The sequence below is a fragment of the Acidobacteriaceae bacterium genome (genome assembly GCA_028283655.1).
Taxonomy (GTDB): domain Bacteria; phylum Acidobacteriota; class Terriglobia; order Terriglobales; family Acidobacteriaceae; genus Granulicella.
The window spans coordinates 1,151,370-1,266,712 of record JAPWKE010000003.1; the positions used below are offsets into that span (position 1 = coordinate 1,151,370).

The 115,343-nt window shown below is 58.6% G+C and carries 87 protein-coding genes, 2 tRNA genes and 1 pseudogene (2 of these 90 cut by a window edge); 45 read left to right on the forward strand and 45 right to left on the reverse strand.

Annotation, left to right across the window (positions count from 1 at the left end):
• A protein-coding gene (locus PW792_07710; GenBank protein MDE1161819.1) for an ATP-binding protein crosses the window boundary here: on the reverse strand, nucleotides 1–1,308 show its start. The gene continues 1,752 nt to the left of window position 1, outside the view; the window shows 1,308 of its 3,060 coding nt (coding positions 1–1,308); it begins with the start codon at nucleotides 1,306–1,308; the stop codon falls past the left edge of the window.
• A 261-nt stretch (nucleotides 1,309–1,569) separates the two neighbouring features.
• On the opposite strand from PW792_07710, the gene PW792_07715 reads away from it, so the two are divergent.
• The 3 genes from PW792_07715 to PW792_07725 all read left to right on the forward strand — a co-directional run bounded on the left by PW792_07715 (nucleotide 1,570) and on the right by PW792_07725 (nucleotide 4,700).
• Complete coding sequence (locus PW792_07715; protein MDE1161820.1) at nucleotides 1,570–2,832, forward strand: acetylornithine transaminase; 1,263 nt, start codon at nucleotides 1,570–1,572, stop codon at nucleotides 2,830–2,832.
• A complete protein-coding gene (locus PW792_07720) occupies nucleotides 2,813–3,700 on the forward strand; it encodes an alpha/beta hydrolase (protein MDE1161821.1) in 888 nt (295 codons plus the stop codon). The genes PW792_07715 and PW792_07720 overlap by 20 nt, the downstream gene beginning before the upstream one ends.
• A 67-nt stretch (nucleotides 3,701–3,767) precedes the next feature.
• A complete protein-coding gene (locus PW792_07725) occupies nucleotides 3,768–4,700 on the forward strand; it encodes an alpha/beta hydrolase (protein ID MDE1161822.1) in 933 nt (310 codons plus the stop codon).
• Here PW792_07725 and PW792_07730 read toward each other — a convergent pair.
• On the reverse strand, nucleotides 4,625–5,296 hold the full coding sequence (locus PW792_07730; GenBank protein ID MDE1161823.1) for an alpha/beta hydrolase: 672 nt from the start codon (nucleotides 5,294–5,296) through the stop codon (nucleotides 4,625–4,627). The two genes, PW792_07725 and PW792_07730, sit on opposite strands and share 76 nt — an antisense overlap.
• 42 nt (nucleotides 5,297–5,338) lie before the next feature.
• On the opposite strand from PW792_07730, the gene PW792_07735 reads away from it, so the two are divergent.
• The 7 genes from PW792_07735 (at nucleotide 5,339) to PW792_07765 (ending at nucleotide 13,994) form a co-directional block, all read left to right on the forward strand.
• Nucleotides 5,339–6,385: a M20/M25/M40 family metallo-hydrolase gene (locus PW792_07735; protein MDE1161824.1), complete on the forward strand. Its 1,047-nt coding sequence runs from the start codon at nucleotides 5,339–5,341 to the stop codon at nucleotides 6,383–6,385.
• A gap of 68 nt (nucleotides 6,386–6,453) precedes the next feature.
• A complete protein-coding gene (dnaE, locus tag PW792_07740) occupies nucleotides 6,454–9,990 on the forward strand; it encodes a DNA polymerase III subunit alpha (GenBank protein ID MDE1161825.1) in 3,537 nt (1,178 codons plus the stop codon).
• Nucleotides 9,991–10,119: 129 nt separating this feature from the next.
• A complete protein-coding gene (locus PW792_07745) occupies nucleotides 10,120–10,518 on the forward strand; it encodes a DoxX family membrane protein (protein ID MDE1161826.1) in 399 nt (132 codons plus the stop codon).
• Between the two features lie 41 nt (nucleotides 10,519–10,559).
• Complete coding sequence (locus PW792_07750) at nucleotides 10,560–11,405, forward strand: acetyl-CoA carboxylase carboxyltransferase subunit alpha (protein MDE1161827.1); 846 nt, start codon at nucleotides 10,560–10,562, stop codon at nucleotides 11,403–11,405.
• Nucleotides 11,406–11,488: 83 nt separating this feature from the next.
• Entirely contained in the window at nucleotides 11,489–12,562 is a 1,074-nt protein-coding gene (locus PW792_07755; protein ID MDE1161828.1) for a CPBP family intramembrane metalloprotease, read from the forward strand.
• 166 nt (nucleotides 12,563–12,728) lie between these two features.
• Nucleotides 12,729–12,908: a hypothetical protein gene (locus PW792_07760; GenBank protein ID MDE1161829.1), complete on the forward strand. Its 180-nt coding sequence runs from the start codon at nucleotides 12,729–12,731 to the stop codon at nucleotides 12,906–12,908.
• A gap of 186 nt (nucleotides 12,909–13,094) precedes the next feature.
• Entirely contained in the window at nucleotides 13,095–13,994 is a 900-nt protein-coding gene (locus PW792_07765) for an arginine deiminase-related protein (GenBank protein MDE1161830.1), read from the forward strand.
• A 67-nt stretch (nucleotides 13,995–14,061) separates the two neighbouring features.
• On the opposite strand, the gene PW792_07770 is transcribed toward PW792_07765, so the two are convergent.
• Complete coding sequence (locus PW792_07770; GenBank protein MDE1161831.1) at nucleotides 14,062–14,505, reverse strand: septal ring lytic transglycosylase RlpA family protein; 444 nt, start codon at nucleotides 14,503–14,505, stop codon at nucleotides 14,062–14,064.
• Between the two features lie 215 nt (nucleotides 14,506–14,720).
• Here PW792_07770 and PW792_07775 point away from each other — a divergent pair, with 215 nt between their 5' ends.
• Both PW792_07775 and thiS read left to right on the forward strand, forming a co-directional pair.
• On the forward strand, nucleotides 14,721–15,614 hold the full coding sequence (locus tag PW792_07775; protein ID MDE1161832.1) for a hydroxymethylpyrimidine/phosphomethylpyrimidine kinase: 894 nt from the start codon (nucleotides 14,721–14,723) through the stop codon (nucleotides 15,612–15,614).
• 88 nt (nucleotides 15,615–15,702) lie between these two features.
• Nucleotides 15,703–15,930: a sulfur carrier protein ThiS gene (thiS, locus tag PW792_07780; protein MDE1161833.1), complete on the forward strand. Its 228-nt coding sequence runs from the start codon at nucleotides 15,703–15,705 to the stop codon at nucleotides 15,928–15,930.
• A gap of 39 nt (nucleotides 15,931–15,969) precedes the next feature.
• On the opposite strand, the gene PW792_07785 is transcribed toward thiS, so the two are convergent.
• From PW792_07785 to PW792_07810, 6 genes are all read right to left on the reverse strand, one after another.
• The gene (locus tag PW792_07785) at nucleotides 15,970–17,151 is read right to left on the reverse strand and encodes a glycosyltransferase (protein MDE1161834.1); all 1,182 of its coding nucleotides are present in this window, start codon (nucleotides 17,149–17,151) and stop codon (nucleotides 15,970–15,972) included.
• A 207-nt stretch (nucleotides 17,152–17,358) separates the two neighbouring features.
• A tRNA-Ser gene (locus PW792_07790) sits at nucleotides 17,359–17,446 on the reverse strand.
• A 190-nt stretch (nucleotides 17,447–17,636) separates the two neighbouring features.
• Nucleotides 17,637–19,037, reverse strand: a complete 1,401-nt coding sequence (locus PW792_07795) for a PepSY domain-containing protein (GenBank protein MDE1161835.1) — start codon at nucleotides 19,035–19,037, stop codon at nucleotides 17,637–17,639.
• A 71-nt stretch (nucleotides 19,038–19,108) separates the two neighbouring features.
• A complete protein-coding gene (locus tag PW792_07800) occupies nucleotides 19,109–21,613 on the reverse strand; it encodes a TonB-dependent receptor (protein MDE1161836.1) in 2,505 nt (834 codons plus the stop codon).
• Nucleotides 21,614–21,734: 121 nt separating this feature from the next.
• Nucleotides 21,735–22,133, reverse strand: a complete 399-nt coding sequence (locus tag PW792_07805; protein MDE1161837.1) for a hypothetical protein — start codon at nucleotides 22,131–22,133, stop codon at nucleotides 21,735–21,737.
• Between the two features lie 134 nt (nucleotides 22,134–22,267).
• Nucleotides 22,268–22,344 (reverse strand) — tRNA-Asp (locus tag PW792_07810).
• Between the two features lie 244 nt (nucleotides 22,345–22,588).
• Between PW792_07810 and ppk1 the strand changes: the two genes are divergently transcribed.
• A complete protein-coding gene (ppk1, locus tag PW792_07815; GenBank protein ID MDE1161838.1) occupies nucleotides 22,589–24,793 on the forward strand; it encodes a polyphosphate kinase 1 in 2,205 nt (734 codons plus the stop codon).
• 3 nt (nucleotides 24,794–24,796) lie between these two features.
• Here ppk1 and PW792_07820 read toward each other — a convergent pair whose 3' ends face one another.
• Nucleotides 24,797–27,328 (reverse strand): protease pro-enzyme activation domain-containing protein, encoded by a 2,532-nt coding sequence (locus PW792_07820; protein MDE1161839.1) that lies wholly within the window; start codon nucleotides 27,326–27,328, stop codon nucleotides 24,797–24,799.
• Between the two features lie 352 nt (nucleotides 27,329–27,680).
• A complete protein-coding gene (locus PW792_07825; protein MDE1161840.1) occupies nucleotides 27,681–32,729 on the reverse strand; it encodes an Ig-like domain repeat protein in 5,049 nt (1,682 codons plus the stop codon).
• A 156-nt stretch (nucleotides 32,730–32,885) separates the two neighbouring features.
• Here PW792_07825 and PW792_07830 point away from each other — a divergent pair, with 156 nt between their 5' ends.
• From PW792_07830 to PW792_07865, 8 genes are all read left to right on the forward strand, one after another.
• Entirely contained in the window at nucleotides 32,886–34,454 is a 1,569-nt protein-coding gene (locus tag PW792_07830; protein ID MDE1161841.1) for a pitrilysin family protein, read from the forward strand.
• Nucleotides 34,451–35,896 carry a pitrilysin family protein gene (locus PW792_07835; GenBank protein MDE1161842.1) on the forward strand — a complete coding sequence of 482 codons (1,446 nt, stop codon included), beginning with the start codon at nucleotides 34,451–34,453 and terminating at the stop codon, nucleotides 35,894–35,896. The genes PW792_07830 and PW792_07835 overlap by 4 nt, the downstream gene beginning before the upstream one ends.
• 92 nt (nucleotides 35,897–35,988) lie before the next feature.
• A complete protein-coding gene (pdxS, locus tag PW792_07840; protein MDE1161843.1) occupies nucleotides 35,989–36,930 on the forward strand; it encodes a pyridoxal 5'-phosphate synthase lyase subunit PdxS in 942 nt (313 codons plus the stop codon).
• A gap of 24 nt (nucleotides 36,931–36,954) precedes the next feature.
• Complete coding sequence (gene pdxT / locus PW792_07845) at nucleotides 36,955–37,554, forward strand: pyridoxal 5'-phosphate synthase glutaminase subunit PdxT (GenBank protein ID MDE1161844.1); 600 nt, start codon at nucleotides 36,955–36,957, stop codon at nucleotides 37,552–37,554.
• Between the two features lie 28 nt (nucleotides 37,555–37,582).
• On the forward strand, nucleotides 37,583–38,323 hold the full coding sequence (locus tag PW792_07850; protein MDE1161845.1) for a cytochrome C oxidase subunit II: 741 nt from the start codon (nucleotides 37,583–37,585) through the stop codon (nucleotides 38,321–38,323).
• Nucleotides 38,320–40,005, forward strand: a complete 1,686-nt coding sequence (locus PW792_07855) for a cbb3-type cytochrome c oxidase subunit I (GenBank protein ID MDE1161846.1) — start codon at nucleotides 38,320–38,322, stop codon at nucleotides 40,003–40,005. Before PW792_07850 ends, PW792_07855 begins: the two co-directional genes overlap by 4 nt.
• Nucleotides 40,006–40,027: 22 nt before the next feature.
• Entirely contained in the window at nucleotides 40,028–40,807 is a 780-nt protein-coding gene (locus PW792_07860) for a cytochrome c oxidase subunit 3 (GenBank protein MDE1161847.1), read from the forward strand.
• Nucleotides 40,804–41,034: a hypothetical protein gene (locus PW792_07865; GenBank protein ID MDE1161848.1), complete on the forward strand. Its 231-nt coding sequence runs from the start codon at nucleotides 40,804–40,806 to the stop codon at nucleotides 41,032–41,034. Before PW792_07860 ends, PW792_07865 begins: the two co-directional genes overlap by 4 nt.
• Here PW792_07865 and PW792_07870 read toward each other — a convergent pair whose 3' ends face one another.
• Genes PW792_07870 through PW792_07880 form a run of 3 tightly spaced genes read right to left on the reverse strand, consistent with a single transcriptional unit; the run spans nucleotide 41,035 to nucleotide 43,889 of the window.
• Nucleotides 41,035–42,126 (reverse strand): zinc-dependent dehydrogenase, encoded by a 1,092-nt coding sequence (locus PW792_07870; protein MDE1161849.1) that lies wholly within the window; start codon nucleotides 42,124–42,126, stop codon nucleotides 41,035–41,037.
• 18 nt (nucleotides 42,127–42,144) lie between these two features.
• Complete coding sequence (locus tag PW792_07875; protein ID MDE1161850.1) at nucleotides 42,145–42,810, reverse strand: phosphorylase; 666 nt, start codon at nucleotides 42,808–42,810, stop codon at nucleotides 42,145–42,147.
• A 5-nt stretch (nucleotides 42,811–42,815) separates the two neighbouring features.
• Complete coding sequence (locus PW792_07880; protein MDE1161851.1) at nucleotides 42,816–43,889, reverse strand: LacI family DNA-binding transcriptional regulator; 1,074 nt, start codon at nucleotides 43,887–43,889, stop codon at nucleotides 42,816–42,818.
• Between the two features lie 211 nt (nucleotides 43,890–44,100).
• Here PW792_07880 and PW792_07885 point away from each other — a divergent pair, with 211 nt between their 5' ends.
• The 3 genes from PW792_07885 to PW792_07895 all read left to right on the forward strand — a co-directional run bounded on the left by PW792_07885 (nucleotide 44,101) and on the right by PW792_07895 (nucleotide 50,626).
• Nucleotides 44,101–47,649, forward strand: coding sequence for a carboxypeptidase-like regulatory domain-containing protein (locus PW792_07885; GenBank protein ID MDE1161852.1), 3,549 nt, complete (start codon nucleotides 44,101–44,103; stop codon nucleotides 47,647–47,649).
• A 100-nt stretch (nucleotides 47,650–47,749) separates the two neighbouring features.
• Complete coding sequence (locus PW792_07890) at nucleotides 47,750–49,336, forward strand: glycosyl hydrolase family 39 (GenBank protein ID MDE1161853.1); 1,587 nt, start codon at nucleotides 47,750–47,752, stop codon at nucleotides 49,334–49,336.
• A 39-nt stretch (nucleotides 49,337–49,375) separates the two neighbouring features.
• On the forward strand, nucleotides 49,376–50,626 hold the full coding sequence (locus tag PW792_07895) for a glucoamylase family protein (GenBank protein ID MDE1161854.1): 1,251 nt from the start codon (nucleotides 49,376–49,378) through the stop codon (nucleotides 50,624–50,626).
• A gap of 122 nt (nucleotides 50,627–50,748) precedes the next feature.
• Here PW792_07895 and PW792_07900 read toward each other — a convergent pair whose 3' ends face one another.
• From PW792_07900 to recN, 8 genes are all read right to left on the reverse strand, one after another.
• Nucleotides 50,749–51,756: an NAD-dependent epimerase/dehydratase family protein gene (locus tag PW792_07900; protein MDE1161855.1), complete on the reverse strand. Its 1,008-nt coding sequence runs from the start codon at nucleotides 51,754–51,756 to the stop codon at nucleotides 50,749–50,751.
• 9 nt (nucleotides 51,757–51,765) lie between these two features.
• The gene (locus PW792_07905; GenBank protein MDE1161856.1) at nucleotides 51,766–52,233 is read right to left on the reverse strand and encodes a hypothetical protein; all 468 of its coding nucleotides are present in this window, start codon (nucleotides 52,231–52,233) and stop codon (nucleotides 51,766–51,768) included.
• 83 nt (nucleotides 52,234–52,316) lie between these two features.
• The gene (gene hpnH, locus PW792_07910) at nucleotides 52,317–53,474 is read right to left on the reverse strand and encodes an adenosyl-hopene transferase HpnH (GenBank protein ID MDE1161857.1); all 1,158 of its coding nucleotides are present in this window, start codon (nucleotides 53,472–53,474) and stop codon (nucleotides 52,317–52,319) included.
• Nucleotides 53,475–53,546: 72 nt separating this feature from the next.
• On the reverse strand, nucleotides 53,547–54,239 hold the full coding sequence (locus PW792_07915) for a hypothetical protein (GenBank protein MDE1161858.1): 693 nt from the start codon (nucleotides 54,237–54,239) through the stop codon (nucleotides 53,547–53,549).
• A 25-nt stretch (nucleotides 54,240–54,264) separates the two neighbouring features.
• Nucleotides 54,265–56,256, reverse strand: coding sequence for a squalene--hopene cyclase (shc, locus tag PW792_07920; protein ID MDE1161859.1), 1,992 nt, complete (start codon nucleotides 56,254–56,256; stop codon nucleotides 54,265–54,267).
• A 75-nt stretch (nucleotides 56,257–56,331) separates the two neighbouring features.
• Nucleotides 56,332–57,348: a 4-hydroxy-3-methylbut-2-enyl diphosphate reductase gene (locus PW792_07925; GenBank protein ID MDE1161860.1), complete on the reverse strand. Its 1,017-nt coding sequence runs from the start codon at nucleotides 57,346–57,348 to the stop codon at nucleotides 56,332–56,334.
• A 153-nt stretch (nucleotides 57,349–57,501) separates the two neighbouring features.
• Nucleotides 57,502–59,547 (reverse strand): hypothetical protein, encoded by a 2,046-nt coding sequence (locus PW792_07930; protein ID MDE1161861.1) that lies wholly within the window; start codon nucleotides 59,545–59,547, stop codon nucleotides 57,502–57,504.
• Between the two features lie 531 nt (nucleotides 59,548–60,078).
• The gene (gene recN, locus PW792_07935) at nucleotides 60,079–61,767 is read right to left on the reverse strand and encodes a DNA repair protein RecN (GenBank protein MDE1161862.1); all 1,689 of its coding nucleotides are present in this window, start codon (nucleotides 61,765–61,767) and stop codon (nucleotides 60,079–60,081) included.
• 115 nt (nucleotides 61,768–61,882) lie between these two features.
• On the opposite strand from recN, the gene PW792_07940 reads away from it, so the two are divergent.
• The 6 genes from PW792_07940 to PW792_07965 all read left to right on the forward strand — a co-directional run bounded on the left by PW792_07940 (nucleotide 61,883) and on the right by PW792_07965 (nucleotide 67,174).
• Entirely contained in the window at nucleotides 61,883–62,683 is an 801-nt protein-coding gene (locus tag PW792_07940; GenBank protein ID MDE1161863.1) for a MotA/TolQ/ExbB proton channel family protein, read from the forward strand.
• Nucleotides 62,684–62,685: 2 nt separating this feature from the next.
• Nucleotides 62,686–63,099 (forward strand): biopolymer transporter ExbD, encoded by a 414-nt coding sequence (locus PW792_07945; GenBank protein ID MDE1161864.1) that lies wholly within the window; start codon nucleotides 62,686–62,688, stop codon nucleotides 63,097–63,099.
• 29 nt (nucleotides 63,100–63,128) lie between these two features.
• Nucleotides 63,129–63,911 (forward strand): energy transducer TonB, encoded by a 783-nt coding sequence (locus tag PW792_07950; protein MDE1161865.1) that lies wholly within the window; start codon nucleotides 63,129–63,131, stop codon nucleotides 63,909–63,911.
• Between the two features lie 67 nt (nucleotides 63,912–63,978).
• Nucleotides 63,979–65,331, forward strand: coding sequence for a translocation protein TolB (locus PW792_07955; protein ID MDE1161866.1), 1,353 nt, complete (start codon nucleotides 63,979–63,981; stop codon nucleotides 65,329–65,331).
• A 53-nt stretch (nucleotides 65,332–65,384) separates the two neighbouring features.
• Complete coding sequence (locus tag PW792_07960) at nucleotides 65,385–66,152, forward strand: OmpA family protein (protein MDE1161867.1); 768 nt, start codon at nucleotides 65,385–65,387, stop codon at nucleotides 66,150–66,152.
• Nucleotides 66,153–66,241: 89 nt separating this feature from the next.
• Entirely contained in the window at nucleotides 66,242–67,174 is a 933-nt protein-coding gene (locus tag PW792_07965) for a tetratricopeptide repeat protein (protein MDE1161868.1), read from the forward strand.
• Between the two features lie 57 nt (nucleotides 67,175–67,231).
• Here the strand turns inward: PW792_07965 and PW792_07970 are convergent, their stop codons facing one another.
• Nucleotides 67,232–68,308: a dihydrodipicolinate synthase family protein gene (locus PW792_07970; GenBank protein ID MDE1161869.1), complete on the reverse strand. Its 1,077-nt coding sequence runs from the start codon at nucleotides 68,306–68,308 to the stop codon at nucleotides 67,232–67,234.
• A gap of 41 nt (nucleotides 68,309–68,349) precedes the next feature.
• Between PW792_07970 and PW792_07975 the strand changes: the two genes are divergently transcribed.
• A complete protein-coding gene (locus PW792_07975) occupies nucleotides 68,350–68,862 on the forward strand; it encodes a hypothetical protein (GenBank protein ID MDE1161870.1) in 513 nt (170 codons plus the stop codon).
• A gap of 69 nt (nucleotides 68,863–68,931) precedes the next feature.
• On the opposite strand, the gene carB is transcribed toward PW792_07975, so the two are convergent.
• The 5 genes from carB to PW792_08000 all read right to left on the reverse strand — a co-directional run bounded on the left by carB (nucleotide 68,932) and on the right by PW792_08000 (nucleotide 75,386).
• Nucleotides 68,932–72,201: a carbamoyl-phosphate synthase large subunit gene (gene carB, locus PW792_07980; GenBank protein ID MDE1161871.1), complete on the reverse strand. Its 3,270-nt coding sequence runs from the start codon at nucleotides 72,199–72,201 to the stop codon at nucleotides 68,932–68,934.
• 212 nt (nucleotides 72,202–72,413) lie between these two features.
• Nucleotides 72,414–73,550 carry a glycosyltransferase 87 family protein gene (locus PW792_07985; protein MDE1161872.1) on the reverse strand — a complete coding sequence of 379 codons (1,137 nt, stop codon included), beginning with the start codon at nucleotides 73,548–73,550 and terminating at the stop codon, nucleotides 72,414–72,416.
• Complete coding sequence (gene carA / locus PW792_07990) at nucleotides 73,547–74,689, reverse strand: glutamine-hydrolyzing carbamoyl-phosphate synthase small subunit (protein ID MDE1161873.1); 1,143 nt, start codon at nucleotides 74,687–74,689, stop codon at nucleotides 73,547–73,549. Before carA ends, PW792_07985 begins: the two co-directional genes overlap by 4 nt.
• Before the next feature lie 118 nt (nucleotides 74,690–74,807).
• Nucleotides 74,808–74,948 carry a hypothetical protein gene (locus PW792_07995; protein MDE1161874.1) on the reverse strand — a complete coding sequence of 47 codons (141 nt, stop codon included), beginning with the start codon at nucleotides 74,946–74,948 and terminating at the stop codon, nucleotides 74,808–74,810.
• Nucleotides 74,949–75,074: 126 nt separating this feature from the next.
• Nucleotides 75,075–75,386 carry a Rieske (2Fe-2S) protein gene (locus PW792_08000; GenBank protein ID MDE1161875.1) on the reverse strand — a complete coding sequence of 104 codons (312 nt, stop codon included), beginning with the start codon at nucleotides 75,384–75,386 and terminating at the stop codon, nucleotides 75,075–75,077.
• A gap of 110 nt (nucleotides 75,387–75,496) precedes the next feature.
• Between PW792_08000 and PW792_08005 the strand changes: the two genes are divergently transcribed.
• Entirely contained in the window at nucleotides 75,497–76,393 is an 897-nt protein-coding gene (locus PW792_08005; protein ID MDE1161876.1) for a hypothetical protein, read from the forward strand.
• Between the two features lie 267 nt (nucleotides 76,394–76,660).
• On the opposite strand, the gene PW792_08010 is transcribed toward PW792_08005, so the two are convergent.
• The 5 genes from PW792_08010 to PW792_08030 all read right to left on the reverse strand — a co-directional run bounded on the left by PW792_08010 (nucleotide 76,661) and on the right by PW792_08030 (nucleotide 82,901).
• A complete protein-coding gene (locus PW792_08010) occupies nucleotides 76,661–77,980 on the reverse strand; it encodes a DUF1501 domain-containing protein (GenBank protein MDE1161877.1) in 1,320 nt (439 codons plus the stop codon).
• Between the two features lie 126 nt (nucleotides 77,981–78,106).
• Complete coding sequence (locus tag PW792_08015; protein MDE1161878.1) at nucleotides 78,107–80,392, reverse strand: DUF1800 domain-containing protein; 2,286 nt, start codon at nucleotides 80,390–80,392, stop codon at nucleotides 78,107–78,109.
• 165 nt (nucleotides 80,393–80,557) lie between these two features.
• Entirely contained in the window at nucleotides 80,558–81,748 is a 1,191-nt protein-coding gene (locus PW792_08020; GenBank protein MDE1161879.1) for an EAL domain-containing protein, read from the reverse strand.
• A complete protein-coding gene (locus PW792_08025) occupies nucleotides 81,748–81,933 on the reverse strand; it encodes a DUF1059 domain-containing protein (GenBank protein ID MDE1161880.1) in 186 nt (61 codons plus the stop codon). The genes PW792_08020 and PW792_08025 overlap by 1 nt, the downstream gene beginning before the upstream one ends.
• Before the next feature lie 122 nt (nucleotides 81,934–82,055).
• Entirely contained in the window at nucleotides 82,056–82,901 is an 846-nt protein-coding gene (locus tag PW792_08030) for a prolipoprotein diacylglyceryl transferase (protein MDE1161881.1), read from the reverse strand.
• 108 nt (nucleotides 82,902–83,009) lie between these two features.
• Here PW792_08030 and hpt point away from each other — a divergent pair, with 108 nt between their 5' ends.
• Entirely contained in the window at nucleotides 83,010–83,573 is a 564-nt protein-coding gene (hpt, locus tag PW792_08035) for a hypoxanthine phosphoribosyltransferase (GenBank protein ID MDE1161882.1), read from the forward strand.
• A gap of 126 nt (nucleotides 83,574–83,699) precedes the next feature.
• Nucleotides 83,700–85,001, forward strand: coding sequence for a 3-phosphoshikimate 1-carboxyvinyltransferase (aroA, locus tag PW792_08040; GenBank protein MDE1161883.1), 1,302 nt, complete (start codon nucleotides 83,700–83,702; stop codon nucleotides 84,999–85,001).
• 35 nt (nucleotides 85,002–85,036) lie between these two features.
• Here aroA and PW792_08045 read toward each other — a convergent pair whose 3' ends face one another.
• The 4 genes from PW792_08045 to PW792_08060 all read right to left on the reverse strand — a co-directional run bounded on the left by PW792_08045 (nucleotide 85,037) and on the right by PW792_08060 (nucleotide 88,560).
• Nucleotides 85,037–85,576 carry a bifunctional nuclease family protein gene (locus tag PW792_08045; protein MDE1161884.1) on the reverse strand — a complete coding sequence of 180 codons (540 nt, stop codon included), beginning with the start codon at nucleotides 85,574–85,576 and terminating at the stop codon, nucleotides 85,037–85,039.
• A gap of 29 nt (nucleotides 85,577–85,605) precedes the next feature.
• The gene (miaB, locus tag PW792_08050) at nucleotides 85,606–86,982 is read right to left on the reverse strand and encodes a tRNA (N6-isopentenyl adenosine(37)-C2)-methylthiotransferase MiaB (GenBank protein MDE1161885.1); all 1,377 of its coding nucleotides are present in this window, start codon (nucleotides 86,980–86,982) and stop codon (nucleotides 85,606–85,608) included.
• 142 nt (nucleotides 86,983–87,124) lie between these two features.
• Nucleotides 87,125–87,337: a hypothetical protein gene (locus PW792_08055; GenBank protein MDE1161886.1), complete on the reverse strand. Its 213-nt coding sequence runs from the start codon at nucleotides 87,335–87,337 to the stop codon at nucleotides 87,125–87,127.
• 8 nt (nucleotides 87,338–87,345) lie between these two features.
• Nucleotides 87,346–88,560 (reverse strand): alginate lyase family protein, encoded by a 1,215-nt coding sequence (locus PW792_08060; GenBank protein MDE1161887.1) that lies wholly within the window; start codon nucleotides 88,558–88,560, stop codon nucleotides 87,346–87,348.
• A 144-nt stretch (nucleotides 88,561–88,704) separates the two neighbouring features.
• Between PW792_08060 and PW792_08065 the strand changes: the two genes are divergently transcribed.
• The 5 genes from PW792_08065 to PW792_08085 are packed head-to-tail and all read left to right on the forward strand — an operon-like array spanning nucleotide 88,705 to nucleotide 95,076.
• A complete protein-coding gene (locus tag PW792_08065; GenBank protein MDE1161888.1) occupies nucleotides 88,705–91,161 on the forward strand; it encodes a glycoside hydrolase family 2 TIM barrel-domain containing protein in 2,457 nt (818 codons plus the stop codon).
• A complete protein-coding gene (locus tag PW792_08070; GenBank protein ID MDE1161889.1) occupies nucleotides 91,158–92,336 on the forward strand; it encodes a glycoside hydrolase family 88 protein in 1,179 nt (392 codons plus the stop codon). Before PW792_08065 ends, PW792_08070 begins: the two co-directional genes overlap by 4 nt.
• A gap of 48 nt (nucleotides 92,337–92,384) precedes the next feature.
• On the forward strand, nucleotides 92,385–92,885 hold the full coding sequence (locus PW792_08075; GenBank protein ID MDE1161890.1) for a hypothetical protein: 501 nt from the start codon (nucleotides 92,385–92,387) through the stop codon (nucleotides 92,883–92,885).
• A 23-nt stretch (nucleotides 92,886–92,908) separates the two neighbouring features.
• Nucleotides 92,909–93,739 carry a 5-dehydro-4-deoxy-D-glucuronate isomerase gene (kduI, locus tag PW792_08080; GenBank protein MDE1161891.1) on the forward strand — a complete coding sequence of 277 codons (831 nt, stop codon included), beginning with the start codon at nucleotides 92,909–92,911 and terminating at the stop codon, nucleotides 93,737–93,739.
• Complete coding sequence (locus PW792_08085) at nucleotides 93,739–95,076, forward strand: hypothetical protein (protein ID MDE1161892.1); 1,338 nt, start codon at nucleotides 93,739–93,741, stop codon at nucleotides 95,074–95,076. Before kduI ends, PW792_08085 begins: the two co-directional genes overlap by 1 nt.
• Here the strand turns inward: PW792_08085 and queD are convergent.
• The gene (queD, locus tag PW792_08090) at nucleotides 95,073–95,429 is read right to left on the reverse strand and encodes a 6-carboxytetrahydropterin synthase QueD (protein ID MDE1161893.1); all 357 of its coding nucleotides are present in this window, start codon (nucleotides 95,427–95,429) and stop codon (nucleotides 95,073–95,075) included. The two genes, PW792_08085 and queD, sit on opposite strands and share 4 nt — an antisense overlap.
• A gap of 47 nt (nucleotides 95,430–95,476) precedes the next feature.
• On the opposite strand from queD, the gene queC reads away from it, so the two are divergent.
• Nucleotides 95,477–96,178 carry a 7-cyano-7-deazaguanine synthase QueC gene (queC, locus tag PW792_08095; protein MDE1161894.1) on the forward strand — a complete coding sequence of 234 codons (702 nt, stop codon included), beginning with the start codon at nucleotides 95,477–95,479 and terminating at the stop codon, nucleotides 96,176–96,178.
• A 2-nt stretch (nucleotides 96,179–96,180) separates the two neighbouring features.
• Nucleotides 96,181–96,813, forward strand: coding sequence for a 7-carboxy-7-deazaguanine synthase (queE, locus tag PW792_08100; protein MDE1161895.1), 633 nt, complete (start codon nucleotides 96,181–96,183; stop codon nucleotides 96,811–96,813).
• A 210-nt stretch (nucleotides 96,814–97,023) separates the two neighbouring features.
• On the opposite strand, the gene PW792_08105 is transcribed toward queE, so the two are convergent.
• The 3 genes from PW792_08105 to PW792_08115 are packed head-to-tail and all read right to left on the reverse strand — an operon-like array spanning nucleotide 97,024 to nucleotide 100,478.
• Entirely contained in the window at nucleotides 97,024–98,406 is a 1,383-nt protein-coding gene (locus PW792_08105; protein ID MDE1161896.1) for a DUF4147 domain-containing protein, read from the reverse strand.
• A complete protein-coding gene (locus tag PW792_08110) occupies nucleotides 98,400–99,677 on the reverse strand; it encodes an MFS transporter (protein ID MDE1161897.1) in 1,278 nt (425 codons plus the stop codon). Before PW792_08110 ends, PW792_08105 begins: the two co-directional genes overlap by 7 nt.
• Before the next feature lie 21 nt (nucleotides 99,678–99,698).
• The gene (locus PW792_08115; GenBank protein ID MDE1161898.1) at nucleotides 99,699–100,478 is read right to left on the reverse strand and encodes a rhamnogalacturonan acetylesterase; all 780 of its coding nucleotides are present in this window, start codon (nucleotides 100,476–100,478) and stop codon (nucleotides 99,699–99,701) included.
• Between the two features lie 196 nt (nucleotides 100,479–100,674).
• On the opposite strand from PW792_08115, the pseudogene PW792_08120 reads away from it, so the two are divergent.
• Nucleotides 100,675–100,911, forward strand: a pseudogene (locus PW792_08120) (GntR family transcriptional regulator).
• 90 nt (nucleotides 100,912–101,001) lie between these two features.
• Nucleotides 101,002–101,406 carry an FCD domain-containing protein gene (locus tag PW792_08125; GenBank protein ID MDE1161899.1) on the forward strand — a complete coding sequence of 135 codons (405 nt, stop codon included), beginning with the start codon at nucleotides 101,002–101,004 and terminating at the stop codon, nucleotides 101,404–101,406.
• A 53-nt stretch (nucleotides 101,407–101,459) separates the two neighbouring features.
• On the opposite strand, the gene PW792_08130 is transcribed toward PW792_08125, so the two are convergent.
• From PW792_08130 to PW792_08145, 4 genes are all read right to left on the reverse strand, one after another.
• Nucleotides 101,460–102,149: a rhamnogalacturonan acetylesterase gene (locus tag PW792_08130; GenBank protein ID MDE1161900.1), complete on the reverse strand. Its 690-nt coding sequence runs from the start codon at nucleotides 102,147–102,149 to the stop codon at nucleotides 101,460–101,462.
• Nucleotides 102,150–102,304: 155 nt separating this feature from the next.
• Nucleotides 102,305–105,925 (reverse strand): TonB-dependent receptor, encoded by a 3,621-nt coding sequence (locus PW792_08135; protein ID MDE1161901.1) that lies wholly within the window; start codon nucleotides 105,923–105,925, stop codon nucleotides 102,305–102,307.
• A 44-nt stretch (nucleotides 105,926–105,969) separates the two neighbouring features.
• Entirely contained in the window at nucleotides 105,970–108,309 is a 2,340-nt protein-coding gene (locus tag PW792_08140; GenBank protein MDE1161902.1) for a hypothetical protein, read from the reverse strand.
• Nucleotides 108,310–108,439: 130 nt separating this feature from the next.
• Entirely contained in the window at nucleotides 108,440–112,546 is a 4,107-nt protein-coding gene (locus PW792_08145) for an Ig-like domain repeat protein (protein MDE1161903.1), read from the reverse strand.
• Nucleotides 112,547–112,982: 436 nt separating this feature from the next.
• Between PW792_08145 and PW792_08150 the strand changes: the two genes are divergently transcribed.
• Nucleotides 112,983–115,220 carry a glycosyl hydrolase family 28 protein gene (locus tag PW792_08150; protein MDE1161904.1) on the forward strand — a complete coding sequence of 746 codons (2,238 nt, stop codon included), beginning with the start codon at nucleotides 112,983–112,985 and terminating at the stop codon, nucleotides 115,218–115,220.
• 99 nt (nucleotides 115,221–115,319) lie between these two features.
• On the forward strand, nucleotides 115,320–115,343 hold the beginning of the coding sequence (locus PW792_08155) for an alpha/beta hydrolase-fold protein (protein MDE1161905.1). 1,791 nt of this gene lie beyond the right edge of the window; only the first 24 of its 1,815 coding nucleotides appear in the window; the start codon lies at nucleotides 115,320–115,322; the stop codon falls past the right edge of the window.

The following is a 115,343-nucleotide window of genomic DNA, read 5'->3' on the forward strand; positions in this document are numbered from 1 at the left end:
AGCCACCAGGCCCCATGCGCGAAGGCTCGGCAGGCTCGTATGAACGACCTCTGCCGTCACGGCGATGACGGCAAAGTAAAGCCCGACAAGCGCGGCCGTAGCCAGGGTATAGGTAACGCCCCGCTTGAAGATCAGGTCCACATCCATCAGGCGATAGCGCACAATAGCCCACGAGAAGGTCAGTGGTAGCAGGATCAGGCTGAGGATGGCGATCTTCGTCAGAGTGGCAGGTGTATTCCAGTCCGCGAGGAAGGGAATCACATAGAACGCCGTAAATGGCCCCACTGTAAGCAGTGTTCCACGGGTCAACCACTTCAGTTGCTGCCGTTCCAGCGGCTTGTTTTCCCGGCGATACCGCACGTAGAAAATAACTGCGGCAAGAACGTAATAGCCCGCGAGATACGCATAATCAATCTGATCAAGACGATGCTGCAACCGCTCCGTGGGCGACCAAACCCGTAGCGAAAGCGCGCGAAGCACAATAAGGATAGCTCCGGGCAGATACAGCAGAGCACCGATTCCTCGAAGCTCCCGGCGCGTAGCTTCGCCTTCAAACGTTACGGCGAAGTGCAGAAACAGGGCTGGTTGCAGAGCAAACGCCGCAACATTCAACCAGAAAATCGTCTGATCGAGTCCATCCAGCACGCTGGTGTAGCGGAAAGCATAAAGGACGAACGACGTCAGGCAGAAGATGAAGAAGTGGGTCGATTTTGGCGCTCCCCAGCGCCGGAACAGCACATACAAGCCGATCGCCAGGTAGACCAGAGCGATCAGGCGCATTACCTGATAATCCGTCCGGTCTGCTGGCTCCAGAATCAGCCCAATGTCGAGGCTCGCCATGCGGTGCGACGAGGTCTCACGCTCAATCGTGTAGGTCGCATGCTGCCAGGTGCCGATGGCTTCCATCTGGCGTTCCAGCGAAGCAATTCGCTTCACCCTGACACTGCTTACTGCGGGAAGTGGCCCCTGCTTGATGCCGTTGTGGGGTGTGGATGGGTCGGTTGAAGGGGTGAAACCCTTCAGATTGTTGTCTGCCTCAGACCAATGGATGCCATCGTTCGTCTGGAGATTGGCCCCGGTAACGGCCGTGAGAATGTCGCCCTGCTTGATACCTGCGCGAGCTCCCGGAGTGTCCGCGGGAACGATATAGGCTTTCAGCCCGCCGTTCACCTCGGACCAGCGGATGCCGTCGGTGGGCGGGTTAAATGCCGCCTCCTGCATCAGGTTTGCGACACCGAGAGCCATCGCAGCGAGTGTAAGCACTGCGAGCAGAATTGCCAGCAACCGGGTTTGCGATCCGCTTTTCACAATAGATCGGAAGCGCCGCCTCAAACGTTCTCACCAAATTACGGTGCAACTTGAATGCCAAAGTTTCGACATGGTTACAGTGAGGAAATTCAACGTCTTCAGTAACTTAGGTATACAGAAAACCGAAGTGCCTTATGGAAAACTGAATCAGGCGCGGATTATCCCACCTGTTTCCATCTTGATTCATCACTGCTTCTAGCTTCATTCTAATCGCCTATAGCTCTTGACCCGTGCGCATGGAACGGCCATCCTGAAAGAATTATGTTCGATTTCCGGCAGGACGCCGAGGCGCAGAGTATTCTGGCGCGCGATGCGGAGAGAACGCTCCCCGTATATGCGCGTTATCCCGTGGTCATGGACCGCGGCGAGGGTGTGTATTTGTACGACACGTCGGGGAACCGTTACCTCGACATGATGGCTGGCCTGGGAGTAAACGCTCTAGGACACGCCCATCCGCGTATGGTCGCCGCTACCGCCGATCAGGCGGCTAAGATCGTCCACCTTTCCCCGCAGTATGCGACCCCCTACGCCGGTGAGTTGGCAGAAGAACTCTGCTCGCGAGCGGGGATGAAGGGCGTTTTTTACTCCACCGGCGGTTCTGAAGCCGTGGAAGGCGCGCTGAAGCTTGCCCGCACTCACGCCCGACAGCTCTCGGGCGGAGCCGCCAAGCATGGCATCGTGGCGTTGAAGAACAGCTACCACGGCCGCACCTACGGCTCGCTCTCCGTCACCGGGCAGGACAAATACCGCATCGACTTTGGCCCGGGCCTGCCGCATGTCACGTTCGTCGAGCGTGAAGACATGGCTGCTCTGCGTGCAGCCGTCGATGAAAACACCGCGGCCATCCTGATGGAGCCAATACTCGGCGAAGGTGGCGTCTTTGAAATCTCCGGGGAGTTCATCGCAGAAGCCCGCAAGCTGGCTGATGAGAACGACGCTCTGCTCATCCTCGATGAGATTCAGTGTGGTCTTGGCCGTTGCGGAGCCTGGTTTGCTTCCGCAGAGTCCGGCGTAAAGCCCGACATTCTCATCCTCGGGAAGCCGCTCGGCGGTGGCTTGCCTCTCTCAGCGATCCTCGTGAACGAGAAGTTGTTCCACTCTTTCGGAATGGCGAAGCACGGCTCGACCCTCGGAGGCAGCCCGTTGGCTTGCCGACTCGGCCTGGAGTTCTGCCACATCATTGAGGACGAAGGCTTGCTGGCCAAGGTTCAGGAGACCGGGGCATATCTGCTGGAGAACCTCAAGCAGCTTGCTACAGCTTCTCCTTTCGGCGTCGAAGCTCGTGGTCGAGGTCTTCTGCTCGGACTTCAGCTCACGCAGCCCGCTCGTCCGATCGCCGAGGAAGCTCTAAGCCGCGGTCTGATGCTGAATGTGGTGCAGGGCAACGTCCTGCGCTTCTTGCCGTCGTACTTGCTGGAGTGCGAACACGTCGACTTTGCCGTCGACATGTTGCACGATCTGCTCAACACAGGAACATCGCGGACAACACTCTACGAGCAAGAGCTTGCCCACGCCTCCTCCTAACGTTTTGCCCGAATCACCCCAATTCGAACGCCGCGAGACCCTTGTCCGCGGCGTTCGTTTGTCTTTCTGCGAGTGGGGGAAACCTGATGCCCGCCAAGCGTCTCTCTTCATCATTCATGGAGTGCTTGCTGCCAGCGAAGCATTTACCAGCTTTGTGAAGGAGTTGGAGCCGGACCAGCATGTTGTTGCGATAGATCTGCCAGGCAATGGCTCCTCTTCCCGATTTGGCCGTGCGCATGATGGTTTTCATGGCAATGCTCTTCTGCTCCGTGAGTTTGCACGGGAGCAGGGGCTCACGAAGGCAATCTGGCTGGGGCACTCCTACGGGGGCGCATTGACGCTGCGTGCGTTGATAGATGAACCCGCAATCATGCGTGCCGCTGTTCTGATGAATGCGGCCAATCCGTTTTCTGGCAGGGAACGGCTCGTTGTCCGTTTCTTTCTCAGTCCACTCGGCCGTGCCGTGGCTGGCGTCCTTCCACGAATTCCCTCCAGGCTTTGCCTGCTTGCATGGAAAGCGGCACCCGGCAACAGGAAGGGGTTCGACGCTGCGCGACTTCGTCCTTATCTCGATTCGCTCAGAACTTCTGGAACCATAGAAGACGTCTTGCATATGTTGAAGAGCTGGAAGGAAAGTATGCAGGCTTTGCGGAACGACTTGCTGAAGGGCGGGCACGACACACCGGTGCTTCTTCTTTGGGGAGCTAGAGATTTTGTCGTTCCTGTCCGCAGCGCAAAGCCTCTTCTTGAATGCTTCCAGAACGCAAGACTTGTCGTGCTTCCGGGCGTGAGCCATGTCACAAACGAAGAGGCCCCCAGGCAAGCCGCCAGATTGGTACAGGAGTTCTTGGACCAATTCACCGGATAAATTAACATTCGATGAATTTATCCGCCGCTAAAATGGAAGAAGCACGCCACGCGCGCCTCCATCTTTCATGCAGCCTATCCGCCGCCAAATCGTCGTCGACGGCCTGAGTCTGTCGTTCCTCGAACAGGGAACTGCAGCTCCGGGCAAGCCGACGTACGTCCTGCTACATGGCCTGATGGGGTGTGCGGACACCTTTCGCCCTCTGCTTGCGGAGCTTCCGCCGGATCAGCACATTGTGGCGTTGGATTTTCCGGGGGCCGGGGAGTCGGAGCGCCGCGAAGGCCTTGACGCGACGCTCCGGGCCACCTCGCAAACCGTCCGCAACGTTCTGGCAGAGCTCAACATCCAGCAGGCCTGCGTGATCGGTCACTCACACGGCGGCACGGTCGCCCTGACACTGGCACAGGCCGCGCCCGGGAGAGTCGGTTCGCTGGTCCTGCTCGCTCCCGCACACCCGTACTTCAATGAAGGCGATCCGCTGATTCGCTTCTACCTGACCTTGCCGGGACGGCTCTTTGCCTACTCTCTGCCGTGGTTTCCAAAGTGGATGCAGATGATCGGGCTGCGCCGCATGGCGGGCCCTCGCAACATCGATACCAGCGAACGCCTGCGCCCCTATCGCGACAATCTCCGCACACCGGGCACGATTCGTCACCTTCTAAGGCTCTTGCGCTCCTGGCATCAGGACATGAAGGGCCTGCAGCGTTCGCTGAGCGGCGGTGTCCGGCAGCCGACCCTCATCCTCTGGGGAGACAGCGACCGTGCCGTTCCGCACACTTCGGCAGCTCCGTTGCGCAAGCACTTTGCTTCATCGCAACTCCGGATTCTGCCCGGTATCGGCCACCGTCCCGCAGAGGAGTGCCCGGAGAGCATCGCCCAGCACCTGTCTGCGTTCCTTGACCGTCTACCGACTCTGGACCTCGACTACAGCCCGAACGTCCCTGCCAGCCACAGCCGCATCGTTTCGCTCATGACGCCCAGCTTCGACGTCGGCGACTGAGTCGTTCCTGCAAAGAAGTGGTCCGCGCCCTTTACCCATACTGTTCGCGTGGGAGGCGGCGAAACTTCCAGCGCGCTGGTGAGCGCAGCCTGCGGAGCAAACGGATCGTCCGCGCCGATGACGAAGAGCTTCGGCACGTTGCCGCAACCCGGTAGAAAGCTGTACTCATACTTCCTCCCGTCTGCTTCGACAGGAAGCCCCAGGCCGACAATCCCTTTGACCCGGGCATCTCCGCAGCAGACACGCAGGCCAAGATTGGCTCCAAAGGAAAAACCTGCGAAGAGGATCGGTTTCTGGAACTCGTGTTCCAACCAATCGAGAGCCGCACGGATGTCGTCCATCTCTGCGCGCCCGTCATGGACACCTTCGCTCAACCCCACCCCGCGGTAGTTGAAGCGCAGCACCGGCAAGCCGAAGCCGCTGAAGACCTTCGCCGCGTGATAAACGACCTTGTTGTGCATCGTTCCGCCACCCAGCGGGTGCGGATGCGCTACCAGCGCAACGTAGGGAGCATCGGCCGCACCAGTGTTCAGCAGAGCTTCCAGCCTGCCCGCTGGTCCACGCAGATCTTCGATAGTTCGTACTTGACCACTCATTCCACACAAGAATACGTTGTGCCTCGGGTATCCTGAAGCCGCATGACAGACCTCAACCCCATCGCTCTGACGAAGCAGCTTGTCGATATCGAATCCACTACCTACAACGAAGGTGCTTGCGGAGAGTTCCTCGCCGAGTACCTCGCAGGTCGCGGCTGGAGTGTCGCGCGGCAACCCGTCTCGCAGCCAGAGCGGGCTGGAACTCCCGGCGCGTGTGAGGGGCATCGCTTCAACGTCATCGCGACGAAGCCGGGCATCGAACCACAGCTTTTCTTCTCGACACACTTCGATACAGTGCCTCCGTTCCTCGGCCCCTGCCGCGAAGACGCAACCCACCTCTTCGGCCGTGGCGTTTGCGATGCCAAGGGCATTCTGGCCGCACAGGTAGCGGCTGCCGAACGGCTCTCTGCCGAAGGACTTCCGGTAGCGATGCTGTTTGTTGTTGGGGAAGAGCGCGACTCTGCCGGAGCCAAGGTGGCGAACGAGCAGCCAGTGCGTTCTTCTCGCTTCCTCATTAATGGCGAGCCGACGGAGAACAAGCTGGCTCTGGCTTCGAAGGGGTGCCTCCGCGTCGAGCTCTACGCGCACGGCAAGGCGGCGCACTCGGCCTACCCGGAGTTGGGTGACTCTGCTATCGACAAACTGGTCGAGGCTCTTGCAAAGATTCAGGCGCTTGAACTGCCGGTGGTGGAAGGCATCGGAGACACAACGCTCAACGTTGGCCTTCTCGCCGGTGGCCGCGCCCCCAACGTCATCGCCGACAAGGCCGAAGCTCATCTGCTGGTGCGTCTGGTTGGCCCCAGCGAGCCGATTCGCAAGGCAATTCTTGCCGCCTGCAAAGGGCTTTGCGAGGTGGAGTTCTCGCTTGAGCTTCCGTTCGTGCAGATGCGTGCGCTGGATGGCTTCAACACGATGGTGGCGAAGTACACCACGGACATCCCGTCCCTCACGAACTGGGGCGAGCCGTTCCTGCTTGGCCCCGGCACGATTCACGTCGCTCATACGCCGGACGAGATGATCCTGAAGCAGGACATCCTGGACTGCGTGGAGTTGTACGTCAAGCTGGCCAAGCAGTTGCTGTCGGCTTGAGTCGTTTCAGGTTGTGACCTCGTTTTTCCTCATCGCTCACCTTAGTAACCGAGCAGTAAACTAGGCCTATGGCCGCCGAGTTTACGCATCTCCATCTCCACACCGATTATTCGCTCCTCGATGGAGCCTGCGACGTCGACAAGCTCGCCAAACATCTAAAGAAAATCGGCCAGACCTCGGCCGCCATGACCGACCACGGCAACATCTTTGGAGCCGTGCACTTCTTCGACGCGATGAAGAAGAAGGACCTCAAGCCAATCCTCGGCACTGAGCTCTACATCTGTAAGGAAGAAGACCATCGCCGCGAATTCGCGGACCCGCAATCCAAGTACAACCACCTGTTGCTGCTTGCCGAAAACGAAGTCGGCTACCGCAACCTTGTGCGCCTTACGTCTGAGGCTGCGCTGCATGGTTTCTACAAGAAGCCGCGTGTGTCGAAGAACTTTCTCGCCAAGCATACCGAGGGCCTGATTTGTCTTTCCGGTTGTCTCGCCGGTGAGCTTCAGCAGAACCTGATGGCAGGGGATTACGAAGGCGCCAAGCGTGTTGCCGGCGAGTACGAAACGATGTTCGGGCGCGGCAACTTCTTCCTCGAAACACAGGATCACAACCTCGATGTGGACGCGAATGTCGTCAAGCAGATGTTCCAGCTTGAGAAGGACCTCGACATCCCGCTGATCGCGACCAACGATGCGCATTACATCGAAGACGCGGACTCGCGTGCGCATGAAATCCTGCTCTGCGTGCAGACCGCGGGCAGCATGAACGACCCGAAGCGCTTCAAGTTCGACACGCAGGAGTTCTACATCAAGACGGCGGAAGAGATGCATCGTCTCTTCGCCGAGCGGCCTGAAGTCTGCACTCGCACCATGCAGTTCCCGGAACGTTGCAACCTCAAGCTGAAGCCCGTAGATAATCCGTTCCCGCACTTCGATTGCCCGGACGGCATGGACCTCGATACGCACTTCGAAGACGTCTGCCGCAAGGGTTGGGCGATGCGTCGAAACACCGCGGTGCGCCACCTCGAAGAAACCGGAAAAATTCGCCACACCATCGCGGAGTACGAAGAGCGGCTGACGCGCGAAATTGAGTGCATCAAGAGCATGAAGTTCCCTGGCTACTTCATGATCGTGTGGGACTTCATCCGTTACGCGAAGGAGCAGAACATCCCCGTCGGCCCAGGCCGTGGATCGGCTGCAGGCTCTCTCGTCGCGTATGTGATGGAGATCACGGACGTCGATCCGATCCAGAACAATCTCCTCTTCGAGCGCTTCCTGAACCCCGAGCGTGTGTCCATGCCTGATATCGATATCGACTTCGAACCCATGCGCCGCGGCGAAGTCATCGACTATGTAAAAGAGAAGTACGGCATCGACCAGGTCGCGCAGATCATTACCTTCAACACGATGGCTGCGAAGGCTGCGATCAAGGATGTTGGTCGCGCGCTTGACACGCCGTACGGAGAAGTGGACCGCATCGCGAAGCTCATTCCGCCCACGATCGGCATCACGATCGAGCAGGCGTTGAAGGAGAGCGATCAGCTCGCGCAGGCTTATGACAGCGACCCAAAGGTGAAGGAGATCATCGACACGGCGCTGCGTCTTGAAGGTCTCGTGCGAGGCGCCGGTGTGCACGCTGCGGGTGTCGTGATCGCGCCGCAGCCGCTCACAGAGCTGGTTCCCGTGACGCGTACCAAGGACGAAGCCATCGTCACCAGCTATGACATGAAGGCCGTCGAAAAGATGGGCCTGCTGAAGATGGACTTCCTTGGCCTGACGACGCTGACGGTCATCTACGAATGCCTCAATCTGATCAAAAAAAACCGTGGCGTTGAGATTGACCTCGCCAAGATCGATCTCGAGGATCAAATCACCTATGAGCGCGTCTTTCATCGCGCACTCACCTCGGGCGTCTTCCAGTTTGAATCCGGCGGCATGCGTGACGTGCTCCGTCGTTACAAGCCGACTTCCATCGAAGATCTCACCGCGTTGAACGCGCTTTATCGCCCAGGCCCTATTCAGGGCGGCATGATCGACGACTTCATCGAGCGCAAGTGGGGACGCCGCGCGGTGGAGTTTCCGTTCCCGGAAGTTGAACCGATCCTGCGAGAGACGTTGGGCGTCATCGTCTACCAGGAGCAGGTCATGCAGATCTCGTCGGCGATCGGCGGGTACTCGCTGGGCGGCGCCGATTTGCTGCGTCGTGCAATGGGTAAGAAAATTGCTGAGGAGATGGCCAAGCAGCGCGTTACCTTCATGGAAGGCGCGGCGAAGCTGAAGTTCGATAAGTCGAAGGCCGGTGCGCTCTTCGATCTGATGGAACAGTTCGCAGGGTATGGCTTCAACAAGTCGCACTCGGCGGCATATGCGTTGCTGGCCTATCAAACGGCCTGGCTGAAGACGCACTACCCGGTCGAGTTCATGGCCGCGCTGCTGACTTCGGAAACGTCGAACCCGCAGAACGTCGTGAAGTACATCCAGGAGTGCCGCGAGCTCGGCATCGCGGTCATGCCGCCGGACGTACAGCGATCCGACGCGAGTTTCACCCCCGCGGGCGACATGATTGTCTTTGGCATGGCGGCGATCAAGAACGTTGGTCAGAACGCGATTCTGTCGATCATCGAAGCGCGCGACGCGCTGAAGGTAGAAGGGAAGCCAGGCTTCACCACGCTCTGGGAGTTCTGCGAGAAGGTCGATCTGCGCCTAATGAACAAGCGCGTTTTGGAATCGCTTTGCAAAGCCGGCGCGATGGACGCACTTGGTAATCGTTCGCAGGTCTTTTCGGCGCTCGACAAAGCGATCGAACGTGCCCAGAAGGCTCAGCGCGACGCTCTTAGTGGACAATCCGGCCTCTTCGGTATGTTTAGCGATGAACCTGCGGCAGGAGCGAAGACAGACGCAGAAGCACTGCCTCTCGCCCCTGACTGGGACGAGCACACACGCCTCCAAAATGAGAAGGACGTGCTCGGCTTCTTCGTCTCCGGTCACCCCATGGATAAGTACCGCGAGAAGTTGCGGAACATGAAGGTGCTCGACACCGCTACGGCCTGCGAGATGAAGCCTGAGCCTGTCGTCTTCTCACGTGGCAAAGCAGAACCTCAGAACGAGATCTCGATTGCTGGCGTGATCACAGGGCTGAAGGTCGCGAAGTCCAAACGCTCCGGCGAGCTGTACGCCTCGGCGATCCTCGAAGATACCGTCGGCAAGATCGACCTGATCGTCTTCCCGGCAAGCTACGAGAAACTGGCTGAAAAGCTAAAGATGGAAGTGCCCGTAGTCGTTCGCGGATCACTTCGCGGCGAAGAGGACTCTGCCCCCAAGCTCGCCATTAGCGGCATCACGGCGCTCGAAGATATCAAAATCAAGTTGCCCGACGCGCTCCGCATCAAGGTACCGCTCCATAGCCCCGACGCCGAACTCCTGCAGAAGCTGCAAGCGCTCTTCGCTGGCGCACCCGGTACGGGAAAACTTATGCTTCGGCTAGAAGAGCCCGACCAGTTCGCCGTCGATATGGAGCCGCAGGGCGTCATGGTCGCCGCCGACGTCGCATTCGTGGAGAGTATCGAAGCCTTGATCGGCAAGGGTGCCGTCCAGATCATCCAATAGCGAAAACAGGAAGTCTCTTGCCAATACTCCGCGCTGCGGTGACACTTGTTCCGTGTGAGGGAATCAAGGATGGAAATGCACCAAGAGGGTTCATCGGCAATTGGGTTCAAGGCACCGCAAGAGCAGCGAGTGGCATATACGCTGCTGCGTCTCTTCGTCGGTCTGGACTTCTTCGGACATGGCTACGCCCGCATCTTCACCGGCACGTACCTCTCCGGCTTTGCGGACTCCATGGTCAAATCCATGACTACAGCGCCGCTTGACCCCAACGTCGTCCACATCGTCGGATATATCATCCCGATCGTTGAAGTCACGCTTGGCGTGCTCTTGCTGCTGGGTCTTTTCACTCGCTGGACGCTCACGCTCGCCTTCGGCCTCATGTTTGTGTTGATGTTTGGCGTGACCATGAAGCAGGATTGGGCTGCTGCCAGCCAGCAACTCCTCTACGGGCTCGTCCTCGCCATCCTCCTCTTCGGCCGCGAGCACTACGACCTCTCCTGGCCCTCTCTTTTTCGCCACAAGGCATAATCGCCGCCGATGCACCGCTGGCTTCGATACAATGAAGCGCGATGGCAGCAGATCAGAAAACGGCCCCCGTAGCGCCTGATGTCGTGCCCGAAGCCTGGCTTCGCACGGAAGTCGCGCGGCACCCGCAGCGACCTTACCCGATGGATTACATCGAAGCGCTCTTTACCGACTTCAGCGAGATCCACGGCGACCGCCGGTTTGCGGACGATGCCGCGATGACCGCTGGCATGGCGCATTTCCACGGAACGCCCGTCATGGTCATCGGCAACCTGAAGGGGCGCTCGCTCAAAGAGCGCGTTGAGCGCAAGTTTGGCTCTCCCGACCCGGAAGGCTACCGGAAGGCTCTTCGCACCATGAAGATCGCCGAAAAGTACGGCCACCCCATCTTCACTTTCATCGACCTCGCCGGAGCGAACCCCGGACTCGGTGCCGAAGAACGCGGGCAGGGCGAAGCGATCGCACGCAACCTGCTGGAGATGTCCCGTCTCCGTGTTCCCACCATCGCCACCATCACCGGCGAAGGCGGCTCCGGCGGTGCTCTTGCCCTGGCCGTGACCGATCGCGTCCTGATGCTGGAGAATGCAATCTACTCGGTGATCTCCCCCGAGGGGTGCGCCTCGATCATGTGGAAGGACGCAGCCAAGCGCCAGAAGGCAGCCGAAGCGCTACGTTACACCGCCGTCGACGTGCAGAAGTTTGGCTGTGTTGACGACGTGATTCCTGAGCCCGCAGGCGGCGCACACACCGACCCCGCGCTCATGATGCAGTTGATGGACGAACGTCTGCAACGGCACTTTGCACAACTGCAGAGTTTATCGCTCGACGACCTTCTAACGGCCCGCTACGAGAAGTTCCGCAACCTGGCGCAGTTCTACACACAGGCCTGATCGGTAACGCAGCGTTCTTCGCTGCGTCTGAATATCTAGATAGCAACGCACGCGTCAGCTATCTTTCGGAGTTAAGAAGACCTTTGTCGAACACCCCAGTCAAGCTCGCCACACCGCGTATGTTGCACCTCGCGCTGTTTGCGACCGGCCTGCTATGGCTTTTTGCCGCTCATACAGCCGCAGCACATGCCGCTCGCGGCTTCTCCACGCTCCTGTCGCTGCCGCTGCTGGATCATCTCCTGCGTGCAGTGTTTGAACTGCTACTGCTCCTCGCTGGCTTCACCGCGTTGGAGTGGATCGCGACCCGGCAGGGAAGCCTGAGCCAGACAAATGCGTTGCCTTGGCGCGCCACCACCGGGCGAGAGTTCCGACTCGGCTTTGCGTTGGGTTGGGCGATGCTCGTCGCTGTAGCTCTGCTCATCGTCGTCTTCGGACAGCTTCACTCGCTCTTTTGGTTCGCCGGGCGCGCCTGGATGATCGCAGCCATCGAAATCCTTACGTTGGCGCTCTCCACTCTCGTCGCAGAGATCGCCTTCCGCGGCTTCCTCTTCCGCGAACTGATCAACGCCGTCGGCGAAGTCGCCGCCATGGTTCTCATGGCGATGATCTATGCCTTAGTCTCGTCTTTTTCTCCGAACTCGGGAAGCCTCAGCGTCACAGTCGTGTTCATCTTTGGCTTCCTTTATTCCATCGCCTATCTGCGTACCCACGCACTCTGGACAGGCTGGGGAATCCACTTCGGCTGGACCGTCATGATGGGCGTCTTCTTCGGCCTCCCGATCATGAGTTCCGGCGTCTACTCGAGCGTTGTCTCCAGTGATCTTTCCGGACCTGCCTGGCTGAACGGTGGCGTCTTCGGCCCGGATGGCTCGACGCTGGCCATCGCTGCGGCTCTGGGTGGCATGGCCGTTCTGTACCAGATGACCCGTGAGTTCTCCTGGCAGTACACCCATACGCCGATCGTGGCCGGTGGCTACGCGGTAGACCCGCCACCACCAGCGGAGCACCTCGCTCTGGAGCGTTCTGCATCGTTCTCTTCGCCAGCGGCTCCGGCCTCTCTCATCCAGATCCAGGCCGCCACCTCGCAGACCTCATCCACGGTCGCAGCCATCGACAAGCATTTGCGTACAGGAAACTCCGAACCTCCTGTCGAATAATTCCAGTCAACGGTAGGAAAGAGGGCTCTAAGCTGATCCCTCCCAAAGCCGAAACGATGGTAGACTAGAACCTGTGCTTCCGCCCGGCTTTACGCCGCGGAGATGCCTGAACGGCCAAGGCCTGACAGTGCAAAGCAGACCACATTAAGATTACGGAGAAGTTCCAATGGCCAAGATTGCCAAGACCGGTGACCGCAAGAAGGTCATGGATACGCAGAAGAGCACCGATTGCCCGAAGTGCGCAAAGCCCACCCGCATCGTTAAGCGTGTAAAGGACCGCGAGCGCGGTACCCCAGGCGGCGTTTACATTTCGTGCTCAGCTTGCGAATTTTTCGAGAAGCTGTAACCAGAAGATAGCCAAGAAAAGATCGTAAAAAGCCCACCACCAGGTGGGCTTTTTCGCGTCTGGAAGCGTCCTACAGAAGTCGCCGTACCAGGGGTTCCGCCGCGGGTACATAAATCGGTTGTCGCGCTTGACGACCGTCCCGTTCAGAAGGCAAACTCCCATGCGGTAGTAGGAGAGCAGAACCAGATGTCGACCAGCAGCATTGTTTCACCCGTCTCAGAAGTTTTCGCCGCCACCCCTCACTTCACCCGCCCAACATTCCTCATGTGTCCCCCTGAGTGGTACAGCGTTGAGTACGCCATCAATCCCTGGATGGCGGGGAATGTGAACCGATCCAGTCGCGATCTGGCCTTCGCTCAATGGAAGGGAATCCATAACGTTCTTCGCAGCGTGGCAGACGTTCGTCTGCTGCACCCCGAACCCGGCTGCCCGGACATGGTCTTCCTGGGCCACGGCGCCCTGATTCATAGCGGTATTGCGGCCGTCTCCAGCTTTAGCCACTCCCAGCGCCAGGTTGAATCGAAGTTTCTTCGCAAGTGGCTTGGCGAGCATGGCTTCCTGCTCTGGAACACGCCTGCGCAGACCGCGTTCGAAGGCGAAGGTGACGTAGCCTTCAGCACCAGCGGCGACGTCCTGTGGGCTGCGCACGGCGTGCGCACCTGCCCGGCAGCGCATGCGCATGTGGCGGACGCCTGGCACGTTCCGGTGCACTCTCTGCACCTGGTAGACCCACGTTTCTACCACCTCGATACCTGCTTCATGCCCCTCAGCGATAACTTCGTGCTGTACTACCCGGCTGCTTTCGACACGGCATCACGCGCCGCTATCGAGCGCTACTACCCGGAAGAGAAGCGGATTATCGTGAGTGAGCGCGACGCCACCCGCATGGCCTGCTGTGCGCTCAATATCGGTCGCACCGTCTTCACAGGCGAAGTGTCGAAGGAACTTGCTATGCGCCTCTTTGACGCAGGCTTCGACGTCGTCCAACTGGAGCTCTCCGAGTTCATCAAGGGAGGCGGCGGCGCTAAGTCGCTGGCGCTTCGCCTCAGCGATCTGCCGGTGACACACAGCAAGTTGCAAGCCTGAAACTGATCCCCAAGAGGGAAAGGCCCCATCCTAGGATGGGGCCTTTCCCTTTTGACCAGACGTCGAATTACTGCGTCGCTGTCTGGTCGGATTTGTTCTGAGTCAGCTGGGCAACTTCAGTGAGCGGATGGCCGAACTTGTCGACCGGCTCAATCTTGACCTTCGCGGTTCCGCTGAAGCCGAGCTTTTCGGCAGCGGCGTGCGAAAGATCAAGAACTGCATTGTTCACCCACGGGCCACGATCCGTAACTCGAACCATGGTGGACCGCTTGTTCTTCAGATTGGTTACCCGGATCCAACTTCCCAAAGGAAGGGTCCGGTGGGCTGCGGTGAGTTCGTTCTCGTTGAACGTATCCCCATTCGCCGTTTTACGGCCGTTAAAATCCCCGCCGTACCAGGTAGCTTTTCCAACTTCGAACCAATGACGCTTCGCAGGCTTAGCGGTGACAGTTTGCACTGCCGATGCCGTAACCTTCGAGGTCGTCGGAGCTGCCGAGACTGATGCCGTCACACCGAGCGCCAAACCAAGCATGGTCGCCCGAGCGTGATGACTTCTGGTTCCAGCCGTGCCTACCGCAAGTCGAGCCAAAGCTCGCGAGCGAGAGAGCACAGTCCGGGTTCGAGTCCGTCTTTGTTCGCTCATACCTATATTGTCCTTGCGTGAATTTGCTAAGTCAAACAACCTCATGGACTTAGCGAGGTTCTCCTCTTGTAATTCACCGCTCGATGTGGTACACCATTCTCAAGAAAGTTCTTGACATACGGAGGCCGTTTTCCCGCGTTTTTGCGCTGATGCCAACTGCATCCAAAGCGGCTTCTCCCCCTGTTTTGCTCTCCATCGCCGGATTCGATCCGTCGTCGGGGGCAGGAATCACTGCGGATTTAGCGGTCTTCGGAGCACACCACTGCTTCGGAACCAGCGCGATTTCGGTGATGACGGTGCAATCTACCCGTGGAGTTGCCGGGGTTGAAGAATCGTGTCCCGATCTTTTGGGGCGGACTTTAGCCCACCTCACGGAAGATCTTCCACCGGACGGAATTAAGATCGGGGCGCTCGGTAGTCAAAAACTGGCCGAAAAAGTATTTTTCTTGCTTGGGGCATTTCCCTCGATTCCTGTCGTTTTCGACCCGGTTTTACTCTCATCCTCCGGAAAACCACTCTTTGCCCTGGAAGACATTCCTGCCCTGAAAAGCGGTTTGCTGAACCGCGTGAGTTGGATCACACCCAACTGGGCAGAGCTGGCTTTGCTCTCCGGCAGGCCGGTCGGGAACCGGGAAGAAGCAGAGTTGGCCGCTGATGAACTTGCCGCTCTTTTCCCGAAGCTCAACATCGTAGCAACAGGTGGAGATCAGAAGCATCCGGCGGATCTTGTCCGCCTCTTTGATGGGGAAAAGCAATGGTTGGAAGGCGAGCACATCGACTCAACCAGCACACACGGAACAGGCTGCGCTTTTTCTTCTTCGCTACTCGCGAACCTTGTGCTCGGGCAAGAGCCCTTCACAGCGGCGTCTAACGCAAAAGCTTTCGTCACCGAAGCTATTCGCTGCGCACCCAGAATTGGCCATGGCAGGGGACCACTCGACCTTCTTTGGCCCCTTCGTCAAGGATCGTCCGCCTAGATGACGCAACGCTTATTGCTTCCACCACCTCGGCTGATAGCCTTAGCTACATAGAGGTGCCACGACGAAGGGCCTCGAAAGCTGATTTATGCCAGACGAAACCCTCTGCCTTACTGTGAACGGGAAAAATCGCGAGTTTGCCGCAACGAACCCGTGCTCGCTCGACCAGGTTGTTGTGCTGCTGGAGCTCCGCCCAGACCGGGTCGCTATCGAACACAACGGCGAAATCGTCCCACGTTCTCTCTGGCACGCAACGCCGATCGCCTCCAATGACCGCCTGGAAGTCGTCCACTTCGTGGGCGGCGGAATCCTTTAAGCATCTTAGAATCAATGGATATCGCTTATACCTCAAGCCTTACTGCTTGCCGGTAAGCGTCCTCAGCAGCGTCTCCCACTGATCGCCGTAGGATGACCATCCGCCGAGATGCTGCACACGTAGCAGGGCGGCTTCGCGCATCTTCAGCCATAGCTCCCGATCACCGGCGAGCCTCTCCATGCGCTCTGTCATGGCCTGTACATCGCGTACCGGAACGACGTAACCCTCTACGCCATCCGTAATCAGGTCTTCGCCGCCGGTATTGGTCGAGCAAAGAATAGGGCATCCGCAGGCCAACGCCTGGGCCTGAACCAGCGCCAAACCCTCTTCAATACTGGGTAAAACGAGGAGGTGGCTGCGCTGCATCAAGCCAATGAGCTCATCCTGCGGTAAGGAACCCAGGAACTCCACATTCTCGGTTTGAAACGAACCTAAAAGGTTTTTGATCTCGGGTTGAACGGCTCCGACGATTCGAAGCGTTTTTTTCTTAAATGGAAGATTCTTAAAGGCTTGCAGAAGATAGGGAACTCCTTTACGGATTCCGACCTGTCCTGCGAAGAGCACATTAAACTCGCCTTCTGACTGAATTGGGCCAGATTGAAAGCGTTCAAGACGTACACCATACGGGATGCGATGGACCTTTTCGGCGGGTACACCCATCTCGATAAAGGAGCGCGCCGCGAAGCTTGAAGGCACCGTAATGGCGTCGGCGACACGATATATTTCTTCTTCGCGGACTACATTTCGGATGTCGACGGGTTCGCCCGGAACCTTCCAGCGGGCAAACTCTTCGGAGACGATCTCCATCTGGTAGCGGTGATGACTCGAACCGCGGTCACAGATAAAACGGCCGCCATGCTCCTGCAGCCAGATGCCGGAGTGGTGGCTGGCTCCGGAGATCGAGATGAGCGCATCGGGTAATGGCTGCTTGCGGGATAGTTGCGAACGGAACTGGCGAAGCTGCCAGTGATCGAAGGTTGGAGCGATTTGCTGGTCGATCGGTTTGGTCAACCAGCGGAGATCAACGGGAGCGCGTCCTGCAAGATACTGCGCGGTGTGCAGCCAGGGGAACGTCGCGACTTTGTCCTGAGCGATGCCTTCACGCTGTAACCGACGCCACGGCCAGGTGGAGTAGACCCGCTGCAGGTGACCACGTTTCTCCAGTTCACGAGCAAGCTCAAAATGGTGGAAGACTCCGAATACGGCTTGGGCAATCTGCATAGGACTGCTCGGAGTATACCGTCGAGGCCTCTGCAAGTCGGTACGGGCCAGGAGGGCAAACTCTACGCGCGTCTAGATGACAGAATATCCGTTATCGGACATAAGCTATGCGCTGGGATGGCCTGAGCTCTTTGAATGCAATGCTTTAGCACCTGTATAGAGAGCGCTAATATTGCCGGAGTCAGCAGCTGAAGATGTGGGGGTGGGTGGCGGACAGACAGGGATTCGAACCCTGGATACCTTGCGGTATACACGCTTTCCAAGCGTGCGCCTTCAGCCACTCGGCCATCTGTCCAAACGTTTACGCCAGGCGAATGCAAGGCTGCAACTTGAAAAGAGTACCACAGGCGCGTCTGAATCTTTTGGCTTGAGCGGCTGTGAGTACAAGTTCGGTAAGAAAGAAGGTCCTCGGCTGGCAGAGCGGCGAAAAGGGGACGTGAGTTCCCTGCCGTTTTGCCGCCGAAGACCTCTGTTGCCAGTTTGCTCTACGCCGGTTCTGCAAGTCCCAGCCAGTGCCGCAGCGACGGGACGCGGGAGAAGATTGCCCACTCGGTGACGATGACCAGCACCAGCGAGATCATCATGGCCGGCAGATAGGCTGCCAGAGCCAATACAGCGGTCACCAGCGCGAAGCTCCAGCGAGGCCGTGCCATGGGCATCGGAGCGCCGAGTACGCCGACGCTCCTTCTGCGCCACCACAGTACGGCTGCGCTGGCACAAAGCAGCACCAGCCCCATCGCCGTTGCGAGTCCCAGAAGCTGATTGGCCAGGCCGAAGAGCTGTCCTTCGTGCGCGGCGACGCCGACTCCCACAATTCGGTCGAGCAGAAGGCGCTGGTTGAAGTTTTGTCTGCTGACAATGGCACCGGTTGCTGGATCGGCGTGGACGATGTCGCGCAAGGTGCGCTGCTGCGCGTCCGATTTGATCGTCCAGGCGCCGCCAGGAGCCATCGCTGGCATGATCTGTACCGGAGCGGTTAGATGCAGCGAGGCTGCGACCGGAATCAGGCGATTGAACGGCGCATAGGCGTCCGGGGCCGTCATGCGATGCATACTGTGGCCCATGTGGCCGGAGTGATCCATGCCCGGCATCCCATCCATCGTATTCAGGCTGCTGTTGTTCATGGCGGCACGCGCCGCGAGTTCGGAAGCCCTGCTGGTCGTCCAATCCTGTCGAGCGACGGCAGTGCCTGTCAGGTCGCGAACTTTCTTGAAGTAGGTGCCCCAGCCGGTAGCCCAAGGGAGCCCGGTGAGGATCAGAAAGAGCGCAAAGGCCGAGACCCAGACTCCTGTGACGGCGTGCAGATCACGCCAGAAGATTCGCTGTCCTTTGCCCAGCCGTATCCAAAGCACTCCAGCGAGCTTTTCCGTCTGCCGGGGCCACCAAAGGTAAAGTCCTGTGAGGATCAGGACGATGGCCCAAGACGCGGCCAACTCCACCAGGTACGATCCCCACTTGCCAGCCATCAACTCGCCGTGAAGGTAGAAGACGATGCGCATGGGGCGTTTGTCTTCGTTGATGACTTTGAGGATCGCGCGCGACTCCGGATTCACGTACACCCGGAACTCCTGCTTGCCGACGCCGACGATGACTCGCACTGCGGCATCCGCACTAGGTGGAAGCTCGTAATAATGCAGGCTCGAGTTGGGGACGGCCTGTACCGCGGCGATTGCAATCTGCTCCGGCGTGGAGCGTGTGGCGTGCAGGTGAAGATGGTCGTACGGGCGATCGAGCCAGTGCTCGATCTGTGGCTTGAAGAGGTAAATCGAACCTGTGCAGGCCAGCCAGATCACCAGTGGGATACAGAAAACGCCCGCATAAAAATGCCATCGCCAGATCATGCGGTACAGGCGACGTCCCTGCTCTTCCTGTGTTCGTTGCTCCATGCTGCTTCTCCTCTATCTGTTGCTCCGTGGAGGATGGGCAAAGCCATCCTCCACGGCCACACGTCGTTTCGTTAGAACCGCATCCGAACGCCGCCGTAGGACGCTCGAGGTGTGCCGGCGTAGACGGACCCGGTGGAGGTCATCAGCGTGGCGGCTCCGTTTTGAACGCCCGTGGAGGAGTTCAAGCTGTCGCTGAGATTGCTGGCCGAAGCGACATAGGTTTTGTTCGTCAGGTTCTGCACGTCGAAGTAGAAGCTGAGCTGGGACAACCGTCCATGGTTTGCCGGAGGATCGTAGTGGAGATCGAGGTTCCAGAGGGTGTAGCCGGGAGCCTTGAGGAGGTTGGCGTTATCAAGTTGGTAGTTGTCCCGCCAGTTCGTTTCGACAAAGCCTCCCAGACCGCGAAGCTTGCCGCTGGGCTGGTCATACAGCACGCGCGCGTTCAGGAAGCTGGGTTGAACACCCGGAATGCGGTTGCCGTTGCGATTGAAGCTGGAGGAGAACGTGCCACTGGTGAGTTGTTCGGAGTAATCGACGTAGACCTGGTTGTCGTATTGGTAGGAGACGCGCGTTCTGATGCCGGACAACGATACGGGCAGCGGATGCCAGTCGAAGCCTGCGTCGATGCCGCGATGCTGCGAGGCGGGAGCGTTGAAGGTGTAGCTCTGCAGGCTGACTCCTGCGGATTGCGTGACCTGCTCGTTGTGGAACCACTCGTAAAAGCCCGACACGGTTGCTTCCAGCGTCCGACTCAACTGAACGGCGGCTCCGACGTCGATGCCGTAGTTCTTCTGGGTTTTGAGTTGCGTGTTGTTGCCGCTGACGCCCTGGGGAGTGACGAAAAGCTGCGTGGCCTGCGGGGTTCCGTAGCCGGTGCCGAAGCGTGCGTGCAAACGCCATGCGGAGGTGGGCTGGTATTGCACGGAGAGTTCAGGGGCAACGTTGAAGTAGGTGCGGTTGCCTGAGATCTTCGTGTTCGTTGGCGTTCCGGTGGTGGGGTAGGCGTAGTTCGTTGCCAATGCCTGCAGGTCGGTGTACTCACCGCCAAGACCGGCGACGAGCGTCCATTTTGGATTCCAGGTGTACTCTGCGCGGCCGTGGAAGCCAGTGTTCCACTGCTTGCCAAAGACGGTTTGCGTCTGGCCGCCGAGGGCTGCGGCTCCACCGGGCATGACGTTGAAGGTGTACGAGTTGATGTTTTCGTAGTTGAAGAAGCCGCCGCCAAACGTGTTCCAGCGCGAGCCGTGATGCACCACGTTGCTCATGAGGTTGAATGACGGATACGGTCCACGGTAGCTGTAAGCGCTGGTGGGTTGGTTGATGTCGCGATCATCGAAGACGAACTGCGTGAGCCAGGTTGTTTCTGGCGAGAAGTCATGCTCCCAGCGGGCGCCGACGATGGTGCGGCGGTCGTGCCGACCGAAGCCAGCCTGTACGGCGGTCTGCGAGACGGTGGTTCCGTTGAAGCCGTTGACGTACATCGTGGCCGATCCGCACCCTGCAGCCGCTGCTGCAGACGAGTATGTCTGGCAGCTGCGCTGGTAGGGGTTCAGCTTGTACTGGGCCAGCGAGAGTCGCAGGGAGAGGTTGGTATCAAGGTCGTTGTTGATGAACTTGAACGTCAGGCGATCTGTAGGCGTGATGGCAACGGTGGCGAGCAGGTTGGCGGTTATGGTGTTGTACTGGCTGTTCGACGTGGCCTGCGTCGCGCGTACGTTGCTTAGGAATCCTGAGACCTGGTAGTTGCTGCCGCCTTTGCCGTAGGTCACGTAGTCGTTGAAGTAGCCGAAGCTACCGAAGTCTGCGCCGACCTCAAGGCCTTGAATCTCGCTGCCGGTACGAGTGTGGAAGTTGATGGCGCCGCCGGTGGCGTAGTTGCCATACAGCGCCGAGGATGGCCCTTCGACAACGTCGACGCTGCTGTACGCGTGAGGGTCGGTGAGGTCGGCGCGTCCCTGCCCGTCGGGTTGCGTTACGGGGAAACCGTCTTCGAAGATCTGTGCGTTACGCAGCCCGTAGGACTGCCGATCGCTTGAGCCACGGATGGAGATGCGCACATCGCGCGGGCCGTTTCCCTGCACGAATGTGACGCCGGGAACGAGCGCGAGGACGTCGCCGATATTGCTGGCTGGGGTCGACTTGAAGTCTTCCCGGCTGACCGTTGCCTGCATTTGCCCGATGGGTGCTTCGGTGACGACGGCAGATCGTCCGTTGACTGTGACGACCGACTGCGCGGAGGAGACGTTCAGGCGGACCAGGACAGGTAGAGCGTTGTTCGACTCTGCGTTGATGGTCTGCTGCGTTGTGGCGAAGCCGGAGTGCGAGATGGAGACGACATACGAAGAAGCTGCGGCTGGTTCCAGAAGGAAGCGGCCCGCGGCATCGGAGGTTGCATGTAGCTGCGGCGAGGTGAATGGTGGACGCGCAACGGCATCAATCGTGGCACCAACGATGGCCGAGCCGTCAGGGTCGACGACCTGTCCGCGGATTGCGCTGGTGGAGTTCTGCGCCCACATGGGCACGGCAAAAAAGGCTGCAACAAGCAATGCGCCTGGCAAAGTACGGAAACGAAACACAAGATCCTCACAATCAAACCGTTAGCCGCAGCCCTGGGAGCCTTCGCTGGAACGCCTGCAAGGCAGGTGCTCAAAGGCACGCTCTCTACGAGAGCGGGACGGGGCTAAATATTTCTGGAAACTAGGAAATATTGGAGAGAAGAGAGGACGGTGGGCCGCGTTTGTAGCGTGACCGCTCGCGAGAGATGCGGCGGTTGGATTCGGCGTGCGCGATGACTTCGTCGCGGCTGATGAAACGGAGGAAGACAGGTTGCGCCGAAAGCGTTGCGAGCACGCTCGGCTGGTGGCCGATTACGATGTTCGCCGGGCAGTACGGGCACTTCCCTTGCAGCGCCGAGAACTGAGGCTTATTGCTCAGCATCTGGCTGCGCTCCGCCATGCTCATCATGCAGTGATGCGCGCCGCTGCGTCGGCAGCAGGCAGGCAGGTTCGCCTCACTCTTTGGCGTCATGGCCAGGAGAGATGTGGCAAACGGCAGGCTAAAGATAGCCAGCAACGCGATGGCGATGAGCTTACGCAATATTTCTATTGGAACACCCGCAACAGCCATCTGACAAAAACGTGTGCTGTTATCGCCGTGGACGGCTTGAGTGCAGTGAGGAATAATGTGAGGGGATATTTGAACTCTGTTGCCACTCAAACCGAATGTTTGAGTGGCGGGGACGACGGGGCTCGAACCCGCGACCTCTGCCGTGACAGGGCAGCGCTCTAACCAACTGAGCTACGTCCCCACGATGTCTTTGAGAAGACAAACCGTAGTACAACTGTCACACAAGGCGATCTGCATTCCTGCGCTCAACCTTGCCCGTTGCAGTGTGTTTCGAACTGCTGCAACGAGACTTAGTCTATCAGAGATTTTGCGGCGAACCAAATCCCGATCGGTTGAAAACTTTTCGCATCAAAAGAACCAACATCCGTTGCATGACTGTCATGCAACGGAGCGTGTCCTTGCGATAGCCTGTCATCCATAAGATCGTGTCCAAGAAGATCAAACCCGCCGCCGGCCCTGCTTCCAAAGCCCCTGTCGCCGTCCCCCCATCGCGATTTCTGAATCGTGATGAGAGCTGGCTGCGCTTCAATCGCCGCGTGCTGGAGGAAGTGGACGACACCACCAATCCCCTGCTCGAGCGGCTGAAGTTTCTGGCCATCACCTCTTCGAATCTGGATGAGTTCATCGAGATTCGCGTGGCCGGTACTCTTCAGCAACTGGAAGAAGATGCCGGGCAGGTTGAAAAACGTGACCTCGGTGGCTTTACGGCCTCGGAGCGCCTGCAGCGACTCTCCAAAGAGCTTCACTCGTTTGCGCATGACCAGGCTGACTGCCTGCATGATCGGCTTTTCCCTGCCATGGCCGATAGGGGGATTCGGCTGCTTCGCTGGAAGAATCTTCGAGCCGCAGACCGAGCCTTTGCTACGCGCTACTTTCAGGAGCAGGTTGATCCCCTGCTGACTCCTGTGACGCTGGACCCCTCACACCCCTTCCCGCGCGTGCTGAACAAAGCGCTTTGCATCGCGCTGCTGCTGCGGCATAAGCGGAAGACCAGCACCCGGATCCCGAGCAATACTCTTGGGGTCGTGACGATTCCGCGTTCCCTACCCAGCATTATTGCTCTGCCAGAGCGTGCGGGACGCAGCCATTTCCTATTGCTCGATGACCTGATCATGGCGCATCTGGAGCCGATGTTTCGGGGCTATCGGATTTTGAACCGCTCGACCTTTCGCGTCACCCGCAACTCGAACCTCTATATGGAAGAGGAAGAGAGCCGCTCAGTTCTCGAAAGCGTTCGCGAGGAGCTACATAACCGCCGCAAGGGAGATGTCGTTAGGCTGGAGATTGCAAAGTCAGCCGACGATGAAGTTTGCGAGGCACTGCGCAGTAACTTCGACCTGGAAGAGTGGCAGGTCTTTCGTACGAACGTTCCCGTGAACCTCTCCCGCTTTATGGAGATGTACTCCAAGGTCAAGCTGCCAGAGTTGAAGTTTCCGGAGTTCCACGGACGTCGGCCGCAGCTGCCAGCCGGGTCTGAAGCTCTCTTTACCGAACTGCGTAAGGGAGACATGCTGCTGCATCATCCCTTTGATAGCTTTTCGACGGTCGAGAACTTTATCCAGTCGGCGATCGCTGACCCGAACGTTATTTCGATCAAGCAGACGCTCTATCGCACCAGCGCAGATTCACCTATTTTCCGGGCTTTGCTTGAAGCAGCGCAGAACCGCGAAATCGATGTCACCGTTGTGGTCGAGCTGATGGCTCGCTTTGACGAGGCTTCGAACATTCGCTGGGCAAGAGAGCTCGAAGACGCCGGTGTGCAGGTCTTTCACGGCATCTTCGGATTGAAGACTCACTGCAAGCTGGCGCTGCTGGTTCGCCGCGATCCTGACGGTGTGATCCGTTCCTACGCTCATCTGGGTACGGGAAATTACAACCCCATCACGGCCCGTTTTTATACCGACATCAGCCTCATCACTTCGCGGCCCGAAATTACTGAAGCGGTGCGGCATGTCTTCCGCTATTTGACGGCTGACTGGCAGGGGCCGACAGATGTTTATCGACCGCTGCTGGTGGCGCCGATCACACTCGCGGACGACATCGTGGCACTGATCCAGCGGGAGTCAGCGTTTGCCCGTGAGGGCAAGCCTGCCCGCATCATCGCCAAGATGAATGCGCTGCTCGACGAGCGTACTATCGAAGCGCTCTACGAGGCCTCTCAGGCTGGCGTTGAGATCGATCTGATTATTCGTGGCATGTGTTCGCTGCGCCCGGGTGTCTCTGGCTTGAGCGAACGTATTCGTGTGCGCTCCATTGTCGGCCGTTTCCTGGAGCACTCACGCATCTTCTGGTTTCAAAACAACGACAAGCCTGAGGTCTTTGCAGGCTCAGCGGATTGGATGCAGCGCAACCTCTATGAGCGTTGCGAAGCCGTCTTCCCTATCTCTGATCCCCTGCTGGCAGAGCGGATGCGCAACGACATTCTTGAGACGTACCTTCGCGATACTGCCAAGGCCCGGTTGATGCAGCCGGATGGAAGCTACGTTCGACCACAGCATAGCGGCAGCGGTCTTAGCGCGCAAACCTGGTTCATGGAACGTGCGCTCGGAGTCCCCGCAGTCAACGACACTGCGCGTGCGGAAACGAAAACCACGAAGAAGCGAACGAAAGCCTCTGCTGGCAAAGAGTAGAGCTTACTGAACGATTACCTTCACCGTAGAACTCTTCGTCACAGCCGTTCCATTCACTGTCCCTGTCGCAGCAACGTTAATCGTGTACGTTCCTACAGGCGTCGGTGTGCGGGCAGAGGCGATGGATGTCGGCGTTGTAGCGGAGTTCGAGCAGCCAGAGCTTCCTACCGTTACGGCAGCGCCGATCGCGACGATTGCAAGCGTGGCCAGCTTTCTTCTGCGTGGTGCAGCGATCAAGAGAAGGAGCGCGAAGGCCCCTGCGACCAATCCGGTTGCGGCCGTCGCGCTGTGTTGCGAGTCCAAGCCACCGGTAAAGGCGAGCACGGTGAGCGTTGTCGACTGAGCCGTTGTGCTTGTGAAGTTCAGTGACGTTGCGCTGAGTGTGAGCTGTCCTGCAAAGGTGGATGTGGAGCTCAGCGTGAAAGCTACATTCCCCGTGAAGCCTCCGGTTGGAGTTACGGTAAGGACGATCCCTTGAGAGCTATCCCCAGAGGCCACGTTCACGGTAGTCGTTGTGGGTGTGAGGGTAAAGCCCTGCGTCACGGCTGTGCTTACCGTGAAGGTAAACGCGCCGACGGAGCCAGCATAGGTGCCATCGCCCGCATAGGATGCCTGCATTTTGTGGGTTCCTGCGGCAAGCCCGGTCGTGCTCAAGCTATACGTTGCCACACCGCTGCTGCTCAGTGTTGCAGAACCCATCACCGTTCCATCGAGAAGGAACTCGACGGTTCCCGTTGGCGTAGCGGTCGTGGAGGTAAAGACGCTGGTCACCGTTGCAGTGAATGTGACCGCGGAGCCAGTCGTGACGGAAGAGACGTTGCCCGCGATGTCTGTGCGCGAGCTGGCGGCTCCTGCCGGCGTCGTTGCAGTGGCCGTAACAAGCGGCCAGTCGTTTACCAGGTTGTAGGCGTCGACCGAGCCGAGACCTGAAGCACGGTCGTATCCGGTAGCCGCGGTGTAGCCGATCGTTCCGCCGCTGGCGCAGTCGGTAGAGCCAGTGGTGCATGTCACGGCATTGCTGCCTGACGTTACGTCATGGAAGACGCTGGACGCATAGCTGCTGGCCGCCAGCGTGTAGAGCGTGTTGTTGGCAACGCCAACGCGTCCGTTCTTTTGGACGACCATCGCCATGAGCCCGGAAAATACCGGAACTCCTACGCTTGTCCCGCCGATCACTGCGACCGAGCCAGTGCTGTCGTAGAAGCCGTTTGTGCAGGTGTTCGGAGTGCACAAAAGATAAGGGTCGTGATTGGCTGAGGCGCTGAAGGAAACATCCGGAACATCGCGCGTTCCATCATCGGTTATGGCTACGCCAAAGATCGTGCCGGTTTGCCACGAGGGCTTAGCAAAGTAGCTGCTGGAGCCGCCACCGCCTGCCGTCAGGTTGACGCCGCTGGTCGAGTCATTCCACACGACCTCAGGAATGTACTGCGTGGCGGAACCGCCGGTGCTTCCGTTCGTCGAACTCCAGTAGGTTCCGGTGCCTTCGCTAAACGTCGTCCCACCTACGCCCGTGACGTAAGGTGAGGACGCGGGAAAATCGACGGCGAGACCTTGTGTCGCGCTTGTCGCTTTGTAGTCGCAATCAGCCGCACCGGAGTCTCCTGCGGGGGAGACGATCGTGATGCCCTGCGCAGCTCCCTGCTCCAGCAGTTGGTTGTAATAGGCAAGCTCGCTTACGCCGAGGTCGGCTTCGCAAGTTCCGTAGCTGTTGGAGATGATCGGTGCAACGTTGTTATCGATTGCTTCTGTGATTGATCCGTTCAGTACATCGGTGGAGGTTACGAAGAGGACCGAAGCCTTCGGAGCCATCGCTCCTGCCCACTCAAGGTCCAACTCCGATTCATAGAGATCGTCGGTCGAGGGATAGCCCGGGTCCACGCCATACAACGAGACTGTGGGGGCGTTGGCCGCGAGTCCGGCGGCGGAGCGGAAGGCTGCGATGTCGGCTGGGTAAATATCCGTCTGCCCAACGACGGCGATGGTCACGCCTGTGCCGTCCGTGCCGGAAGAGATCAGGTTTTGCGCGTCATAAATCGTGTACAGATCGCCTGGAGCGAGGTAGTGCGTCGCGGATGATGATGTGAACTGCGGTGAAAGCGAACTGCTGCTCGTGGGGGACACGATGCGTCTTACGGTGCGCGGCCTCAAGGCCAGATCGTCCACCCCTGTAACGGCGGAGGTGATGTTCGATAGAGCTGCAGGCAAAGTCAGCGCCGCAGTGTTGGCGATATGCTCTTTGCCTTCTACGCTAACGCGTTGGATTTTCGTTTGGAATGCGGCTTGCGCCGTGGCTACCGTTCCCGAAAAACGCACATACTGGCCACCCCGGCCAATACTCTTCACGGTGAAGCCCTGTGCCTTCAACCACGCCTGGGCCTTGGCCAGGTCCGCGTCCGCTACGCCGAACTGTGCGCGGAAGGTTTCCGGTGTGAGCCACTGGTGATAACGCGCAGAGTGCGGGTTTTGCTGGTCGGCGAGCAGTTGAACAAGCGCCTGGCTTTGGGCATTCGTCATGCTGAAACGCAGGCTCATGTTTGGCAGCATGTCCTCAGAGGCAGCCGCTCCAAGGACGGTTGCTGAACGTAGACGAGGCGATACGCTTCCGCTTACAACGGAACGTGAACTGTTATCGACAGCACCGACGCGGACCGCTGGGCCAACCTGTGTGAATGCCGACGGGCAAGCAGAGAGAACGGTTACGACAATTGCCGACAGCACCCACCGTTTACACGTCGGAACAAGCCCCTGCATCGCCATATGCTTCCTGCAATCCATGATTTTGAAGTCTTACTACGTCTAGACGACGGACAAGGTCCATCGGGTGACGCTGCCACGAGTCTGGTGAAGAATTCAACTATATCTACAGTCCGGTGGTGTGGGCTGCCTACTGAATCGTCACCTGGAAGTAGGCTGTGTGTTTATTAGTGGTGACGCCATCTGTTCCCGCAGCGGTGATCGTGAACTGTTGCGCACCGGAAGGTGTTCCTCCGCTGGAAGAAGAGCCGCCGCCGCCCGTAGACGTCTCCGAGCGGACGGTGGTGCATCCCCCGGTTGTTCCCAGAACGAAGATAGCCATTGCCAATGCTGCGAGCTGAAGCCAGCGAACGCGACGGCGTCGGATGAATCCCAGCAGCAGAGCGCCAAGCCCGGCCACGCCTGCGAACGCGATATCGCGTCGTCCGCTATGAAGCGCGGCGGTTGCTGCTGTCGTCGTAATCGTCATAGTGGCGACGCCGCCTCCGCCTGTCAGAACGCTGGGCGAGAAGCTGCAGGTTGTTGCTGTTCCTGCTGGCGGTGTGCAGGCAAGAACAACGCTGCCGGTAAAGCCATATTGCGGAGCGACGGTAGCGAGTGCGGTTACGGTCTGGCCCTTGGTTGTCGTGGCGCTCGACGGCGAAAACACGACGCTGTAATCCTGGATCGTCACAGCGACCGCCGTGGCCGTGGATGTGGTGAAGGAGGTGGAACCGGCGAAGACCGCAAGAATCGTATGCGTGCCTGCCTTCAATCCCGTGGTCTGGAAGGACGTGAAGGCGGAGGACACTCCGCCCTGCGTGAGAGCGGCAGAACCAAGCAGCGTTTGAATGCCGCCGAAGGTGTCGTAGAAGTTCACGGTTCCGGTGGGAATGCCCGGGCTGGTGTTCGTCGTTGTTGCTACAGAGCTGACCACGACGGTGAAGATCTCGTTCGCACCCTGCAACGCGGTCGTGTAGTTCGGGGTGAGGGTGGACGTCGTATCTACCGTGGCTGCCGCAATCGTTGCCACCGTGGAGGTGCTGCTGCCGCAGTTCGTATCGCCCGCATACACCGCGTAGACGGTGTTCTTCGTGCTCGACGGAAGCGTAAGCGTGTAGGTGGCTGAGTTGGAGCTGAGAGCCGCTGAGCCTGCGGAGGCCCCATTGACGTAGAACGTTACGGCGCCTGTGCAGGTTGCGTTTGTCGTTCCAGACGCAAAGGCTACATAGGCTGTCAGGGTCTCAAGACCACCTGTGACGATGGTCGTTGGGGAAACATTCAGGCTTGTGACCGTGGCGACCTTGGTCACTTGCAGGGCTGCTGTTGCGCTAAGTCCTGTGCAGCTGAAGTTCGTTCCTGTGCAGGTGGCTGTGACGGTGTAGATTCCCACGGCCGGCGCGGTAATACTCGTAGTCGCTGTCGCGGTGGTGGTGCTTGTCGTCGTGAGTGTGCCGACGTAGGTGATGGCGGCTGCGCCAGAGTTGGGCGTCAAGGTCCAGGTCACGGTGCCGGCGGGGCCGGTTGTTCCACTGGTTGGTGTGGCCGTTAGCGTGGTCGTCAACGTCACCGTCGAACCATAGGTAACGCTTTGCGGGCTGACGGTCAGCGTGAATTGGCTGGTCGAGGAAGAAACCGTTACGGAAGCTGCAACGGCAGACACACTGGCTGCGTAGGTGGTGTCTCCACCGTAGCTTGCCGTAATGCTCTGCACGCCCGCTGTCGTCAACGCAGTGGTGAGAGTTGCTACCCCTGCGGCGTTCAATGTTCCTGTGCCCAGTACGCCCTGGGTCGCGGACGTGAACGTGACTGTTCCGGTTGGGATGACCGTGTTCGTCGCCGTCGGCACAACAGTTGCGGTCAGCGTCACGCTGCCGCCGGTTGTTACCGTTGAGGCGCTCGACGCGATGGTTGTCGTGGACGCCACAGTTCCTGAAGACGCGGCCGTCGCAACAGCCGCGCTGGTGCTGGTCGTGTAATTGGTGTCGCCCGAGTACACCGCGTAGTAGGTGTGGGCGGTCGTGCTGCTCAGAACCGTTGAGGTAAAGGCCGCGCTGGCGGTCGTTCCACTTACCGACAGGCTGGCTGCGGGAGTCAGTGCGGCGCCATCCTGATAGAACGTGACCGTGCCCGTGGGGGTGGATGTTCCCGTGAAGGCGACCGTCGCCATCAGGGTCGTGAGCTTGCCACTGACTGGAGGATTGGGGCTGACGGTCATCGCGGTGGTGGTCGTTGAGGAGGTAGAGGCCGCCGTCGTTACCGCAGTGCTTGTGCTCGTCGAAAAGTTCGTATCGCCCGAGTACACCGCATAGAAGGAGTGAGCCGTGGTTCCTGAGAGCGCGGTTGAGGTGAACGTTGCAACACCGCTGGTTACGGTTGCGGTTGGAGTAAGCGCTGCTCCGTCCTGATAGAAGGTCACAGTACCGCTCGGCGTGGTTGTTCCACTGGCGGTATAGCCAATGGTGGCCTTGAGCGTCGTTACGCTTCCGCTCACGGGAGGATTCGGCGTGATCGCCATCGTTGTCGTTGTCGTGGCGGCGGTGCTGGAGTTCGTTGTAACCGTTGCGCTCGTGCTGGTGGTGTAATTCGTATCGCCCGAGTACTTCGCGTAGAACGTGTGGGCAATGGTCGAGGAGAGACCTGAGGAGGTATAGGTCGCGACGCCATTGCTTACCGTAGCTGTCGGTACCAGTGCCGTTCCATCCTGATAGAAGGTGACGCTTCCTGTCGGCGTGGTGGATCCGCTGGCTGTGTAGCCGATCGTCGCCGTGAGCGTGGTCACGCTTCCGCTCACCGGAGGATTGGGGCTGACGGTCATCGTTGTTGTTGTGGAGGCCGTTGTTACGGCGGCTGTCGCAACGGAGGGTGAGTTACTCGTGGCATACGTCGTATCACCGGAGTACGCGGCGTAGTAGGTATGCGCGGTCGTGCTGCTGAGCGTGGTGGAGGTGTACGTGGCAACACCGTTCACCAGCGTTCCGGTAGGCGTAAGCGCAACCCCATCCTGATAGAACGTTACCGTTCCCGTGGGCGTGGTTGTCGAGCTGGTCGCTCCGGAAGCGACGGTCGCGGTGAGGGTCGTCGTCGAGCCGCTGACCGGAGGATTCGGGCTTACGGCGAGCGTGGTCGCTGAAGTCGTTGTGCCGGTGGTGATCTGTGCGTTCGAGGTCGTACTGAGATAGTTCGAGTCGCCATCATAAGTGGCCACGTAAGTATGGCTGGTCGAAGAAGGTGTTGTTACGGTCAGCGTCGCGGAGGCTGATGTGCCGGTGCCTGACAGTGTTGCCGAGCCGAGCGTAACTCCGCTGTCGGCCACGGAGATGTTTCCTACAGGTGTTGGGTAGCTTGCGCCCAGTCCTGCGACCGTGACAGTGAACGTCGTCGAGGTTCCACTGACTACCGAGGACAGCGTCGCTGTGGGTGTTCCCTGCGTCACGGTTACGTTCGCCTGAACCGGCGTGTAGCAGGTGAAGTCCGTGCTGGTTGGCGTGCAACCCGCAAGTACCACCGTGCTTCCAGCCTTCAGCGAGGGAGCCGACACCGTTGCTGTCGCCGTGCCGTTCGATCCTGAGAGCGGTGCGGTGTACGTGTTGGTATCGCTTGTTCCCTGCGGCGCTAATGTTGCCGTTCCTGTTGGCGTGCCGACGCCCGATGCGGAGCTAACGGAGATGGCTACCGACATCTGGTCGCCAAGCTTCACACTTCCTGCTGGCGTCGCCGTGATCGTCGCAGCCTCCGGAGCAATGGAGAAGCCGGTCGAGGAGCTGGAGGCGGCGTAATTGGTGTCGCCGGAGTACGCCGCCGACACGGTGTAGCTCCAGTTTGCCGCCAGAGTCTTCGTGGTGATCGTGGCGGTGCCGTTGCTCAGCGTCACGGGACCGAGCGTCGTTCCCGTGCTCATCGTGTAGGTGACTGTGCCGGTCGGCACTACGCCATTTCCCTGCCCGGAGGTGTCCTTCACCGTGGAGGTGAATGTGATGCTCTGGCCGTGGGTGGCTCCCGGGTTATCGAGAGTGACCGAGGTGTCGGTGCTGTATGTCCCACGCGGGTAGAGCTTGGCCAGCTCCGCGAGGTTCAACGTGCCCAGTCCCGTATCCGGCTCCCAGCGCCCTGGGGTTGTCGTGGAGGTGTCGTCTGGCTGCGTAAAGAGCCCTGCCGATGGAGCGAGTTCGTAGATCGTTGCAGCTACGTTGCCGAGTCTTGCTGCGGATCCGTCCGACGTCGCAGGCATTTCGCTGAGAATCTGCTCAAACGTTGCGGCCAACGCATCGATGCTGGAAACCGTGACGTCCGGGATGTGGCGCAGCCCGTCATCGGGCACACCGGAAGCCGTCTGCCATGTGGGACGAAGCTCGTCTGCGAGTGTTCCTAGTTCACCGGTCGGTGTCACAATCGCGGCGAGGCCTTCAGAGAAAGCAGCCGGCAGGCCCGTGTCTGCGGTCGTCCCCCCAGCCTCTGCCAGAACTGTGATGCCCTGTGCTGCGGCCTCTTTCAATAGATAGTGAAGAGCCGTCTGCTCGCCGTCGGTGAACTGCGAGGCACTCGCGGCAGAGTGGATGGTCAATACCCGCGCGGTATTTCCTTCGATCGCTGTCGCCAGATCTTCGAGCGAACCCCGTCCGCTGGCTGTAACGGCGGTACCGTCTGCAAGCAGCGTGAACGGATGCGCCTCCGGCACGGTTTGTACGCCGGTTATGGACTCCGTCAACGTCTCTAAATCCGTCGGTGTGGTGATCTCTTCGGTTTCGGCCGTGTAGAGCTGTCCGGCGAGACTGACCTGATGCAATCCTCCGCCAAAGGAGGACGAAAACTTAGACCTGGTCGCTGAGAGCTCGACGTGCAGACCTGTCGAGGATTCGACCTTCAGGCCTTTCTTCGCGGCATAAGCGGAGATCGTGGCCAACTGATCGCTGGTCGCTCCATATTGGCTGGTGAACTGCGCTGGCGTCAGCCATTGGTGATAGCTCGCAGAGCCGGGTGTGCCCTGGTCAGCCAGAAGTTGATCGAGCGCGGCCTGACGTGCAGCCGTGGGTTTTACAAACAGCGCGGCCTTTACCGGCGTACTTGCAGGCAAAACGCCCAGGTCCGTCGAGCCTGCGGGCAGGCTGAGAGACTGGGCAAAAAGTGGCGCAGACAGTCCTAGGGCAAGAACCGCCGCCAACCACCGAGAAGACCGGCAAGTACGCGGGAGATAGATCATAGGCAGACCTGATAAGTGTCGCGTCCGGGTGACTGGAAAGGCAAGAATCAAGAGAGCCACGAGCAACTCTTCTGTGGAAAACAGGTTCGCATCTCGCAAATCGTTCCTTTGATCGAACAATTTCCCGTTCTCGTTCGTCTATCGTTTTGTTGCCGAATGAAATATCTCATCCCTTTCCCCATCGCCCGCCTTGCCGCACTGGCTCTTGCTGTCGGCCTGCCCACCACGCTTTGGTCACAAACAGGCTCCACCGCTCCCAAGGATTCGTATGAGCAGTCGCTGGCCACTCGAACAACGGTCAAGGTACTGCCGAACGGTCTGACGATCATCATCAGTGAGCGCCACGAAGCGCCGGTTTTCAGCTTCCACACGACGATCAACGCCGGTTCGGCGAACGATCCTTCGGGTGAAAGCGGCCTGGCGCACATGTTTGAACACATCGCGTTCAAGGGCACGACCGAGATCGGCACGAAGGACTTCGAAAAGGAGAAGGTCGCGCTCGCCAATGTGGAGAAGACCAACGACCTCTACGAGGCAGAGTTGCATAACCCGCTCGGCACCAACCCGCAGCGGCTGGCCATGCTCAAGAAGATGTTCGACGATGCGGTGGCGGACGCGCAGAAGTACGTCGTTCCGAACCAATTCTCCGATCTTGCCGAGTCCAACGGCGCTGTCGGGTTGAACGCCGAGACCTCGGAGGACTCCACCGACTACTTCTGGTCGATGCCGTCGAACCGTCTTGAGCTGTGGGCTTATCTGGAGAGCTCACGCATCGGCTGGCCTGTTGCCCGCGAGTTCTACAAGGAGCGCGACGTAGTCAATGAAGAACGCCGGATGCGGATCGACTCGTCCCCACAGGGGCGCCTCGTGGAAGAGTTCCTCGCTGCGGCGTACATGGCGCATCCTTACGGCCGTCCCGGCGTTGGCTGGGAGTCAGACATCACGCAGGTCACCGCTACCGAAGCCGCGGCGTTCCATAAGAAGTACTACGTTCCTTCGAACATCGTTGTGGCGCTGGTGGGCGACATCGACCCAAAGACCGCCCTGCCGATGCTGGAGAAGTACTTTGGCCGCATCCCTGCAGGCCCGGCGCCGAAGCCCCTCGTCACCGTGGAGCCGAAGCAGAACGCTGAGCGCGACGTAGTGCTGCATGAGCGCACGCAACCCATGTTCCTCGAGGGCTACCACCGTCCGGACTTCCACTCTCCTGACGATGCGACCTTCTCTGCCATCCAGGACATCTTCTCGAACGGCCGCACCTCGCGTCTCTACCGTTCGCTGGTGCGCGACCAACATCTCGCACAGGTTGCGGAAGGCTTCTCCGGCTTCCCCGGTCAGAAGTATCCCAGCATGTTTGCGTTCTATGCGATTCCCCTCTCAGGCCACACGGCAGAGGAGATGGCTCCGGCGATCCAGAAGGAGCTTGATCGTCTGAAGACGGAAGATGTTTCCGACGCTGAGCTCGAGCGCTTCAAGGCTTCCGCCCGCGCCGGGCTGCTTCGCTCTCTCGGTGACAATGCAACGCTTGCGGCCCAGCTGGCCGACTATCAGACCCGCTTCGGCGATTGGAAACACATGTTTGAAGACCTTGCAGAGATTGACGCTGTGACCAAGGCGGACATTCGCCGCGTCGCACAGCAAACGTTTGTGCCCTCCAACCGCACGACGGCACGCATCGAGTTTCAGGCCCCATCTGCTCCGGCAGTAGCAGGAGGTGCACGATGAACTTCACCAAGCTCGCGGCCTCTTTCGTTCTTGTTGCCAGTACCGTCGCCGTCTTTGCGCAGGATTATCCCCACGCGCAGCAGCCGTGGACACACATCGCCACGCCGCCCCTGCGTGGCTTCCACCCCGCAAAGCCGACGCGCATTCAACTACCGAACGGCGTACAGATATTCCTCGAAGAGGACCATGAACTGCCATTCATCTCGGGCTTCATCCGTGTGCGTGGCGGAGCGCGAGACGAACCGGCGGACAAGCTCGGGCTCGTCTCACTCTACGGTCAGGCATGGCGCACCTCTGGCACGTCTTCCACGCCCGGCGATCAACTCGACGACCAGCTTGCGCTGAAGGCCGCCTCCATCGAAACCGGTGGCGGGCAGGCCTCGACGTATGTGACCTGGAACAGCTTCACGAAGGACTTTGACTCGACCTTCGCCTCTGCCATCGACCTGCTGCTACATCCGAAGTTCCAAGAGCAGAAAGTTGAGCTGGCAAAGCGTTCGATGATGACCTCCATCCTCCGCCGTAACGATGACGCCGCTTCCATTGCAGCGCGTGAAGCGGTCGAGATTGCGTACGGCCGGACGAATCCTTACGGCCGCGAAGCCCAGTTGGCAACGGTGTCGTCCATCACGCTGGACGATCTCGATGCGTGGCACAAGCGCACAGTCGTTGGCTCGAACCTTATCGTTGGCCTCGTTGGCGACTTCGACTCCAAAGAGGTAGAGGCGAAGCTGAAAGCCGCGTTTGAGCCAATCCCGCGCGGAGAGAAGCTGCCTGCACCGGTGGTGACCTTCAGTGCTCCAAAGCCGGGCGTGTACTTCGCAGCGAAGAGCGATGTCGATCAATCGAACATCTACCTCGTCGGCCTTGGCACGGAGCAGTCGAACCCCGACTACTACGCGCTTACGGTGATGAACGAGATCTTCTCAGGCGGTTTCGCGTCCCGCGTCGTTCAGAACGTCCGGACGCGGCTTGGCCTGGCGTACGACGTAGGCGGCTCTTTTGGGGCGGCGTACGATCATCCCGGCCTCTTCGCCATCAATGCCGGAACCCGCTCGAACAAGACGGTTGCAGCCACACAGGCGATTCTGGACGAGGTCCGCAAACTTCGCACCGAGCCGCCTACGGAAGCGGAACTTCGCCGCGCCAAGGACGATCTCCTGAACAGCTTCGTCTTCCGCTACGACGATACGGAGAAGATCCTCGGCGAGCAGGTCACGTTGGCCGTCTACGACTACCCTGCCGACTTCCTGGAGCGTTACCGCACCGGTGTGGAGAAGGTAACGGTTGCGGATATCGAGCGTGTCGCGCAGAAGTACGTTCAACCGGAGAAGCTGGCGACCGTGGTCGTGGGCAATCCAGCTGAAATCGACCCGCCCCTGACCAACCTCGGCCCGGTGACGAAGCTCGACATCGCCATCCCCGGTGCGCCAAAAGAGTAGTTTCGCCAGGAGTACAACTGACGCCAAGGACTTGCTAAACTAGTCCTTGGCGTCAGTTTTCTTTGCGCCACTAATTGGAGAAAAGACACACCATGTCGCAGAACAACGGCACTTCCCCCTCGCTTCGACTCAAGACCGGCCTCGCTGAAATGCTCAAAGGCGGCGTCATTATGGACGTCATGGACGTCGAGCAGGCGCGTATCGCGGAAGAAGCCGGAGCTATCTCGGTGATGGCGCTTGAGCGTGTACCGGCAATGATCCGCGCCGAAGGCGGCGTAGCTCGCATGGCAAACCCCGGGCTGATCAAGCAGATCATGCAGGTTGTCAATATCCCGGTAATGGCGAAAGCCCGCATCGGGCACTTCGTCGAAGCGCAGATTCTGCAGGAACTCGGCGTCGATTTCATCGACGAGAGCGAGGTCCTCACGCCCGCTGACGAGCAGTTCCACATCGACAAGCATGCTTTCAAGACGCCGTTCGTTTGCGGCGCGAAGAACCTCGGTGAAGCTCTCCGTCGCATCGCGGAAGGCGCAGCGATGATCCGCACCAAGGGCGAGCCCGGCACGGGCGACGTCGTTCACGCGGTTACGCACATGCGCACTATCGTGCGCGAGATGAAGGCTCTCACCGTACTCGACGATACCGAGCTTTATCACGCTGCCAAGAACCTGCAGGCCCCGTACGAATTGGTTCGCATGGTCGCTAAGGAAGGTAAGCTGCCGGTACCGAACTTCTCCGCAGGCGGCATTGCGACCCCGGCGGACGCAGCCCTGATGATGCAGCTTGGTGCAGAGACGGTCTTTGTTGGATCAGGCATCTTCATGAAGGACGGCGCAACGCCGCTCGACCTGACGCCTGGCGGCAAGGAGCGCGAGGAAGCGATCTCGCGTGCTCGTGCCATCGTCATCGCAGCTACGCACTTCAGCGACGCGAAGATCGTTGCCGATGCCAGTGAGCAGGTGAAGGGGCACATGAAGGGCCTGGCTGCTGCTGCCATCGAAGAAAAAGACCGTATGCAGACCCGCGGCTGGTAACTCAGCCGCAGTTCAGGAATGACCTTGTCAGAAGCAGTAACGAACAACGTGGCACACATTGGCGTCCTTGCTCTGCAAGGCGCCTTTGACGTGCACGCAAAGCGCCTCACAGAGCTCGGTGCGGAGTCACACCTTGTGCGCAAGCCGGAACAGCTTGCGGCGCTCGATGGCATCGTCATCCCCGGCGGGGAAAGCTCGACCTTTCTTTGGCATCTGGAGCTTGCGGGCTTCTACGATGTGCTGCTGGAATTTGTTCGCACCAAGCCGACCTTCGGCACCTGCGCTGGCTGCATTCTTCTCGCCAAAGAAGTTCTGAACCCTGCTCAGCGATCTTTCGGTGTCCTCGACGTCACGGTGGAGCGCAACGCGTATGGCCGCCAGAATGATTCGGCGATTCTAAGCGGAGAGACCTCGCTGTCCGGTGGACCGCTGGAGACCGTCTATATCCGTGCTCCGCGTATCGCCCGCACAGGGCCAGAGGTTGAGACGATGGCGAGTCGTGATGGTTCGCCAACACTGGTGCGGCAGGGGCACATTCTGGCAGCAACGTTTCATCCTGAGTTGAGCGAAGATCGACGCGTGCATCAATACTTCCTCGACATGGTGACCGCCAGCACACGCTGACGCAGCGCCACGGTGAGACAATCACACCATGCCCGCTTGTGCCGCGATGATAGAGCTGCTGCGTTGGCCGTTGCCTGTCGACGCGGGCAATCACGCTGCGTTTGACACCTATCTGCGGCTTAGTCTCGACGCGATCCTCGCACTCTTCGCCCTGGCAAACATCCTGCTCTTTTTCGGAGTGCTGGCACGCCGACGAACGTCGCGTCCCGTCCACAAGCTCACGCTGGAGTACATCCCGCTCGCGCTCTTCATGGGTCTGCTCATCGCTGTGGCGGTGCACGCTGAGCGGATGTGGGCGCATCAACGATTCGTGGGTGCTGCGCCCGATGCGCTACAGGTTGAAGTCACAGGGATGCAGTTCGCCTGGTACTTCCGCTACCCAGGCCATGATGCCCGCTTTGGGCGCACCAGCCCGACGCTCGTCGCTCCCGGCGAAGGCAATCCTCTCGGTCTGGATGCCGTAGATCCAGCCAGCAAGGATGACATCGTCAGCTCTGAACTCGTGCTGCCTGCGGGCCGCGAAGTCGACCTCGCGCTCGAGTCGCAGGACGTTATTCACGGCTTCAGCGTGCCTGCTCTTCGGTTGAAGCAGAACGCGGTTCCCGGACAGCGAGCGCACGTCCACTTCACCGCGACAAAGCCTGGCCGCTATGCCATCCTCTGCACTCAGGTCTGTGGGCTGGGGCACTTCCGCATGTCGTCCACCTTGCGAGTGGTCACACCGGAAGAGTTCACGGCATGGCTCCACGCGCATGAGGTGCAGCGATGAACCGTTGGCTGCATCATCGCTTCGTCGGCTTCGGGTATCTCGCCATCGCAGCGGTTGCCGTGGTTGTGGGCACGTTTCTTTCGCTTGTCATGCGTATCCATCTCGCATGGCCTGAGTACGTCTTCCCTGTTCACGGAATCATCAAGCCGGAAGAGTACCTCGCACTCGTCACAATGCACGGTACGATGATGCTCTTCTTCGTGATGACCGTGGCTCCGCTCTCGGCGTTCAGTAACCTGATTCTGCCCGCCCAGATCGGCGCAACGCGTATGAGCTTTCCTCGGCTGAACCTCTTCGCGATGCTGCTCACCGGCTTCTCGTTCCTCGTGCTTTGTGCGGCGTTCGTTGTTCCCGGCGGCGCGCCTATCGGGGGCTGGACAGCCTATCCGCCGCTCTCGGTTTCTGCCCTAGCGGGCCCGGGCCAGGGCCTTGGCATGGACCTTTGGCTTGCCTCCATCGCGCTCTTCGGCATTGCCTCAACGGCAGGCGCGGTGAATACGCTGACAACCATCGTCAAACGCCGCTGCCCCGGCATGTCCTGGACGCGTCTTCCGCTCACCGTGTGGGCGTGGCTTACAGCGAACATGCTGGCCGTGATTGCGTTCAGTGTGCTGCTGGCAGCGCTGGTCCTGCTCTTCTGTGACCGTCACCTCGACACGACGTTCTTCATCCCGACAACCGACCTCATCAATGGCGTCCAGGTCGTTTCGCCGGGGGCACATCGAGGCTCCGGATCGCCGCTGCTATGGCTGCATCTGTTCTGGTTCTTCGGCCACCCGGAGGTCTACATCGCCATCCTTCCGGGCATGGGGCTTACCTCCATGGTGCTGGCAAACTTCGCACATCGCCGCGTCTTCGGCTACCGCATTATGATCGCGACCACGGTGCTCATCGGCATGCTCGGCATCCTTGTCTGGGGACACCACATGTTTGTCGCCGGGCTGAACCCGTTTGCTGGCGCGCTCTTCTCGGTTTCGTCACTCGCCATCGCGCTGCCGTCCTCTGCCAAGGTTCTCTCGTGGCTCGCGACCTCCTGGCGTTCGCGGATGCGTCTGGACACGCCCGCACTCTTCGCCCTCGGCTTTGTCTCGCTGTTTATTGCGGGCGGACTTACTGGCCCAATCCTGGCGCAGCCGATTCTCGACGAGTTCCTGCACAACACCTTCTTCGTCGTCGCACACTTCCACCTCATCATGGCACTTGCCGGTGTCTTCGGGCTCTTCTGCGCGACGTACTACTGGTTCCCTCTGCTCTTCGGTACGAAGCTCAACGAAGGGCTCGGTAAGTGGCACTTCTGGCTGACGATCCTCTTCGCCTACTCGACGTTCCTTCCGATGCACCTCACCGGCATCGCCGGCGAACCTCGCCATTACGCGCAACTGAACGGAATGGCTGGCCCAGCAGCGACGTTACTCGCCGCCACACTTCCGCTGCAGCGCCACGTCTCGTCGTCGGCCATCGCGTTAGCAACAGCGCAGTTGCTCTTTCTTTTCAACCTGATCTGGACGTTAAAACGACGCATCCCTGCAGGAACGAATCCGTGGAACGCGACCACGATGGAGTGGGCCCCGCCTTTAACGCCAGTCCGCACCTTCCGAGGCCCCTGCGAGTACAGCGACGACGGGCAAAGCTTCCGCCCGCAATGGAGCGAAGATGCTCTTCAAAGCATCGAACGAGAGTAATCTACTTTCAAAGGCTGACCCTATGCCCACCATACTGACACCGCCGGAGATTCGCCGCCACGCCGAGGAAGAGCATCACCTTGGCGAAAACGACAACGGAAACGGTCGTCGTCCGCCCACCGACAAGAAGACCGGTGGGAACGGGGATGGGGACAACTGGGACGCCCGACCGCAAGGCCGCCGTGGCCCTCGCGAGCGCCTGAAGCAGGCACGTATCGGTCTCTTTCTGGCAGTCGCGGCCGATGCGATGTTCTTCATTGCACTCGTCGGTGCCTTCTTCGTGCAGCGCGTCTCCGGCCACTTCGACGCCTACAACCGTTACATCAATGAATGGCTTCCGATCACGCTGCCGTCAATCCTCTGGATCAATACGGCCATGCTCTTCCTCTCATCCGTCACGGCTGAAATCGCACGCCAGGGTATGTTCCATGAGCACGATGCGCTGGAAGAGTGGATCGGCCTTGGTCGCCCCATCTCGAAGCGCGCGGGCCTCTGGCTGGGTGCCACGCTCTTCTTCGGGGCGCTCTTTCTTGCGGGACAGTTTGCGGCCTGGCAGCAGCTAAGCCTGCAGCACGTCTACGCGAGCGACAACCCCTCAAGCCACTACTTCTACCTCATCACCATCGCGCACGCGATCCATCTTGCCATCGGCATCGGCGCTTTGTTGACGGCGATGATGATCCTTCGCAAGGGGCGTTCCCTGCTGACGCGGCAGGTCTGGGTCGACTGCTCCGTCTGGTACTGGCACGCTATGGGGTTGCTCTGGGTAGGACTCTTCCTGCTGCTGGAGTTCGGCCAGTGATCCGCTCACTGCGCTCTGCGTCAACACGCTATCTCTGGATCGTCGGTTTCCTTTTGCTCTCTCACGCAGCGCAGTGCCTTGCTCAGGGCTGCGCCCTCTGCCTGGACTCCACGCGGGCCACGCCGCCAGCGGTGCAGGCAGGCTACCGTCACGCGATCCTGCTGATGGGCGGAGCAGGCGCTGCGATCTTCATCGCAGGCCTTGCTCTCTTTCGCCGCGAACGCTGACTAAGGCTTCAGGAAGATCTTCATCGATCCCGGCTGCGGGTTCGACGCCAGGTCAATCGCCTTCGCCGCATCCTCCAGCGAGAAGCGGTGCGAGATCAGCTTCGTCAAATCGAGCTTGCCTGAGCGATAGCCTTCGAAGACCAGGTCGATGCCTTCCTGCTGAATCGCAACTGACGCCGAGTACGAGCCCATCAGCGTCTTCTCATCCATGCAGACTGCCGCCGGATCAAACGGCGCTTCGCCATGCTGTGTGGAGGCAAAAAGCATCACGCGGCCACCAGGACGAATCGCCTCCATCGCCTGCGCGATGATCTTGTCCGAGCCAACAGCAACCAGCGCCACATCCGCACCGCGGCCTTCGGTGACGTCCTTGCATGCAGCCACCACATCGCCCCGTGCATCCAGCGGATGGTCCAGACCATACTGCGCAGCCACGGCATGACGCTCGGCGTACATATCGCTCGTCAGCACGGTAGCCCCTGTCTGGCGAGCCAACGCTGCCAGCAGAATCCCGATGCTCCCCTGCCCGATCACCAGCACGGTGTCATCGGACTCCAGTTCCAGCAGACGGATCGCCTTGAAGCAGGTGTTCACCGGCTCGATCCACGCAGCCTGCTCGAACGGAATATCGTCAGGAATACGAATCAGGCCGGCAGGCGTTACACCGTCGCCCACAATCCAATCCATCACGCGGATGTACTCCGCAAAGCCACCACCAGACGGTGCGCCTACGCCAGCCGTCGTTCCAACCAGCTTGTAGCGTTCGCACTGCGCAAACGTCTTCTTGCGGCAGTAGAAGCACTCGCCGCAAGGGATGTGATGGAACGCCATCACACGATCACCTACGGCGAAGCCGTTAACCCCTTCACCAACGCGAGTGATCGTGCCCGCCATCTCATGCCCGAAGACTCGCGGAGCCGAGTGCGACCCGGTATGAATCTTCTTCAGGTCCGTCCCGCAGATCCCGCAGGAATCAATGCGCACGAGCACTTCGCCGGGACCAATCTCCGGCACAGGAACCACTTCGGTTCGAACGTCATCCACGCCGCGGTAAACGGCAGCCTTCATCGTCATTGCCACTGCATCAGCCATCCCGTCTAGGATATCGCGCTATGCGTCGGCAATCACCTGTTCAAGCTTCACGGTCAGCTCTTTGAGAGCCGCAGTCGAGCCCTTGCCCAGCGTCATAGCCTTGCCCCACAGCCACGGACGAGCAGCGGTGTAGAGCGCGAACGCACCCGTCCGGAACGAGCCATGCTTGCCCGCAAACTTAGACATCCCTTCGAGCTCAAAATCGTGCGCATCGGAGATGCCCTTGATCGCGCGGAACGGAATGCTGTGTGCCCTTGCCAGCCGCGCAACGGTCGCGGCCTCCATGTCCACCATCGACGCGCCGTAGGCCGCTGCCAGGCGAGCCTTCTCCGCAACGCTTGCGATCGTCGCCGTCGTGGCCAGCACAAGCTCTGTGGTCGAAGCCGCACCGTAACGCTCGCCGCTCTGCGTGTCGATTACCACCCGAGCTTCCGCAATCTGGCCCGGCGTAAGCAACGGCGAGCAGGCCCCGGCCAGCCCTACCGAGAGCAGCTGCTGCACCTCGCCGCAAGCCTCTACCGCTAGCGTGGCCCGTTCGCTTCCCATCCCTGCCGCAACCAGAACAGCGTTCCCTCGCTGCACGCGAAAAACGCCCTGCTGCAACAATGTTGCAGCAGGCTTTGCATCCCCAAGCAGCCCTGCCAACTCTCGCGGCAACGCCGCCACAATGCCTATTCGAGCCATCTCTTCTATCGCTTTCTGCCGCGAGCCTGCGGCGGACAGGTCGAGTCGCGCACCACCAACTCCGGATCCACCAGCAACTGCTTGGCGTGGGAATGATCGGCATCTGCCGAAATTTGCCGAATCACCGTCTCTGCCGCCAGCATTCCCATCGTCCGCAGCGGTTGCCGCACGGTCGTCAGGCCGGGGTTCTGGAACGCCGCCGACTGAATATCATCGAATCCCACCACGGAGACATCCTGTGGCACACTCAGTCCCGCCTCGCGCAGCGCACGCACGGCTCCGATCGCAGAGACATCGTTGAACGCAAAGATCGCTGTAAACGGCACATCGCTCGCAAGCAAACGCTGCGTCGCGAAGTACCCCGGCTCATGCGACGGAGCATCGCCTTCAAGACGAGCCACCAGCCGCTCATCCAGCTTTACATTCGCCCTCTCGGCTGCCGCCTCAATGGCCTCCCAGCGCGACTCGGTGTCCGAACTGAAGGCCTGTCCCTTGATCACCGCAATACTCTTGTGCCCCATCCCTGCAAGATGATCAATCGCCTGTTCAGCCGCTCGGCGATGGTTCAGCACGATGTTCGTAATGCCCTCGTGCTCCTCTGGGCAAGAGATCGTTACGGTCGGGATAGGGGGATGCTGCTGCAGAATCGTATCTATAACCACAAGCCCATCCACCGCACGCTCAATCAGCAGCGCCTGCGCGCGTTCGATCAACTCTTCGCGGTGATGATGGCTGATCAATAGATAGAAGTAGCCTGCCTGCTGCAAGCCCTGCTCCAGCCCCGCGAGAACCAGCGTGGCATAGCCCTCGCTGATCTCAGGAACCAGAACGCCGATCGTCAGCGATTTCCCATGCCGCAGGGACCGCGCCAGCACATTGGGCCGGTAATTCAGCAGCTTTGCCGCTGCAAAAATACGATCTTGTGTCGCCTTTGGAATCGACTTCGCCGCCGGGGAATGATTCAGTACCCGCGATATAGCTGCGACAGAAAGGCCCAGATGCTCCGCAATCGTGGAAAGCGATGTCGGCTTGGTGCCACGCGCAGGTTGTTTCGAGGGGGCAGGGTTTTCAGCGGCCATCTCTCTATCCTGCCACGCAGAGCAGAAAACCACATCTGCGAAGAATGCATCACAGAACAGGTTACGAGTTGTGTTTTCAAAATCCTAGCTTGGCGTACACAGTACGCCTTGACATTGGTATAGCCAAAGGCGCATATTGCACCGTGGCTCAAACGTTTGCCTAAACCAGTTAGGGTTAGGCCGCTTCTGCAACAACTTTTGGAGGCAGTACATGAAATTCCACCTCAAATCCGGCCGCTGCACGCGTCCTGCGCTCTATGCGCTGGCTGCTGTCGCAATCACGGCTGGCTCTGCTACGGCACACGCTCAGTTCCGTACTTCGATCCAGGGTACCGTTACCGATCCCTCAGGCGCTGTTATTCCCAACGCCAAGCTGGATCTGAAGGATAACCAGACCAACCAGGTCCGCAGCATCGTTTCCGATGCCAGCGGCGTCTTCACCTTCCAAGCGCTTCCCGCCGATCACTTCACCCTGACCATCACCAGCACAGGCTTCAAGAAGAAGGTTTATAGCGACCTGACCTTCATCCCTGAGCAGGCCAACTCTCTGCAGGTTCAGCTCGACCTGGGGGCTGCGGATACGACGATCAACGTCGACGCTTCGACCGTCCCAGTGATCGATACGCAGACCTCGAATATCGGCGCGACGATCTCCGCCAACCAGATCCAGCACATGCCGGTCTTCAACAACGACGTCTTCACGCTCAGCCAACTGGCCCCCGGCGTTGTGGCCGACGGTGCACAGAGTGCTGGTGGCGGCGTCTTCACGAACCCTGGCAACCAGGGCCCAGGTGGTTCGACCAGCAGCGGTGCACGTCCGACGGAAAATGGTGTTCAGGCCAACGCTAACGGTCAGAACTACAGCAACAACGGAATTTCGCTTGACGGTATCAGCACCGTTTCGGCGGTCTGGGGCGGAACGACGATCATCACCCCGAACCCTGACTCTGTAGACAACGTTCGTGTTGTAACGAACAACTACGATGCTGAAGACGGTCGCTTCGCTGGCGCCCAGACTCTTGTCACATCGAAGTCTGGTACAAACCAGCTGCATGGATCGGCCTTCCTTTCGATTCATCGCCCTGGCTTGAATGCTTACAACAAGCAGACGATCGCTTCTCAAACGCCCCAGCGCAATAACGCGCGCTTCAACTACTACGGCGGAACGCTGGGCGGTCCGATCTGGAAGGACAAGGTTTTTGCGTTCTTCTCGTTTGAGTCAAGCCCGCAGACCTCTAATACAACGGGTCTCGCCTGGTACGAAACGCCGGCCTTCCGCGCACTTGCTCAGACGGGCAGCATCGCATCAACGTATCTGGGACAGACTGGTGGCGTTCCCAACGGAACGCTCGTTGCGAACCAGCCGACTTGCGCGGACGCTGGCCGTTCGACAGCAAACTGCGCAGTCATCGCAGGTCAGGGTCTTGATATCGGTTCTCGTTTGACCGGCGCTCTCGGAACGCAGGATCTTACGACCGATGGCACGAACCAGAACCCTGGTGTTGGTGGCGGCCTCGACGGCGTTGCTGATATCGCTTACTACAACACGGTCAATCCCACGTCTTCCTACTACCGCCAGTTCAACGGTCGTCTGGATGCGAACGTGACGAACAAGGATCACCTTGCCTTCACGATCTACTGGGTACCGCAGGGCGATAGCACCTACACCGGTGGAACTCGCGATTACAACTACTTCGTTCACAATCAGGTCAGCCAGGCCATGTCGACGATCTGGGATCACACGTTTACGCCGACTTTCGTCAACGAAGCTCGTGCAAACGTCTCAGGCTGGCGCTGGAACGAATTCACGTCCAATCCGCAGCAGCTTGTAGGTCTTGCACCAGCCGCGTTTGACGTCAACTTCGGTACGGCTTCCACCTCAACGATGAGCCAGTTCGGTACCTCCATCGGTTCGCATCTTGACCAATGGACGATCGCTTACAAGGATGTAGCCACGAAGACACTCGGCAGCCACACGATCAAGTTTGGCGCAGAGTATACCGGCCTGCACTACCTGCTCGATCCAACAGCGCAGCCGACCTACGACTTCTACAACGTATGGGACTTCCTCAACGATGCTCCCTACAAGGAGTCTGGCAACTTCAACTACCAGACGGGCAAGCCCGGTGGTGTGCGTCAGGACGAGCGTGAGAACCTGTGGGGCGGATTCATCCAGGACGACTGGAAGATCAAGCCGAACATGACTCTGCACGCAGGTCTTCGTTACTCCTACTTTGGCGCTCTCTACTCCAAGCAAAACGCGCTTCCTTCGATCACGCTCGGCTCAGGAGCTAGTGCCTTCACAAACATGCGCGCGGTTCAGGGACACAATCTCTGGAATCCTGATAAGTACAACTTCGGTCCTCAGCTTGGTTTCAACTGGAGCCCGGAGATGTTCAACAACAAGATGGTCGTTCGCGCTGGCTATGGCCTCTCGTTCAACCAGAGCGAAATTGCGATCACTGCGAACACTGGCTATAACCCGCCGGTTCAAAACTCCATTACCTTCCAGTTCAACTCTCCGTCGAACTCAGGTACCAACGGCAGCCAGATTCTCTACGCTGTTTCGAGCGACCTGAACTCGACAAACGGCTTCCCCGCGAATCCGAATGCGGTTACGTCGTACAACACGAACAGCTTGCCGACTGCCGGCAATGCAAGCATGACCATCCTCGGCGATGGAAACGGCAAGTACCCCACGATCTATGTTCAGCATTACTCGGCTGATGTGGAGTACCAGTTCCCGTTCCAGATCGTTGCCTCGTTGGGCTATCAGGGTAGCGTTTCTCGCCACCTCATCACTCAGCAGACACCGAATGCCTACGCAGTCGTTCGTGGCTACACGCTCAACCCCCTCGTTCCGAACGGTGGTGGCAGCGTTTACCTGAACGCAGGCAGCGCAAACAACAACTCGATGCTGGTCGAAGTGAAGCACCCATTCGCGCATCACTTCACCATCGATGGTCAGTTCCAGTGGGCAAAGAGCCTTGATGTCAATGGCTCGGGCCCGTACTCGGAAGATGCTTACTACCCGGCTAACGCTGGATCGTCGTATGGTCCTTCGGACTTCAACGTCGGCAAGATGGGTAAGGTCTATGGCCTCTGGCAGCCAGTCTTCTTCCATGGCGACAAGCGTTGGATTGAAAAGATTGCTGGCGGCTGGTCGCTTAGCGGTATCTTCAACTGGCACACAGGCTATCCCTTCTCGCCGTCGTATGGCATCAGCCAGTCGCTGTATTGCAACAGCTGCGGTTACACCTCGCTTCGTCCTTACTACAACGGCCGCGGTGGCAACGATCACAGTAACAATGCGTTCATTCATGGAACGAACTTCCAGAACACAGGCACGGCCACCACGCAGACTGCAACCGTTAACGGCAACGCGAACACCGTTGTTGCTTACAACGATAACTACTTCAACATTGCAAACTTCACGAACTCGATCACCTGGCAGAACGCTGCTGGTGGCGTAACCCCGACACAGGCACTGCCGAACCCTGCAGGAATGCGTCGCAACGGGTTCGTCGGTCCGAGCTATCGTGACGTGGATATGTCGCTCGTCAAGGCATTCGGCGTTCCTAACACTCGCCTGCTGGGTGACAACGCTAAGCTCGAGCTTCGTGCTGATGCGCTCAACCTCTTCAATCTGTTGAACCTCAACCCCAGCAGTGTTACGACCGCAATCGGATCTGGTTTCGGAAGCGATGTCGTTGCTCTGAGTGGTCGTCAAATTACCTTCCAGGCTCGCTTCAGCTTCTAAGCGAGTCCGGTTCTTGCATCCCTGAGAGCATGCCGGCAAATTCACTGCCGGCATGCTCTTTCCTTTTGTGCTCCTGTTGAACACTTCAGAGGTTTAGCCCATGCGCGCCCGCACCCTCGCTCTCTCGACCGCCGCTCTTGCCGGACTCCTTTTGTCCAACGCCCCACTTCGTGCTCAGCAAGCCGAAACCCTCACCATCGACGCGAAAGCCGCAACGACTCCCTTTCCCCATTTCTGGGAGCAGACCTTCGGCTCTGGTCGCGCCATCCTCTCCTTGCGTGACGACTACCGTCAGGACCTTCGCACCGTGAAGAGCGCGACCGACTTCAAGTCCGTCCGCTTCCACGGCATTCTCATGGATGAAGTCGGCATCTACGACCCTGACCGCCGCACCGTAGCCTTCGCGCAGATGAAAAACAGCGAAGCCGTCACCGACGGTACGGGCGAATATAACTTCTCGTATCTTGACCAGATCTACGACGGTCTCCTCGCGCAGAACGTTCGTCCGTTCGTCGAGTTGAGCTTCATGCCGCGCAAGCTCGCGGCTGACACGAGCAAGGTGCATCCCTTCTGGTATCACCCCTACGTCTCCCCGCCGAAGGACTACAAAGCCTGGGACAAGATGATTGCTGCGATGGCGCAGCATCTGGTCGACCGGTACGGCATCGACGAAGTTGCTACCTGGAAGTTCGAAGTCTGGAACGAACCCAACCTCGACTTCTGGGGTGGTGATCCGAAGCAGGCAACTTACTTCGAGCTCTACGACCACACCGCACGCGCCATCAAGTCCGTATCGCCGCGTCTTGTGATTGGCGGCCCTGCCACGGCGCAAGCCGCATGGGTCACGCCCTTCCTTGCCCATGTGAAGGCGGAGAATGTTCCTATCGACTTTGTCTCGACCCATGTCTATGCAAACGACACAGCAGACAACGTTCTGGGAACAAATGAAAATATCCCGCGCGACAAGATGGTCTGGCGTGCCGTCGAGATGGTCCACAAGCAGATTCTTGCTTCGCCTTATCCGAAGCTCCCGCTGATCTTCTCTGAGTACAACGCCAGTTATGCGAATGAGCCGAACGTCACGGACTCGCCTTACATCGGGCCGTGGCTTGCAAACACCATCCGCCAGGTCGACGGCCTTGTCGACAACATGGCGTACTGGTGCTTCTCGGATGTCTTCGAAGAAGGCGGTGTCGTTCGCACGCCCTTCTACGGCGGCTTTGGTCTGCTCGCTGCAGATAGCATCCCTAAGGCTTCGCTGAATGACTTCCGCATTCTCCATCGCCTCGGCGATCGCCGCATTGCGGTGGACTCGGAGTCTGCGCTTGCGACGACAACGAAGAACGAGCTTTCGATTGCGCTCTGGAACTACGCGCCTCCGGTCGGCACGGGAGCGAAATACACCATGCCCAAAGGTCCCGCTGGGCCAGATAAGGTATTCCATCTTGACCTGAAGAACTCTCCTTCGCGTGATGCGGAGCTCTGGCGCGTTGACTGGGACCACAGCAACGTCTTGAAAGAGTACGACGCGATGGGACGCCCGCAAGGCTCGCTGACGCGTGAGCAGATCACGCGCCTGCAGAAGGCTGGTGCACTCGCAGCTCCTGAGCATGTCCATCTCGACCATGGCAAGCTCGACGTCACTGTTCCCGCTCAGGGACTCGCTGTTCTTCTCTTCACCAAGTAAAAGGCGAAACAAGTGCAAAGAAGAAATCTTCTCCGACTTATGGCAGGCGCAGCGATTGCGCCTGTCATCCCTTCTCTTGCCTGGGCGGCACCAGCCTCCACGCTCAGCAAAGAGGACGATGCTTTCCTCGACGATATGCAGCGCCGCGGCCTTCGTTACTTCTGGGAGCAGGCCAGCCCGAAGACGGGTCAAGTGCTTGACCGCGCTCGCTGGGATAACAACACAGGCAAAATCGATTCGCGCCCCATGGCAAGCATCGCCTGCACAGGCTTCGCGCTTACCGCGTTCTGTATCGCCGATAAGCGTGGCTACATGCCCCGCGCACAGCTCGTCGAGCGTGTGCGCAATACGCTTCGCTTCCATGTAAACAAGATGGAGAACGTGCACGGCTTCTTCTCGCACTTCAATGATGTGGAGCTTGGCTATCCGTATCAAGGCAGCGAAATTTCGCCGATCGATACAACGCTGCTTCTCTGCGGTGTGCTCACGGCTCGCGAACACTTCAAAAGCGATGCAGAGATTCACCGCCTGGCCACCGAACTCTACTCACGCATCGAGTGGCCCTGGATGCTCAACGGTGGCACGACCTTCGCGATGGGCTATCGCAACAACCGCTTCATCGACTCGCGCTGGGACCACTTCTGCGAGCTCATGATGATGGTGCTGCTGGCCATCGGCTCACCCACGCATCCTGTTGAGCCCAGCGCATGGGACGCCTTCACGCGCCCCGTGATGAAGTTTGAGGATTACAGCTACATCTCCTCGCACGATCCTCTCTTCGTTCATCAGTACAGCCATGCGTACTTCGACTTCCGCAATAAGCGTGACAAGTACGCAAACTACTTCGAAAACTCGATCACCGCAACCAAGGCGCACGAGGCCTGGTGCCTCTCGCTCGGCAAGCCGTATTCGGAAGACTACTGGGGCATCTCGGCATCAGACTCAGCCAACGGATATCAAGCCTGGGGTGGCCCGCCGAAGCTCGGTACCGTTGATGGTTCGGTGGTGCCCTACGCCACGGCGGGCTCGCTTCCCTTCACGCCAGATGCTTGTATGCGTGTGCAGAAGTCGCTCAAGGCAAAGTACGGCAGCAAGGTTTATGGCCGTTACGGTTTCCGGGATGCTTTTCATCCGGACGCAAACTGGTACGACGCCGACGTGCTTGGCATTGACCTCGGCATTAGCGTTGTCATGGCTGAGAATCTTCGCAGCGGCTTTGTCTGGGACACGTTCATGAAGAACCCGGAAGTGAAGATCGCGATGAGCAAGGCAGGCTTCCGGCCCGAATAACTTCGTGCACTTTGCGTCTTAGACTTTGCGTACTTTGCGTTAGGGTTCTTCGCCTTTACAGGCAGCAGACTTCAACGCAAAGTACGCATCAATATCTGATGCTATGTCCGCGAGGTTCTTACTTAGGCCAGCGACTTCGGCGGAGCAGGTGCATAGCCATTCGCTACAAACCACTTGCAGGCGGCCTGCAGCGCATCATCCACAGGCATCACCCGAAGGCCGAGTTCACGCTCGGCCTTTGCCGCAGACGCGAACATCATCTTCTTGCCCATGCGCACTGCTTCCACCGTTGCTCGCGGCTCTTTACCGCGCAGCTTGCCCGTGAAGATCTCTTCAAAGAACGCGTACACCATCGCTACACTATGCGGCACCTTGTGCGATGGCGAAGGCAGACCGCTGATCGCAGCAAGCTTGTCCAGAATCTGCTTCAGCGTCAGGTTCTCTCCGCCAAGGATGTAGCGCTCGCCCGGGCGGCCCACGTTCAAAGCCGCAAGATGGATGCGAGCAATCTCTTCGACGTCGACAAGGTTCAAACCCGTCTCAACATAAGCCGGAAAATTACAATTCAGAAAGTCGACAAGGATGCGCCCGGTAGGCGTAGGTTTCACATCCATCGGCCCGATCGGGGTCGTCGGATTCAGGATCATGACATCCTGCCCTGCCTCCGCAGCCTTCAGCGCTTCCTGCTCGCCCAGCCACTTCGACCGCTTGTAATGCCCGATCATGTCAGCTTCGCTGACCGGCGTCGTCTCGTCCACAATGGTGCCGTCGGTCTTGAAGCCCATCGTCGCCACCGAACTCGTGTACACCACGCGACGCACGCCAGCTTCGCGTGAGAGACGCAGCAACTCACGCGTGCCGTCTACATTGGCTTTGTACATGTCCGCCGGATCAGGAACCCACAGGCGGTAATCCGCAGCAACGTGCAGCACCGCATCCACACCCTGCAATGCGGCTGCAAAGGACGAAGGATTCCGCAGGTCGCCTGTTACAAGCTCTGCACTCTTCGGTAAATTGGTCAGGATTGACGTTGGCCGTACGAGAAGCCGCAGCTCGAAGCCCTGCTCTGCCGCAAGCCGCGCCACATGGGAGCCGACGAAGCCTGTAGCTCCGGTGATGAAAAGCTTCATCGCAGTAGCCTAGTCCAGCTTCTCAGGCTCGATCTGAATGTTCGTCTCGCCCGCAGCCTTCTTCTCCCAGTACTTCTTTACCCAGGCTTCGAAGGTCCTGCCGGCAGCCGTATCGCGCCCGGAGAAGTTCAACGCTGCGATCTCCGAGTACGGAATCATCACACGCTGAATAGCCGTCGTCGTGGTGCCCTTTGCAGGTGTCGGCATAATCCGCACAACGGAGGTCTCGAGCGTAGTGCCCGTGCGACGGTCGTAGAGGTAACCCTCGACAACAGTGCCGTCCTTGCGCGTGATTGTCACATCGCCGCGATAATCAAATGCCTTCTCAAGCACTTCACGCACTTCCGACTCTGACGCCAGTGACGGGATCCAGCCTTCGAGGTTCTCGCGTTCGCGGCCGGCGATGACTTCGATGTCATCCTGCGACTGGTGCTGAAGCTGCTCGATCTTGAGGTGTTCCTGCTGGTCGGTCGCCATCGTCTTCCTTGCCTTCTTCTTCAAATGAAGAGCGCGAAACCGGCGGCCTCGCGCTCTGAAGTACTCTTTGCTACTAACGTGCTTTAGTCGCCCGAAACGGTCGACGTTTCCTGAATGCTCGTCTTCACCACGACGTTCGTGGTGTTGCCGTTAGCGATCTGCACCAGCGGACCATGCGTCTGTGCGGGCCACTCGTTCAGCAGCTTCATCGCATCGGCATCTTCGTAGGTCGGCTTGAACATGTAGCGCTTTGCGGTCTGGATAAAGCCCTTCAGCGAGCTGAAGTTGTAATCCACCGCCGAGGCTTCATGACCAGAGTGCACCATGCAGTTCGCGCAACGCGGGTTACCGCTCTTGGCGCCGTAGTTCTCCCACTCGGTCGCTTCCATCAACTCCTGGAAGGTGTCCGCGTAGCCGTCCTGCAGCAGGTAGCAAGGCTTCTGCCAGCCAAAAATCGAGTACGTCGGCATGCCCCACGGTGTGCACTCAAAGTTCTGTTTGCCCATCAGGAACTCGGAGAAGAGCGGATGTGTATTGAACTCCCAGCTCTTCTTGCGGTTCGAAAGGATAGCGCGGAACATACGACGCGACTTTGCCTTGCCCAGGAAGTGCTGCTGGTCGGGGGCCTTGTCGTACGTGTAGCCAGGCGAAACCATCATGCTCTCAACGCCAGCTTCCATGAGCTGGTCGAAGTGGCGGCGAACCGAGTTTGGGTCAGCGCCATCGAAGAGAGTCGTGTTCGTCGTGACGCGGAAGCCCGCATCCACAGCTGCACGAATGCCGCCCATTGCGATGTCGTAGCCACCCTCGCGGCAAACGCCGAAGTCGTGGTGCTCGCGTTCGCCATCGACGTGTACCGAGAACGACAGGTACTTCGAGGGCTTGAAGAGATGCAGCTTTTCCTTCAGCAGCAGCGCGTTCGTGCACATGTACACATACTTCTTGCGCGCTACCAGACCAGCGACGATCTCCGGCATCTGCGGATGCAGCAGCGGTTCTCCACCCGGGATGGAAACCATCGGGGTATCGCATTCTTCAGCAGCAGCCCAGCACTGTTCGGGCGTCAGCTCAGCCTTCAGAATGTGTGCCGGGTACTGGATCTTGCCGCAGCCTGCACACGCGAGGTTACAGCGGAACAGCGGTTCCAGCATCATCACCAACGGGTAACGCTTGCGGCCCTTCAGCTTTTGCTTCAGGACGTAGGACATTACGGTGAACGCTTGGGAAACGGGTACGGCCATGCGGTGGTTGCTCCTCTTACCAGTTTACTAGATGTGCAGCCCCTTCACGACGATGCAGGGGTATCTAGGGCACTACCATTTGTTGCGTTCAGCCTTCTGAACCATATCCACATCGCGCTCGCCCTGGAGAATCGCCGTCTCAGCCCCATGCGCACCTTCAGCCCAGGCATCGAAGTTCGCCACCTTGAATCGAGCGTCGACCAGCGCCTCGAGATACTGCTCAAGCTGCTCTGGCGTGGCCTGGACGGCAGCCGTGCCGCGAAAGCCATACTTGGCCTCGACTACCTCGATGCGTTGATCCGCATTATTCATCGGCCAATGCAGACTCTGCAGCGTATCGAGCACATCATTGCTTTCGCTGAAGGCCTGAATTTCTTCCTGCGACAGCACATGGACAAGCTGGCTATTCAGAGCAGCCTTCCACGTCGGATTGATGGGCTCATCCCAATCAGGCGTCGCCGGATGCGATGACGCCGGTAGCGGCTGCTTCGTCTTCAAAGACTGCTGAACCTGGGCAATACGTGCATCCAGCCAGACCAGCTTGCTTACACAAGAGCGGTGTACATTCTCGGAGTCAGCAATAGATTTTCTCGCATCGACATTGATGCCTTCGAGAAGTTCATGCCGCTGATGCCGGTGGTGAAACCACTCCACCGTCTGCTCAAGCCCCACAGCGATGATCAAACCCACAACGATCGTGGCGATATGGATGAAAAAATCGCGCCACGAGTGAACCGCGTGCTCAGGCGGGTGGACGTCTAGCATGGGAACTCCGTTCGCGAATCCATCGTTACGCTTCTGCAGCTTCCTTTTCCAGCGCCTTCTGATACGTCGTCAGCGCCAGCAGCGGGAAGTACTGCTTATAGAGGTGATAGCCGAGGTAAAACACCCGTGGGAAGCCCGTTCCGGTGTAGTACGACTCGCCCTTGCGGCCAGCAGCCAACTCTTCCCAGCTACCGTCCGTCTGCTGGCGATCAATCAACCAGCGGATGCCCTTGGCAACCGAATCGGATCGAGTATCACCGGCAGCGAGCAGGCCAAGCAGCGCCCAGGCAGTCTGCGACGGAGTCGAAGGACCTTCGCCGCGCTCATCAGGAGCATCGTACGTTCCGCACGTTTCACCCCAACCGCCATCGGTGTTCTGCACCATGCGAATCCATTCGGCAGCCTGCTGTACGGCGGGTTCGTACTGGTCGAACTCCATCGCCTGCAAGCCGCGAAGTACAAGGAACGTGCCGTAGAGGTAGTTGACTCCCCAGCGTCCATACCAGGCACCGTCGTAGGTTTGCTCCTTGAGAATGAACTGGATAGCGCGTTCCACACGCTTATCCCGACGCGTGAAGCCATACGCCGCCAGCATCTCAAGAATGCGCCCTGTGATGTCGACCGTTGGTGGGTCAAGCATCGCGTTATGATCTGCAAACGGGATGTAGTTGAAGATCGTCTTGGTGTTATCGCGATCGAAAGCAGCCCAGCCGCCTTCCTTGCACTGCATCGCCAGCACCCAGTTCAACGCACGCTGTTCCACCTCATGCTGATAACGCTCACGAGGGTTCGTGACTGCCTTCAGCGCGAGCAAAACTTCCCCAGTATCATCCACATCGGGGTAAAACTCATTGTTGAACTCGAAGTACCAGCCGCCCGGCTCGACGTTCTTGACCTTCTCCGCCCAGTCGCCCTTGTGCCGGACTTCTTTCGACAGCAGCCAATCCGCAGCCTTCAGCAAGCGCGGATCGTCCTTTGAAATCCCAGCCTCGCCAAGCGTCGACAGAACCTGGGCTGTATCCCAGACTGGCGAAAGGCACGGCTGCATACGGAACGTCGGCGTCGGGTAATCCGGTTGTCCTTCCGGGCAGTCAATCCCAAGCTTTTCAAACTCATCCATCGCCCGAATGACCTGCGGATCGTCCGGCGAGTAGCCGAGGTAGCGCAGAGCGACAATTGCATTCAGCATCGCTGGATAGATTGCGCCGAGTCCATCAGACATCTCGAAGCGGGCCAGCATCCACTCTTCGACCTTCTTCAGCGCACGATTGCGCAGCGGTCGAATGTGGAAGCGCTCGGCAAAGTGTGCCAGGCGGTCCCATGCCAGGAAGAAGTTCCGCCACGAAAAGAGCTTCTTGTCCCAGCGGAGATGAAGATTGGCATTCTTGCGGCCACCGACGAAGAGCTCATCAATGCTCTGCTCGTCCGGAATCTTCTTGAGCGGCTTCTTGGCGTAGAGCACGGTCAGCGGCACAAGAATGCCACGCGACCAGGAGCTCATCTCGTAAATATTGAAATAAAACCAGTTCGGGAACAGGATGATCTCTGGCGGAATCGCCGGAACCGCGTCATAGTCGTACTGTCCGAGCGCACACAGATAGATCTTGGTGAAGGTATTGCACTCCACCACGCCACCCAGCGACAGCACGTTCTCACGCGCCTTCTCCATCACGGGATGATCGACAGCCCATCCCATCAGCTTGAGGGCAAGGTAGCACTTTACGCCGTAGTTGACGTTCGACGGACCGCCCGGATACAGGCTCCATCCACCATCATCATTCTGGTGACGAAGAATCTCGTTGATGCAACGCTCCATCTTGCCGGGGTCACCCGTGCCAAGAAGCGTGTGCATGTAGATGTAATCGGCCTCGAGCATCGAATCTGCCTCGAGTTCACCGACCCAGTATCCTTCTTCATGTTGCTGACCCAGGAGCCACTCCGCAGAGCGGCGAATTCCTTCCGCAACTTTGTCGAGACCAAGGTCCATGCGGCCGAATTTTGGCTGTTTCGTGCTCATCCAATTCCTGTCTGATTGCGTAAAACCCATGCCCGGCAACGGACATGGGTCTCGAAGCTAATAAAACGACCGTCGCTAAACAGCGGCCTGCGGTTCAACCTTCGGGGCCGCCGCGATCGCCTGAACGATCTCCGGCGGAAGTCCGAAGCGAACGTTCTCCGGCATCACTTCTACTTCTTCCACGGAGTTGTAGCCCTTGTCCTGCAGGTAGCCGACAACTTCCTGTACAAGCACTTCGGGAGCCGAAGCACCTGCCGTAATCGCCACCGTCTGCTTGCCGTCCAGCCACTCGGGCTGGATGTCTTCTGCCTTGTCGATCAGGAAGCTCTTCGTTCCGAGATTCTCTGAAACTTCAACCAGGCGGTTCGAGTTCGACGAGTTACGTGAGCCAACCACCAGCACCAGATCGGCGCCATGAGCGACGTTCTTTACAGCTGTCTGGCGATTTTCCGTCGCGTAGCAGATGTCCTGCGCGTGCGGTCCGGCGATGTTCGGGAACTTCTTCTTCAGCGCGTCGATCATCGTCGCCGCTTCGTCGAGCGAGAGCGTCGTCTGGGTCAGGTAGGCGACCCGGTTTGGATCGGGAACAACCAGAGCGTCGACCTCTTCCGGGGTCGACACAACCTGCGTCACGTCCGGAGCCTCACCCTGCGTACCCTCGACCTCTTCGTGGTCGCGGTGGCCTACCAGCACGAGCGAGTAGCCCTGCTTGGCAAACTTGATCGCTTCGATGTGGACCTTGGTCACCAGCGGGCAGGTCGCATCGATCACCTTAAGACCGCGCTCCTTGGCGCGCTCGCGCACGGCCGGCGAAACGCCGTGTGCGGAGTAAATCACGCGCTTGCCTTCCGGCACTTCGTCCAGTTCGTTGACGAAGATCGCGCCCTTGGCGCGCAGGTCGTCCACGACATAGCGGTTATGTACGATCTCTTTACGCACGTAGATAGGGGCGCCGAATGTTTCCAGCGCAATCTTCACAATATCGACGGCACGGACGACACCTGCACAAAATCCACGGGGCTTTAGCAGCAGCACACGCTTGGTGTTGGCGAGGTTGTCATTGGGGGTGGCGGCGGTCGGTTCCAGGGTCACGGGGCTCACCCATCCAGTATACCGCCGCTGCCACAAATTTGTGGCACATATAGGACGAACCCCTCAAGGTTCCGAGTTGCCTCGAAATTCAATGGCATCAAAACGAAAGCGGCGATCCGAAGATCGCCACTTTCGTTGTATCTGACACAAGGTTTACGGCATGGTGCCGGGATGGCCGTAGGAGAGCTGCGACCAGGTGGGAGCAGCCGTTCCAATGACCTGAATCAACCCTGCTGCACCGCTGGCTCCGTAGCCAACCCAAAGAGTGCCGGCATCGTCGATGGCGATAGCATCCGGATCGGAAATGCTTGTAGCGCAAGTGGCGGCTGCACTAGCCAACTGGCAGGGGGCAAGGCTGAGGAAGTTTGCCGTGCCGTTCATCGTGGCATAGATGGTCACGCCAGAGGTCGTATCGTAACCATTCCATTCCACGCCTTGACCATCCACCTGATTCATCGTCGGATAGGCACCTGATGTAGCCAGGGACGTCGAAGAGGCGATACCCGTGACATAGCCATTGCTGTCGAATGAAGGTGTCAGCGTAGCAACCGCAGACTTCGCCGCAAATACTGGGCGATTAGAGCCGTCTACGGCCACTCCCTTCACGTAGTAGGTCGATCCGCTGGCAGGCGAAGGCAAGGTGAATTCGGTATAGGTGCCATAGCCTGTAGCAGCCTTAGGCAGATAAGCCGAAGTCGAGTTCGCGGTTGAGGTGCTTGAGTAGTACCCGATCCACAGATTCTGGTTCGAATCGAAAGCCATGCCTTCGACGTTCTGTTTCTGTATTCCCGACATGGTTGCCGGTGTGGCGGAGCCCGCTGGTGTCTGCCAAAGCTGGTAGTAGTTCGCGTTGGTGGTCGCGGATCCTATCCAGACATTGTTCGAACGGTCGACGGACAGAGCCCAGGCGTAATACGGGTACGGAGTTGAGGACTTGGAGATGTCCGTGCAGCTGCTGCCATCTGCCGTATTGAAGCAGTTGATATGCGCTGTCGCTACGGTGCTGCCATCGTTTGCCAGCCATACATGGCCCGCTGTATCCGTGGCAATGTGCTTGGCGTTGTAGAAGGTCGCAGCAGTCGAAGAAACCCAGTTCCCGGTGCCGCCTGCGGAGAGCGAAAATACGCGATTCGCTGTCCCTGAAGTTCCGAGAGTATCCGACGTGTAAACGGTTCCAGCCGCATCCAGAGAAACAGAGAAGACGCCGTTGAAGGTTGACGCCGTGCTTCCAACCGTCGAAGCGGGATACAGGATGCCCATCGAGAAATCCGTGGGTTTCTTGGTGAGTGCCGGGGCAAACCCTGCACCGACTGACGGTGTGAGCAAATAGATGTTTGCGACCGAACTGGTGTCATAGCCTGTCGGGTGCTTCGCCAGATTCACCATCGCCATCAACGTGTCCGTCGGTGCGGCGGGGATCCCGGTTGGCGTCGGGTAAGAGTCCGGCAAGGTCGTGTATCCGAAGAGCAGGCTGCAGGAGGTGGTGTCGCCCGTGGAGCTCAAGCCTGTGCTGTTTACGCAGGACTGGATAGCGTTTGCAAGCGTATTCACCAGCGCCGCAGGAACCGATGCGGACGCGTTTGCAGGCAGCGTGCTTCGAGCTGCGCCAGTCGGCATGGAACCGGTGAAGCTGATCATGTCGACTAGGTTCACGGCGTTCTGGAAAGCATGGGCAAGGCCTGCGCCGGTGCAGCTTGTCGTTACACCTGCAGTAAGGCTGCAGCTTCCCGTAGGATCATTGTTCGTCGTCGGCGCGTTAACCCAGACGCGCTGATCGCCATCACCCAGGTGGGACGGATCTTCCGAGATGAAGTTGGAAAGCGCATACGCCGTGGCGACCGTGCTGGCTTCACTCATGAAGATGCGTGTCGCGCTCTTCTGGGCGTCCGTGCTCAGGCTGGTGCAAGGTCCAAGAACAGCCATATGCACCGAGTTGACATTCGTTCCCGTCGCACCCGTGTTGCCGCCCGTAACCGTGATGTACGCGTACTGACCGCTTGTGCAGGTGTACGGGTAGTTCGTGTTGTCAAAGGAGAAACTACCCGACGCCGAGGTCGTTACGGTCTGTCCTGCCGAAAGCTCAATCGCCTGCGAACCGTAGGTTGCGCCGGAAGCGGTTGTATTCGTCTGCCAAAGTCGCACACGGCCACCGACAATCGGATTTGGGCCGCCGTGAATGACGCCCTGGACCGACGCCATAGACAGCTCAGGCGGTGCGGCCGACGTACCAAGACCACAACCGGTGAGAGCAAGTGCCGTAGCGCCAGATACGACGCACAAGAGCACACGAACAGACTGTTTATGCAAGGAGAAGAGCATAAGGGAGACGAACCTTCCTGGGGTACAGGGTGATTTGATATCGTTTTGCTTAAAGTTCCCCCAGCGTACCAGTTTGGGAATGTACTGTATATGGAAATCATGCTAGGTATTGATTTTTCCCAAAAGAAAGGCCGCCCAGGTGACTCCTGGGCGGCCTTTCTAATGTGAGAGATGAATCTAAATCTTTTCGCCGGAGCATCCTGCATGATGACAATCGCAAGAGAGCGAGGTCACGCTCTTGCTGTCTTCACACATCTGGGAGCAGTACTTGGACTCGCCTGTCACCGTACAAGAGCAGGCAGGATGGGCACATTTTTTCAGGCTATCTGACATCGTCACACTCTCCTCTTTCTTCAAGCAATAGGAGAGGAGTGCGGCGGTCAAGGGTTGCTTCACCGCTTCTGAAGCCTTCTAAGCTGACGCGTTCAGCATCTGTTCCGCGTGCGCTCGTGACGTCTCCGTCAGCTCTGCGCCAGAGAGCATTCGCGCAATCTCTTCAATACGTTCCGGTCGTTCGATACGACGAACGCCCGTATGTGTCCGGCCGCGGCGTGTCTCCTTTTCGATCAGGAAATGCTGATCGGCAAAGGCTGCGATCTGCGGCAGATGCGTAATGCAGAGCACTTGCTGCCCAGCCGCAAGCGTCTTCAGTTTCTGCCCAACGGCTTCTGCCGCTCGACCGCCGATACCGATGTCGATTTCGTCAAAGACCAGCGTACGCGGCAGCGGTGTGCGCCTCCGGCGTGCCGAAGCCGCGCCCTCTTCCACCGAAACCTTCAGCGCCAGCATCACGCGCGACATTTCACCACCCGAAGCGATCTCCGTAAGCGGCTTCAGAGGCTCGCCGGTATTGGTCGCAATCAGGCAGGAGATCGTATCCCAGCCCGTCGCGGCCCAGGCAGACTCCTGCGTATCCGATCGAATTTCGACGGCAAAGCGCACGCTCATTGCCAGATCGTTGATCTGCTTTTCCGCCAGACGAGCAAGCTTCTTCCCTGCTGCATTTCTCGTTTCGGTTAGAACGTCAGCCTGCTTGCGATAAGCGCCTGCCGCAGCCATCAACTCTTTTTCGAGCTCAATCAGGCGAGCATCGCGGTTCTCAAGATCAGAAAGCTTCTGCGCTACATCTTCGTAAAAAGCGATAACTTCTGCCAGCGTCGCTCCATACTTTCGCTTCAACCGATCCAGAGCGGCCAGCCGATCTTCAATCTCAGCCAGACGATCAGGCGATGCCGTGATGCTTCCAGCCAGATCACGCAGAGTCGTAGCCGCGTCTTCTACAGAGGCCTTGGCCGCCGCGAGTTGCTGAGAAATCTCCGTGAAGCGCGGATCGTAGCGAGAAAGATCATCAACGTGGCGCAACGCAGCGCCCAGCAGCGACTCCGCCGAAGTCTCCGCTTCGTACAGCAATTCCTGCGCGGCGTTCGCTCCAGTAAACAAACGTTCGGAGTTCGCCAGCACGCGCTTCTCTGTCTCCAGCAGCGCGTCTTCCTCCGCATCCGTGATCGCGGCCGCATAAATTTCACGCGCCTGGAAGCTCCACAGGTCGAGCAGACGCAAACGGTCCTGCTCGGCAGAGCGCAGTTCGTCAATCTGGTTCTGCAGCGTGCGCCAGCGCACGTAGGCCGCAGCGCACTCTTCCGTCGAAATACTGGCGTAGCGATCCAGCAACTGGCGCTGCTGCGCAGCATCAAAACTCGTCAACGTCTCTGATTGCGCATGAACCAGCGCGAGTTCCGGAGCAAGCTGTCGCAGCACCGCAACCGTAGCAGGCTGATTATTGATGAACACCCGCCCTTTACCGTTTGCGGCAATCTCGCGGCGCAGCAAAATCTCGCCGCCTTCGGGGTCTACCCCATTCGCTTCCAGAATCTCTTCTGCGCCGGGCGTCGCTTCAAAAACGCAGCCAACAACAGCTTTTTCAGCCCCATGACGCACCAGGTCGGAAGAAGCTTTGCCTCCCAGCAGCAGTGCCAGAGCGTCAATTAGGATCGACTTACCCGCACCGGTTTCGCCGGTCAACAGGTTTAGCCCCGGCCCGAACTCGGCGACCGCGTGGTCGATAACAGCGTAGTTTTCTGCGCGCAGTTCGAGCAGCATGTTGCGGAGAGAATAGCAGAGCAGGCGAAGGAAAGGCGTTACTTGCCGGCTCCCCTGTTGCTTCCTCATGCTCGCCTCGCTGCACTTCGGCGCGTCTCACGATAGACTGCGGAGGATGACTACAGCTGTGATTTCGTTGGCAACGATATGGCTTCAGGATGCGGTTGATCCGGCAACAGCGGCGCCCGTCGCTCCTCCGGTTTCCGCAGCGCACTCCAGCGCTCTGCTGGACATGATCCACAACAGCGGCCCCGTCGCGCTGACCGTGCTCCTGATTCTGCTCGTGATGAGCGTGTTTTCCTGGGCCGTCATGATCGCGAAGTGGCGTTCCTTCAAGGAAGCAGACGCGCAGAACAAGCGCTTCATCCGCGCCTTCCGCAAGAGCGGACGTCTGAGCGAGATTGCGGCAGTTGCTGACCAGTTCCGCCCCAGCCCCCTCGTGGCTGTCTTCCATGAGATCACCGACGAGTACCAGCGCCAGAGCGGAGGCCGTGGCACGCCACCGAATCCGCAGGCTCTCGAGCGTGCCGCGCAAACCGCGTCCAGCGAGTCGCTGACCACGATGGAGACGCGCATGACCTGGCTCGCCACCATTGCTCAGATCGCGCCCTTTGTCGGCCTCTTCGGCACAGTCATGGGCATCATTGACGCCTTCCACGGCCTCGGCACCGCTGGCGCAGCCACGCTGCGCGCTGTGGCCCCGGGCATCTCGGAAGCCCTCATTACCACCGCCGCTGGTCTTATCGTCGCGATCCCCGCTGTCATGGGCTACAACCAGCTCACGGCGCGTCTGCGCGAGTTCGGCGCACGCATGGACGACTTCGGTCGCGAGCTTCTCAACGCCATTGAGAACGCCGCCCTGACGTCTCCTCAATCCCTCGTGAACGAGCAGCGCGATGAGCGGAGGCCGTACTAACGATGGCCTTCACCGGAGCCAAAGGACGAACACAAACGGCGCTGGCGGATATCAACATCACTCCGCTCGTGGACGTGGTGCTGGTGCTTCTGCTGATCTTCATGGTCACCGCGCCCGTGCTGCAGTCAGGCGTGGACGTAGCTGTTCCACAGACGCGTACGGTGAACCAGCTCACGGAAGAGCATCAGGTAGTCACGATCGACAAGGACCAGAACGTCTTTCTCGACGACAAGCCGGTGAACATCCATGATCTGCCCACCCTGCTTCAAGCCAAAGGCAAAGCCGACGCCAAGCGTACGGTGTACGTCCGGGCCGATCAGAAGGTGCCGTTCGGAGCCTTTGCTTCTGTGATGGACGCGGTCAAGCAGGCTGGCATCAGCAACATCTCTATCGTGACTCGTCCCCTGGAGCGGTAAGCCTCGTAACGATGCCTTTGAACTCACTCATGAGCGAAAAACAGGAGGATCGCTTCGGCCAGAGCATGGCTGTTGCGGTCGGCTTGCATATTGCCCTGGCCGCCGGTCTCGTCGGCTTCGCTATCTGGGGACACATGCACCGCGATCCCTGGGGTGCGGACAAAGCCGAGGTTGGAGCCATTCAGGCTTCCATGGTTTCGGCGATTCCCTTGCCCGAAAAGGCCCAGCCGGTAAAAGACCAGGTGCTTGCTCCGGACGAAACAAGCACCGCGCCAACGCCTCCGCCGAAGGAAGCCACCGCGCCTCCGCCGAAGCCGACCGACGTTCTCGTGAAGGCCAAGGAGCCTCAGAAGAAGCCGACCAAGACCGGTCCCGTCGACACGCCCGCACCGCCCAAGCATCCCCAGCCCACTCCGGACGTTCCGAAGAAGGCCACGACCGGACAGGTCGCGACGCAGCTCGCGTCTTCAACCACTCCCGTGGGCAGCGGGTCCGCGACGGCCACCATTCTTGACCGCACCTTCGGAGCCCGCTACGCCTATTACGTCGGCATCGTGAGCCGAAAAATCGGCCAGAACTGGTACAAGGGCGAAGCAGACCCACGCTCCTCCACCGGCCGCCAGGTAACGATGGTCTTTGATATCGACCGCGACGGCACACCCTCCAACATTCGCGTCGAAATTTCGAGCGGCTCCCCCACGCTGGATATGTCCGCCAAACGCGCTCTGCAGCGCATCGACACCTTCGGCCCTCTGCCGGACGGCCGCAACTCCATCACCGTCGAAGACACCTTCATCTACGGCACACAGTAGGAATCAACTCAGGTAACCCTGCTCGCAAGGCGACGTTTTACACCGACGTGCGTCTACGATAGTGACGATGGCTCTCGACCTGCGACGACTTCGTGCCTTGCGTGTTTGCGGTGCAGCCCTGGCTGCGCTGGTGTGTTCCGTGTGCGTCTCCACAGCGAGCGCCCAGGACTGGTTCAAGATCAAACAGGACAACGGTGCGGGGACAATCCGTATCGCTGTTTCTGACTTCAAGGGTGCTGCCGATCCCCTGAAGCTTTCCTTCGATACGACGCTCTCAGCCGACCTTGCCAATGCTGGCATCTTCGATATCGTTTCGAAGACAATGAATCCGCAATCGACTCCCGGCCTTCCTGCAGAGATCAACCTCGCGCAGTGGTCCGCAGCGCCTACAAACGCTGCCATGGTGGCGTTCGGTAACCTCAGCGTTGTCGGCGGCAAGCTGACCGTGAACGGCTTCCTCTTTGACGCCAAGAACTCACAATTCCCGCAGGTCTTCGCCAAGCAGTATCACGAAGCCCCCACCGAAGACATGGCTCGCCAGATCGCGCATCGCTTTGCGGACGAGATCATCTTCCGTCTCGGCGGCGGCATCCCTGGTATCGCAGAGACCAAGATCTACTACGTAAAGATGATTGGCGGAGCCAAGGAAATCTGGGAGATGGACTATGACGGCGCAAACCAGCATGCGATCACGCATCTTGGAGCCATCAGCCTCTCTCCGCGCGTCTCGCCCGATAACTCCCGCGTAGCGTTCACCTCTCTCGGCCGCGACGGCTTCCAGATCAAGATGTTCTCCCTGCTGCTGGGTCGCATCGTCAACTTTGCGTCGGTTGGTGGAACCAACGTCTCACCGGCATGGGCACCAGGTGGTCAACAGCTTGCTTACTCTAGCTCTCGCACCGGCGATCCTGAAATCTGGGTCAGCGACCCGCAGGGCTCGCTGGCGCACAAGATCACCAGCTTCCGCGGCCCGGACGTCTCCCCAACCTGGAACCCTAAGACCGGCGCGCAGATCGCATGGATCAGCGGCCGCACCGGCCTGCCTCAGCTTTACATCATGGACTCCGACGGCTCCGGCGTTCAGCGCATGACCGATGGCGGTTACGCCACCTCTCCTAGCTGGTCGCCGAACGGACAGTTCGTGGCCTTCGCCTGGGATCGCAAGTACGGCCCTGGCGCCCCCGGCGGGCAGGACATTTATGTGATGGAGATCGCCACCAAGCGCTGGATTCAGCTCACGCATGACGGCGGTCGCTGCGACTTCCCTTCGTGGAGCCCCGATGGGCGCCACATTGTGTATGCCAACTCTTCCGATGGACGGGCGCAACATACGCGGATCATGAGCATGCTTGCCGACGGCACGGAAAAGCATGTGTTGACGGGAGCGGGCTCTGATATGCCGAACTGGAGCTGGCACTAGTGTCTGCTCTTCCACAGCTTTTCGACTAGACTTAGGCGGTGAGGTTTACTGTGATGATGCGTTGGCGTGTAGCGGCTAAGGCCGCAATGCTTGGTACGGGACTGCTCTTGGCAACTACTGGCTGCCACAAGAAACCGAAACTTCCTCCTCCCGATACGACGGCTCCGACAACGACTGTGGCTCCTCCCACGGCGTCGATCACGGCTGATCCATTGGCAATCGACCTCGGCCAGTCCGTGGTGCTCAACTGGCGCACGACAGATGCGACCAGCGTCTCCATCGACGGAATCGGTCAGGTTGCGGTCAACGGAACCCAGACCGTCAGCCCGGCGAACTCGACCAACTTCCACCTGGTCGCTCGTGGTGATGGCGGCACTACCGAAGCCAGCGTTCGCGTGACCGTTCGTGTTCCTGAGATGCCCAGCACCGGCCAGTCCAACGGTGGCGACCCCAACGATATGTCTAACATCTCGGATGCAGCCTTCCACGCAGCCGTGCCGGACGTCTTCTTCGGGTATGACAGCTTCGAGATCAGCGGCGACGCACAGAACTCGATCTCTGCCGCGGCTCGCTATCTCACGCAGCACCCTGGTGTAAAGATCCTCATCGGCGGCTACTGCGATGATCGTGGTTCGGCCGAGTACAACATCACGCTGGGTGAAAACCGCGCAAACTCTGCGAAGACCGCTTTGGTTAGCGCCGGTGTCTCGCCCAACCGTATCCGCGTTATCTCCTACGGCAAGGAACGTCAGTTCTGCACCGAAGAGAACGATTCCTGCTGGCAGCAGAACCGCCGTGCCCAGTTCACGGTCGATCGCTAACCAAAGGCAACACAACGGAACGACAAACACACAGCGCGAGCACAGCAAATCTGGGCTCGCGCTGTCTCCTTTTGTGAGAGGTGAAAGAGATGAAGCAGACACTGCGATGGGCGGTGATGGGAACGGCGCTGACAGTAAGCCTTTGTGCCCTGCCAGCACGCGCTGCAAACAAGGACATGATCCAGTTGCAGACTCAGGTTCAGCAGTTGCAGGACGCCGTCGCACGCTTGCAGCAATCCAACGACGAGCGCATGGGCGTCATGAAGGACCTTGTTCAACAAACGGCCGACGCGGTGAACCGCATGACGGTGGCCATGAACGGGCTGAAGCAGGAGATGGAGAATAACAACACGGCCAGCGCAGCGAAAAGCGATGCTCTCGCCGGCCAGATCCAGTCCCTGAACGACTCCGTGGATGAGCTCAAGGCGCGCATGATGCGCATGGAGAAGACTCTCGGCGACATCCAGAGTCAGCAGCAGCAGTCGAACGCCGTCCTGCAGTCGATGCCGACCGCGACCGGCACACCTACCGCTTCCGCTGCGCCTGCAGACCAGGGCCCCGGCCCCTCTGACCAACCTGCAGCCGGTCAGCCTCTCCCCATGCCCTCAGCCCCCAGCCAGCCCGCAAAGGTTGTGCCGACAGCTGGTCCGTCCTCTGGCCAGATGTACCGCACGGCCTACTCGGATTACATGTCCGGCAAGTCCAATCTCGCGGCCAGCGAGTTCCAGGACCTCATCAAGGCTTACCCCGAAGACAACCTCTCCGGCAACGCCTACTTCTACCTCGGCGAGATGAGCTTCCGCACCAACAAGCCCTCCGTCGCCATCAAGAGCTACGACAAGGTGCTCGAGCAGTATCCGAACAACGCCAAGATCCCCGCCGCGCACCTGCACAAAGCAGAAGCGCTTTCGCAGATGGGGCAGCGCGAGGCTTCGGTTCGTGAACTGCACGCGCTGGTGGCTCGCTTCCCCGCCTCCCCTGAGGCGGCCCAGGCCAAGCAGAAGCTGGCGCGCTCGCGCTAACGCCTCCTTCAACAACAAAGGCCCGGCGATTGCCGGGCCTTTGTCATTTCAGACGAACTAGTTCTTCAACTCACGGAACGCCGCTTCCACACGCTTCTGCTCCGCCGCATCTGCCGGAGCCAGCGGCAGCCGTGGGAAGCCACCAAAGTATCCGTTCAGATCGCAGGCATACTTCGTGCCAGCAGGCCCAAGCTCAGCGAGCACCGCATCCGCCGCCACAAGCCGAGCCGCCTTCTCGCGTGCCAGCGCCAGGTTGCCATCCGTGAACGCCGCATAAGCCTCGTGCACTCCCTGCGGAGCCGGTGCCGCCAGCGCAGGCATAGCGCCGTTCGCGCCTGCCTCGAGTATTGGAAGCATCTCCGAAGAGGCCCCGCACGCCATGATGGCAAAGCCCAGCTTCTTCGTACGTGTCTTGATCGCAGGAGCAGCCGGCGCAAGCGCCACGGACGTCCCTGCGCCACCCAGCAGCGCCTCGGCGGAGACAAACGTGCTCTCACCCGCGACCTCGGCCACAGGAGCCAGCATGCGGCGCGTCACCGGCCGGAAGATGTGCGTGACCGTCGCATCATGCGCCACACCGCTCGTCGCCGCGCGCAAAGCGCCCAGCCGCTCGACAGCCAGCGCGCCGTCATACAGCCCCAGAATGTTCGGATGCTGCGCCAGCAACCCAACAGCCTCTACAGAAAGCTGCCGCGAGGGGGCAGCCGCATCCGACCAGAGCAACACCGGCAGCGGAGAATTGTCTGCCACCGTTCGGAAGTAGTTCAGGAGCTCACGCTCGCCCGTACGGCGCACGATCGCAGACCAAGACGTCGGCGCAGCCAACAGCACGGCGTCAAACATCGCGTCATACGCCTGCTGCGCCAGGGACAGAGCCTGCGCCACGGAGTCGCGCGTGATGGCGCAAACAAGCACCTTCTCCGCCGCTGCCGTCTCTCGAACCGCAGACAAGCACTCAGCCACCTCGGCGTCCGAAAGGCTCGTGCCCTCCGCACCCGGAGCAAAAAGCACCAGGCCAGCAGCGGGTGTCAGCGAGTAGCGACGAACATTGTGCTCAAGCTTACGAAGGTAGAGCGCGCCGTCACGATAGAACGGTGTCGCCAAGGGTACGTGGATTCCATCAATCAACATCATGCCGGGTTCCATTTTATCTTTTTCCTCGTACACTCAGAGGCATGGCAGTGTCACAGGAAGAATTCGAGGTAACTCAAAGCAAGAGCCTGAGTGAATTGGGAGCGGAAGCCTTCTGGTTTGTCGCGCATACCGTCATCGCCATTCTCGCTCTTTGCCTCGTTCTGGTCGGCGGAACCATGCTCCACGCTGACCCAGAAGCCAACGTTCCCAAGCTGATCGGGACATTATTTGCTTTTCTCATTCCGCTTGCCGTCGGCTTTCTCATCGCCAAAAAGCAGCAGAACGACATCGCCCGTTACGTCTGGATCTCCGGCATGCTGATCTTTTCAGCCGTCTGTGTATGGGTCCTCGATCTGCCAACGGGCAACGGCCTCTGCGAGCACTGCGGCGCAGTCGACAAGCTCTACCGCACCTTCTTCGACATTGCTCACGGCTCCGGCCTCATGGGCGGCGATGGCCTGCTCGTCGGCACATGGGTTCCACTCTCGCTCTTCGGCTACGCTATCGGTGCGAACCTCGCCCTAGACAAGCCCGAAGAGGAGTTCGAAGAGTAGTACTTGCTTCATGCAAATAAATAAGGCCCGCCAAATCGGCGGGCCTTACTTATTTACGTTGGCCTGCGGTTATTTGCGCGAAGCATGAAGCTCCTGCAGACTCTCCACCTTCAACTCGCCCTTCTGCAGGAAGGCAATACCATCCGCTGCTGCGCGAGCTGCTGCAATCGTTGTGATCGCCGGAATGCGTGCAGCCACCGCGGCGCGACGAACAGCCTGCTCGTCGAACACACGATCATGCCCGCCGCGCGGCGTGTTGATCACCAGGTGAATGCGATCGCCCTTGATAAGATCGACCACGTTCGGGCGCCCTTCGCCAACTGCGTAAACGCGCTCTGCACCAATGCCAGCCTCTTCCAGGATGTCCGCGCTGCCGTGCGTCGCCACGATCTCAAAGCCAAGCTCGACAAACCGCTTCGCCAGCGCCGCTACCTTTGACTTGTCCTGATCGTTCACCGAGATGAAGACCGTTCCCTTCGTCGGCAGCTTCTGTCCGGCAGCGATCTGGGCCTTGGCAAACGCTTCGCCAAAGGTCTTAGCCGCGCCCATCACTTCGCCCGTCGAACGCATCTCCGGTCCAAGCACAGGGTCAACGCCCTGGAACTTGCCCCACGGGAAGACCGGCGACTTCACGAAGTAGTGATCGCCCGTGGAAAGCTCTCCAGCCTTCAACTCTTCCGGCAGAAGCTCTTGCAGCTTACGGCCCGTCATCAAACGTGCCGCAACCTTCGCCAGCTGGATCCCCGTCGCCTTCGAAACATACGGCACCGTACGCGAAGCACGCGGGTTCACTTCGATCACGAAGACCTTGCCGCGCTGCACAGCGAACTGCAGATTCACAAGACCGATCACGTTCAACGACAACGCAAGCTTCCGCGTGTAGGTACGCAGCGTCTCAAGTACCTCCGGAGCAAGCTCCACGGAAGGCAGTACGCACGACGAGTCGCCCGAGTGAACGCCAGCTTCTTCAATATGCTGCATGATGCCCGCGATCAACACGTCCTTGCCATCGCAGAGAGCATCCACGTCTACTTCGATCGCATCCTCAAGGAAGTGATCGATCAGCACCGGGCGGTCCTGCGAGTACTCAATCGCCGAGCTCATGTAGCGAACGATGTCCTGATCGTTATGCGCAATCACCATCGCACGCCCACCCAGCACATATGACGGACGCACCAGCACCGGATACTCCACACGCTTGGCGCCAGCCAGAGCCTCTTCAAGCGACGTTGCCATCGCTCCCGGCGGCTGCGGAATCTCAAGGTCTGTAATCAGCTTGCCAAAGCGCTTGCGATCTTCCGCAAGATCAATCGACTCCGGCGACGTACCGATGATCGGCACGCCAGCAGCCTTCAGCGGCAGCGACAGGTTCAGCGGAGTCTGTCCGCCAAACTGCACGATCATGCCGATCTCAGCGCCGCCTGAAGCCTCATGCTCATACACCGCAAGCACGTCTTCGAACGTCAACGGCTCGAAGTAGAGACGGTCCGACGTGTCATAGTCCGTCGATACAGTCTCAGGATTGCAGTTGACCATGATGGTTTCGTAGCCATCGTCGCGCAGCGCGAAAGCCGCGTGGCAGCAGCAGTAATCGAACTCAATACCCTGCCCGATACGATTCGGCCCCGAACCTAAGATGATGATCTTCTTGTTCGCCGTCGGCGCTGCTTCATCTTCTTCATCGAAGCACGAGTACAGATACGGCGTGAACGATTCGAACTCTGCCGCGCACGTGTCCACAAGCTTGTACACCGGCTTCACGCCGAGCTTCTTGCGCAGCGCAGAAACCTGCGCCGTCGCCTGCTTGCCTTCCAGGCCGAGTGCTGAAGCAATGCGGTCGTCCGACAGTCCCTTGCGCTTTGCCGAGCGCAACTCATGCTCGTCCAGCGTTGCCAGGTTCTTCGTGCTCAGTTCCTTCAGCTCATCTGCAATCTGCTTCATGTTATGCAGGAACCAGGGATCCATGCCCGTATAGTTATGCGCTTCACGAACGCTCATGCCGTTCTCAAACGCATAGCGCAGGTACGAAAGACGCTCCGGGTGCGGAGTCACAAGACGCTGGCGAATGCGGCGCGGATCGATATCCTCTGCACCAGCCTTCTTACCCGTCTCCAGCGAACGCACAGCCTTCATCAGCGACTCTTTGAACGTGCGGCCAATCGCCATCACTTCGCCGACCGACTTCATCTGCGGCCCAAGCGTCTCATCGGCGCCTGGGAACTTCTCAAACTGCCACTTCGGAATCTTCGTCACGACGTAGTCAATCGTCGGCTCAAAGCAAGCCGGCGTCGCCTTGGTAATGTCGTTCTGCAACTCATCGAGCGTGTAACCAACCGCCAGACGTGCTGCAATCTTCGCAATCGGGAAGCCCGTAGCCTTCGACGCAAGCGCCGAAGAACGCGAAACGCGCGGGTTCATCTCGATCACCGTCATGCGGCCGTTCGCCGGGTTCACGGAGAACTGCACGTTCGATCCGCCGGTCTCAACGCCAATCTCGCGGATCACGGCAATCGCCGCATCGCGCATGCGCTGATACTCACGGTCGGTCAGCGTCTGTGCCGGAGCCACCGTGATCGAGTCGCCCGTGTGCACGCCCATCGGATCGAAGTTTTCAATCGAGCAGATGATGACCACGTTGTCATTCAAATCGCGAACGACTTCGAGTTCGTACTCCTTCCAGCCAAGTACAGACTCTTCGAGCAGGCACTCATGCACGGGCGAAAGATCCAGACCGCGCGAGAGAATCTCCATCAGCTCTTCGCGGTTGAACGCGATACCGCCGCCGGAGCCGCCGAGCGTAAAGCTGGGGCGAATCACCACCGGGAAGCCAAGCTTCTGCGCGAACTCAAGACCATCGCGAATGTTGTTCACGAGCATCGACTTCGGCATGTCGAGGCCGATCTTGTTCATCGCGTCCTTGAACAGCAGACGATCTTCCGCCTTCTTGATCGCGTCCAGCTTCGCGCCGATCAACTCAATGCCAAGACGCTCAAGCACGTTTGCATCGGCAAGATCGACCGCGAGGTTCAACGCCGTCTGTCCCCCGACCGTGGGCAGCACGGCAAACGAGCCCTTGCTCTTATCGAGCGAAGCCGCTTCCTTGGTCAGAATCTCTTCGAGATACTCGATCGTCAGCGGCTCGATGTATGTACGATCCGCCACATCCGGGTCCGTCATAATCGATGCCGGGTTCGAGTTCACCAGAACTACTTCGTAGCCCTCAGCCTTGAGGGCCTTGCAGGCCTGCGTGCCGGAGTAATCGAACTCGGCAGACTGGCCGATAACGATAGGGCCGGAGCCGATTACGAGGATTTTTGCAATGTCGTTTCTGCGTGGCATAGCTTATCTTTCTCTCGCTGCTTCGTCAGGTCTCGCAATACATGACCTGTCAGCGACTGTTCTAACGTTCCAGATTCAGTTTCCAACCATTGCCTCGCAAGGCCTTGGTGTATTGCTTTGCTTCAAAACAAACGAACTCGTACAGCTCCAGTTGCATCAAGGGAAAAGATCCAAACACCCTCGACAAAACAGAATTTCTTCTAGTCGCTCGCTCAAGCAGTCTCAGGCGGTTCGCTCGAACGAAAAGACTGCAGCAAAACGGCTTCCAGTACCAGCAGAAGAAGACCAAACACGGCAATCGAAGCGATCTTTACCGCAACGGTGTTTGGCAGTCGGATTAGTGCCATTACAGCAAAAAAAATCACAATGGCTGATGCGACGATTCGCTTCGATCGTGGCATTGCAGCGGAAAGCGGTGATAGAAGATACGCCGCAGGAATTACCAGAATCACAAAGTCGTACAGCAGGTGCGGCAGTAAAAAGAGTGCCGCAGTGGCAAGAGCGGCTCCGGCCTGGGCCAGCGAAGACGCGTAGCGGTGAATGAGAAACGCCACCGCAAGACTCAGAATCAGCGCACAAACCGCGCTCAGACCATCCCAGCTCTGATGAACGATATGCACGATGGAGGTCAGATCACTCATCCCCGCATCCGTACGATGGCGGCTTACAAGAAATGGCTCCAGCGCTGTCTGCAACGGGGAGCGGTGCACAAACCAGGAGAAGATCAACCAGCCTGTTACCGGGAAGATCGCGGAAATAACCAACTGTTTCCAGCAACGTTCGAACGCTGCAAAAAAGACGGTAACGGGGGCAAAGCTGTACTTCAAATACGAGACACCGAGAGGCCAACCTGCTCGCGCGGGTATGGCAAGAGCAAGACAGAAACAGAACAGCTCAAGAAATGACTGCTGACCGTTGCCCATGGAGATGCGAAACGGCTCACTCAGCATCAGGCCGCAGGCAAGCAGCAGGGTGCGCTCACGGTTCAACCTGTAAATCCGCTGCAATAGGAGCAGTGCACCAGCAGCCAACATCAAGTTGCACATTGCCCAGATAGCCTCAGCATGTGCTTCTTTCAGGATGCCAAGCGGCCATAGCAAAACATAGAGCTCATGCAGATAATTGGGCATCTGCTGTTTCGCCACCAGTTCAAGATGACCATTGAGAACAACGCGATAAGCGTCAGTATGGAGAGCCATTTGACTGGCTCCCCACCACTGAAAGTCACCACTGCGCGTACGTGAGTGCCACATGCTTGTGAGCAAACTCGCGAGGGCCGGGAGGATCAGCACCATGTTGATGTAATACAGCTTGCTGCGCTGAGGCGCGGCAGCCGGCACATCGATCATCGCGACTGCCCCCACTCTTCCATCATTGTGCGGAACTGGCGGAACAGGTAGTGCGAATCATGCGGTCCTGGCGAAGCTTCCGGATGATACTGAACGCTGAACATCGAATCGGTTTTATGCTTCAGACCCGCCAGAGTGTTGTCGTTCAGATTCACATGCGTGACTGCAACGTCGTTTGGCAGTGACTCAGGATCAACGTTGAAGTTGTGGTTCTGCGCCGTAATCTCGACCTTGCCTGTCTCCAGGTTCTTGATCGGATGATTGCCGCCGTGATGTCCAAACTTCAGCTTGTACGTCTTGCCACCCAGAGCGAGTCCGAAAAGCTGGTGTCCGAGGCATATGCCAAAGAGCGGCTTCTTGCCCTTCAGAGCGCGAATGTTCTCCTGCGCATACTCAAGCGGTTCCGGATCACCGGGGCCGTTCGAGAAGAAGATTCCATCCGGGTTCATCGCCAGCACTTCGCTTGCGGGCGTGCGTGCAGGCACCACCGTAATGCGGCAGTTCTCACGCGCCAGCATGCGCAAAATGTTCTGCTTGATGCCGAAGTCATAGGCCACGACGTGCATCTCTTTTTCTGCCGCCGCATTCGCCGCCGGCAGAAGAGCATCACCCGTCTCGTTGCGCGGCTCCGCGTTCGTCCACTCGTAGATCTTGGGGGTCGTCACTACCGACGCGAGATCGGTTCCCGTCATCGGCTTATGAGCGCGCACCTTAGCGAGCAGCGCCTCGACATCATCCGACATCGTCGAAAGAATGCCGCGCATCACGCCATGCGCACGCAGATGGCGAACCACAGCACGCGTATCGATATCTGCAATCACCGGAACGCCATTGCGTTCCAGGTACTCATCCGCCACTTCCGTCGAGCGCCAGTTTGAACTCAGCGGCGAGAACTCACGCACCACCAGACCCTCGATGTAGGGCTTGCTCGACTCAGCGTCTGAAGGCGATGTGCCATAGTTGCCAATCTGAGGATTGGTCAGCACGACGATCTGTCCCGCATAGGACGGATCCGTAAAAATTTCCTGATAGCCGCTCAGCGAAGTGTTGAACACAACTTCGCCAACGCGCTCTGCAGGCGCACCAAACGCGCGACCGCGAAATACGCGGCCATCTTCTAGGGCCAGAATTGCTTGCATTGCCTCTCCCTGTCTGTGAATCCGCCGAAGGAGTGGATTCAATGGATTTTATCAGCGCAGACGGAGGAAATGGAAAAGCCCGCGAGATTCGCGGGCTTTTCCTGCATTTCACTAACTTTTAGCGCCAGCGGCAGACGCGGTGGTGGTGGCTGTAGTAGCACACGCGATGACGGTGGTGGTGATACTGAGCTTCTGCCGGAGTCACGGCAGCAGCAAAGGCAACGACGGCAATAGCTGAAAGAATAACGCGCTTCATCATCCTGTTGGTCTCCTGATCAAAAGTAGCGGCCGTGCGATACAGCAAGAACTACGCCAGCGACCATGACAATGAGAGGCAGATTAGGCTCAGAAGTTTGCCCGGACAAGAAAAATATCCGTGGACGACTCAAGCTATATCCACCAGCAGATCATCACCCTCCACCTTCACCGGCAGTACGTCCACGCGCGCCCGGTCCGGTGGCTCCGCAATGCCCGTCACCGTATCGAACTTCCACGAGTGCCACGGACAAACCACTGAATTCCCTTCCACCCAGCCCTGCCCCAGCGGCCCTCTGCGATGCGGGCACCAGTTGTCCAGTGCACGAAGCTCGCCATTGATATTCGCCAGGCAAACGGTCACACCGTTTGCTTCTCCTTCAAGAACCTTGCCCTCTTCCGGCGCATCAGCAGCCGCGCAAAGACGTACCCATTCCGACATACAAACCCTCCCTTTCCTGGCCAGACCCCACCAGCGAAACGTGCATCCACTCTCCAGCGCATGAGATGCTGAGAGAGCCGCACCCGAAACAACTGGCGGCATGGAACCTGATGCCCAAGCAACCTGCACACACGCCCCCGCCCACCAACAACGTACCTGAAACCGTCGATCCCATGTGGCTGCTCACCGCCGCCGCCGTGGTTGTCATCGTTGCGATGGTCTGCGGTTACGCCGCCATGTGTGGCCTGTACTATCGCGGTCAGTGGCAGATCGTCCTGCACCCGCTTCACACCGAGCGCCATCAGCCAGACGAGTACGGTCTGCAGCCGGAAGCCGTACGCTTCGGCTCTGACAGCACCGGTCAGCCTCAGCTTCACGGCTGGTGGTTTGCAAGCGACGCCAGGAACGCTCCGGCAGTCCTCATGCTTCCCTCCGGCGACGGCTCCGCAGGCGACCTGCTCGCCCGCGCCAAACTCTTCCACGACCTCCGTCTGAACGTTCTCCTCTTCGACTACCGAGGAGCAGGAGAAAGCCTCGGCAATCATCCCTCGCAGCACACCATGCGCCAGGACGCCGCTGCAGCGCTTGCCTTCCTCGACTCTCGCGGCGTCAGTGAAGCGCAAACACTCGTCTATGCCAAAGGCGTAGGTGCTTCGCTCGCCGTAGAACTCTGCCAGCAGCACGCCACCTTGCCTGCGCTGATCCTTGAAGCCGTCGATGGTGACTTCGCCACCCGTGCACGCCTCGACCCGCGCTCACGAATCGTCCCCTTCCGGGCCCTCTTCCACGAAGACTTTCCCCTGGCGACACCTCTGCACAAGCTCCAGACACCAAAGCTGCTGATCGCCAGCACCGAAGGCGCACCACCTGCGGTCTACCAGCAGGCCTCCGCCCCGAAGATGCAGCTTGAGCTGCCTTCCAATGCGCCGGAGCAGGATCTTCAGACCGGCATTCATCGATTCCTTGGCATGTACGTTGCGTTACCTCCAGCCACGCTTCAGCCCTGAAAAAGGCGTGAAGGCCCCGGTAGAGTCACAGGGCCTTCCGTAAAGGGTAGGAGGTTTTGTGCGGATGGGGGAGGAAGAGACCGTAGAAGGTAGCCTCGACTTTCGTACATTGGTTCTGACGCAGAACCAACCAAAATGTTTCGTTCTTGGTGTGTTGAAAAATCCTTGGTAGGTAGAAAAATCGCAGCACGCTTTGATCGCACAGGAAGTCAGCAAAAAAGAGCCGGGCGAATCATCGCCCGGCTCTTTTCAATCTCCTGCCTGCTCTCAAACCGTGTAGTTCAGGAACTCGCTTGGGTTGACCGTGGATCCTGGAAAGATCTGTTCGAGATGCCGTGAGCCAAGCGTCTTGTACGCCGCCTCACCCAGCACCCGGCGGAAATCTGTGGTCACCGTAAGATCGCGCCCTTCATTCAGCTGATCATTGGCCAGCCCAGGCCACTTGCCGTAGACCTTGCCGCCCTTCACATTTCCGCCCAGCACGAACATCACGTTCGCATGGCCGTGGTCCGTTCCGCCCGTGCCGTTCTGGCGAGCAGTGCGTCCAAACTCACTCATCGTCACAACGGTAACGTTCTCGGCGTCATCGCCCATATCCTGCCAGAACGCAGAGATCGTCTCGCCAAACTCCTTCAGCCGATTCGCCAACTGCCCGTTCGCCGAGCCTTGGTTCTGGTGCGTATCCCAGCCGCCGATATCGGCAAACGCGGCTTCTACCCCAAGGTTTGCCTTCAGCAACTGCGCAATTTGCTTCATGGAATTACCAAACGCGGCATTCGGATAATTCACTCCAGCCGCAGGCTTGTACTTCGCCGGGTCAGCAGACTTCAGCATCCGTACGGCTTCAAACGTCTCCTGCCCGGTGCCATGCAGCATCGAATCCGTGGACTCGTCGTACATCGCCTGAAAGGCATTCGAAATCGGCGACGTATCCTTCCCGCGTCCAGCTACGGAGAAGTCTGCCACGTTCGAAATCGCTACGGCATCGACCTTGCCTTCAAGCGTCCGCGGCACCTGCGTCCCCAACGCAACCGCGCGGAACGGTGAGGGGTTGCCGGTCTCCGCAGCGTGGATCAGCGCACGATTCAACCATCCATCCGGCGTCGCCTTCAACCCCGGCGTACCTGACTCCATGTAGTCCTGCGCGTCAAAGTGCGAGCGCGTCGTATCCGGAGAACCTGCGGCATGAACCATCGCAAGATGCCCCTGATCGTACAAAGGCTTGAACGAGGCCAGCGCCGGATGCAGACCAAAGAAGCCGTCCAGGTCAACGAGTTCGTTCTGCTTCACCGCAATCGTCGGCCGCATCGCATAGTAGTTCTTCTCTGCGTGCGGAATCACTGTGTTCAGGCCATCGCAAGCCCCGCGCTGGAAGATCACAACCAGCTTCTTGTGGCTTGCAGCAGCCTTGTCCATCTCGGCGTAGATCGAACGCGTCAGAAACGCCGGAATGATCGACGTGCCAACCAGGGCAAGTGCTCCACCTCGCATAAACCCGCGACGTGTCACGTTGGCTCGCCGGCTCGTATCGCGGCCGTGCATATCGCAGCCCCAATCGCTTGCATCCGTGAACAGTAGTTTCGACATGGGTGTTGCCTCCCTGCTCTCAAATGCCCGCATCCTGAGTGCGCAGGCATTCCTGTTGGATCAAACTCTACGCCGTATCAAAAGTTGCTTCCACCGGCATACTTAGTTTCTTTTGATGCAATTTATTTAGCGCCGCTGGAAATCCGGGGAACCCAGCAGCAAACCAGCCATCGTCTCCAGCGGCGTGGAAGGCGGCCCAGCCTGGAACGAGAATCCGTTTCCTCCGCCCTTTTTCGAGCCATCCCCGGCTACGCGTCGAGCACGCATCTTGGGCCCCATCTGGGCTCCCATCTGCGCCTGCATCCCTTCATCAGGGCTGTCCTCGTCTGCCGAACGCCCGGCCATCGCAAAGCCCTTCTGGGCCTCCGTGGAAACCTCCGGATTCTGGAACTGCTCCAGCACCGTCGACCGCGTATGCGCCTGTGCATCTCGGCCAAGCACGATCTGTTCCAGCCGTTTCTCTGTCACAGGCGTCGGCGCTTCATCCTTTTCATTTTCAGCCAGTTGCCCCCAATCCGTCGTAATCCCTCGGATATGGTCACCAGCCAGAACCAGCGCAAAGTTCATCCGGTTCACCAGTGCTCCCGACGAAACCCAGTCCTCTGACTTCCACGAATAGCCCTGCGGGGTTTGCATCCCGTACACCGGCATTCCCAGCCGAGCCACCGCCTGCACCAGCACCCCGGCGTTCTTTACCTGAGCGTCCGAGGCCCGCAGCGCCGAAGCCATAAACTCCAGCGGAGTCTTCACCTTCGCCCGATAAGCTTCCGGAGCCCAGAACTCAGGCGAGTGATACATCGTGGATAACACCGCAGAGATGTTTCCATGCGTCCGGGTAAACGTCGCAGCCATCCGGTCGACCAGCGCCGCCGGAGGGTTATCTGCCACAAAGCGCACCGCCAGCTTCTGCGAGATAAAGTGTGCCGTCTTCGGACTCGTCGCCAGCATATGCAGCACGGTCAGACCTTCCTGCATGCCACCCTCGGGAATGGTGACACCCATCACCGTCTTCGATCCACCCTCATGTCGTGCAGGATCAAACTTGAACGTCTGAATGCCGTCCCCATCCTCTCCGCCCGCACCATATGGGCGGCTCAGCGTCCATCCAGAGAAGCACTTGGCCACCTCGATGACATCCTTCTGCGTATAGCCGCCATCTACGCCAACCGTATGGAGTTCCATCAACTCACGAGCGTAGTTCTCATTCAGACCTTCCGGAGCACGCTTCGCCAGCGGTCCATCCGGACGCATCTCTTTTGCCCGCCGCGCGCGCTCTGCCGCTCGCGAGTTCGGCCCTACCGAAACAAAGTTGTCCAGATACGTCAGCATCGCCGGACTTTCAGCCGTCGCGATCAGCAACCGTTCAAAGCTTCCAAGCGAGTTAGGCAGAATCACATCGCGCTGATAGCTGTTCAGCAGGTACGGCTCGTTCTGGTTCTTGCGGATATAGACCGAGAAGTGGTTCAACCAGAAATCCGTCATCACAGCCTGCAACTGGCGTTCGGAGTAGACATCCCGCAGCACGCGCGATTCCATCACCTCGTTGCTGACCACCTGAATCGGGTTCACCATCGCCCCGAACGCTTCTCGCTGCTCTGGCGTAAAGCCCACAAGCACTTCCTGAACCCGGTTCGCCGTGAACCCAACGAACCGCAGATGGTCGCCCGGCGATAGCGCAACAATCCTCTCAAAACGCTCTGTCGGCGCCAGTGCAACGATCGACTGCGCCTCACCTGCCGTCATCGTCGAGGGCGGCAGAGGTTCATTCGCCGCCACTTCCAACCCAGCCTTGCGTCCACCACGCTTGCCCTTGGCCATCTCTGGCTTCATGCCGTCTGCCGTGTCAGCCGTCCCCATCGAGGCCGCGCCGGCGTTCTCTTTGTCATACTCTTCGGCGATCTTCGCCGGCGAAACATTCCCCTGCTTGCCTCCCTGGGCCGCTACCCGCAACCCAAACCGGTACCGCGCAAAGTAATCGGCATAAACAGCATTCAATACCGGATCATGCGTCTTCGGCGGCTTGGCATTGTTACGCAGGTAAAACCGCACGCGCAGCGGCGAAGGAAACCGTTCAATCAACTCCGTCTGGGAAAGCTTTAGAGCCGGATAAGCGGCCAGTCGCTGCTCAAAGGCCGAGTCGTCGATCGTCTCCGGGTGCAGTTGGCGTTCAAACCACGCATTCAGGCCTAGGGCCATCGCAGCCTTCTCATCGCCGGGTCGCGGACCGAACGTGAAACGATTCAAAGTATGCAAAACGGTTGCGTTTTCGGTAGGGATTTTCGAGGCCGCCCCGGGCTTCGGGAGATCCGCAGCAATCGCCTCCGGCACCGTCAGGGTGACCGTCAAAAGCGCGCAAACAGCGGCTTTTGACGCCTCGCGAAGGAGAGAACGTTTCGAAAAGGTCGTCAACATGCCGGGTATCTCCTGAGTAAGAGCGTTTCACTGATTCGCCTGTGAAAACACAGCTCAACCGAATCAGTTGCGCGAACCGTGCAGAAATTCACATTCGGCGCACGCTCTCCTGACAACTCACTGCCTCAGGAGTATGCCTTTCTTTTCAGTTCTTTGGGAAATTCTTTAGGCCGCCGATACGCTGGCGCTAGGCAAGGAGTGCAGCGAAGCTTCCTGCATCACGACTTCAGCCAGCCGTTCCACACGAAGAATCCCTTGAAACAAGCCCCGCTCGTCGACAACCGCAACAGGATCAAAACGCTCACTCGCCGAGCGATTCAGCATCCGTGTCAGCACTTCCGACGCTGTACTGCTGGCTTGCACCCGGGTCAAACCCTGCAGGGATCGCAGTCCAACCAACGCATGACGCTCCACCATATCAACCGGTCGGCTCCAGTTATCGAGCACAACGATGACGGAAAACGCTTCTTCCTTGAGCAGGAGACCGTGGGCCAACGTAAGCGAGGTTGCTGTTTCGCAAGCCTCTGCATACTGCGCCAGGCTTGCTCCGGCAAGAGCGACTTTCTTCTGAGAGCGCAGCAGTGCCACACATTCGGGCGTCAAGGCGTTCATCTGTGGCGAAGGGCGTCCAAGGAAGTACCCCTGCCCCAGCGGAATGCCGAGTCGCACAATCTCGCGCAACTCACCTTCCGTCTCAATCCCCTCGGCCACCACCCAGGAATCCAGACGATCGGCCGTGTCTCCCAGCAACTCGATCATCTGCCGCTTTGCGGGATCGAGATGACAGCCGTTCACAAAGAGACGATCAAGTTTGATGAAGTCCGGCCGCAGTTCCATGATGTGCTTGAGGCTCGCATAACCAGCGCCCGTATCGTCGATCGCAATGGTTCCACCTATCTGGCGCACACTGTGGATCTCGCGCCGGATAGCCGAATAGTCCTCAATCACATGCTCTTCGGTGATTTCAATGACGACGCGGTCAAGGCCACCGGTGTCATAGACAGCCTTTCCCCAGGCCTCAGAGAGCATGAAGGTAGGGCTCACATTGATCGAGAGAAAGCAGTTCTCAGGCAGTTGCTCACGTAGCGACAAAGCGCCTCGAACAAGCAAGAGTTCCAAAGCTTCGCGGCAGCCGAGTTGCTCCGCAGCACGAAGCACGCGGTCTGGAGACATGCCTGTCTCCTTGGGGAAACGAGCAAGAGCCTCGTACCCCGTGGTGGTTCCGCGTTGCAGATCGATGATGGGTTGAAGAACCGTATCCACGCGCCAGGCGCCGGAAAGGATCAAATCCATCATCGTTGCAAGCGGAACTACCGATCCCTGGTTCGAGGAAGAAGCACTCGAACCGGTCAGCATTATTGAACCTCGCTGATGTCGTAGATCTTGGCACGCACCTGCTCGACGAGCGATGCAGGTACTTCGTTTATTCCATGATCCGCAGCAGCATGAGCAGCTACCTGTTGGAAGATCCCTTTTTCATCCGCCGCTGTAAATACCGACGTACACCCAGGAACAACATCGCCGCATGTGAAACGTTTCATGATTAGCCCTCTTCCACTACAGGTAACAGTACCTAAGTGACGATAGTGCATCTTTGTCCGAGTTGCGATGCCCAAAATGTGGCATGCGAAACGGTAGATGTACTAGAGGAATAAGGCAACCATTAATTGCGAACGGCGTTGTCGACCGGCACGGATACAACCTCTGCCTTGGTGCCATTGCGCGTTGCGAACATCAGCAGAGCTCCGACAACCACGCTGCCCAGTGCTGCGACCTGCGCATTGGACATACCGAGATAGAGGCGGGGGTTGATGCGCTCGAACTCCACCAGGAAGCGGCCGACGCCCGTGAGCAGAAGGTATTCTCCGGTGAGGAAGCCGAGCGGAACCGGCTTGCTGCCGCGCTTCCAAAGCCACAGACCCAGGACAACGGCGAAGAGGAACTCATAGATCGGCGTGGGTTGAACGAGCTTGTCCGTTGGGACCAGCGCGTCCGGACGCATATGGACACCCCACGGCAGCGTCGTTGGCTTCCCGTAGTCACCATCGCCTGAGGTCAGGCAGCCGATGCGGCCGACGCCATAACCGATGGCGGCAGCAGGTGCAGCGAGATCAAGCATCCGCAGAGCAGCACGGCCACCGCGCAAACCATTCGGGCGCACAGCCACACCTTGCCAGACCAGCACGGCGATAGCAGCCAAAAGGCCGCCAAACCAGGCGAATCCAGCTTGAAACCAGTGCAGGAAGCCCAGGAAAACGTTGCCGCCGGCGCGCACAGTCTCTGCATGCAAAGCAGGGCCGATCATCGACGGATTCTGCAGTTCGTGCCACGCCTTCGCGCCAATGATTCCGGCGACGACCGCAAATGCGACGATGTTCAACGCATCGGCGTCGATACCATTGCGGACGAAGTTGCGATGGAGAACCCAGGTGGCGCAGACAGCCGCCAGCCACAGCAGAAGACCGAAGGTTCCCAGGTGGAAGGAACCGATATTGATGAACGGATACATATCGTCTTTGAGTATAGGGGCAGCTCCTGTTGCGAAACACTGCAACGGAGATCGAACGGAGCTGCATTTTCCTCAGCATGGGGCCTCAGGTTGAGCTACCCTCTCCACATGGCTTCTGCAGTGCCCGAATTTGTCAACCCTGAAACCATGGATATCCTCTTTTCCCGCGAAGAGATTGCCGCACGCGTCAAAGCGATCGGCGACCAGATTTCGCAGGAGTATGCTGGCCAATCCATTGTCCTGATCGGCGTCCTTAAAGGCGCAGCGATCTTCCTTGCCGACCTTGCTCGTTCCATCAAGGTCGATAACACCTTCGATTTTGTCGCTGTCTCCAGCTACGGCCGCGCGCGCGTCTCGTCCGGCGCCGTCAAGCTGATCAAAGATCTCGACAATCCGATCGAAGGAAAGCACGTCATCATCGTCGAAGACATTCTCGACACCGGTCTCACGCTCAGCTTCCTGCGCCAGATGATGCTTCAGCACAAGCCTGCTTCGCTGAAGATCGCTACCTGCCTGGACAAGCCCGAACGCCGCCTGGTGCCGATCGAAGCCGACTTTGTTTGCTTCTCAATCCCTAACCGCTTCGTTATCGGCTACGGCATGGACTTTGCCGAACGCTACCGTGGCGTGGAAGATATCCGCATCATGCCGGAGAATCCTCCGGGACACTAAATTGCCGTAGAACGAAGCGTGCGACTCACCTTGAGTCGCACGCTTTTTTCGTTTGGGCCAACAGCTTCTCCCCTGTTTCAGCAGCAAAGAGTGTCTCAACCGGTAGCGGGGTTACGATAGAAAGACATGTCTTCCTCGAATGAACCGTTGACCAAAGTTATTGCGCCTGCGCGGAGTTTGCGCGGCTCGTTGTTGTTGCCCGGCGATAAGTCCATTTCGCACCGCTATGCGATGCTCGCGGGCTTTGCTGAGGGTACGTCCAAGATCTCGAACTTCTCCACGGGCGCCGATCCCCACAGCTCGCTGAACTGCATGGCCGCGCTGGGTGCGACGGTGTCGGTTCTGAAGAACGAAGTGGAAGTGACGGGTGTGGCGGGCAAGTTCCTGCAGCCTCGGCAGCCGCTTGATTGCGGCAACTCCGGATCGACGATGCGTATGCTCGCCGGACTGGTTGCGGCACAACCGGGCGATTACACCTTCATCGGCGATGATTCGCTGACCATCCGCCCGATGGAGCGCATTCGCAAGCCGCTGGAGTTGATGGGCGCGAAGATCGACCTCACCGACGGTCACGCTCCGATGACGATTCACGGCGCAACTCTGAAGGCCCTGGACTTTGAATCGCCTATCGCGAGCGCCCAGGTAAAAACTGCGGTGTTGTTTGCCGGACTGCAGGCAGAGGGCGTGACCTCTATCGCCGAAGCGGTTCGCACACGCGACCACTCCGAGCATGCTCTGCGGGCGTTTGGCGCAGAGCTGGAGCGGGTTGATGGTCGTCTGCGGATTCGCGGCGGACAGAAGCTGAAGGCCGTCGATGCAAAGGTTCCGGGCGATATGTCTTCCGCTGCGTTCTTTCTCTGCGCAGCCCTGCTGTTTGAGGACTCCAATCTCGTGCTCGATGCCGTTGGGATGAATCCCACGCGCGCGACGCTGCTGGATGTGATTGCGGCGATGGGTGGGACGGTGAAGGTGCTCGAAGTGGAAGAGCAGCTTGGCGAGATGGTTGGAACGATTCAAGTGAACCGCGGCCGTACGCTCAAGGGAACGGACATCAGCGGCGGCCTTGCGGCTTCGCTGATCGACGAGATTCCTGCGCTCGCAGCGATCGCACCTTACACGGACACGGGCATGAAGATTCGCGATGCCAAGGAGCTGCGTGTGAAGGAGTCTGACCGTATCGCGCTGGTCGTCAAAAACCTGCGTGCGATGGGCGCGGAAGTGGTGGAACATGAGGACGGGATGGACATCCCCGGCGGCCAGAAGCTGCGCGGCGGAGTGATCGATTCAGGCCTCGACCACCGCATCACGATGGCGTTTTCTATCGCGGCACTGCGTGCGGAGGGTGAAACGGAGATTCGCGGAGCTGAAGCCGCAGCGGTTTCGTTCCCCGAGTTCTTTACCTATTTGGATGAACTTGCTGTTCGCTAACGCGAACTCTGAAACGATTCACGAGCTCGGTCCGATTACATCTTGTAATCGCCGAGCTCGTCGTCGTTAAGGTCTTCGAGCCAGCGGCGAACGTCTTCCGGAGACTGCACTCCGAGAGCGTTGTCTGCAGCCTGTCGCGCATGGTCCATTACGGATTTGCTGACGAAGATCGGGCAGTCTGCGCGGAGGGCCAGAGCGATCGCGTCTGAAGGCCTCGCGTCTACGGCGATAGGGTCTCCTGCCTGCTCCATCCACACGGTGGCATAGAAAGTATCGTCGCGAAGGTCCGCCACGACGACGCGCGTGACGCGGGCGTTGAGCCCCGCGATGGTGCTGCGCAGGAGATCATGCGTCATTGGTCGAGGCATGGTGGCCTTCTCGATCTCGATCGCGATGGCGTTTGCTTCGAGCAGGCCGACCCAGATGGGCAGCACCGTCTCGCCCGCAAGGTCGTTCAGCACCACGATGGGCATTTTGGAAGACGGATCCATCATGAGGCCACGGATACGAACTTCCACTTCCAGTTCGTCGGCGACGACGCTTTCAGACTCGGGTTTGAAGCCGGGAAGATGCATGGCGCTTAGTTTACGCCCATCCGGTGTGGCTATTGAACGACCGTGACGCGCGCATTGAGCGCCTGCTGGGCAAGCAGCGACGAGGAGGGCGCAACGGCCTGCGAGACGGCTTCGCCAGCGAGCGAGCTGGGAAAGATCTGCGTGATGCGAACGTCGATGTAGCTTCCGATGGGCGGGACGGTGTCGCAGGTGAAGTTGATGGTCTTGTTCTGCATGGAACGACCGGTCACCTGGCCTCGAGGGTTGAGCCCTTGTTCGACCATGACGCGCTCGATGGTGTCCATGTGGCGTGCGTAGTGCTCACGCTGGATCTCGCGCTGGCGCTGGTTCAGGATCGCGAGACGCTGGATTTTGACTTCCTCCGCGATGGAGTCGTGCATGTGAATCGCAGGCGTGTTGGGGCGCGGCGAGTACTTGAAGCCGAAGATGCCGTCGTACTTCACGGCTTCGAGCAGGGTGATGGTGTCTTCGAAGTCTGCGTCGGTCTCGCCGGGGAAACCGACGATGATGTCAGAGGTGAGCGACATATCGCGCTTCGCGTTGTGCGCCCAGGAGATGCGCTCGAGGTACCAGTCGCGCGTGTACTCGCGCTGCATGGCGCGCAGCACGTTCGTCGAACCCGATTGCACAGGGAGATGGATGTGGTTGCAGAGCGACGGTGTCGCGTCGATGGCGTCGACGATGTCTTTGGTGAAGTCCCGCGGGTGCGAGGTGGTGAAGCGGACGCGCTCGATGCCGTTGATCTCGCCTACTGCGACGAGGAGCTCGGCGAAGCTGCGCTTGCTGCTGGGGTCCTGGTAGCTGTTTACGTTCTGGCCGAGGAGCTGGATTTCCGTGTAGCCGAGACCGGCGATGCGTTGCGCTTCTGCGAGCACAGAGGCCGAGGTGCGCGAGCGCTCCTTGCCACGCGTGTACGGAACGACGCAGTAGGCGCAGAACTTGTCGCAGCCTTCGATGATGGTGATGTAGCCGCGATGCGGGTTCGAGCGAGCGGTGAACTCGGTGTCGAAGGTCTCGTCGGTCTGACGGTCGTCAAGGCCGGTGATGCGGGTCTCGCCTGCTTCCAGGCGGGCGAGCATGTCGGGCAGATTGCGGTACGAGGCTGAGCCGGCAACGAGCGAGACGTAGGGCGCGCGCTCGAAGATCTTGTGGCCTTCCTGCTGGGCTACGCAGCCGATGACGGCGAACTTCTTGCCTTCGCCCTGCATGCGCTTGTACTCGTTCAGGCGATGAAAGACCTTCTGCTCGGCTTTGTCGCGGATCGAGCAGGTGTTGTAGAGGATGAGACCGGCGTCGGTCTCATCGGTGACACGCTGATAGCCTTCGCGCTCGAGTGTGCCGACGACTTTTTCGGAGTCGTGCGCGTTCATCTGGCAGCCAAAGGTTTCGATGTAGAAGGTCTTCATGAGAGTCTCTGCCCCTCCCCGCATGTTTGCGCTATGTTCAGAGCGCGGCGGGTTTCAGTCTGGAATTCAAAGCGGTCTGCGCTGGCAGTTTCCAGACGAGAGTCCAACCTTGATTTTAGCTGAGGCGAGAGCTTGATCGAGGCTATTTGCCGGGATAAAGCATGTCCTTGATGGCCTGACGGCGGGCGGCGTCGGCTTCGCGCTTGCCTTCGAAGGACGAAGCACCGGCAACACTGCCCTTATCGTCGTCCTCCGGTTCGTTGCACTGGATGCAGCGGTTGGCGTAACCGGGATGGTTAGGGCGGAGCTCGAACTCTTCTTCGCAGACGGTGCAGGTACGTTTCGGGAATGCCATGACGGGGTTTATTTTACCCGCGAGGACAGGCTTTGGGGAGAGGGCTTGTTCACCCAAAGCAGAGGCTGGCGGATGGGAAAGTTGCGGACGATCTCCGGCACGGTCGGCTGTGGGTTGAGGGTCTTCCAGAGGCGGAGGTACTCGCGTTTCTGGAGGGCGAGGCCTGCGAAGAGCAGAGCAGGTTGGCGGTTGGGAAGATCGTCAAAGAACTCGACGTCTTTGGCGAAGGGCCACCTGGATTTGTCGCGAATAAACGGCTCCATGAACGCCACCGCTTTGGCGATGCCGCGACCGTCGGGGGTCTCAAAGCGCCACAGATTATCGGTGGGTGTGGAGCAGAGCTGGCAGATGGTGCTGAGGACGTCGAGGTCAAAGAGCGCGTAGCTGTAGGGCTTGGTCCGGGCGAGTTCGAGCGGTAGTCGGCCGTCAGGGGCGATCTGGTCTGGAACGAGCACGCTGCGGAAGCGCTCGCGGCACCAGGCGAGGCGTTGCTCGTCGGCTATGAGTTGCGAGAAGGCCGCATACTGCGCGATCCAGCAGGAGCCGTGGTTGTTTTTCTGATCGCGCTCGTCCTGTCCGTTTTTTGAGGTGGACATCCAGGTCAGGTAGTCAGCAAACCAGCTGTGAATGCTGGCGATGTCTGCGGACGACAGCGCGCCAGAGTTGGTAAGGAACTGCGTGGCGCGAGCGACTTCGACGAGGTGCAGGGTGTCAATAATGCCGATACCGCGGCCGGGGGTTACGCCGCGAATCGCCTGGGCGTACTGCAGGTTCGGGTTCATGCGCGTGGCGGGAGAAACAAACCATGCACGAAGATGTGCGGCTGCTTTTTCGGCGTAGCGCTTGTCCTTCGTCAGCAGCCAGGCGGAGGTGAGAGCGGGCATCTGCACACTGAAGCGGAGCAGGAGTTCGCGGTGGCCTGTGAAGTTGTCCGGGTTTGAGAAGCCGTCGCGGCGGATGTAGGGGCCGTCGGGATTCCTGGGATCGGGCCACCAGTAGTCGCCTTCGGAGAAGAAGTCATGCGGGCCACCGGTGGAGCGTGGCGACGAGGCTGCCGTGACGGTGCGGGGTTCTTCGAGAAGGTATTTGTTCGCTGCAGCGAGGACCCATTTGCGATCGAGAGAGGCAACGTCAACAGTTGCGTGGCGCGGAGAGGCCGATGCTCCTACAGAGCAAAGCCAGGCGGTAGAGCCGAGAGCGAAACAGAAGTGGCGGCGGTCCATGAAACCCCTCAAAGCGAGCAGCTATCGATCAAACAAACAAACGAAGTGTACGGTATGCTTGCCCGCGTTCGTTTTTATGACAAAAAGACGATGCCAACTGATGAAAAGCGCTTCAACGCGATATTTTGAAGTGCGAGGAGTGAAATGGATCGTCGAGCGTTCTTGAAGAGTGGAGTGTTTGCAGGTACGGTTTGTGCCACCAAGGGATGGGCTTCCCTGCTGGCGGAAGAGCGTCTGAACAGTGAGGCGACTCATCGCGAGCTTGCTACGGGATGGGAGTTTTATCGCGGGCCGCTCGATGGTCGCTATCAGCCGTGGCATAGCGAAGAGCTGCTGACGTGGGAGCAGGTTTCGTTGCCGCATTGCTTCAACGCCTACGACGCTTGCGATCCGGACGTGCCTGCGTATCGCGGCGATGGGTGGTATCGCAGCAAGGTTGCGGTGATGAACCCGTATCAGGACGGACGCACTCTGCTGCACTTTGAAGGTGCAGGACAGACGGCCGAAGTGTGGGTTGGCGGCGAGCATGTCACGACGCATGTTGGTGGATATGCCGAGTGGGTTGTGGATGTGACGGAGTCCTGCAAGCGACTCAAAGCCGGCGAGGCGTTGCCGCTGTCGATCAAGTGTTCGAATGGGCGCGACGTTCAGCGCATGCCTTCTGACCTGAGCGACTTTACGTTGTATGGCGGCGTGTATCGTCCGGTGCACCTGGTGTATGTGCCTGCGGTTTCGCTGGATGCGGTGCATACGAATGTGACGTGGGAGCCGGGTAAGGATGCGACGGTTGAGGTGACCGCTCGGCTTTATGCGGCGCATCCTGTGGCGGGTGAACTGTCGCTGACGGCACGTATCCTTGGTCCGGGTGGACGGCTGGTAGCAGAGAAGAACGTGAGCCGCGCGGCATGGAAAGGCGAAGAAGCGATTGCGAGCTTTCCGCTACCGAAGCCGGAGCTGTGGACGCCACAGTCGCCTAAGCTGTATCGCTGCCAGTTAGTCCTTCGTGGGGGTGCCGATGAGACAAAGGTTGAGCATAAGTTTGGTGTTCGTCATACACGGTTTGAAGACCACGGGCCATTCTTTCTAAACGGTGAGCGGCTACTGCTGAAAGGCACGCAGCGGCACGAGGATGGCTCGAACTATGCAGCAGCCTTGCCAGCAGAGGAGATTCGCCGCGAGTTCCAGATGATGAAGGCCATGGGGGCGAACATTGTTCGGCTGGCGCATTACCAGCAACGACGGCTGGTGCTGGAGCTTTGCGATGAGCTGGGAATCTTTGTCTGGGAAGAGGTGCCCTGGTGCCGCTCGGGTGTGGGCGATGAGTGCTTCAAGGAGCTTGGGCGCGGGATGCTGCGCGACATGATCGATCAACACCGGAATCATCCGAGTGCGCTGATCTGGGGGCTGGGCAATGAGGACGACTGGCCGACGGAGTTGAATGGCAGCGACCATGCCGCGATCCGCGAGTACATGACGGAGTTGCGAGACCTTTCGCACAAGCTTGATCCGACGCGGATGACGGGCTATCGTCGCTGCGATTTTGCGAAGGACATTCCTGATGTGTACTCGCCGTCGATCTGGGCGGGATGGTACAGCGGGATTTATCCGGAGTATGCCGCGGCGTTGGAGAAGGCTCGGCCAACGGTGAAGCACCTGATGCATGTGGAGTGGGGCGCGGACAACCATGCAGGGCGTAACGCGGAAGATCCTGATCCGGTGCTGAAGCATATTTTGACGGGCAAGAGCACAGCGGAGAAAGGCTTCGACTACAAGCTGACCGGCGGTGACGCGCGTGTGTCTCGCGATGGGACGTGGACGGAAACGTATGCGTGCGACCTGTTCGACTGGTACCTGAAGACTGCAGAGGAAACGAACTGGCTGGCGGGTACGTTGCAGTGGTGCTTTAAAGATTTCTCAACGCCACTGCGGCCGGAGAATCCGGTGCCGCGCGTGAACCAGAAGGGCTTGCTGCTGCGCGATATGACGCCGAAGGAAGGCTATTACGTCTTCCAGTCGTACTGGGCGAAGGAGCCGATGCTGCGGGTGTTTGGGCACAACTGGCCGGTGCGCTGGGGCAAGGTTGGGCAGGAGCGCATGGTGCGGGTGTACTCCAACTGCAGCGAGGTTGAGCTGTTTGTGAATGGTGTGTCTGCAGGCAAGCGGACACGCGACAGCAAGGACTTCCCTTGTGCCGGGCTGCGTTGGAGTATCGCGTTCCGCGAAGGCGAGAATACGGTGAAGGCTGTTACGCGTGTTGCAGGCAGAGAGCTGACGGACAGCGTTACGTTTCGCTATGAGACGCGTGCCTGGGGCAAGCCTGCAAAGGTGATGCTGACGCGCGTGAATGCGGCTACGGTGAAGGCTGAGTTAGTCGACGCGGATGGCGTGTTGTGTCTTGATTCGCGCGCGCAGATTCGTTTTGCCGTTGCAGGCGAAGCGAAGTTGATTGACAACGTGGGAACGCCCGATGGATCGCGAGCCGTGCAGTTGCAGAATGGACGCGCACAGATTTCGGTAAAGCTGGATGGTGCGGCGCAGTTTAGCGCCGTGGTGGCAGGCGTGGCGCCTGCGTTTCTTTTGCTTGCAGGAGGTACGGCATGAAGACGATGAAATGGATGGGTACGGTATTGCTGGCGACGGTGAGTGTGCCGGTGTTTGCGCAGGAGACGCTTCCAGCGAAGCCGATGACCGCGCTCGCTATTGCGGCAGCGGCGGGCGATCAGGATGCAGATGCGAGCGGCCCGGCGAAGCTTTCTTCAAAGCTGAACCACGCTGATGTGCAGCGCGCGATGAAGCTGGTCGCGGACTGGCAGTTGAAGCAGAGCGAAGGCAAGTGGAACCAGGACTGGACGTATGCTCCGCTGTATCTTGGGCTGCTGGCTGCGAGTGAGACGACGAAGGACAGTCGTTATCACGATGTCGTGCTGAGCAAGTCGGAAGAGTTCCAGTGGAAGCTCTGGAACAATCGCCCTCTGCACGCCGATGATGAGGCAATTGCGCAGGCATACGAGTTGCTATGGCACGAGAAGCACGACGACGTGCGGATTGCAGAGGCCCGCTCAAGGTTCGATCAGATCGTGGTGTATCAGGACAAGCCGGAGAAGGAGCTTTGGTGGTGGGCGGATTCGCTCTACATGGCTCCAGCTGGGTTGGCCGAGATGTCCCGCATCACCGATGACCCCAAGTACAAGGTGGCGATGGATCGCGAGTGGGCGCTGACGCAGGCCCACTTCTACAACACGGACGATCACCTGTTCACCCGCGACGCACGCACGTTGAGTACGAAGGAAAAGAATGGCAAGCCTGTGTACTGGGCGCGTGGGAATGGCTGGGTGTTGGCAGGTACAGCAAACGTGCTGCAGGCTTTACCGAAGAACGATCCCCTGCGACCGAAGTACGAGAAGCTGTTTCGCGAGATGTCCGCACGGATTGCAGGACTGCAGATGAGCGATGGTTTGTGGCGCACCGGGTTGCTTGACCAGGAGGCGTATGCGCTGCCGGAGACTTCGGCATCAGGGTTTTTCGTCTATGCGATGGCATGGGGCGTGAATGCAGGGGTTCTGGATGCGAAGACGTACAAGCCTGTTGTTGAAAAAGGCTGGGCGGGACTTCTGAAGCATGTGTATGCCAGCGGTCGGCTGGGATGTGTGCAGCCCATAGGGTTTGCTCCGGGACAGTTCGAGACAAGCTCCAGCTATGTGTACGGAACGGGCGCGTTTTTGCTGGCTGGATCGCAAGTGGACCGGATGGTCGGGACAAAGAAGCACGCTCATTAGAGCCAGAGTAGTGGTCAGACAGCTATAGTGTCTGTCGAGGTGTTCACGATGAAGAAGATGCTCGTAGCAGGGGTTCTGCTGGCCGCAACCGTGGCAGCAGCAGCTCAAAAGGCTCCGCAGGCTGGACAGCCGATGAGTACGGATGGTTTCCATGTGTCGACTCCGCCGGAGTTGAAGAAACAGTCGACGGAGCTGCTGGAGCAGGCGGCTAAGAGCGATTCGGGTTCGGTGTCGGTGACGCTGGAGAAGTATCCGACGCACTTCATGATGATCAATGCCCGCACGAAGTCGGGCGGTGGTGAGCTTCATGAGCATTGGGCAGACATCTTCGTGGTGCTCGATGGCGAAGCAACCGTTGTGACGGGTGGACACCTGAGCGATGAGACGGTGAAGGGCGACGGCGAGCATCGTGGCACCGCCGTTGTTGGTGGAACCTCAGTGGTGGTGCATAAGGGAGACATCGTGCAGGTTGCTGCTGGAACGCCACACCAGACGATCGTGGCTCCGGGCAAGTTTTCGGTGTACTACGTGATCAAGATCAAGCAGTAACAACAGAGAGAACGGGACAAGAGATGAAGCTTTTTCAGATGGCCGATGCTGTGCGCTTTCAGCGCATGACGACTGCAGAGTTGCGCGAGACGTTTCTGGTAGAAGAGGCGTTTGTGCCCGGAGCCCTTACGCTGGCGTACGTCGACCTGGATCGCACGGTGCTGGGTGGAGCTGTGCCGACAAGTGCTCCGCTGACGCTGGAGACTTATCCTGAGCTGCGCAGCGAGTTTTTCTGCGAACGCCGTGAGCTGGGCGTGCTGAACGTGGGCGGCGCAGGTAGCGTGACCGTGGATGGCACGGTGTACGAGCTGAGCAAGCTGGACACGCTGTATGTTTCGCGTGGCGCGAAGAGCGTGGTGTTTGCGAGCGAGAACGCGGCAGAGCCTGCGGCGTTCTACCTGCTGAGCTATCTGGCGCACAAGGAGTATCCGACGACGCTGGCGAAGTTTGCCGAACTGACGCCGGTGAAGCTGGGCTCTGCGGAGACGTGTAACGCGCGATCGATTTACAAGGCGATTCATCTGGAAGGCATTCGAAGCTGCCAGCTTGTGATGGGCTTTACGTTGCTCGAGAGCGGATCCAACTGGAACACGATGCCGTCGCATACGCACATGCGGCGCTCGGAGATTTATCTGTACTTCGACGTCGATCCGAAGGGCCAGATCGTTCACCTGATGGGTCCGCCGCAGGAGACGCGTCACCTGATGATGAAGAACCGCGAGATTGCGATCTCGCCGGGTTGGTCGATTCACTCGGGCGTTGGCATGCAGGCGTACGGCTTCTGCTGGGGCATGGGTGGCGAGAATCAACGCTACGACGACATGGATCCGGTAGCTGCAGCGGAGTTGCTCTAATGCGCGCGGCCCTGGCGTTGGCGTGCGTGTCGGTGGTGGCGATGCCCTGCTTCGTGCAGGCGCAGACGCCAGCCAAGCAGGCCCAGGCAGAGGTTCGAATGCTGGCCGAGGGTATGGTGTCGAAGCCGGTGAGCGGCTATGACGCGGTTGCGCTGCTTGCCGCGTGGCATGAGACGGCAGATGGCCGCTACTTCAAAGCCGTACAGGATGCAGTCGAGCGCGGACAGGCTCCGTTAGAAGCTGCGGTTGTCGTGGACGAAGTGCTGGCGACGAAGAAGTATAACGACGCCCTGGCCGAGTTGCAGAAGCAGCCCAAGCCGATGGTGAAGATGAGCGCGGATGCCCACATGGCTCACCTTGTCGACCTGCTTGAGCGCACGCCCGAGGATGCGGCTGCGCGAAAAGAATTGAACGATCTGGCGAAGACGGCTGACCCGCTCGACGCTCTGCGCGTGTACGCGCTGGCGAAGGGCGCGCGGCTTGGCTTTTTGCCCGCGAGCGATGAGGCTCGTGCGGTGAAGCTGTGGGCGAAGGTTCCAATGAGCGCACCAGCGAGCGCACGCCTGCTGGCAGCAACGGAGATCGCGCAGAGCGAAACCGCTCTCTCTGCACGGGGCAAACGTGTGGCAGTCGACGCCTGGTTCAACTCGCAGACGCGAACGGGGCTTGACGGCAAGACCGAGCTCTTCCACTACAAGTGGGACGATCAGCGGAACTCAGGCTTTTCGTTCTTCGGGCGAGCTTTTCAGCGTGAGGGTGCGAAGCTGGAGACGATAGCGGCTGCGCCTACGGCGGCAAATCTGAAGGGTGTGAGCGTGTATGTGATCGCCTCGCCGGACATCCCGTCGAAGAACCCGAACCCACATTACATGGACAAGTCCAGCGGAGACGCGATTGAGGCCTGGGTGAAGGCCGGTGGCGTGCTGCTGCTGATGCAGAACGACAAGACCAACGCCGAGTTCGAGAAGTTCAACACGCTGGCTGATCGCTTTGGGGTGCACTTCAACCCGGTGTTGCGCAACACCGTGGAAGGCCACCATTACGAGCAGGGGCGCGTGGAGATTCCGGCAGGAACGGGTGGCATCTTCCCTGCTGCGATTCAGGCGTACATGAAAGAAATCTGCACGATTGCCCCTTCCGGCCCGGGAAAAGCTGTTTTGACGGACAAGGGTGATGTGCTGATGGCCGTAGCTCATGTGGGCAAAGGCACGGTGTATGCCGTTGTCGATCCGTGGCTCTACAACGAGTACACGGATGGGCAGAAGCTGCCGCCGGAGTATCCGAACTTTACGGCAGCCAAAGACCTGGCGAAGTGGGCGCTGGAGCAGGCCCGCTAGTCGCCTTCGTAGACAGAACCAGCGGTGCAGGTTTCACGGACAACAATGCGGCTCAGGCCCGGAAGTGTGGGCTTGAGCTGCTGCCATATCCAGCGGCTGAGGACTTCGCTGGTCGGATTTTCAAGCCCGGGGATGTCGTTGAGATAGAAGTGGTCAAGCTGCTCGTGGAGCGGCTTCCAGTGGGTTTTGATTTCGGCAAAGTCCATGACCCAGCCGGTGTGCGGGTCGAGCGGACCGCTGACGTGGAGTTCCACGCGGAACGAGTGACCGTGAAGACGGGCGCATTTGTGCCCCGCCGGGACGTTGGGCAGGCGGTGCGCGGCCTCAAACGTAAATTCCTTGAAGATCTGCATCTGTTCCAGTGTACGAGAGGCGGCGATACACTGATAGTTGAGGATTTATGGGTTTGAACGCAGAACAAAAAGCGGTTGTACTGCTCAGCGGCGGGCTGGACTCGACAACGGTTGTGGCGATTGCCAAGAACCTGGGCTATACGGTGTATGCGCTGAGCTTCGATTATGGGCAGAACCATCGCGTGGAGCTGGAATCTGCCGCGCGCGTGGCAGCCACGCTTGGGGTCGCCGAACATAAGACCGTGAAGGTCGACCTGCGGACGTTCGGTGGATCGTCGCTGACGACGGAAGAAGCGGTGCCGAAGAATCGCTCGGACGAAGCGATTGGGCATGGCGTGCCAAACACGTATGTTCCCGCGCGGAACACGGTGTTTCTGTCGCTGGCGCTGGCGTGGGTCGAGGTGCTGCAGGCGACCGATATTTTTGTCGGCGTAAACGCTCTGGATTACAGCGGCTACCCTGACTGCCGGCCGGAGTACATCGAGGCGTTTGAGCGGATGGCGAACCTGGCGACGAAGATTGGTACAGAAGGCCGCCAGATCAAGATTCATGCGCCGCTAATCTCGATGACGAAGAAGGATATTGTCGAAGCCGGAATGGCTTTGGGCGTGGACTACACCATGACGATCACCTGCTACGATCCTTCGCCAACGGGCGAGGCCTGCGGTGAGTGCGATGCGTGCCATCTGCGCCGCAAGGGCTTTGTCGAGGCGGGTGTGGCTGATCCGACGCGGTACCGGAGCGCATAACGATGGCGTACGCAGTCAAAGAGATGTTTTACACGCTGCAGGGTGAAGGCGCGCAGGCCGGATCGGCCGCAGTCTTCTGCCGGTTCAGCGGATGCAATCTGTGGAGCGGACGCGAGCAGGATCGTGCGACGGCAACGTGCCAGTTTTGCGACACGGATTTTATCGGCACGGATGGTGACGGTGGCGGCAAATTTGCCAATGGCGCAGAGCTGGCTGCGGCAGTTGCCGCGAAGTGGCCGCAGAATGTTCCGGGGCGGAAGCTGGTGGTCTGCACGGGCGGCGAACCGCTGCTACAACTCAATCGCGAAGCTATTGAGGCGCTGCACGCAGAGGGTTTCTCCATCGCGATCGAGACCAATGGCACGGTCGATGTCCCCGAAGGTGTGGATTGGGTGTGCGTGAGTCCGAAGGCGAATGCCACGCTGAAAGTGATGGGCGGAGATGAGATCAAGCTGGTCTATCCGCAGGAGACCGACCCGCGCGTGTACTCCGGCATGGGCTTTCGCAACTTCTTCATCCAGCCGATGGATGGGCCGGAAGCTGCGGCGAATCGCGATGCGGCCGTGCGTTTCTGCATGGAGAACCCGCAGTGGCGGTTGAGTCTGCAGACGCATAAGCTCGTCGGGATTCGCTGATTCCACTTCGCAAGATGTTGGTTTACCTACGTGCTTTCCAACTCTCATTCTGCGGTATTACTTCCGATGCGAAGCAGCGTAGGCTTTGCTCGACGCGTCATAGCGCTCGATGGAAGCTTCAGACGTAGCAAGGCCGCCTCCGAAGAGACGGCCTGCGGGTCGCTTTCGCTCTCGGACATCCACTAAACCGCTAAGAAAATGCTCAGTTGCTTATTTGCAACTCAGAAACATACGCAAATCGCGAACGTTATTGCCTGTGGGGCCAGTAACGATCGAGTCACCGAGCGCCTCAAAGAACGAATAGCTATCGAACTCCCGCAGTGCTTTAAATGGATCTAGTTCGAGTTTCCGCGCACGATCGAGTGTGGTCGAATCGACGAGGGCTCCTGCCGCCGGACTGTTTCCGTCGACGCCGTCTGAGCCGGCACTGAGCAAAGCCACTTGCGTGTCTGTTTCCATAAGGTTCAGTGCGCAGTGAAGGGCGAAGTGTTGGTTCCTGCCGCCTAAACCGCTTGGTTCTGTCAGCTTCACGGAGAGTTCTCCGCCAGAAATGAGACAGACCCTCTTGTGTGCCTTTCGCAGCGTCCGGAGGCGTTCAAGCAAGTAGGTCGCAGCGTCTTGGTAATGCCAATCATCGCAGGTATTGTCTATCTCACAATGAAAACCGGCTTGACGGGCGAGACTCTGTACCTGTTCCAGGAGAGTCTTATTCGAAAGCAAGCAAAGATGCTTGGAGTTCTTGAATACCGAATCCGTACTGAACGGCGTTTCGTGAAGGTTCTGGTCCATGAAGTAGTTTTGAACCTCACGGCTGAGAGAATCGGCGACGGAGTGCTTAGAGAGAATTTTCCTGCAGTCCGCGACGGTCGAAGGATCGGGTAGTGAAAGGCCGGAGCCGACCATATCCAGCGCACTGTCAGGGACGTCACTCACCACAAGGGTGCATTGCGTTGCCGGTGACGCAGTGAACGCGAGGCGTCCGCCCTTTACCTTCGAGAAGTGCTTACGAAGCGTGTTCATGGACGTGATCGGAAGACCTGAGTAAACGAGAGCGCGATAGAACTCATTCACTTGCTTGTTAGATATTTGAGGAGATAAGGGAGCTTCGAGCATCGATGATGCTCCACCGCTGATCAAGAAGAGCACAAGATCGTCTTCTTGAAGAGGCTGCAGCAAGCTAAGTGCTGTCTCCGCGGCCTCGCGCGAGGCGTCATTCGGTAACGGATGTCCTCCGACAAAATGTTGAATGAAGTCGGGTAAGCCATCCGGGTTACCTGGACCAACAGCAATGCCTTCTATTTCCTGCCCTTCGTGCAGACCGGCTTGAATAATAATTGCGGCTACTCGACACATAGGAATCGCGGCCTTGCCGACAGCTATGATGACAACCTTGCGCCGTTCGACAAGCGAGTAGGAAAGCTTGCCAATATGGAGGACGCCTCCAAGTACGGTCATGGCGTGTGTCATGACATTGGTGATGTCGATTCGTCTCATCGACTCATTGAACAAACTTAGAAGCTGCGCTCTCAGGTTTGCCAGGACTACCGAATGGTTTTCAGCGGTTCTGCTCGATGAGCTGTGTTGACTTAGCATTCCATCACTCTTTCCTGGACAACCGGCCGGACTTTCCCAACGAAAAACATCGCGATACCGCCTGCGGCCAGGAGCAGAATGCCGATACTGCACAATGGCGCGGTGAAACCTCCCGTTCGTTCGGTGAGCCAACCGATCAAAGACGGTCCCGCGAAACCACCCAGGTTTCCTAACGAATTGATCAGCGCAATGGCAACCGCTGCCAGCTGACCGCCAAAATCTTTTGTAACGACAGCCCAAAACATGGGCATGGCCGAGAATATCCCAAATGCGGAAATGGCAAACGCGCCGATGAGCAGAGGCTTGGAATGGCTGTAGGACGCCCCGAACTGCCCCAAGGCTGCAGCGAGAAATGAAATCAAGAGATGCCACTTTCGCTCGGCCGTAGCGTCTGAGTGAAACGACCACCCAACTGCTGCCGCTCCACCGACGCCGTAGGAGGCTGCGGAAAGCCACCCGATGCTTGCGAGTCCCATTCCTTGCGACTGTGCCAGTTTTGGAAGCCAGAACCCGAGACCATACAGCCCCATCATCAAGAAGAAGTAGATGGCGGTGAGCGCCAGAAACCTTTTCGAGACAAGAGATCGCCAGCTGAGGGGCTGAGTGCTCTCCACAGGCGCCTCAGCGAGCTGAGCACGGAGAATGATCCTCTTCTCCTCTCGGCTAAGCCACTCCGCGTCATCCGGAGATTCCGTGAGAACAATCAGAGTGAGACCGCCGAGAAGAATTGCCGGAATACCTTCAAGAATAAAAAGCCATTGCCAGGAGTGCAATGATGTTCCCCATTGATGCTGGAGAAGCGTCGTCGATAAGGGCGCGCCAATCACATTCGCTAACGGGATACCCACGATGAAAAGCGAAATAAGTCCAGCACGGCGAGAGGGTGGCAACCAGACACTGAGATACAAGATGATCCCGGGGAAAAATCCGGCTTCCGCTGCGCCAAGTAGTGCTCTGAGCGTTATGTAAGACAGTGGGCCTCTTGCGAAAGCCATCGCTATCGATAAGGCACCCCAGGTAATCATGATCCGTGCGATCCAGACCCTTGCTCCGAAGCGTTTGAGCATTAGATTACTGGGCACTTCACAGAGGAAATAGCCGATGAAAAAAATGCCTGCCCCAAGACCAAATGCGCTATCGGCTAGATGTAGATCGCGGTTCATCGTTAACGCAGCAAAACCCACGTTGACGCGGTCCAGGAAGGCGACAACATAGAGCAAGATCAGAAACGGCATGATCCGGAAAGCAATTCTGGTGAAAACATCGCGCATAGGATTCCTAAGGACGAAAAGTTACTTGATATAAGGAGCTAGAGCGGGAACGTCAGTTTTTGTTTCTTGAGCAATCAATGCTCCGATCTCCATTGCACCTTGATGATTCAGGTGAGAATTGTCGATCTTCCCATTCCGGAGCGGCGAGTCTGTGTCGATGGCGGCTTTCCCCTTGGAGATATAAAACGCTGTCGTCAGTTTGACGATGTCGATCAATGGGATGTTTTCCTCCGCGGCTACATCGCGGGTGGCCTGCTCATACGGGATGAGAGCTGCCGTGTCCTCGAAGTGACCCTCTTTATCCCAACGACGAATGCCCAGAGATGTCATAAGTATCGGCTTGATACCTGCGGCCTTGGCCTCGTCTACAAAGCGCTTGATGTTGGCACGAAACTCGTCGACCGTCGTGTAGCGCTCGGGCTTGTCGCGATGAATGTCGTTGTGACTGAAGCCTAGAATGATGTAATCGGGCTTCAGGGAAAGCGCTTGCGCCCAGCGGCCTTCCACACGGAACGATTTCGAGCTTCGACCACCTTTTGCTAAGTTCAGGCATTCAATATCGGGTCTGAGCAAGGCTTCAAAACCAGGGCCCCAACCTGACGAATCCTGCACAGTCGAATCTCCCACAAGAACTAGTTTCACTTTAGCGTCTGGATTGTGCCAGGTTACCTTCTCCAACGGGGCGTTGTGTGGCGTCCCATCGGGATCAGATGAATTTTGCGCCGTAGCACCTAGCGAACAAGTAAGAGCAAGAGCCACGGACAACGACAATCTAATAGCGGATTGGGCGAGTTGACGCATATTCGATTAATCCTTCTGAATGTAATTAAGGCTGATCGTCAGACCAATGTGATTCGAAGAAGTATGCGCGGCACGTGATGACCTTGTCAAGGCTTCACAGGCGTCTCGAATCGTCAATGGTCAAGAGTGCTTGTAGCAAGCGGTATACTCGGTCTGACAATTTGTCCAATTTCGAAAACGGTTTGCTGATTTATCTATGACTGGAAGAACAAAAACACCGCGAATTCCCTTGAGAGCCGTTCCGAAGACTTCCGTGTGTGAAGATATCGCACAGCAGATCATGAAGTTGATTGCAAGCGGAGAGTTGAAGCCAGGTCAACGTTTACCCGCAGAGCGCGATCTATGCGCAACCTTCGGAGTTGGAAGATCTTCCCTCCGCGAAGCGTTGCGTTGCCTATCCATCATCGGTGTACTGGATGCCCGTGTTGGAGAAGGAACATCGGTGGCTGCGAATGGGGGTCGCTTTTTAGGGAAGCTCTTTGAATGGCGCCTTGTCACTACCGATCATGATCTAGAGCACCTCATGACAGTTCGCTTGGCGCTCGAAGGCGCTACCGTGGCAGATACGGCTCGCAACGCCACCGAAGAGCATATTGCCGAGCTCAAGACTCTCTTAGAACGTATGGAGAATAATCTCGGAAACACCGCGAAGTACGAAGCTCTTGATATGGAGTTTCACATCAAGATTGCGGAGGCGTCTTCAAACGTTCTGCTGTTCGAAATGGTGTCGCTCATTCGCGGTCAGCTTTCCCAGGGGGTACATCAGGCTCTTCTGTTGCCGAAGGCCGTTCCTCTGTCTCAGAAGGAACATAGAGCAATTTTGAACGCGATTGCGAAGCGGCAACCGGAAGAAGCAAAGCGCGCGATGGAAGGTCATCTGCTTGCGGCGCTTACTCGCTACCGCAAAGAGAAGGCCCAGCTATCCTGAGCGCGGGGATGGCGCGGCTGCACGGTCGCTGATCATTTGCGGCCCCCCGCACGTCAGTTGCAAGGCGGGATCTCCGCCGGAGGGTTCTGCATCGTGACGTATTTTGTGAGTGCTGGCACCACTTTCACCATATCTTCGGCAACCATTCTGCCGAGCATTTGCGAGCCGCGCGCATTCATATGGGCACGGTCGATCGTTGACGGTTTGCTCGCATAGTACTTGTTGTAGGCATCGGCCTGTTCCTGGTTCATGGATTCAAAACATGCGAGCGAGTGCGCATTGAGATCGACCAGAGGAGTTCCCGTCTCTGTACCTACTTGCCGCATAGCCTCAACATAAGCAGCCCACGGCTCCAGCAGCTTCCCCTCTTTGTAGGTGCGAATCTGCATCGGCGTCACAAGCACAGGCTTCGCGCCGATCGCACGTGCTTCGCGAATATCTTTCTTCAGCAGTTCGGGATAAGTCGTCTTTGGATCTGTTTCTCGCTCCGGACCTTTCCCCGGTACGTCGTTTCCCCCGAAGCTGATGAGGATGTAAGTCGGCTTCAGGTCCAGAGCACGCTGCCACCAACCTTCGTCACGAAAGCTTTTTGTACTGCGTCCGTTCTTGCTCATGTTGAAGCACTCTACATGGCCCACAAGATCGTCGCAGAAGCCCGAGCCCCAACCCGACGAGTGATTCACGGTGGAATCCCCAGCGAGAACGATGCGGATCGTTGAAGCTACTTTTTCCTTGTCATCCACCTTCGCTACGAGAGACGGAGTTCCCTTCTTCTGCGCGATGCTGAGCAATGAGAGTGAGGCCATCAGGCAGAATACGGACAATCGCCATTTCATAGGGTTATTACCTCTTCTTTCTATTTGTTCGTTTGCAATCGATGAGAGGATGGTGCTGGCTCTCAGAAATAAAACGTTGCGGAGAGTTGGAGTCTGCGGCCTACTGGCCCAGCCACGGTATTGCTTCCGGTACTGGCGGAGATGTAACCGGCCTGCACATTGTTGAGCGGGGCGACGGTGCTCTTAGGTTGTGCGAGATTGACTGTGTTGAAGACGTTGAAAGCGTCAGCACGAAAAGTGAGCCGAGCTGTATCGCGGATCTTCTTCAACTGAAAAAATCTCTGCGCGGACATATCGATTCGTGTAAATGCAGGCCCTACAAGAAAGTTGCGGGAAACGTTGCCGAACTGTCCAGGACCTGGAATCAGCCAAACGCAGCCGGAGGCTGTTCCCGCCGCGATCTGTGCAGCATTGCAGGCTGTTCCGTCGAACCAATTATTGATCTTGTCAGCACGGTGTCGACCGGAAGGCAGTTTTGGATTGGCACCGGGCATCAGACTAGGGCGTTGATTGGGTTCGTTACTGTAGTTCGGGTCGCCATCGGCCACTACATTGATCGGCAGTCCCGTCCGTACGGAGTAAATGCCGCTATACTCCCACCCATTCAGCACTGCACGTAACGGCATAATGCCACGGTGTAAGGTGGGCATGACAAGTGCCCACCCCATAGTCCCATTGTGTTTCACATTGCTATCCGAAGGGCCGTATTGGGTACTAATGTTGTCGACGTTCGGAATCGCATTGCTCAGCGAAAGCCCATTGGTCCCCTCATCCAGGGAACGCGAATACGTATAACTGCCGATGAGTGTGAGGTTCTTGCCCGTGCGTCGCCGATACTGTATCTGCAGACCGTTGTAGTTCGCCGTGCCCACGCTTTCGAGGTCGACGATACTGCTCCCGCTGGCGTTGTATCCGGGATAACGTGCGCGCGCGCTGTAGGAGGCTAGCGTAGCGTTGGCGCCGGTGCAGTATGTAACTGGATCTGCCTTGTAGTACGCGCCTGAACAGTCGTAAATGGCAGGATTACGGTCAACAGGCAGGCTCAGTTTGCGACCCAGCTTCAGCACATAGTTCATCTCTAGAACACCAAATTTTCCCGCCTGCTGCTGAAAGCCAACGTTGCCCGCCATCGTGTAGGAGGAGCGAAAATTCGGATCCGGATAGAACACGCTGTAGGGTCCGAGAAACAAAGGTGTGCCTGTACCTGCATAGCCTGACGGGATACCCGGAGGATTACCCGCAATTAAATTGAGCAGCGGCTCGGAGGTGCCTCCAGGTGGTGTACTGAACTGGAAGTTGTAATAGTAGGGCTGCCCCGCTCCGACCACGTTCGCATTGATCGCGTCGAAGAAGACGCCGAAACCGCCGCGGATTGACGTCTTCCCATTTCCGAAAAGATCATAGGCGATTCCCAGTCGTGGTTGCCACTCGTTGTAGTCCGTTGGCACCAGTGATTTCCTTATACTCTTGTCGCCATAGAACGCCAGGCCGCCTGGAGCGTTCGTGAATACCTGCGACTGGTAGCCCGGGATAAACGTTTCGCTATGTCCTTTCGGCTGATACCACTGCCAGGGAAGCTCATAACGAAGACCCACACTGATCGTCAAACGAGGAAGCGCTCGCCAATCGTCCTGCACGAAGAGATAGAGTGCGCGCTCTCGACCGGAGAGCTCTAGCGGACTTTGGAGCGTCTCTGCTTTCACCAACCCCTGCATAAAGTCGGCGATCTGCAGATCGCTGTATGTGGAAGCATAGGAGAGTTCTCCAGGAGTCTGAGTATGATTCAGATATTCGAGCCGCAGCCATTCCGCGCCAAACATAATGTTGTGGTGACTGTGCTGGTAACTCACCGAGTCATCAATCTGGAGACTGCCGTTGACGCGGTACTGGTAACCATCAGAGAGCGTGCCCAGCGTAAACCTCCCAGTAACCCCGAAGTACGGCAGCGATGGAACACCGGGAATGGTGATCGCGGAGCCAAGATCCTGCAAGGAGGTCTGGTCCTGCGGGTAGATCACATTGACGTAACGTTTATATGCAGCACGCGCCACGTTGAATAGGTTCGGCGTGATAACCCATGTATCTCCGATGCTGCCCAGACGGTTCTTTCCCGTGTTATAGGTGATTTCGTAGTTCGCATTGCCTGCGTTGGGGCCCAGGGATCCACCAGACGAACTGCCTGTGGCCACTCCAGGGGCGGAGTGGTCATCGGCATTTTGTTGGTAGTAGCGGGCATCGATGCTGTGTCGCTTGTACTGGTAGTCCAAGCGAAGCAGCGCATTCTGATCGTTACGCGGCAGTCGTGCTTGCGTTACCGCAACCGGGACATCGTTGTATCCGATCTGAGTTGGCAACGGAAGATAGCCGCGGTGAATGACGTTCTGCACAACCGGGCTGAAGCAGACGCTGGGAATCTCCGGCGTCGTAAGATACTTGCCCGCCGTGCCCGTATGGGCCGCCAACAGGTTCAGCCAGACGTTGACGCAAGGCGAGTCTTGCCCTGAAGCCAGCGTTCCTCCGGCAACGGTATAAGCGGTATTGATCATGCTCCGCACATAGGAGGCATAGCCTGTACCCGTGTCGTAGAGGGGATTTAGCAGAATGCGATTCTGCGCCTTTGTGCCCGCATCGGTGGATGAGCCGAAGTAAGCACACTGCCCCATACCTGCAAAATAGCCGGCCGAAGAGCAGGGTCTGGGCGTTACACCGTCAGCCGCCATACCGCGCTCATCGAGCGTAGGCGTTTCAATGTTGCCGATGTTCGTGCCCGAGATGCGAAGGTCCTGATAGGTGAGTTGGTAGAAAAGTTTGTCGCGCAGAATTGGCCCACCCAGCGTGAAGCCAAACTGATTACTAACTAGGTGTGGATTGATCTTTGTAAAGTAGTCTGAGCTGTTGAACGCGCTGTTTTGCGCGTACTCCCAAACCGAACCGTGCAGGGTATCTGTGCCAGCTTTTGTGATGACGTTGAAGACACTGCCTACGCTGCGGCCGAACTGCGCCTTATAGTTATTCAGTTGCACGCTGACTTCCTGCAGCGCCTGTCGCGGCGGATAATTGAGCCCGGTGTTGTAGTAGAGGTTATTCCATAGGGCGCCGTCGAGCAGGAAAAGATTCTGGTTGCTGCGCGAACCAGAAACGGAATACGTTGGCCCACTGTTCTCCGCAGTGAAGGTAGCCGGCGCGTTCACACTCGCGACGCCAGGAAGCAGCGCCGCCAGGTTCACAACATTGCCCGCATCAATTGGTAGATCTTCTACTAGCTTCTTCTCGATTAGCACCCCGATGGTCGCCGAACGCGTATCCACTTCAGAGCCGGAAGATGTGACAATTACCTCGCTTTGCACGGAACCCAGGATGAGCCGAGCATCCATGCGCACATTCTGATCCGTTTCAAGCTTCAGATCCTGATCGATGTAGGTCTGAAACGATGGCGCCGTCACGGTAAGGGTGTATAAACCCGGTTGGGCATTCGAGAAAAGATATTCGCCTCGTTCGTTTGTCTTCACGGCTCTCGCCGAGCCACGATCCGTGGACGTCAATGTGACGCTGGCACCCGCTACCGTTGCCCCTGTCGGGTCGGAGACCTGCCCGGACACGCTGCCACCCTGCTGCGCAAACGCGATTGTGGTCGATACCCAAACGATGGCGCACCAAAAGCCCCAGCGAACTCTCTGTAGCATCCTTCTTGTCCTTCCTGTTGCTGTACATAATCGCGTTCGCAGCGCTACGGCGCTACGCCAAGCATCCCCGGAATCACCGGAGCCGCCGGAGTTGCTGCACCGACCAACACAGTCAGGTATGTGGTGCCTCCGGTGAAGTTGGCGATCCACACATTGCCGGAAAGATCGATTGCAATTCCTTCGCCGCCCGTAATCGCCGAACCGGTTTCCGCATGCGTGTATCCGCTGGAACCGGAGAGCGCATTGATCGCCATCGATGTCGTTCCAACGTTCGACACGCTGAATTCGCTGATAGCCGAAGAGGTTAAGTTAGCCACCCACGCGTTGTTTGCACCGTCGATTGCCAAGAACTGCGGGTTGCTCAGGCCACCTGCTCCGGAAGCCGAGTTCACGCTTCCGGAGCCCGCCGTGGTTGAGATGAGAGCCTTGCTGCCGATGATCGTGCGCACGCCATAGGTGACGGTGTTGGTGGCTCCCGTTGTGCCGAGGTTGGATGTGGATCCAAATTCTGTGGCCGCGTTGGCGAGCCAAAGGTTATTCGCCGAGTCCACGGCCATGCCCATCACAGCGCCCGTATTCGCCGCGATCGCGTCCTTGCCGCTGCATCCAGTGTTGGCCCCGATAAGACCGTTGTAACTGCTGTTGGTTGCTAGCGAACCCGAAAGGATTTGCAGAATGACCGATGCGTCACCGCCAGCCGTTGCCGTACAACCCGATTGATCGTTGACCCAAATCAGCGGAGCGTTCGTGGCCGACGAAGACGATGTATTGTCCACGATGACGGTGTAAGGATGTGTGCCAATGCTGGCCCCCACCGTGTAGGCGCCCGATGCGTTGAACTTTCCAAGCACCTTCGAGCCCGGGTTTGTACTGCCCCCGGCCTGGGTGAAATACACGTTACCGCTTGCGTCCGCAGCCGCTCCGAAAGGATACAGGCCGCTGTAATAGCCTGTAGCCGTCCCGTTGTACGTCGCTCCGGGCCCCGCCGCTGCAGGAAACTCAGCAACCTGACCGAAGTAGCAAGTCGATGTGTACGATCCGCAGTAGGACGAAGACGAGATCGCCACTTCATTGGTGTAACTGCCGTTCCAGTCCGCCAACCAGGCATTGCCCGAGCTATCGATGACGATAGAGCGCGGCGACGAAATGGTGCGAGTGTATGCAGGCGCGGTGCTGCTGGTGATGCCATAGGAAGATAATGTCGCGGCAAATCCGCTGTCTGCGCCCACGGTGTAGCTCGTGATCGGGGTCATCATCGCATTTCCGCTTGGCCCAACCGCCACCACGCTGCCGAGCTTATAGTTCGATACCCACACGTTGCCGTAGAAGTCGGCTGCAACCGAGTACGCCTGATTTACGTAAGCCGTCTTACCAGATACAGGTGCGTAGCCCACCGCCAACGTCCAATCGGGCGGCGAGGAACTCATTGCAATGAAAGGCGCGCCTACCCCCTGGATGCACGCAAACGCGGCTCCGGTTGATCCACACGATCCCGTTCCGCCGATGTTGGTAGGAAACTGCGCCAGGTACCACGCTGCCTGAATCGTATCCATTGGCGCGTTGAGCGTACTTTGCGCGATACCTTTGGTGCTCAACGTGGTGGAGGATGGAATGACACTCGCGAAAAGATCACTGCAGCTCGAACTGATCGAGGGCGCGTTCACGCAATAGGAAAGAATGTCCGCCAGCGTATACTCACGGTCGGATTCGTTCGATACCCAGGTGTTTGTGCTCACCGGTGTAGCCAAACCCGTCGCCACATCGGCGAGATTCGTCGCAGTCGTGAAGGCATTTTGCATACCAACCAGGTTCGTGGTGGGGGCGCCAATATTCACTGACCCTGCCGTGCCGGAGGGGGCTGCCATGAACTGTTGCAAAGCCCAAACCGCAGCAACGGTTGTTACCTCGTTCAACTGAACAAAGGGCACCGCAGCAGCCAGTGCGCTGGCTGAAGTGCATGGACCCAGCGCCGCCATCAGCGCGATGCTGCTGTTGGCGCCACTGCCAGAGTCTCCTCCGATTGCCAGCAGGTAGACCTCTGCGGGATATCCATCCATTGCTGCGGGGCACGCATAGTCGCTCGAAATATTGAAGGCGCCGTGAGCGTCTGTGGCGACGTAGTAAAGCCCATTAGCGTCCTGGCCTCCGATGCCGGTTGCGCTTGATGCGTCTGTCGTCGACGTATTGTTTGTCAGTACGGCTGAGGTCAACAACGAAGTCGCTCCGGTGCCGTAGTTATGTGCTGCCGCAGAGTTCCCTGCTGCGTACAGGTAAACCTTCGCGCCGCTCACCGGGTTCTGTCCGCCGTTGACTCTGCCCTTCATCGCGGCTCCCTGATAGCTTTGTCCGACAGTGGAACCACTGGGTGTTTGCAGCACTCCCATGCCACATCCTGACAAAGCGAGGATAGAGATGGCACCGGCTACGCATGCGGTGCGGGAAATAGCACTGCGAATCATTGAGTACATCATGCTGGCTCCTTCGAGGAACGGCTCGATTGAAATGGGCAAAGTCTTACTTCTGAACGACGGTGAATGCGATGGAGACGGAGCTCTGCAAGCCATTCGGACCTGAGCCCTTGATGACGACAGAACTCGTCCCTGCTGGGGTGACTGCGGAGATCGGCGTGTTCGTGCTGCAACCGGCGAAGGACAAAAGCGCAGCTGCGGACAGCATCAGAAACGCCTGAGAACATATCCTCCGACGACGCCGAAACGCCAAGGTCAAGAGCGGCGCTGCAAGCGCATACCAGACTCCTCCGGCAAAGCGAACATTACTTGCCTGCGTTGGAACGGTGCCGGGCGAAACGTTCGTCCACAGCGTCACCGTTACCGACGTCGCCTGGTCGGTCGCAGGAGTGAAGCTCATCGTCTGGGGCTGAAAAGTGCAATAAGAGTTTGCCGGAAGTCCACTGCAGCTCATCGTCACCACGCCGTTCAACGTATTCGTGGGCGTCAGCGCAACGGTCGTTTGGACTGCTCCCCCTTGGGCCACCGAGACGACACTCGAAGCCGCCGCAAGCGTGAAGCCTTGCGGGTCTGCACCCACCACAAACGTCAGCGCAGGAGTGCTTGTACTTGCGGCAAAGTTACCGTCACCGCTGTATTGGGCAACGATGCTGTAAGTGCCGACGTCGAGTGTAGCCGACGTGAAAGTAGCGATCCCCTGGGCGGTGAGTGTGGCGGTAGAGAGTGTGGTCGCCCCATTCAGGAACGTGACCGTACCCGTTGGGACCGCGCTACTTGAGGTCGAGACCTTGGCTGTAAAGATCACACTTTGGAACTGGACTGCGCTCGTGGGGGAGGCGGAGACTAAAACGTTTGTAGCCGCCTGTGCAACAGCCAGCGTTAACGTGCTGGAGGTGCTCCCACCATAAACATCGTCGCCGCTATAAGTCACGCCGATCGTGTGTGGCCCCACCTTCAACAATGGCAGCGTCACCGAGGCCACTCCGTTGGATCCACTTGCAGAGAGCACGACAGCGGCTTGTGAAACGCCATCGATCTGCAACGTAACGGTTCCGCTGATGCTGGTCGTCCCTTGGGAAGCGGGCGTCACCGTGACTGTCAGCACTGTAGTCGATCCATACTGCGGAGTGCCCGAAGCAGGCGTGGTGATTGCAGCCGCAACGCTTGTAGAGACGAGCGTTACACCGCCTCCCTTCAGCGTCACGGATGGCACCGGTGCGTTGATTCCCGTGCTGCCAGTAAATGTATAGATGGCGGATTGATTGCCATTCTGCGTCGGTGTGAATTGTCCCGCCATTGCGCATTGCACACCGGACGCAAGCTGCTGTGAGGCACTGCAGCCACTTGTCGTCGCTGGCACGAAACTGAAGGTCGACGTGCTTCCCGAGGAGGTGGTGAGCGGCGAACCCAAGGTGCCCGTCAGCGTGCCTGAACTCGTGATCATATAGGCCTGCATAGCACTGCTCTGGCCGAGATTCACCTTGCCGAAATCCATGGAGACGCTATCGCGATTGACAGCTAGCACACGGCTATTGCCCGTGTCGGCTATGTAGAGCGTCCCGGCGCTGTCCAGCTCAATCTGCTGCGGAAGGTCTAGAGCGACCGCAGTCGCAAGCCCAGGTACTATTCCCGTACCGCTGGCGCCATTGAAGCCCGCTATCGTCGAAATCACACCGGTGACAGAGTCGATCATACGAACCGCTTGATTGCCGGTGTCCCCCACGTAGATCGAGCCGCTTGCATCCAACGCTAGCCCAACAGGGCTACTTAGCTCTGCGGAAATGGCCAGGCCTCCATCGCCGCCTCCGCCCGCCTGACCATTGCCTGCGAGGGATACGATCGCCTGCCCGCTCGCCGTGAGATTCACGCGACGAATCTCGTGATTGCCCGTGTCCGCGATCAAAAGATTGCCGCTGAGATCGAAGCGTATCTGTGTTGGACCAGAGAGAACAGCCTGAAGCGCATTGCATCCGTCGCCGATCAAGTCCGTCGCAGAGGTACAAGCCTTGCCGCCACCGGCCACCGTGACCACACCTGATCCGTTCAGCGGCACAGCGCGCACACGGTTGTTTCCCGTATCAGCGACATAAAGCAAACCATTAGAGTCCACAACCAACCCCGCCGGAGACGAGAAGATAGACTGCGTGCCAGGACAACCATCACCGACCATATTCGCCGCGGCAGAGCAAATCGTCGACGCGCCTCCAGCCACAGTCGAGATCGTACCTGTCACCGGATCGACACGCCGCACCACGTTGTTGCCCGTGTCTGCGATGTATACCGCGCCGTCTGATGCAACGGTCACGGCCCTGGGCGAAGACAATGTCGCAGTCGTCGCAGACTGTCCGTCTCCGCTGTAGCCCGCCACCCCGGTCCCAGCAAGAACAGTCATCGTCGCGGAACTGATGCTGTACTTCATCACTCGGTCGTTCGCAGTATCAGCGATGAACAGGTTCCCTGCATTGTCCTTCGCAACGCCACTCGGCTGGCTCAAGCTTCCGGACAAAACGCTGGCGGTTCCAGGATCGATCGCGAACGCAGCGGCAGATCCAGTTCCTTCAAATCCGATGGAGCGCACATTGCCCGCCGAATCAGTCGCGGTCAAGGTCGCGCGATCCGTCCCCGCCATAGAAGGCGTGAAGCTCACCGCGACTGTGCAGTCCGTCGTTCCGTCGCCGTTCTTCGTACAAGAAGGCGTCGCCGCCGAGTAATCGCTATCGCTGAAGACCAGGGGGTTGCTGCTGGAAGGAGTGTCGCCGACTGCGTAATGCAATTCAACCGTTTGCGTCTTTGGAGCACCCGCCGTCGTAGACGAAAAGATCAGGTCCGACGAAACCTTACGGATCGTCTCTGCAGACGCATCGGAGATATAGAGGTTCTCGTTCGCATCAACGGCCAGTCCATAGCCTTCGTTTCCGAGCGCAATCGTCGCCACGGTCGCAGGACAATTATTGCCGATGGAGTCGGTCTCCTGTGCACATCCTGTCGTAAGCGAACTGCCCGCGTAAACACCTGCAATCGGACGCATCCAGCCCGTAGTCGAGTCCTCAAACCAGATAATCTGCTTACTGTCTGAGATGAAGAGATTACCCTTGCGGTCCAGCACGATGCGCCGCACCACAGACATCGTCGCGGTGGTACCGAGGATAGCCTTGAGCGTGTTGCCCTTGACGCTGCCCCCTCCCGCCACCGTATAGATGTTGCCAACCACCGGAGAAGAGATACCCATCACGCCGCCGCCCGCATAGATCATCCGAACGACACTGCTCTGGTCAACGATGAAGACATTACCGTAACTGTCGATTGCGACATCCGAAGGATTCGTGAGTAGCGCAGCCCCAGCCGGACCGCCATCTCCAGTGGTACCAGCCGTTTTGGACTGGCTGCCAGCTATGGTGTAGATGTAGCCGATGACCGGGTTTGTCACAGACGGATTTGCAGCCGTAATCTGCGCAGCGGCAGCAGCGCCCCCGTTGTAGACCACACGGACGACGTTGTTCACGTAATCCGCGATGAAGACGTCGTAGGCCGCATCCACCGCAACGCCGCGCGGCGCGTTTACGGTGGCAGACGTTGCCGGGCCACCATCCCCGGTATATCCCGCAACCGCCGAGCCCGACTTTCCGGCTGGCGAGGTAGTGCCCGCAACGACACTCATCAAACCAGTCGCTGCACTGACCTTCTGCACGATGGAAGCTGTGCCGGTCATGTAAATATCGCCATTCGCGGCAATCGCGATGGCAAAGGGTTTCCCCAGCGCGGTGTAGCCTCCGCTCGCATTCGCCAGGCCATCGGATGCAGGACAGCCGTCACCATACTTGTCCAGAGTCGCTGCACACACACCCGTCGAGGTGGTCCCCGCCGCCACGGTAATGATGCCGGTCTTCGCATCGACGCGACGGAGCAAATTGTTGTTCGAGTCCTCTACGTAGAGATTTCCTCGCGCATCCACCGCGATGCCCGTGAGGTTAGTGCTGAAGCTAGCTTGCAACGCAGGGCAACCATCTCCCATAGCGTCTGCCGCCGTCGAGCAAATCGCGCTTCCTCCCGCCACTGTATTAATCAGATACGGCAATGGATATGGCGCACTCTGGGCGATCGACTGCGAGAGGATCCCGCCGCACCAGAGAGCAAATATTAGAGAAAGTCCCAACAGTCTCGCCTTAGCGCGTGAGCGCCCAGGACTGTCATTGGCGGGGCCGGCGCCGGGTGTGGGATGCAGGAGGCTTTTCATGACGCCGCCACACTAATCTGATGGTCAGACCATTGTCAAGACCGTAGATAGTGGCTGAAAGCGGAATATTTTGGACTGTTGGCGCGGCAACTTCCATAACAAACTGCTGATTGCGGCACCATGATCACGTAAGAGGAAATCACAAGTCACGCCCCGAAAACATTCCCTTCACCGTGGAACTTTGAGTGCTCCCGGTCGAACGTCACGACTCCCAGGCTACGCAAATCTCGGACTCTAGCGACGATATCCCTTGACAGTAATCCGGTCACGCGCACTACAGTTATGCCGACTCCTTTGGTCTGACGATCAGCTTTTTCGGATCATGCGAGAAATTTCAATTGCGGGTTACTTTCACATGCTCCATCGTATTGTCATGGTCACAGCAGGAGCCGCACTAGCGCTGCTTCTTGGAGCAAGATGCACAGCACAGGATGCCCGCACCGTCACGGAACCCGATTTTCCTTCGGGCTGTCAGACGCTGGCAGCCTCACTCTACATCAGTAGCGGAGAGCCCAACTCGGAGACGAACTTCGACACTTCCCGCATCACAAGCGCACTCAATACCTCTGCGTGCGTCGAACTGATCACCGCCGGCAACGATAACGCGTTCCTGATACAGCCGATCACGATTCCGCAAGGCAAAATTCTGCTGGTAGATGGCGGTGTTACCGTCTTCGCATCACGAAATCCCGCCGACTATCAGGTGAGCGGCGCTGCGGACACTTGTGGCACAACGACAGGATCCGGCGGAGGATGCAAACCGCTCATCACGATCGCGAAGAATACCAGCACCAGTGCAGCAGGTTCAGCCATCATGGGCTACGGCATCATCGATGCGCGCGGTGGCGACCATCTCGTCGTCGGCGGAGTCGTGCAAACTTATAGCTGGTGGGACAACGCGGCTAACGGCGGAGGAAACCAGAGTAATCCCGTCATGATCCAAGCCACACAGGCCGATAGTTTCATTCTCTACAAGATCACTCTGCGCAACTCCCCCAAGATGCACGTGATTTATAAGGATGGGACTGGCTTTACCGTGTGGGACGCCAAGGTGGTCACGCCACATGACGCAGACAATACCGATGGCATCGACCCAACGGGATCCAATAACATCACGATCACGAACTCCTATATCAGCGATGGGGATGACGACGTCGCGATCGGCTCTAGCAGCGCAAGCTATCCAGGACACAACATCACCGTCTCGCACGATCACATCTACGGCGGGCACGGTGTCTCAATCGGAAGTATCACCAACGGAGGGATCGCTAACGTTCTCGTGGAGCATGTGAACTTTGCAGGGACCGTAGGTGACAACTTCGCGACAGGCTTGAGGATCAAATCAGCAGAAGATCGCGGTGGCACCATTGAAGGGATCGTTTACCAGAACATCTGCGAGCAAAACCTCCGCTATCCACTTCAGCTAAATCCCTTTTACGATTCCGGCACAGGCACGGAGTATCCGTACTTCAAGAGCGTGGCGCTCCACAACGTGAATGTGTTGAACCTCCCGAGCAACACAAAAGTGGCGCTGCAGGGATTCAATGCGACCTATCCAACCGGGCTCACTCTGGACAACGTCACGTTTCCAAACACCCTGACCGCGGCCATGCTGAACCCCGCACCGCAATTCATCAATGTCCAACTCGGTCCAGGCCCGGTGACGCCAGCGCTCCTGCAAACGCTGACTGGTACGGGAATATCAGAGACGAATGGCATCACGGATTCCAGCGAAGCGCCATACGATTGCAGCAGCGCTTTCGTGTATCTCGCAGGCGAGCTTTATCTGTCCGACACCACCCTGACGAATCAACGAACTCTTACGGAAACTGCGCCTGCAACGTTCACGCTGAACGTGATGCTGCAGCCAGCAGTGGCGAATAGTGCAGCACCCACTTCCGGCATCAACATTCTGGAAGGATCCACGATCGTCGGCACCGCGAACCTCGGCGGCAACGGAACGATCGCCTCTCTCACACTCAGCGGAGTGTCGGCAGGATCTCACACCTATACGGCACAGTACCCGGGCGATAGCAACTACGCGGCGATCACCTTCGGATCGGTGACCGTGACTGTAGTCGCTCCTGACTACAGTCTTGTAGTGACTCCCGCCTCGGTTGTCACCTCTGGAAGCGGCAGTACAACTACGCTTGTTTCGCTTGCCCCGTTAGATCTCTTCAGCGGTGTCGTGTCTCTGAGCTGCTCGGGGCTACCGTCCCTGATGACGTGCAACTTCGACCCTGTCTCGCTTCAACTCCAGCCCAATAGCTCCGTGCTCAATTCGAAACTGACATTCAAGACGGGGCTCCAAAGCGCGGCAAGCCTTTCTACGCAGTCACGTATCGGATTCATCGATCTCTGTGGACCTCTCTCGCTGGGCGGTCTTATCTTCGCCGGTCTTTTTCGGCGGAGGGGCTTACGTGGACTAGCACTCACAGTCGTGGCTTGCGTGTTCACCTTCGGCCTCTCTGCCTGTGGCACCAAACCGCTGGCTGTGCAACAGAATGCACAACCAGGCTCGACCTCCGTGAAAGTGATCGCCACCAGCGGCACGATCAGCCATGAAACGACCGTTATCATTACCGTTCAGTAGGAATTCCAAAGATTCATCAAACGGCAGGAGCGTTATTTCACGCTGCACGCTCAGAATGGAAACATCATGTTCTTCCAATACGCTGCACGCTCAGCTCAGATGATCCTCGTAGCAATCTTTCTT

What these genes read in the sequence shown, in the direction of transcription:
- PW792_07715 (MDE1161820.1), top strand. Translation starts at nt 1,570, where the DNA reads ATGTTCGATTTCCGGCAGGACGCCGAGGCGCAGAGTATTCTGGCGCGC.
- PW792_07725 (MDE1161822.1), top strand. Translation starts at nt 3,768, where the DNA reads ATGCAGCCTATCCGCCGCCAAATCGTCGTCGACGGCCTGAGTCTGTCG.
- PW792_07730 (MDE1161823.1), bottom strand. Translation starts at nt 5,296, where the DNA reads ATGAGTGGTCAAGTACGAACTATCGAAGATCTGCGTGGACCAGCGGGC.
- PW792_07735 (MDE1161824.1), top strand. Translation starts at nt 5,339, where the DNA reads ATGACAGACCTCAACCCCATCGCTCTGACGAAGCAGCTTGTCGATATC.
- dnaE (MDE1161825.1), top strand. Translation starts at nt 6,454, where the DNA reads ATGGCCGCCGAGTTTACGCATCTCCATCTCCACACCGATTATTCGCTC.
- PW792_07750 (MDE1161827.1), top strand. Translation starts at nt 10,560, where the DNA reads ATGGCAGCAGATCAGAAAACGGCCCCCGTAGCGCCTGATGTCGTGCCC.
- PW792_07760 (MDE1161829.1), top strand. Translation starts at nt 12,729, where the DNA reads ATGGCCAAGATTGCCAAGACCGGTGACCGCAAGAAGGTCATGGATACG.
- PW792_07765 (MDE1161830.1), top strand. Translation starts at nt 13,095, where the DNA reads ATGTCGACCAGCAGCATTGTTTCACCCGTCTCAGAAGTTTTCGCCGCC.
- PW792_07775 (MDE1161832.1), top strand. Translation starts at nt 14,721, where the DNA reads ATGTGGTACACCATTCTCAAGAAAGTTCTTGACATACGGAGGCCGTTT.
- thiS (MDE1161833.1), top strand. Translation starts at nt 15,703, where the DNA reads ATGCCAGACGAAACCCTCTGCCTTACTGTGAACGGGAAAAATCGCGAG.
- PW792_07785 (MDE1161834.1), bottom strand. Translation starts at nt 17,151, where the DNA reads ATGCAGATTGCCCAAGCCGTATTCGGAGTCTTCCACCATTTTGAGCTT.
- PW792_07795 (MDE1161835.1), bottom strand. Translation starts at nt 19,037, where the DNA reads ATGGAGCAACGAACACAGGAAGAGCAGGGACGTCGCCTGTACCGCATG.
- PW792_07820 (MDE1161839.1), bottom strand. Translation starts at nt 27,328, where the DNA reads ATGAGCCTGCGTTTCAGCATGACGAATGCCCAAAGCCAGGCGCTTGTT.
- PW792_07825 (MDE1161840.1), bottom strand. Translation starts at nt 32,729, where the DNA reads ATGATCTATCTCCCGCGTACTTGCCGGTCTTCTCGGTGGTTGGCGGCG.
- PW792_07830 (MDE1161841.1), top strand. Translation starts at nt 32,886, where the DNA reads ATGAAATATCTCATCCCTTTCCCCATCGCCCGCCTTGCCGCACTGGCT.
- PW792_07835 (MDE1161842.1), top strand. Translation starts at nt 34,451, where the DNA reads ATGAACTTCACCAAGCTCGCGGCCTCTTTCGTTCTTGTTGCCAGTACC.
- pdxS (MDE1161843.1), top strand. Translation starts at nt 35,989, where the DNA reads ATGTCGCAGAACAACGGCACTTCCCCCTCGCTTCGACTCAAGACCGGC.
- PW792_07850 (MDE1161845.1), top strand. Translation starts at nt 37,583, where the DNA reads ATGCCCGCTTGTGCCGCGATGATAGAGCTGCTGCGTTGGCCGTTGCCT.
- PW792_07855 (MDE1161846.1), top strand. Translation starts at nt 38,320, where the DNA reads ATGAACCGTTGGCTGCATCATCGCTTCGTCGGCTTCGGGTATCTCGCC.
- PW792_07860 (MDE1161847.1), top strand. Translation starts at nt 40,028, where the DNA reads ATGCCCACCATACTGACACCGCCGGAGATTCGCCGCCACGCCGAGGAA.
- PW792_07870 (MDE1161849.1), bottom strand. Translation starts at nt 42,126, where the DNA reads ATGGCTGATGCAGTGGCAATGACGATGAAGGCTGCCGTTTACCGCGGC.
- PW792_07875 (MDE1161850.1), bottom strand. Translation starts at nt 42,810, where the DNA reads ATGGCTCGAATAGGCATTGTGGCGGCGTTGCCGCGAGAGTTGGCAGGG.
- PW792_07880 (MDE1161851.1), bottom strand. Translation starts at nt 43,889, where the DNA reads ATGGCCGCTGAAAACCCTGCCCCCTCGAAACAACCTGCGCGTGGCACC.
- PW792_07885 (MDE1161852.1), top strand. Translation starts at nt 44,101, where the DNA reads ATGAAATTCCACCTCAAATCCGGCCGCTGCACGCGTCCTGCGCTCTAT.
- PW792_07890 (MDE1161853.1), top strand. Translation starts at nt 47,750, where the DNA reads ATGCGCGCCCGCACCCTCGCTCTCTCGACCGCCGCTCTTGCCGGACTC.
- PW792_07895 (MDE1161854.1), top strand. Translation starts at nt 49,376, where the DNA reads ATGGCAGGCGCAGCGATTGCGCCTGTCATCCCTTCTCTTGCCTGGGCG.
- PW792_07900 (MDE1161855.1), bottom strand. Translation starts at nt 51,756, where the DNA reads ATGAAGCTTTTCATCACCGGAGCTACAGGCTTCGTCGGCTCCCATGTG.
- PW792_07905 (MDE1161856.1), bottom strand. Translation starts at nt 52,233, where the DNA reads ATGGCGACCGACCAGCAGGAACACCTCAAGATCGAGCAGCTTCAGCAC.
- hpnH (MDE1161857.1), bottom strand. Translation starts at nt 53,474, where the DNA reads ATGGCCGTACCCGTTTCCCAAGCGTTCACCGTAATGTCCTACGTCCTG.
- PW792_07915 (MDE1161858.1), bottom strand. Translation starts at nt 54,239, where the DNA reads ATGCTAGACGTCCACCCGCCTGAGCACGCGGTTCACTCGTGGCGCGAT.
- shc (MDE1161859.1), bottom strand. Translation starts at nt 56,256, where the DNA reads ATGAGCACGAAACAGCCAAAATTCGGCCGCATGGACCTTGGTCTCGAC.
- PW792_07930 (MDE1161861.1), bottom strand. Translation starts at nt 59,547, where the DNA reads ATGGCGTCGGTCCAGGGCGTCATTCACGGCGGCCCAAATCCGATTGTC.
- recN (MDE1161862.1), bottom strand. Translation starts at nt 61,767, where the DNA reads ATGCTGCTCGAACTGCGCGCAGAAAACTACGCTGTTATCGACCACGCG.
- PW792_07940 (MDE1161863.1), top strand. Translation starts at nt 61,883, where the DNA reads ATGACTACAGCTGTGATTTCGTTGGCAACGATATGGCTTCAGGATGCG.
- PW792_07945 (MDE1161864.1), top strand. Translation starts at nt 62,686, where the DNA reads ATGGCCTTCACCGGAGCCAAAGGACGAACACAAACGGCGCTGGCGGAT.
- PW792_07950 (MDE1161865.1), top strand. Translation starts at nt 63,129, where the DNA reads ATGAGCGAAAAACAGGAGGATCGCTTCGGCCAGAGCATGGCTGTTGCG.
- PW792_07955 (MDE1161866.1), top strand. Translation starts at nt 63,979, where the DNA reads ATGGCTCTCGACCTGCGACGACTTCGTGCCTTGCGTGTTTGCGGTGCA.
- PW792_07960 (MDE1161867.1), top strand. Translation starts at nt 65,385, where the DNA reads ATGATGCGTTGGCGTGTAGCGGCTAAGGCCGCAATGCTTGGTACGGGA.
- PW792_07965 (MDE1161868.1), top strand. Translation starts at nt 66,242, where the DNA reads ATGAAGCAGACACTGCGATGGGCGGTGATGGGAACGGCGCTGACAGTA.
- PW792_07970 (MDE1161869.1), bottom strand. Translation starts at nt 68,308, where the DNA reads ATGATGTTGATTGATGGAATCCACGTACCCTTGGCGACACCGTTCTAT.
- PW792_07975 (MDE1161870.1), top strand. Translation starts at nt 68,350, where the DNA reads ATGGCAGTGTCACAGGAAGAATTCGAGGTAACTCAAAGCAAGAGCCTG.
- carB (MDE1161871.1), bottom strand. Translation starts at nt 72,201, where the DNA reads ATGCCACGCAGAAACGACATTGCAAAAATCCTCGTAATCGGCTCCGGC.
- PW792_07985 (MDE1161872.1), bottom strand. Translation starts at nt 73,550, where the DNA reads ATGATCGATGTGCCGGCTGCCGCGCCTCAGCGCAGCAAGCTGTATTAC.
- carA (MDE1161873.1), bottom strand. Translation starts at nt 74,689, where the DNA reads ATGCAAGCAATTCTGGCCCTAGAAGATGGCCGCGTATTTCGCGGTCGC.
- PW792_07995 (MDE1161874.1), bottom strand. Translation starts at nt 74,948, where the DNA reads ATGATGAAGCGCGTTATTCTTTCAGCTATTGCCGTCGTTGCCTTTGCT.
- PW792_08000 (MDE1161875.1), bottom strand. Translation starts at nt 75,386, where the DNA reads ATGTCGGAATGGGTACGTCTTTGCGCGGCTGCTGATGCGCCGGAAGAG.
- PW792_08005 (MDE1161876.1), top strand. Translation starts at nt 75,497, where the DNA reads ATGCCCAAGCAACCTGCACACACGCCCCCGCCCACCAACAACGTACCT.
- PW792_08010 (MDE1161877.1), bottom strand. Translation starts at nt 77,980, where the DNA reads ATGTCGAAACTACTGTTCACGGATGCAAGCGATTGGGGCTGCGATATG.
- PW792_08015 (MDE1161878.1), bottom strand. Translation starts at nt 80,392, where the DNA reads ATGTTGACGACCTTTTCGAAACGTTCTCTCCTTCGCGAGGCGTCAAAA.
- PW792_08020 (MDE1161879.1), bottom strand. Translation starts at nt 81,748, where the DNA reads ATGCTGACCGGTTCGAGTGCTTCTTCCTCGAACCAGGGATCGGTAGTT.
- PW792_08025 (MDE1161880.1), bottom strand. Translation starts at nt 81,933, where the DNA reads ATGAAACGTTTCACATGCGGCGATGTTGTTCCTGGGTGTACGTCGGTA.
- PW792_08030 (MDE1161881.1), bottom strand. Translation starts at nt 82,901, where the DNA reads ATGTATCCGTTCATCAATATCGGTTCCTTCCACCTGGGAACCTTCGGT.
- hpt (MDE1161882.1), top strand. Translation starts at nt 83,010, where the DNA reads ATGGCTTCTGCAGTGCCCGAATTTGTCAACCCTGAAACCATGGATATC.
- aroA (MDE1161883.1), top strand. Translation starts at nt 83,700, where the DNA reads ATGTCTTCCTCGAATGAACCGTTGACCAAAGTTATTGCGCCTGCGCGG.
- PW792_08045 (MDE1161884.1), bottom strand. Translation starts at nt 85,576, where the DNA reads ATGCATCTTCCCGGCTTCAAACCCGAGTCTGAAAGCGTCGTCGCCGAC.
- miaB (MDE1161885.1), bottom strand. Translation starts at nt 86,982, where the DNA reads ATGAAGACCTTCTACATCGAAACCTTTGGCTGCCAGATGAACGCGCAC.
- PW792_08055 (MDE1161886.1), bottom strand. Translation starts at nt 87,337, where the DNA reads ATGGCATTCCCGAAACGTACCTGCACCGTCTGCGAAGAAGAGTTCGAG.
- PW792_08060 (MDE1161887.1), bottom strand. Translation starts at nt 88,560, where the DNA reads ATGGACCGCCGCCACTTCTGTTTCGCTCTCGGCTCTACCGCCTGGCTT.
- PW792_08065 (MDE1161888.1), top strand. Translation starts at nt 88,705, where the DNA reads ATGGATCGTCGAGCGTTCTTGAAGAGTGGAGTGTTTGCAGGTACGGTT.
- PW792_08070 (MDE1161889.1), top strand. Translation starts at nt 91,158, where the DNA reads ATGAAGACGATGAAATGGATGGGTACGGTATTGCTGGCGACGGTGAGT.
- PW792_08075 (MDE1161890.1), top strand. Translation starts at nt 92,385, where the DNA reads ATGAAGAAGATGCTCGTAGCAGGGGTTCTGCTGGCCGCAACCGTGGCA.
- kduI (MDE1161891.1), top strand. Translation starts at nt 92,909, where the DNA reads ATGAAGCTTTTTCAGATGGCCGATGCTGTGCGCTTTCAGCGCATGACG.
- PW792_08085 (MDE1161892.1), top strand. Translation starts at nt 93,739, where the DNA reads ATGCGCGCGGCCCTGGCGTTGGCGTGCGTGTCGGTGGTGGCGATGCCC.
- queD (MDE1161893.1), bottom strand. Translation starts at nt 95,429, where the DNA reads ATGCAGATCTTCAAGGAATTTACGTTTGAGGCCGCGCACCGCCTGCCC.
- queC (MDE1161894.1), top strand. Translation starts at nt 95,477, where the DNA reads ATGGGTTTGAACGCAGAACAAAAAGCGGTTGTACTGCTCAGCGGCGGG.
- queE (MDE1161895.1), top strand. Translation starts at nt 96,181, where the DNA reads ATGGCGTACGCAGTCAAAGAGATGTTTTACACGCTGCAGGGTGAAGGC.
- PW792_08105 (MDE1161896.1), bottom strand. Translation starts at nt 98,406, where the DNA reads ATGCTAAGTCAACACAGCTCATCGAGCAGAACCGCTGAAAACCATTCG.
- PW792_08110 (MDE1161897.1), bottom strand. Translation starts at nt 99,677, where the DNA reads ATGCGCGATGTTTTCACCAGAATTGCTTTCCGGATCATGCCGTTTCTG.
- PW792_08115 (MDE1161898.1), bottom strand. Translation starts at nt 100,478, where the DNA reads ATGCGTCAACTCGCCCAATCCGCTATTAGATTGTCGTTGTCCGTGGCT.
- PW792_08125 (MDE1161899.1), top strand. Translation starts at nt 101,002, where the DNA reads ATGACAGTTCGCTTGGCGCTCGAAGGCGCTACCGTGGCAGATACGGCT.
- PW792_08135 (MDE1161901.1), bottom strand. Translation starts at nt 105,925, where the DNA reads ATGCTACAGAGAGTTCGCTGGGGCTTTTGGTGCGCCATCGTTTGGGTA.
- PW792_08140 (MDE1161902.1), bottom strand. Translation starts at nt 108,309, where the DNA reads ATGGGAGTGCTGCAAACACCCAGTGGTTCCACTGTCGGACAAAGCTAT.
- PW792_08150 (MDE1161904.1), top strand. Translation starts at nt 112,983, where the DNA reads ATGCTCCATCGTATTGTCATGGTCACAGCAGGAGCCGCACTAGCGCTG.